This window comes from Pseudomonas sp. F220, assembly GCF_057813935.1.
Genome location: NZ_JBVASJ010000008.1, coordinates 115,344 through 199,038, shown reverse-complemented (window position 1 = coordinate 199,038; position 83,695 = coordinate 115,344). Strand labels below are relative to the sequence as shown.

Genomic DNA, 83,695 nt, shown 5'->3' with positions numbered 1-83,695 from the left:
GACTCAGTTCAATTTGTTCGTCTTCACTGAGCACGATGTCCTGAGAGTTCATGTGATCACTCCAAGTACTGACTGACCACAGAAGCATAGCTCAGGCTAGAAACTTATTTAAGAGACAGGACACTAGTGGCTAAAACCCGCCCAATAAAAAACGCCCCGAACCAGTCGGGGCGTTTTTATGTGGCGAGACGACGAGGGCTTACTTACCCTGCCAGCGCTGCAGTACCAGGGTGGCATTGGTGCCACCGAAGCCGAAGCTGTTGCTCATCACGTTGTTGAGCGTGACGTTCTCGCGGGTCTTGGTCAGGATCGGCATGTCAGCGACAGCTGGGTCCAGCTCTTCGATGTTGGCTGAGCCGGCCATGAAGTTGCCTTCCATCATCAGCATGCAGTAGATCGCTTCGTGAACGCCGGCGGCGCCCAGAGAGTGACCGGACAGGCTCTTGGTGGAGCTGATGGCCGGAGCCTTGTCGCCGAATACTTCACGTACACCTTCCATCTCTTTGGCGTCACCGACAGGAGTCGAGGTACCGTGAGTGTTGATGTAGTCGATCGGACCGTCGACGGTGGACATGGCCATCTGCATGCAGCGGATGGCGCCTTCGCCGCTAGGAGCGACCATGTCGTAGCCGTCGGAGGTTGCGCCGTAGCCAACGATTTCCGCATAGATCTTCGCGCCGCGGGCCAGAGCGTGTTCCAGCTCTTCAACCACGACCATGCCGCCACCGCCAGCGATGACGAAACCGTCACGCTTGGCGTCGTAGGCACGGGAAGCTTTTTCCGGGGTGTCGTTGTACTGGCTGGACAGCGCGCCCATGGCGTCGAACAGGAACGATTGGCTCCAATGTTCTTCTTCACCGCCGCCGGCAAAAACGATGTCCTGCTTGCCCATCTGGATCTGTTCCATGGCGGTACCGATGCAGTGAGCACTGGTGGCACAGGCAGAAGCGATGGAGTAGTTCAGACCCTTGATCTTGAATGGCGTGGCCAGGCAAGCGGAAACCGTACTGCTCATGGTCCGCGTGACGCGGTATGGGCCGACGCGCTTGACGCCTTTCTCGCGCAGGATGTCCAGCGCTTCCATCTGGTTGAGGGTCGACGCGCCGCCGGAACCAGCGATCAGGCCGGTACGCGGGTTGGAGACTTGCTCCTCGGTCAGACCGGAGTCAGCGATGGCGTCTTTCATGGCCAGATAAGCGTAAGCCGCTGCGTGGCCGACGAAGCGATAGATCTTGCGATCGATCAGCTCTTCGAGGTTAAGGTCAATGGAGCCGGAAACCTGGCTACGCAGACCCATTTCGGCATATTCCGGGTTGAATCGGATGCCAGGGCGACTTGCACGCAGGTTAGCGGAGACGGTCTCTTTGTCATTGCCCAGGCACGAAACGATGCCCAGACCAGTGATAACGACGCGGCGCATGCGGATAACCCTTAGAAGTTGTCAGTGGAAGTAAATACGCCGACCCGAAGGCCTTCGGCGGTATAGATCTCGCGGCCGTCAACGCTGACAGAACCATCGGCGATGGCCATGTTCAGCTTGCCGCGCATGACGCGCTTGATCTGAATGTTGTAAGTGACTTTCTTGGCAGTCGGCAAGACCTGGCCAAAGAATTTTACCTCTCCTGAACCCAATGCGCGACCACGGCCTGGCAGGTCTTGCCAGCCCAGGAAGAAACCGACCAGTTGCCACATGGCATCCAGGCCCAGGCAGCCAGGCATCACCGGATCGCCTTCGAAGTGGCACGCGAAGAACCACAGGTCCGGATTGATATCCAGCTCGGCGACCAATTCACCTTTGCCGTACTTGCCACCCTCTGAGCTGATATGGGTGATGCGATCCACCATCAGCATGTTCGGGGCGGGCAGTTGCGCGTTACCTGGGCCGAACAGCTCACCGCGACTGCAGCGCAGCAGATCTTCCCGAGTAAAGGCGTTTTGTTTGGTCATGCGAGCTCCTCAATAGTCCCATGCGGCAGGGTGGGGCAAATCTTCCCGACCGACCGAAGCGTTCATGCCTCGAATCGACAGCCTACTCATAGACTATTGCGTTGTAGTGAAAGTCACAGCACAAAGGGTATGAATGTACACTTGTGCACTGAAATTATTATTCAGGCTCGTTTCAGGGCCTGTTTGGGTGCCTAAGACTGCCGCACTTTCGCACTTCACGCCAGTCGCAGATCGTCGAAACCTCTGTTCTACTGCACCCAACGTTGCAGAATTTGCTGCAGATCAGTGCGCTTGAACGGCTTGGCCAGATAATCGTTCATTCCGGCGTCAAGGCAGGCTTCGCGGTCTCCCTGCAAGGCATTGGCTGTCAGGGCGATGATCGGTAGCTCGGCGCAGCCTGGCAGTTGGCGGATCTGGCGGGTGGCTTCATAGCCGTCGATAAGCGGCAGCCGGCAGTCCATTAGAATAGCTTCGAATATCAGGCTCTCAGCGCTGCGAATGGCTTGCGCGCCGTCGGTGGCGACGCTGACGGTGAAGCCCAGACTGCGCAGCATCGCCTCAATCACTGTCCGGTTGACCGGATTGTCCTCCACCAGCAGCACATTGCGACCTTCGCCATGGTCGTTTCCTGAAGGTATCCGGGGCGTCAGCACCGGCAAGCTTTGCTGATACAGCGCCAACGGTATCTCCAGGGTAAAGACAGAACCGCGGCCTTCCTCACTCTGGGCGCGCAGAGTGCCGCCCATCCGTTCGGCGAGCGTGCGGGCAATCGGCAGACCAAGGCCGGTGCCACCATAACGTCGGGAAATCGAACTGTCGGCCTGTTGGAACGCATTGAACATCAGCTCCAGGCTTTGCGCCGAGATACCGATGCCGCTGTCACGCACGCTGCAGGTGAACCACAGCACTTCGTGGTCCAGAGATTGCCATTGCGGCTCAATCGACACGCTGCCGTGTTCGGTGAATTTCAGCGCGTTGCCGATCAGGTTGACCAGAATCTGCCGGATCCGGGTCGGATCGCCCTGAACTTGCAGCGACTCCATGCCCGCCGGGATCTTCAGCTCAAGGCTAAGGCCCCGCTGTACTGCACTGTGCTGAAATGCCTGTGCGCAGCTGGTGATCAGATCGGCGAGGTTGAACGGGATATGTTCCAGTTCCAGCGCAGCACGCTCGATGCGTGAGAAGTCGAGGATATCGTTGATCACCTTGAGCAGGTGTTCGGTGGACTCGGAGGCAAGCGCCGCGTATTCGACCTGCTCCTCGGTCATTTCGGTGGTTTCGAGTAGTTGCAGCATACCCAGCACGCCATTCATCGGCGTCCGCAGTTCGTGACTCATCATCGCCAGGAAGTCGGATTTAGCGTTGTTGGCCTTTTCCGCTTCTTCGCGGGTCTGGATCAATTGCGCCATCGCCTGATGCTGTTCGCGGCTGGCTTGCTCCAGGCCGCCGGCGAGGTTGTTGATATGCCGTGACAGGCTACCAAGTTCGGCATCGTCGACGATCGGCAGCGGGGTACTGTAGTTGCCCTGTTGAATCGCCTTGACCGCATTACCCATGGCGCTGATTGGCTGTGACAGGCTTGCGGCCAGGCGGCGGGCGAGCAGGAAGGTGAACAACAAGGCAAACAGCGCGAGGATTGCGGCCTTGAGCAGGATTTCCTGCTGGCGCTGACTGAAGGCGTCGTTAGACATACCGACAATCACCCTGCCCAGATAGTCCTCTGCCGGTGCTACGGCCGGTGAACTGCCGTCCTGAAGGAAATCATTATTGAGCTTGATCCGTTGCAAGCGTACGGGTGCCTGGAACACTTCAACCTGTTGCGATTGACTGACAGTTTCCGAGGGCTGTTCGACGTACGCCAGTATGTTGTTGGTGCTGTCCTGCACCTCCAGAAAGCGCACATGAGAGATCGTCAGAGTGGCTTTCAACAAGCTCTCTAGCACCTCGTTGTTGCCGGAAATCACGCCGTATTCGGTGGCCGGTGCCAGTTGGTTGGCGATCAGTTGTCCGGTGTGGTTCAGTTCCTGGCGCAAATCCTGAATCCGCACGAAGGTAAAGAAGCTGATCAGCAGCAATGTCAGCAACAAGGCCGGGCCAAGGCTGATGATCTGGGTGCGGGTATTGATGTCCCAACGGCGCCGGAAGGTCATGGGCGGGTTTCTCCTTCGGCCAACCGGGTCGCGACAGACTGTTCGTCAATCTGTTCGATGCCCAGCGAGCGTGCCACTTGCGGGTTGCTCAGCACTTTGAAATGTGGCGGGTACAGCGCGCGCGGCCAGTTGGCGGTCGGGCGGTCGAGCAAAGTGTCGAGAATTGCCAGCCAGTCGTTTTGGTCACTGTAGGTGCTGGCCAAGCTACCGGCCTTGACGAAACCGGCATTGGGGCCGATCAGCGCCCGTTGCCGGGCGTAGCTGCTGAGCAGCAGATTTTTGGCGGTTTTCGGGTTGTACAGGTCGTCATCGTTGAGGCCCAAGAGCACATCGCTGTTTTTCAGCAGTGCCTGGAGTGGACGGCTGTCACTGGTGTTGTCCCAGCGCTCGGTGACGATTTCCAGGCCTAACGGTTGCGCGACCTTGCGTAATTCTTTCAGGAGAAATTCGCTGTGGCTGTCATAGAGCACGCCAACCCGTCGGGCTTGCGGCAGGATGCTTTGGATCAGACGCAATTGCCGGTCCAGTGGAGGGTCGCTCCACAGCAGGCTGAGTCTGGCGGGCAAGGTGTTGCCCAGGTGTTGCCGGGCTTGCAGGCGACTGATGTGCAGCACCAGTGTTGCCGGCCCTTGGGCGTCTTGCAGGCGCCAGTCCAGGCTCGGCAGATCGAGCAGGATCAGTCGTGTGCCTGAAGGCAGTTTGCTCGGTGCCGGCAGGTTAGTCAGCGGACTGAAGCGTACGGTGTCTTCGGGTCGCAGTTGGCTCAAGGCCTGGGTAAAGGACTGCACGCGAGGGCTGTCTTCGGCGCCGGCCAGCAAAATCTCGGCGCTCCGGGCCGGAAGGCTTGCGAGCAGACAGATTATCGCCAGACACACTGACCTGAGCAGGTGGCCAAGGGGTGGCGTCACCTGTGACTGACGTTCGACCATGCTAGATCTCTAACTCCGCGCTGAAGTAGAGAACGTGGCGTTGGTCATAGGTGTTATCGACAAACGTGGAGGGTTGCTCGCGTAGGCGTAGGTCAGGCGCAGGCGGTCCGCGGTGTTCATGCGCCAGTCGAGCTGGGTTTCGGTGCCAGAGAAACGTGAGGAGTTCGAGTTGCTGGCGATGTATTGGTTGTTACGCAGTGGCTCGCTGATCATTCCGGTAATTTCGTCGTAGAACAGCTTCGCGTCGACGGTCAGTCCGATATCAGCAAAGAAGCCGTTGTAGCCCAATTCGCGCGAACGCATGTGTTCTTGTTCGAGATCGCCCGGGCCACGGGTCTTGACGAAGTACTGGGCGCGGGATTGTCCGTAGGCTCTGGGGCTCAGGTTGGTGATCCGATAACTCCAGTTGACGTTGTTCTCGAACATGTCGGGCGAACGGATGGCTTCTGAATACACCGCACGCAGGCCGTGGCGTGGGTTGATCAGATAATTGACCGCCACCCGTGGAGTCAGCGAACTGCCGGTCAACCGGGTGTCTTCGAACATGGCACCGCCCTGGAGCAGCCAGTGTTGCGCCGATCCTTGAATATAAAGGCTGTGGTCCGGGTTGATGTCCAGGTTCCAGCGCAACGAGCCGGCATAGTCCTTGGCAATGACGTCGGAATTGTCACCGGCAGCGGTGATCCCGGAGAACACTGGACGGTAGGTGTAAGGCCGCTGGTTGGTGCCATCTTTCGAGCGACCGTCGATCAGCACCTGCATGCGCCGCGCTTCGCTGGCGTTGGTGCCGTGATAGTTCACCGCAGCCTGATTGCCGCTGGTCCTGATCAATTCACTGTCGATCACTGTCATGCTGCCGGGAACTGCTGCGGGGGACTGTTTCAGGCGCGTAGCGGTCAGTACTTGCGGCAGTGGCCGGCTATCGAGAAACAGGTCATCGGCCTGCGCCGGGCTGCTGACAATCAGCGCCAGGACCAGTGATGAGCGTGGATTGGGAGGGCCAAAGTACACGACACTGCCTTGAGAACAGATAATTGCTGCGCATGTTAACCGAGCTGATCGGGTTTTCCAGTCACGATGCGGGCATTTTCCGTAGCTAAATGGGTCTGATACCAACATTTGCCGGTATTCATCGGTGGGGCTGGCCGCCAGTGGGCTGCTCCGTATAATGCCGTCATCGCCACTGCTATGGATTAACGGATTGCATATGACTGAACAGCGCCCTATTGCGGTCCTGGGAGGCGGAAGTTTTGGTACCGCCGTGGCCAATTTGCTGGCCGAGAACGGTCATCGGGTACGGCAGTGGATGCGTGATCCTGAACAGGCCGAGGCCATTCGGGTGAACCGCGAGAATCCGCGCTACCTCAAGGGCATCAAGGTTCACCCTGCGGTGGAGCCGGTCACTGATCTGCTAGCGACGCTGACCGACTGCGACCTGTGTTTCGTCGCGTTGCCGTCCAGTGCGTTGCGCTCGGTGTTGGCCCCTCATGCCGAACGCCTGAGCGGCAAACTGTTGGTCAGCCTGACCAAAGGCATCGAGGCGCAGACCTTCAAGCTGATGAGCGAAATTCTCGAAGAAATCGCTCCGCAAGCACGAATCGGCGTGTTGTCCGGGCCCAATCTTGCTCGGGAAGTGGCGGAGCACGCACTGACTGCTACTGTGGTCGCTAGCGAAGATGAAGAACTCTGCCAACGCGTCCAGGCGGCGTTGCACGGCCGTACCTTTCGCGTTTACGCCAGCGCCGATCGCTTTGGTGTGGAATTGGGCGGGGCGCTGAAAAACGTCTACGCAATCATCGCCGGCATGGCCGTGGCATTGGGTATGGGTGAAAACACCAAGAGTATGCTGATCACCCGAGCATTGGCGGAAATGACCCGTTTCGCGGTCAGTCAGGGCGCCAATCCCATGACCTTCCTGGGACTGGCCGGGGTCGGTGACTTGATCGTCACCTGTTCGTCCCCCAAGAGCCGCAATTACCAAGTGGGCTTTGCCTTGGGGCAGGGGTTGAGTCTGGAGGACGCGGTGACTCGTCTTGGCGAAGTCGCCGAGGGTGTGAACACTCTCAAAGTGCTCAAGGTCAAGGCTCAGGAGTTGGGTGTCTACATGCCGCTGGTCGCCGGGTTGCACGCGATTCTGTTCGAAGGGCGCACGCTCAACCAGGTCATCGAATTGTTGATGCGCGGCGAGCCGAAAACCGATGTCGATTTTATCTCTACCAGTGGTTTCAACTGAGCAGGACAAGGAGCGAGACATGAACGATCCGAAGAGCGAAGCCAAATACGAGTCCATTTTGCTACGCGTTCTATGGATGCTGGTGTACGTGTTGGTCTGGCAAGTGGCGCAATTCATCCTGGGCGCTGTGGTGCTGGTGCAACTCATCTACCGGCTGATCTACGGTGCGCCGAATGCCAGCCTGATGAACTTCGGCGACAGCCTGAGTCAGTTCTTGGCGCAGATCGGTCGCTTCGGCAGTTTCCACAGTGACCAGAAACCCTGGCCATTCGCCGATTGGCCGACCCCGCGCACACCCGAAGGTGAAGCAGCGCATGCCGTACCGCCTGCACCGCACCCGGCACGTGACGAGGAGCCGAAGCTATGAAGTTCTGGGTGCTGCGTCACGGTGAAGCCGAGTCTCACGCCCGTAGCGATGCCGAGCGGGCGTTGACCCAACATGGCCGCGAAGAGGTGTTGCGCAGTGCTGCTCAACTGATCGGCCAGCCGATCCAGGCAATCATCGCCAGCCCTTATGTACGGGCGCAGCAGACTGCACAGCTGGTACGGGAGGCGTTGGGATTCGAACCGGAGATCAGAACCGTGTCCTGGCTGACTCCAGATAACAATCCGTTGACGGTGGTGGATCATCTCGACTCGGCGGACAACGTAGTGCTGGTCAGCCATAACCCTCTGGTTGGCAGTCTGATTGGCTACTTGCAGCACGGTCATCTGCGCGATCCGCAACCGATGAACACTGCCAGCCTTGCCGAGCTGGAAGGCGACTGGCCGCTGGCCGGGTTGATGACCCTCAATAGCGTCAAACATCCCTGACCGAGCTCCCCCCGACGAACCTGCGTGAGCGCAAAAAGATCGCAGACTGCGCCAGCGCCTACGACGACCGAGTACACCCTCGACGTTGCGGTTGTACGCAAAACCTGTAGGCGCTGGCGCAGCCTGCGATCTTTTTCTGCGCAACACTACCAATCCCCGCTGTTTTCTCTGTGAAATAGTCAACCAAGCAACTGCTCGGTTGACTACGCTTGCCGCCACACAGAACAAAAAGGAGCGCTCGCATGTCTGCCGCTTTTCGTTTGCCGCTGGAGGTGTTCTACGAGCGTGAAACTCGTCATCCCCGTCAACGTTTTCTGGTTCAGCCGCTAGGTGGCGGGCGGGTTGAAACCCTGAGTTGGTCCGATGTTGGTCACCAGGCCCGTTGCGCAGCCCACTGGCTCCGCGCACGGGAGCTGCCGCAAGGCAGCCACATCGCAATCATTTCAAAAAACTGTGCGCACTGGATCATCGCCGACCTGGCGATCTGGATGGCCGGGCATGTGTCCGTCCCGTTGTATCCCAACCTGACCGCAGACTCGGCGTCCCAGGTGCTCGAGCATTCAGAGGCAGTGCTGGTGTTTATCGGCAAGCTGGATGACTGGCCGGGCATGGCGCCTGGAGTCAGGCCAGGTTTGCCAACGATCAGTCTGCCGTTATGTCCCGAGGGCTCGTTCGATTACAGCTGGGCCGACCTGCAACGCAGTTCACCTATTCAGGACGACCCGCTGCCCGCAGCTTCGCAACTGGCGACGATCATTTACACCTCGGGTACCACCGGCGTACCAAAAGGGGTGATGCACAGCTTTGGCAATCTCGGTTTCGCCACGACCCACGGCACGCAACTGTTTGGCCTGGGAGAGTCGGATCGGCTGTTGTCGTACCTGCCGCTGTGCCATGTGGCCGAGCGGATGTTTGTCGAACTGGCGTCGATCTATACCGGCCAAACGGTGTTTTTTGCCGAGAGCCCGGACACCTTCCTCATCGACCTGAAGCGCGCCCGACCTACCGCGCTGTTCGGCGTGCCGCGGATATGGACCAAATTCCAGATGGGCGTGTACAGCAAAATGCCCGCCAAGCGCCTGAATTTTCTGCTGGGCTTGCCGGTCATTGGCAGGTGGGTAGGGCATAAAGTGCTTGCCGGGTTGGGGCTGGATGCTTTGCGCATCGCCTTGTCGGGCGCTGCGCCAGTGCCGCAGACTTTGCTTGAGTGGTACCAACGGCTCGGTCTGGATGTGCTGGAGGTCTATGGCATGACCGAGAGTTGCGGTTATTCCCATGTCGGTCGTGCGGGTCAGCACACACCAGGCTGGATCGGTGGACCCTGCCCGGAAGTCGAAGTGCGTATTGATGAGACGGGTGAAGTGCAGGTGCGTAGCGGAGCGACCATGCTCGGCTACTACAAGGATCCGCAGAAAACCGCCGAAACCCTCACCGAGGACGGTTTTCTGCGCACCGGGGACAAGGGCGAGCAGGATGCTGAAGGCAATCTGCGCCTGACCGGGCGGCTCAAGGAAATCTTCAAGACCAGCAAAGGAAAATACGTCGCGCCGGCACCCATCGAAAATCGCCTGGCGGTGCACTCACGGATCGAACAAGTGTGCGTGGTCGGTGATGGTTTGAGCGCGCCGCTGGGGCTGTGTGTGCTGTCGGCGGTCGGGCTTCAGGATGCTGCCAGTGCGGCTCGCAGCGGTTTGCATTCCAGCCTGGAAGCCTTGCTTGAAGAGGTTAACGGCGTCCTCGACAAACACGAACGCTTGCGTCAATTGGTCGTGGTGAAGGACAGTTGGGCAGTGGAAAACGGTTTCCTGACGCCCACGCTGAAGATCAAACGCAACGTGATTGAGGCCACCTACGGTGCACGCTTCCTGGAGTGGAGCGAGCATTGCGAAACGGTGTTGTGGCAGGATTGAGGCGATATAAAACCAGTAAAGGATGTAGCGATGACTTTATGGCGTACCGCTCCCAACATTGAGCAACTGAATGCGATTCAGAAAAATACCATCGGCGAAGTGCTGGATATCCGCTTCGAATCCTTTGATGAAGAGTCTCTGACTGCGAGCATGGTCATCGACCACCGTACTCATCAGCCCTATGGTTTGCTACACGGTGGGGCCTCGGTGGTGCTGGCCGAGACTGTTGGCTCCATGGCCAGCTACTTGTGCATCGATGCCAGCAAGTTCTATTGCGTGGGGCTTGAGATCAACGCCAACCATTTGCGTGGGTTGCGCAGCGGGCGAGTGACGGCGGTAGCGCGGGCAATCCATGTCGGCCGCACCACCCACGTCTGGGACATCCGTCTGAGCAGCGATGAAGGCAAGGCCAGTTGCGTGTCGCGGTTGACCATGGCGGTGGTGCCGCTGGGAGAAACACCGCCGGCCCGCTGATAGCTTGATCGAACAAATCCCCTGTGGCGAGGGGGAATGAGGTCTCTGTAGGAGCGAGCAAGCTCGCGATGGACGTTAACGATAACGCGTGTTGTCTGAATAAACGCGTTGCCCTTGAGTCCATCGCGAGCAAGCTCGCTCCTACAAGGGGCAAGCCCCCTCACCGCAGACCATGGCTTTGACCTGTCTGTCATCATTCCTGGCAGTTACGGTCATTGCTGTCGGGAAGCGACTTACGGACAATCAACACCTGTTTTCGTTTATGGATGAGCTGGTATGTCGCAGCAGGTGTTTTTTGCTCACGCCAATGGTTTCCCTTCGGCCACCTACGGCAAGTTGTTCGCCGCGTTGGCGCCGGAATATGACGTCGCGCATTTGCAGCAGCATGCTCATGACCCGCGTTTCCCGGTGGACGATAACTGGTTGAACCTGGTGGATGAGCTGATTCATCACCTTGAGCAGCAGCCAGCGCCGGTGTGGGGTGTCGGGCATTCTTTTGGTGGCGTCCTGCATCTGCATGCGGCGTTGCGTTGCCCGCAGCTCTATCGCGGCGTGGTGATGCTTGATTCGCCGGTGCTGACCCGCGCTGATCAGTGGGTGATACGCGCAGCCAAGCGCTTCGGTTTTATCGACCGGCTGACCCCGGCTGGGCGGACTCTCGGGCGACGGGAAGAGTTCGCTGATATGGAAGCTGCGCGCCACTACTTCGCCGGTAAAACCCTGTTTCGCGGTTTTGATCCGGAATGTTTCGACGCTTACCTGCAACATGGCTTGCACAAGGTCGGTGATCGTCTGCGCTTGAGTTTCGATCCGGCAACGGAAATCAGCATCTACCGTGGCGTCCCGCATATCAGCCCCGGTCGCGCACGGCAGTTGAAGGTGCCGCTGGCGGTGGTTCGCGGGCGTCAGAGCCGGGTGGTGATGCGCCATCACGCAAACTCGGTGGGACGTTTGCCCCACGGTGAGTTGCTGACCATGCCCGGTGGGCATATGTTTCCCCTTGAGCGTCCACAGGACACCGCCACGCTGCTGAAGAATCTGTTCAGTCGCTGGGAAAGCCGTGGTGAGCGGAGTTGTGCATGAAAACCCCGGTTGAAGAAGTTCGTCTGAGCTTGCCGCATATCGAGTTGGCCGCGCATTTGTTTGGACCCGAGGACGGTGTGCCGGTGATTGCCTTACATGGCTGGCTGGACAACGCCAACAGCTTCGCGCGCCTGGCGCCGAAGCTCACGGGGTTGCGCATCGTGGCTCTGGATATGGCCGGGCACGGTCATTCCGGGCATCGGCCGCTGGGTGCCGGTTACGCGTTGTGGGACTACGTTTATGACGTACTGCAAGTTGCCGAGCAGCTTGGCTGGAAGCGCTTTGCCTTACTCGGGCACTCGCTGGGGGCGATCGTTTCACTGGTGCTGGCGGGCGCGCTGCCGGAGCGTGTGACGCATTTGGCGCTGATCGACGGGGTCATTCCTCCTACCGCAAAAGGTGACAACGCTGCCGAACGTATGGGCATGGCCCTACAGGCGCAACTGAACCTGCAAGACAAGCGCAAACCGGTCTACAGCACCCTGGACCGTGCCATCGAAGCACGAATGAAAGGCCTGGTCGCCGTCAGCCGTGAAGCTGCCGAGCTGCTGGCCCAGCGCGGACTCATGCCGGTGCCGGGGGGCTACACCTGGCGCAGCGACAGTCGTCTGACCCTGGCGTCGCCGCTGCGTCTGACAGACGAACAGGCAATGGCCTTCGTCCAGCGCATCGATTGCCCGACCCAACTGGTAGTCGCCGAGGATGGCATGCTGGCGCAACATCCAGAATTACTGGAGCGTCTACCCTTTAGCCGAGAACAGCTGCCCGGCGGCCATCATTTGCACCTGAATGACGAGCCCGGCGCCGCCCTTGTTGCAGACTGTTTCAATCGGTTCTTCGCCGTTCCTTGACTTGCAGCGGGCAACTGTCGAGGCTGGGCGGGTTGAAATGGGAGACAACCATGATAGATCTCTACACCGCTGCGACCCCGAATGGCCACAAGGTCTCTATCGTGCTCGAGGAACTCGGCCTGCCCTACACGGTGCATGCCTTGAGTTTCGACAAAAAGGAACAAAAGGCTCCAGACTTTCTCAAGATCAATCCCAATGGCCGGATCCCGGCCATTGTCGATCGTGGCAATGGCGATTTTGCCGTGTTTGAATCGGGTGCAATTCTCATTTATCTGGCCGAACTGAGCGGGCAACTCATGCCCAAAGACCCCAAGGGACGTTCGGTGGTCATGCAATGGCTGATGTTCCAGATGGGTGGCATCGGCCCGATGCAAGGTCAGGCCAATGTGTTTTTCCGCTATTTCCCGGAAAAACTCCAGGGCGCCATCGACCGCTATCAACATGAAACCCGCCGCTTGTATGAAGTGCTGAACACCCGCCTGGAAGCCGTCGAATACCTGGCCGGGGATTACAGCATTGCCGACATCGCGACCTATCCGTGGGTCCGTGGCTATGAGTGGTCCGGTGTCTCGGTAGACGGTTTGCCGGCCTTGCAGCGCTGGATGGCAACCATGGAGGCCCGTCCTGCGGTGCAGCGCGGCTTGCTGGTGCCACAACGTATCGACGACGCCAGTGTCGTCAAAGGTGCCCAGGCCATGTTGATCCGATGAGAGTACCCATGCGTCTAATCAGTATTCTCAGTCTGTGCTGTCCCAGTCCTTTGTTGTTCGCCGCCGATGTACCCGGCAGTCACGATTTGCCGCTGGTGCCGCGTCTGGCTGATGCGCAGATCGTCGATTACCGGCCAGTGGCAGAACTGGAGCGCATTTATCCCTTGGGGGCGATCCGTAAGATCAGTGGCCAGTTGCGTTTCGACGGCCAGGTCACTGCCCGTGGGAAAGCGACCTCGGTGACCTACGAATTGCCGCCTGAGCATTCGTCCACCGAAGCCTTCACCGCGGCTCGTGAAGCCTTGCAGAAGCAGGGCGCCGAGTTGTTGTTCTGGTGCCAGGCCCGTGATTGTGGGGAAAGCAGCCTGTGGGCCAACGAAGTCTTCGGCAACGCCAAGCTGTATGGTGCCGACGATCAGCAGGCCTATTTACTATTGCGTCTGGCGGCGCCACAGGACAACTCGCTGATGGCGTTGTACAGCATCACTCGCGGCAATCGCCGGGCTTACCTGCATGTCGAGCAGTTTGAAGCCAGCGCCCCCCTTGGCGAGTTGATGCCGACTTCCGCAACTTTATTGCGCCAGCTTAAAGACACCGGTGAGCTCGATTTGCCGAAGCTGGACGGTGAGCCGTTACCGGTTTGGTTGACCTTACTGTCGCGCGGGCTGAACCTCGATACGACGATGCGGGTCAGTGTTTCCGGGCCCAACGCCGAGATCTGGCGCCAGGCGCTGATCGGGCAGGGTGTGCGAGCGGCGCGGATGGAGACCGGCAGCGCGAAAGCGGCGGGTCTGCACATCGAATTATTGCGGTAAGCTCCCTCAAGGCGAACGAGCCTCAAGCCGTTCGCCTACTCTTTGTTCGTTGACCTTTCACGAGATTTTTCATGCTCAATAACGATCGCCTGTTGGTGCAGATCCTGCTCCTGGTGCTGTTCGGTGCAAGCTTCTGGGTGATGGCGCCATTTTGGTCGGCATTGTTCTGGGGCGCGGTACTGGCGTTTGCCAGTTGGCCGCTGATGCGTCTGCTAACCCGTTGGTTGAATGGCCGCGAGTCCTTGGCCGCAGGTTTGCTGACCCTTGGCTGGATGCTATTGGTGGCTGCACCGCTGGTCTGGCTTGGTCTGAACCTGGCCGATCATCTGCGTGACACTGTGACCTTTATCAAGGATGTCCAGGTCGATGGCTTGCCCGAGGCGCCAGCATGGCTGGCAAGTGTTCCCTTGGTAGGCGAGCGGCTGGTGGGGGTCTGGAACAGCATCGATCAACAGGGCGCAGCGATGATGCTCGCGATCAAGCCTTACCTTGGGCAAGTCGGTAATTGGCTACTGGCGCGTAGCGCGCAGATCGGTGGGGGGATACTCGAACTGACGCTGAGCCTGGTGTTTGTATTCTTCTTCTATCGAGACGGGCCGAGACTGGCGACGTTTGTCCATCGCTTGCTGGAACGGCTGATCGGTGATCGCGCTGCTTACTACATCGAACTGGTGGCTGGCACGGTACAACGGGTGGTCAACGGGGTCATCGGCACGGCCGCAGCACAGGCGATCCTGGCGTTGATCGGCTTCCTGATTGCCGGTGTGCCGGGCGCACTGGTGTTGGGCATCGCCACCTTCCTGCTCAGTCTGATTCCCATGGGGCCGCCGCTGATATGGATTCCCGCTACCGCGTGGCTGGCCTGGAAAGGCGAGTACGGCATGGCGGTGTTCCTCGGGATCTGGGGCACGCTGATCATCAGTGGTGTGGACAACGTGCTCAAGCCGTACCTGATCAGCCGCGGCGGCACTTTGCCGCTGGTGATCGTGTTGCTTGGGGTGTTCGGTGGGCTGATTGCGTTTGGTTTTATCGGTCTGTTCATCGGCCCGACCTTGCTGGCTGTAGCCTATAGCCTGTTGACGGATTGGAGTGTCAGTCAGGCGCGAGTGGACGAGAAACGCTGAAGCCACAGAGAGCGAGTTATCGTGGGTCTGTGAGCTTTTGGGTACCCAAGGCAGCACCTAGACCCGAGGCAAGCGCACCACGGCGGTCAGGCCGCCTCCCGGGGTTTCTTCCAAGTCCAGGTGACCACCCAGTCGCTGCGCCGCCTCCCGAGCGATGGTCATGCCCAGGCCGACACCGCCAGAGTTGCGGTTGCGTGAGCCTTCCAGACGATAGAACGGCTCGAACACGGCTTCACGTTTGTCCGCTGCGATACCCGGACCATGGTCGATGACCTTGATGAGCACTTCTTCGCGGCTGTCTTGTAGTGTAATTACCGCGTGACCGGCGTAGCGCAGGGCGTTGTCCAACAGGTTGTTCAGGCATGAGCGCAGGGCCATCGGTTGTACCTGGAGCGGTGCGCAATGGCCGCCGGTCTGGACGTCAGCGCCCTGGTCCTGAGCGTTCTCGCAGAGGGATTCGACCAGCGCTTGCACATCCATCCATTGCGGGGCTTCGCTGGTGCGCTGCTCGTGCAGGTAACTAAGGGTGGCGTCGAGCATGCTGATCATGTCATCGAGATCCTGCCGCATCTGCCCTTGCAACTTACTGTCGCCAATCTGTTCGAGGCGCAGTTTGAGTCGCGACAGCGGCGTGCGCAGATCGTGGGATACCGCGCCAAGCATCCGTCCCCGTTGCTGCACCTGCTCACGAATGCGCTTTTGCATCAGATTGAAGGTGTAGGCCGCCTGGCGAGCTTCCCGGGGGCCGGACTCATCCAGCGGCGGGCTGTCGAGATCTTCGCTGAGGCGCTCAGCCGCCGTGCTCAAGCGCTGGATCGGCCGGCTCAGCAGTTTGGCCCCGTACCAGGCGGCGATGATCAGAGAGATGAGCTGGAACGTCAGTGGTACGATCGGGCCACCGAACCATGGGCGTCGCGGCCTGGGCTCGAAGCGCCCATGCAGCGGCGGGCGTTGCCCGTCGAACCCGGTCGCTGACTCCGATGGTGGAGGCGGCGGAGGAGGGCCGTAATGGTGAAACCAGAAGAATGCCAACAGGTGAGCGAGCACGATCGCAATGAGCAGCACGCCAAATAGACGGCCGAATAGCGTATCGAAGCGTAAACGCATCAGCCGATATCTCTCGCATCGAACAGATAACCTTCACCGCGAACGGTCTTGATCAACTGCGGGGCTTTCGGGTCATCGCCGAGTTTTTGCCGCAGGCGCGAGACCAGCAAATCGATGCTGCGGTCAAACGCTTCGATGGAGCGACCGCGGGCGGCGTCCAACAGCTGCTCGCGGCTGAGCACCCTCCTTGGGCGCTCGATGAAGACCCAGAGCAAACGGAATTCGGCATTGGAAAGCGGTACCACCAGGCCATCGGCGGCAATCAACTGGCGCAGCACGCTGTTCAGACGCCAGTTGTCGAAACGAATATTGGCCCGCTGCTCGCTGCGATCATCGCGCACCCGGCGCAGGATGGTCTGGATCCGCGCCACCAGTTCTCGCGGCTCGAAGGGTTTGGCCATGTAGTCATCGGCGCCCAATTCCAGGCCGATGATGCGGTCGGTCGGTTCGCAGCGGGCGGTGAGCATCAGAATCGGAATGTCCGATTCGGTACGCAGCCAGCGGCACAGCGACAGGCCGTCTTCTCCCGGCAGCATTAGGTCGAGCACCACCACGTCGAAATGCTCCGCTTGCAGTGCCAGACGCATCGCGGAGCCATCGGTGACACCGCTGGCGAGAATGTTGAAACGCGCCAGATAGTCGATCATCAATTCCCGGATCGGTACATCATCGTCGACGATCAGTGCGCGAATGCTCCAGCGTTTGTCTTCGCCAGGCGCTGCGGCTTTTTGATCGTCGGTGAAAGGAGCTGGGGTATTCATGCGTGCGTTCGTCTGCCAAGTAGGCGGCCAACCACAAAGATGGGCTGCGAGGTTTCAGCATAGGCGTCCGGCCGTGAGGCTGGAAGTGCTGTAAGGGGATGTTGCGGCTGGCGAGCGTAGCGTTGGTGATTGTTGCAGGCATGTCGGGAATGTATCGACTTCGACACAATAGCCGCTCACGTCGGCCCGCGCAGAGGTTTATCCTGAGACAAGAGTCTCTGTGGGGGATGATTTACCGATCATCGGGTCCCGCAGAGGCGTTGGTTCCGCTACAATGCGCGCCGATTTCGACTTGCCTGAGAGCACACTCATGTCCGCCTGCCAGACTCCTATCATCGTCGCCCTGGATTTCCCCACCCGTGACGCCGCGCTGAAGCTGGCCGATCAGTTGGACCCGAAACTGTGCCGGGTAAAAGTCGGCAAAGAACTGTTCACCAGCTGTGCCTCGGAAATCGTCGGGACTTTGCGTGACAAAGGTTTCGAAGTGTTCCTGGACTTGAAGTTCCACGATATCCCGAACACCACCGCCATGGCCGTCAAGGCTGCCGCAGAAATGGGGGTGTGGATGGTCAACGTCCATTGCTCCGGTGGTTTGCGCATGATGGCGGCTTGTCGTGAAGTGCTCGACCAGCGCAACGGTCCTAAACCGTTGTTGATCGGCGTGACCGTGCTGACCAGCATGGAACGTGAGGACCTGGCGGGAATCGGTCTGGACATCGAGCCTCAGGAGCAAGTGCTGCGCCTGGCCGCATTGGCAGAAAAAGCCGGGATGGACGGTCTGGTCTGTTCGGCGCTGGAAGCCCGGGCCTTGAAAACCGCGCATCCGTCTCTGCAATTGGTGACCCCGGGGATTCGTCCGGCGGGCAGTGCCCAAGACGATCAGCGTCGTATCCTCACCCCGCGTCAGGCGCTGGATGCCGGTTCCGACTACCTGGTGATAGGTCGTCCGATCAGCCAGGCGGCCGATCCAGCCAAGGCGTTGGCGGCGGTAGTGGCTGAGCTGGCCTGATTGATCGCTGAAGAACAAATGTGGGAGCGAGCCTGCTCGCGATGACTGACTAACATTCAACATTGATGTCGACTGTTATACCGCTATCGCGAGCAGGCTCGCTCCCACATTATTAGATTGATGTAGTTGCCAATATCTGGTTAAACCTTCAACACCAACTTGCCAAAGTTCTCGCCGCTGAACAGTTTCATCAGCGTTTCCGGGAACGTCTCCAGTCCCTCGACGATATCTTCCTTGCTCTTGAGCTGCCCCTTGGCCATCCAGCCGGCCATTTCTTGTCCGGCGGCGGCGAACTGAGCCGCATAGTCCATCACCACAAAGCCTTCCATTCGTGCACGGTTGACCAGCAACGACAGGTAGTTGGCCGGACCTTTCACTGCTTCTTTGTTGTTGTACTGACTGATGGCGCCGCAGATCACCACGCGAGCCTTCATGTTCAGGCGGCTGAGCACCGCATCGAGAATATCGCCGCCCACGTTATCGAAATACACGTCGACACCTTTCGGACATTCACGCTTGAGCCCGGCGACTACGTCTTCGCTTTTGTAATCGATGGCGCCATCGAAGCCCAGTTCGTCGATCAGGAATTTACACTTGTCCTGGCCACCGGCGATACCGACTACGCGGCAGCCCTTAATCTTGGCAATCTGCCCGGCAATGCTGCCCACCGCGCCTGCCGCGCCCGAAAGCACCACGGTGTCGCCGGCTTTGGGGGCGCCGACGTCCAGCAGGGCAAAGTAGGCGGTCATCCCGGTCATGCCCAACGCTGATAAATAGCGTGGCAGCGGTGCCAGTTTCGGATCGACTTTGTAGAAGCCGCGCGGCTCGCCCAGAAAATAATCCTGCACGCCCAAGGCACCGTTGACGTAGTCGCCGACGGCAAAGCCTGGATTGTTCGAGGCCACGACCTTACCAACACCCAGTGCGCGCATTACTTCGCCAATGCCAACTGGCGGAATATAGGATTTGCCTTCGTTCATCCAGCCACGCATGGCCGGGTCCAGGGACAGGTATTCGTTTTTGACCAGGATCTGACCTGCCGCCGGTTCGCCGACCGGAACTTGCTGATAGGTGAAGGTTTCGCGGGTCGCCGGGCCCACCGGGCGTTTAGCGAGCAGGAATTGGCGATTGGTCTGGGCAGTCATGAACAGGCACTCAATGATGAATGAAGCATGAGTGATAGACCCTCGCGACTAATCTCGCAAGGTTTGCCGATGCAGCGAATAGGCTTCAATCCAATCGGGTGATAGTTGGCGGAGCATGGATATCACTGCAACTCATAAGTGTTCAACCGGCCTTCTGATAGTGCTGCCGCGTCCCGGGGCGCTGTGGCTAGACTGCGAGGACGTGATCACCCGCATTCCATCGAGGACATAACAATGAGCATGACGTTTTCCGGCCAGGTAGCTTTGGTCACTGGCGCGGCGGCCGGTATTGGTCGTGCAACGGCCCGGGCTTTTGCCGCTGAAGGCTTGAAAGTGGTGGTCGCGGACCTGGATGTGGCGGGAGGCGAGGGCACGGTGGAATTGATTCGCGCGGCGGGTGGCGACGCGGTTTTCGTTCGCTGCAACGTCACTCTGGAAGCCGATGTGAAGAAGCTGATGGAGCAAGCAGTGAGCACCTACGGCCGTGTCGACTACGCCTTCAACAATGCCGGGATCGAGATCGAAAAGGGCAAACTGGCTGATGGCACCCTTGATGAGTTCGACGCCATCATGGGAGTCAACGTCAAAGGTGTCTGGCTGTGCATGAAATACCAATTGCCGTTGATGCTCGCTCAGGGCGGTGGCGCCATCGTCAATACCGCTTCGGTAGCGGGCCTGGGTGCGGCGCCGAAGATGAGCATCTACGCCGCCTCGAAACACGCGGTGATCGGCCTGACCAAGTCGGCCGCCATCGAGTATGCGAAGAAGAAAATCCGTGTGAATGCCGTTTGCCCGGCAGTGATTGACACCGACATGTTCCGTCGTGCCTATGAGGCGGATCCAAAGAAAGCCGAATTCGCCGCGGCCATGCACCCGGTCGGCCGCATCGGTACTGTTGAAGAGATCGCCAGCGCCGTGCTCTATCTGTGCAGCGACGGTGCAGCCTTCACTACTGGTCACGCCTTGGCGGTGGATGGCGGGGCAACGGCTATCTGACGGTTTGGTTCATCAGGCATAAAAAATCCGGAATCCTTAACAGATTCCGGATTTTTTTTGCTGATCAAGGACGAATCAGAAGTTCTTGTCAGGCGCGATCACGTTTTGGCAGTACGTCCTTGAGCTTGGCATGCATGCTGCGCAAGGTGTTTTCGGTACTGGTCCAGTCGATGCACGCGTCGGTAATGGAGACACCGTATTGCAGTTCTGCCAAGTCTTTTGGAATCGCCTGGCAGCCCCAGTTCAGATGGCTCTCGACCATCAAACCGATGATCGACTGGTTGCCTTCGAGGATCTGGTTGGCGACGTTCTCCATCACCAGCGGTTGCAGTGCCGGATCCTTGTTGGAGTTGGCGTGGCTGCAATCGACCATGATGTTCGGCTTGATTTTCGCCTTGTTCAGCGCTTGCTCGCAGAGTGCGACGCTGACCGAGTCATAGTTCGGCTTGCCATTGCCACCGCGCAGTACCACGTGACCGTAGGCGTTGCCCTTGGTGGTGACGATCGACACGCCGCCTTCCTGGTTGATGCCAAGGAAGCGGTGAGGGCTGGAAACCGACTGCAGGGCGTTGATCGCCACGGTCAGGCCACCGTCGGTGCCGTTCTTGAAACCGACAGCCGAGGACAGGCCGGAAGCCATTTCACGGTGAGTCTGGGATTCGGTGGTCCGTGCGCCGATTGCCGACCAGCTGATCAGATCTTGCAAGTACTGCGGCGAGATCGGATCGAGGGCTTCGGTTGCGGTAGGCAGGCCCATTTCAGCCAGGTCCAGCAGCAACTGACGACCGATGTGCAGGCCGTCCTGGATCTTGAACGAGTCATCCAGGTACGGATCGTTGATCAAGCCTTTCCAGCCGACGGTGGTACGCGGTTTCTCGAAATAGACCCGCATCACCAGATAGAGGGTGTCGGACACTTCGGCGGCGAGCGCCTTGAGGCGCTCGGCATATTCGTGAGCAGCCTTGATGTCGTGGATCGAGCAAGGCCCGATAACGACGAACAGGCGGTGGTCGGTGCCATCGAGAATATTGCGAATCACCTCGCGGCCTTTGGTCACGGTGCGCAGGGCAGCATCGCTCAAAGGAATATCACGCTTGAGCTGATCGGGAGTGATCAGAGTCTCGTTGGAGGCGACGTTAAGGTCATTGATCGGTAAATCAGCCATCGTGTTACTCGTCAGGTCACGGGTGCCGGCCGCCAGCGATCCCCGCGCGGCGGAGCACAGCATGATTGAGCGCAGCGGGGAGCCGAACCTTAGCGCGTTACGCTGTTACTCGACAATGGGCAGGCGCGGGTTTAATCCAGAGCCGGCTGTATAAAAGCCTGACGGACGGTGTCATGGGAGAACTCGTCGGCATGCTGCTGGACCCATTCAAGGGCCAGCACTTCGACGCTCTGCTGCTCGGTCTGCGGCTCATGCAGGCGACAGTAACGCTCCATTTGGCAGACCTGTTCGCCCATGCGCGCGCAGAACAACGTCTGTTCGTCGATAAACGCAATCCCGACCAAATACCCTCGCTTGCGTCTCAAGTACCAGGCCACATAACCCAGATAGCAGGCATTTTCGCCGAGGGTTGGCATGCGTACTTCCAGCGCCGTCCCGCGTCGCCAGGCGCGGTGGTAATTGCAAGCCACGCCGCCGAGGCTGATAGTGTGCAGCTGTTGGCGAGACATGCACTCGTGTTTACGTAAGGTTAACTCGACCGGAACATCATCAGGATGAGGTAGAAAACGTCTCATGAACGCGGACTCCGAGTCTCGGTTATTTGACATTGTTTCACCCAGTATAGTGGTCGAATTGGACTTGACCGATTTCGACGCCGATCAACGCCTGTTGGCGATGGACGGCGTTTCGTTGGTGGTGTTCACCAGCGTCGGCTGCGCCAGTTGCCGCTGGGCCCGTCAGCAACTGCCCGGACTGGGTCTGGCGGTCGATCGTCTGTGCTGGATCGATGCGGGAAACAACGGCGGAGTGGTCGAGCGATATCAGGTCTTTCATTTGCCGGCGCTGTTTGTGGTGCGCGACGGCGAGTTCTACGGCGCCTTACAGTCGCGGCTGACGCGCAATGAACTCAATGAGGGTGTGCGCCAGGTGCTGAGTCGAATTCCAGAGGAGTTGCCTTGATGGGTGAAGTTGTCCAGACGCCGCGAATCGGCATTATCGGTACCGGTGCTATCGGTGGTTTTTACGGGGTGATGCTGGCGCGTGCCGGGTTTGATGTGCACTTTCTGTTGCGCAGCGAGTTTTCCGCGGTCGCCGAGCACGGCCTGCAACTCAACAGCGCCGTGCATGGCGCGCTGACATTGAAACCGGTCCAGGCCTATGCCTCTGCAGCAGACATGCCGCCCTGTGACTGGCTGCTGGTAGGCGCGAAAACCACCAGCAACGCCGAACTCGCGCCGTCGATCATCAAGGCCGCGGCCAGCGGGGCCAAAGTCCTGTTGTTGCAGAATGGCCTGGATGTCGAAGACAGCCTGCGCGAACTACTGCCCGATTCGCTGCACCTGCTGGGCGGCCTGTGCTTTATCTGTGTCCACCGTGCGGCCCCCGGAGTGATTGAGCACCAGGCTCTGGGCAGGGTGAATCTTGGTTATCACAGCGGGCCGGCGCTGGCTGACGAACAGGCGCGCCAAGCGATTGTCGAGGAGGGCGCCGGGCTGTTCCGCAAGGCCGGCCTGGACTCTCAGGCCATGGCCAACTTGCAGCAGGCGCGCTGGCAAAAGCTGGTCTGGAATGTACCGTACAACGGTCTGTCGGTTCTGCTGGGTGCAAGCACAACGCCGTTGATGGCCGATGCCAGCAGTCGCGAGTTGATTCAGGCGCTGATGGCCGAAGTGGTGCAGGGCGCTCTGGCCTGCGGTCATAGCATGCCGCTCGGTTATGCCGAACAACTGTTCAATGTGACGGAAAAGATGCCGGATTATTGGCCGAGCATGTACCACGATTATCTGCATAAACGTCCGCTGGAATTGTCGGCGATCTATGCCAGGCCTTTGGCCGCCGCCAAGGCCGCGGGTTGTGAACTGCCGAAAATCGAGGCCTTGTACCAGGCATTGAGTTTTGTTGATCGGCGTAACGGCTGAGTCAGTCAGGGGAAGCAGTATGGCGAAGGGTTTGGGCGACAAGCTGGTAGTGGCAATTTCCTCACGGGCACTGTTCGACTTAAATGAGAGCCATAAGGTCTACCTGGCGCATGGCGTCGAAGCCTATCGGCAGTATCAGATCGAGCATGAGGAGGAGTTCCTCGAGCCGGGCGAGGCGTTTCCACTGGTAAAAAAACTCCTGAGCCTGAACGCCAGTCTCGGTCGGGCACGAGTCGAGGTGGTGCTGGTTTCACGCAACAGTGCCGACACCGGTTTGCGGGTGTTCAACTCGATTCAGCATTACGGCCTCGACATTTCCCGGGCGGCTTTTGTTGGCGGGAGAAGTCCGTATCCCTACCTGGCGGCATTCGGCTGTGATTTGTTTCTGTCGACCCACGCCGAGGATGTCCGCAGTGCGTTGGACGCAGGTTTCGCCGCCGCGACCATTCTTTCCGGAGGTGCCCGGCGGGCGGCCAGTGCCGAATTGCGTATTGCGTTCGATGGCGACGCGGTGCTGTTTTCCGACGAGTCCGAGCGCGTGTATCAATCGGGTGGCCTGGAAGCGTTTCAGGCCAGCGAGCGCGAGTCGGCCCGTGAGCCATTGCGCGGCGGTCCGTTCAAAGGTTTTCTGGCCGCACTCAATCTGTTGCAGCGAGAATTTCCCAGTGATGCCTGCCCGATTCGCACCGCGTTGGTGACCGCGCGCTCGGCACCGGCCCATGAGCGGGTTATCCGTACATTGCGCGAGTGGGACATTCGTCTGGATGAATCCTTGTTCCTCGGTGGTCTTGCAAAATCCGCGTTTCTCGAAGCCTTTGCCGCCGACGTCTTTTTCGACGATCAGGCCGGTCATTGCGAGTTGGCCCGTGAGGTTGTCGCCACGGGGCACGTCCCTCACGGCATCAGCAATGAGCAGAAGGTTTAAGCCGAGTGTCCAGGGTTTTGCGTCGAATGTCGTACTCGCCAAGGCACTGCTAAGCTGAATCAATCTCCGCCATGTTGGCATTCGAGGAGGTCATATGATTCATTCGATGCTGTATGCCACTGACCTCGGTGTGTACGCCCCTTATGTGATGCAACATGCTCTGGCACTGGCTAGAACGTTCAATGCTGACTTGTATGTCGTTCATGCGGTTGAACCCATGGGGTTGTTCGCTGAATCGGTGCTACAGAGCTATCTCGATGAGCAGGCCTTGAACGAGTTGCACAGTCAGGGCTTGACCACGGTGATGGCCAACATTGAACAACGCGTGCTCGACAGCTTTCGCGAGGAGTTGGGTGAAGGGCAGCAGGACCTGGCGCTGATTCAATCGGTCAGGGTGTTTCAGGGTGATCCGTCACAGGTCATTCTCGACCAGGCGCAGAAACTCTCGGTGGATTTGTTGATCGTAGGTAGTCACAGCCATGGCGCGGGTGGGGAAACGCCTTTGGGCAGGACAGCCGCACGGGTACTGCAGCTGTCTCAGGTGCCGGTGTATCTGGTGCCATTGTTGCAGCGTCGGCGGCATGGCGACGTCTGAGGTCGGAATCGCAATTTTTGATAAAAAGTTCTAGATTTATTCTTCAAACCATTAATATAGTTATATATCGTCGCTGATGCCCGTGGCGTCTATCTGCTTTGAGGGATACATATGAAGCTTCAACAATTGCGCTACATCTGGGAAGTGGCGCACCACGACCTCAACGTTTCCGCTACAGCCCAAAGCCTTTACACCTCGCAACCGGGTATCAGCAAGCAGATCCGCCTGCTCGAGGACGAGTTGGGCGTTGAGGTTTTCGCGCGCAGCGGCAAGCACCTGACGCGAGTCACTCCGGCCGGTGAGCGCATCATCACCACCGCTGGCGAGATCCTGCGCAAGGTCGAGAGCATCAAGCAGATCGCTCAGGAGTTCTCCAACGAGAAGAAAGGCACGCTGTCGATTGCCACCACTCACACCCAGGCACGTTATGCGTTGCCGCCGGTCATCAGCAGCTTCATCAAGCAATACCCGGACGTCGCCTTGCACATGCATCAGGGCTCGCCGATGCAGATCGCCGAAATGGCTGCCGACGGTACCGTGGATTTTGCCATCGCCACCGAAGCACTGGAGCTGTTTGGTGATCTGGTGATGATGCCGTGCTATCGCTGGAACCGTTGCGTGGTTGTTCCGCAAGGTCACCCGCTGACCAAGCTGCCGAAGCTGACCCTGGAAACCCTGGCTGAATACCCGATCGTGACTTACGTGTTCGGTTTCACCGGTCGTTCGAAACTCGATGAAGCCTTTAGCCATCGCGGCCTGACACCCAAAGTGGTGTTTACCGCTGCCGACGCTGACGTGATCAAGACCTATGTGCGCCTCGGCCTGGGCGTGGGTATCGTCGCCAAAATGGCGGTCGACACCAAGCTCGACAACGACCTGGTGGTGCTCGATGCCAGCGAACTGTTCGAGTCCAGCGTGACCAAGATTGGTTTTCGCCGTGGTACGTTCCTGCGTGGTTTCATGTGCGACTTCATCGAGAAGTTCGCCCCGCACCTGACGCGCGAAGTCATGGCCAAGGCTATCCAGTGCCACAACAAGCAGGAACTGGAAGAGCTGTTCGACGGCGTCGAGTTACCGGTTCACTAAGAAAGACACCTGGTTTACTCATTTCACCTCGGTGACAGCAAACTGTTGCCGAGTTCCCGCCACATTGATTTCGACCTCATCGCCCTCGAACTTGCCCAGCAGGCTTTTGCCCAGTGGCGAGCGCGGGGTGATGACGGTAATCAGTTGCCCCACCAGATAAACCTTCAGTCCGGCCGCATCAGGCCCCAAAAACAGCCATTGCTGATTGCCGTTGTCGTCTGCAAGCCCCAGCAGCGTGCCGATCTGGATACCGTGCTGTTCGTCATACGGACGCAGAATCAGGTTTTGGCAAAGCACCAGTGCCTGCCTGATTTCTTCCACACGCTTGGCCTGACCGGCCGCCAGATAGGAAGCCTCCAGACCTAGCGTGTCGTATTTGTTTTCGGCGATGTTTTCTTCGTGGGTCGCGGTTTCATAGGCGGTTTGCGCGGCGCGTTGGGCAATATCGAGATCGACCTTGAGCTTTTCGAGGATCAGGTTGTGGACGGCGTGTTTGTTCATGGTTAATCGCAGAATTGCAGGACGTTCGCCCGGCTCTTGTCGCTGGGGGCCGTCTGGTCTTGTTGCAACCAGAACTGGCATTTAGGGTTGGACTGATTGCGCAGATTGCTGCGGGCATTGTCCAGGCTTTGCTGTTGTTCGTTCTTGCGCAGGTTTTCCTGGTATTGCTCGAACATTCGGTTCGGCGCGGCCGGGTTGGCAATAGGTGGTTTCGCGAGGTACTGAACGGCCTCGGCTACAGGCGCAAATTGCTGATTGACCAGAAAGCGTGAAGCCAGCCAGCAGGTTAATGCGATAGCCATGAAACCCAGCCACAGACCCAAGGCAATGCTGCCGGTCAGCTGTAGTGGATTAATGCTGATGTGCATTGGACGATGCGGACGTGGACGAAAGGGCATGGCGGCCTCCTGGCAGGCGGTCTTGATCGGGCAGGGAGTGATTGTCGCACACCCCTTGGACAGATTAATCGGCCTCCCCCCTTCTGCGCGGGGGCATTTATGCGGACAATCGGCGCCTTTGCCAAACGGAGCCCGGAATGAAAGCCACCTGGGATATTTTCTGCAGTGTCGTGGATAACTACGGCGACATCGGCGTGACGTGGCGCCTGGCCCGGCAATTGGTGGCTGAGCATCAATGCGCGGTGCGGCTGTGGGTCGATGACCTGCGGGCCTTCGAGCGCATATGTCCGCAAATCGACGTCAATGCCTGTCAGCAATGGCAGCAGGGTGTCGAAGTTTGCCACTGGTCCGCCGAGTGGCAATCGACGGCCGCCGCTGATGTGGTGATCGCGGCGTTTGCTTGCCAATTGCCAACGGCGTACATGGACGCAATGGCCGCACGGGAAAAAGCTTCGCTGTGGATCAATCTTGACTATTTGAGCGCCGAGGACTGGATTGTCGGCTGTCATGGCCTACCGTCGGTGAAGTATAAAAATGTGCAGAAGTACTTCTTCTTTCCGGGGTTTCAGGCCGGCACGGGCGGCTTGCTGCGAGAGGCCGGGTTGCTTGAACAGCGTCGCCAGTTTCAGCAAAGCGCTCAGGCCCAGCAGGATTTTTTGCAGGCACTCGGTGTTGCTCCGGTAGCGGGTGCGCGGCTGATCTCATTGTTCGCCTATGAAAATGCGGGGCTGGCCAGTTGGCTTGACGTCATGGCCGCTGACTCAAAACCGACTCATCTGCTGGTGCCAGAGGGGCGGATTCTCGGTGACGTGGAACAGTGGTTGGGTGTCGAGGGGTTGTCGGCTGGCGCGGTTCAGGTGCGCGATGCCTTGACGGTGCAGGTGCTGCCGTTCGTCCGGCAGGAAGAATACGACCACCTATTGTGGTGCTGTGATTTCAACGCCGTACGCGGCGAAGACTCTTTCGTGCGCGCCCAGTGGGCCGGGCGGCCAATGCTCTGGCACATTTATCGGCAGGAAGAAGACATTCATCTGGACAAGCTCGACGCCTTCCTCGAGGTGTATACACTAGGCCTGTCGCCGGCCGCCAAGGCCGCCGTGAATGATCTGTGGCGGGCCTGGAACGCAGGAGCGCACATGGCCGAAAGCTGGAAAAACCTGCTTGAGCACTGGCCGGAAGTGGCCAGTCATTCCGAAAGATGGTGTCTGGAACAGGCCTTGCAAGCGGATCTTGCTGCGGCGCTGGTACAGTTTTACCGAAATTGGATATGATACGCGGCCTAGATTTTTGTAAATCCCATCCAAATTCGGATATTCGCAATGAAAACTGGTAAAGAGCTGAAACCCGGTACTGTCATCAAGCTCGAAAACGACCCTTGGCTGGTTCAGAAAGCTGAATTCACCAAGTCCGGTCGTAACAGCGCAATCATGAAGACCAAGCTGAAAAACCTGCTGACCGGTTACAAGACCGAGATCGTTTACAGCGCCGATGACAAACTGGACGACGTAATCCTCGACCGCAAAGAAGCGACTCTGTCGTTCATCAGCGGCGACACCTACACGTTCATGGACACCACTGACTACACCATGTACGAGTTGAACGCCGAAGACATCGAAGCTGTTCTGCCATTCGTCGAAGAAGGCATGACCGATGTTTGCGAAGCGATCTTCTTCGAAGACCGTCTGGTTTCCGTAGAGCTGCCGACCACTATCGTGCGTGTAGTCGACTACACCGAAGGTTCCGCTCGTGGCGACACTTCCGGCAAGGTCATGAAGCCTGCCAAGCTGAGCAACGGCACTGAGCTGCAAGTTGCTGACTTCATCGAAATCGGTGACAGAATCGAGATCGATACCCGCGAAGGCGGTTCTTACAAAGGCCGCGCTAAATAAGCGCAGTTTTTGCAGGAAAGAAAAAGCCCGACCATTGAGTCGGGCTTTTTTGTGCGCGTCTGTTGGGTGCGAGCACTCAGACAGTGACGTGCAAGCGCACATCGACGTTGCCACGGGTAGCGTTGGAGTACGGGCAAACCTGATGCGCTGCATCTACCAGCGTCTGCGCGTCAGCGTGTTCCAGGCCTGGCAGACTGATGTGCAGATCGATATCCAGACCGAAACCACCAGGAATCTGGCCAATACCTACGTGGGCGGTGATCGAGGCGTCATCAGGGATTTTGCGTTTGGTTTGGCTGGCGACGAATTTCAGTGCGCCGATGAAGCAAGCGGAATAGCCGGCAGCGAACAGCTGCTCAGGGTTGGTCGCTTCACCGCCAGCGCCACCGAGTTCTTTTGGGGTGGCGAGTTTGACGTCGAGGATTTTATCGCTGGAAACAGCGCGGCCATCACGGCCACCGGTAGCGGTTGCAACAGCGGTGTAGAGAGTTTGCATGGTGTTGAGCCCCTTTCTGGCGGTGTTTATGCGCTAAATATTTGCGCGCTAAGTAAGTGCGAAATAAATGTATACCGCAAATATTTTGCGCACAAGATAAATTTCACAGAGATTTTGTGAAAGGCGAAAGGGTCCTCAAAGAGGGTGGTCTTACCGATGTTTGATTGGCTGCTTACACGCTGTCTTGCAAATGACTGCGCAAAGCCAGCAAGTCGGCCTGCAACTTGCGGATCTGGTTCAGGGTCTGGCCACTGGCGCTAAAGATGCACTGTGGGATATCCCGGGCCTTGTCCCGCAGGGCGCAGCCTTGTCCGGTCAACTCAACGATTACCACGCGCTCGTCTTCACGGCTTCGAGTACGGGTCAGCAAGCCTTCGGCTTCCAAGCGTTTGAGTAGCGGCGTCAATGACCCCGGGTCCGTCAGCAGGCGAGTGCTGATCTCGCCTACGGTCAACCCGTCGCGTTCCCACAACACCATCATCGCCAGGTACTGCGGATACGTCAGACCTAACGCTTGCAACAGCGGCTTGTAGACCTTGGTCATCAGCAACGAGGTGGAATGCAGGGCAAAACACAGCTGATTGTCGAGCAGCAGCTGGTCGCAGTTATCTTCGGTGGAGCTAACGCTAGTCATGTTGGGGCCTTGATCATTACTCGCGCTGAATCTAGCGGGCGAATCTTTAATGCGCTAGGTAATTTTCGCTTTACTGCCAGCCGAGGTCGCTTTGCAGAGCCAGATCCCAAGGCGGGATCGGACTGCGGATTTGGGGGCATAGCCATTGTGCGTTGCTGTGCGTTTCCCTGCCAGACGCAGACTGCGTAGCATACAAAACCATTGCTGAGGGGATGGTCTGTGATTGAGTTAGTGATGTATCTGGCATTTGGCGCAGCCTTGGGTACCGTGGGCGGTTTGTTCGGTATCGGCGGTGGCTTGATTGCGATTCCGGTGTTGGGTGTCTTGTTCGGCCTGGACCAGCAGATTGCTCAAGGCACGGCGTTGGTCATGGTGGTGCCGAACGTGATGCTGGCGTTGTGGCGTTATCACCAGCGTAATCGCATTGAGTTGCGTCACGCGTTGCCCCTGGCCTTGATGGGCTTTTGCTTCGCCTGGCTGGGTTCAATCTGGGCGGTGGGCATCGATGCGAGAGTGATGCGTATTGGCTTCGTCGCGTTCCTGATCAGCTTGTCGGTTTACAACCTTGCGCGAATGTTCATGGCCAACGCCCCTGCCTCGGCGCAGATGCGTTACTCGTGGCCCTGGCTGGGCGTGTTGGGGGCTGCGTCAGGGACCATGGGCGGGTTGTTTGGTGTCGGTGGGGCAGTGGTCGCCACGCCGGTGCTGACCAGTCTGTTCGGTACCAGCCAGGTCGTCGCCCAGGGCTTGTCTCTGGCCTTGGCCCTGCCGAGTACCGGCGTCACGTTGGTGACCTATGCGTTTCATCACCAGGTGAACTGGATGATTGGTTTGCCCTTGGCGGCCGGCGGGCTGTTGAGCATCAGTTGGGGGGTGAGAATCGCCCACGCCATGCCGGAGCGGCTGCTGCGCGGGCTGTTTTGTGGCTTTCTGGTGTTCTGTGCGGTGATGCTCGCACTTAAACTTTGAAGCCTTCGACGATGTGCTCGGCCAGGCACTCGGTGATCGGCGACGGGGTGTTCAGATTGCGTATCAGCATGATGCTGGCTTCAGGCAATAGCGGCAGCTCTTCGGCGTCACCGAGGATGCGCATGTCCGAGGTGATCAGGCTCTCCAGTTGCGCGGTGACTGCCAGACCGGCGCTGACGATTGCCATGAGCGCCGAGAGGCTGGAGCTGTTGTAGGCGATGCGATAGTCGCGCCCGGCAGCATCCAGCGCGTTGCAGGCCCAGAGACGGCAGAAACAGTCGCTGTTGAACATCGCCAAGGGCAGCGGCGTCTGCTCGTGAGGGCTGAAGCATCGTGCCTCTGCCCAGACAAAACGCTCCTTGCGCAGCAACTGGCCAATCTCGCTGCCAGGCTCGCGGGTGACGATGGACAGGTCCAGGTCCTGGCGCAGCAACAGTTGCTTGGACGACTCGCAATGCACTTCGATCTGGATCAACGGATAGGCTTGAGCGAAGCGCGACAAAATCCCTGGCAAAAATCGCATCACATAGTCATCCGGCGTGCCGATGCGTACGGTGCCGACCATGTGCGGCTCGCGCAACGTATTGAACACTTCACTGTGCAGTTTCAGGATGCGCCGCGCATAACCGAGCAGCACCTGGCCCTCCGCGGTCAGTCGTACCTGGCGTCCATCACGCTGAAACAGCTGGCGTTGCAGCACGTCTTCTTCAAGACGCTTCATCTGCATGCTCACCGCCGATTGGGTGCGATTGACCAATTCACCGGCGCGGGTAAAACCGCCCTGATCAGCAATCGCGACGAAGGTGCGCAGGACTTCGGTGTCGATGCTCGGGTAGTTGGCCAATTGATCAATCTCAGAGATGTATTGCATAAGAAACATTCGTTGGATTGATCTTAGCTCCAGGGAGAGACTTTAGTCATCCCCACTGGAGGGCAAGATGATGAAAGGTCAAAAAGGTTATGTACTGGTCGAAAAATTTTCATTCCATGGTTTTTTCCTGCGGCGTCTGATGGAGAAGATCGCTCGCTGGCATCAACTCAATCGTGAGCGTGCGCTGCTGGCGAGCATGAGCGACGAAGCCTTGAAAGATATGGGGCTCAGTCGGGCGGATGTCGTGTATGAAACCGTACGTCCATTCTGGGATGACCCCATGCACAAATGATTTTCGGACAACTACACAAGCAGCTTCGTGGTGAGGTAGTTTGCGAGCAGACAAGGAGATGTACATGCCCGCAGAACTGTCCTTTTCTCGCCAACAGGCTCGGCGTCTGGCACTGGCCGCCCAAGGCTTCTCCGGGCGCCAGCCGCCAGCGGCGATCAAGCCTGCTCAGCTCAACCGGCTGATCGAACGTCTGGGGATCCTGCAGATCGATTCGGTCAACGCCTTGGTGCGTTCGCACTACCTTCCGCTTTTCTCCCGCCTCGGCGACTACTCATCCGATTTGCTTGATCAGGCTGCCTGGAGTCAGGGGCGACGGCGTACGTTGTTCGAGTATTGGGGGCATGAGGCGTCTTTGCTGCCGCTATCGATGTATCCCTTGATGCGCTGGCGCATGCAGCGGGCGTCGCAAGGGGAGGGTATTTATCAGCAAATGGCCCGTTTCGGGCGGGAGCAGCAGGAGACCATTCGTGGAGTATTGGCCTTGGTCGAGGAGCGAGGTGCTCTCGGCGCTGGCAGTTTGTCGACTCGTCAGGAACGGGCGGGCCCCTGGTGGGACTGGAGCGCCGAGAAGCATGCGCTGGAGTGGTTGTTTGCTGCCGGTGAAGTGACTGTTTCAGGGCGTCGTGGTTTCGAGCGTCTCTATGATTTGCCGGAGCGGGTCATACCCGCAAAGATTCTTCAGCAATCGTTACTCAGTGAAGCCGAGGCCCAGCGGGGGCTGCTTGTGCATGCTGCGAGTGCACTGGGTGTCGGTACGGACAAGGACTTGCGCGATTATTTCCGGCTTTCGCCTGCCGACAGCCGCGCGCGGCTGGCCGAATTGGTTGAATCGGGCGAGTTGGTGGTGTGTGAGGTGCAGGATTGGCGGCAATCGGCCTATTGCCTGCCAGAGCCGAAAGTCCCGCGCAAAGTCGAGGCCAGCGCCTTGCTCTCGCCGTTCGATTCACTGATCTGGGAGCGTAGCCGCACGGAGCGTTTGTTCGATTTCCGCTATCGGCTGGAGATCTACACACCACAACACAAACGGGTTTACGGCTATTACGTATTACCGTTTTTGCACAATGAGCGGATTGCCGCGCGGGTTGATTTGCGGGCTGAACGGGCTCAGGGACGGTTGGCGGTGCATGCCGTGCATGAGGAAGAGATGGGGCTGGATGAGCAGGGGATGCTGGCTTTGGCTAAAAACCTGCGGCAGATGGCTGATTGGTTGGGCTTTGTGGAGATTCAGCTCAATTGCCCAAGGGCCAGTGCGGCGCGGTTGCGGGTGGCGTTGACTGAGCTCGGTGGTGATTGATACATCATCATCGCGAGCTTGCTCGCGATGATGATGTATCAGGTGACGAAAAACCTACTGACTCAACGACGAACCTGTTTGAGTGTCTCGGCAATCAAAAACGCCAGCTCCAGCGACTGATCGGCATTCATCCGTGGGTCGCAATGGGTGTGGTAACGGTCCGACAAACCGTCTTCGGTAATCGGCCGCGCACCGCCGATGCATTCGGTGACGTTCTGCCCGGTCATTTCGATATGGATGCCGCCGGCATAACTGCCTTCCGCTTCATGCACCTGGAAGAATTGTTTCACTTCATTAAGAATTTGCGCAAAGTCGCGGGTCTTGTAGCCGCTGCTGGCTTTGATGGTGTTGCCGTGCATCGGGTCGGAACTCCACAGCACTTTCTTGCCTTCGCCTTCCACCGCGCGGATCAGTTGGGGCAGATGGTCGCCAACCTTGTTCGCGCCCATGCGCACGATCAGGTTGAGGCGGCCGGGATCGTTATCCGGGTTGAGGATATCGATCAGGCGAATCAGTTCCTCGGTGTTCATGCTTGGGCCGACCTTGACCCCGATCGGGTTGTTCACCCCGCGTAGAAACTCGACGTGGGCGCCATCAAGTTGGCGCGTGCGGTCGCCGATCCAGAGCATGTGCGCCGAGCAGTCGTAGTAATCGTTGGTCAGGCTGTCGCGACGTACGAAGGCTTCTTCGTAGTTCAGCAGCAGCGCTTCGTGGGCGGTGAAGAAGCTGGTTTCGCGCAGTTGTGGTGAACTGTCCATGCCGCAGGCGCGCATGAAGGCCAGGGTTTCATCAATGCGATCGGCCAAGTGGCTGTACTTCTCGGCCAAGGCCGAGTTGGCGATGAAGTCCAGGTTCCATTTATGCACTTGATGCAGGTCGGCAAACCCGCCCTGGGCAAAGGCGCGCAGCAGGTTCAGGGTTGCAGTGGACTGATGGTAGGACTGCAGCAAACGATCCGGATCCGGTACGCGGCTCTTTTCGTCGAAACCGATGCCGTTGACGATGTCGCCACGGTAGGCCGGCAGGGTCACGCCGTTGATGGTTTCATCGTTGGAGGAGCGCGGTTTGGCGAATTGTCCGGCCATGCGACCGACTTTGACCACCGGGCAGCCCGCCGCGAAGGTCATGACAATCGCCATCTGCAACAGCACTTTAAACGTGTCACGGATTTTTGCCGCTGAGAACTCGGCAAAGCTTTCCGCGCAATCACCACCTTGCAGCAGAAATGCCCGACCCTGAGTCACCTCGGCAAACTGACGACGCAACTCCCGGGCCTCACCGGCAAACACCAACGGCGGATAACTGGCCAGGCTTTGCTCGACCTGCAACAAGTGCGCAGCGTCAGGGTAATGGGGTTGTTGCTGGATCGGCAGGGCGCGCCAGCTGTCAGGGCTCCAGGGTTGGCTCATCACGGACTCTAGTGTTTTACGGTCGGACAGCCATGTTATCAGCAATTAGTGCGTGACCTGTTCCCGTCGGTTCGCGGACAATCGCGCCTTTCCCGCTCGGCACTGAGCGGCTGGATTTATCGCGTTGCCGAGTTTGAGCCCGGTGGCGGTTAGGAGATGAGATGACTGAGGAGCGCGTCGAGCGCCTGCTCGCCGAGGTTCACGATGCCTTCGGCATGATTCGGGTGCTGGAAGTGGCGGATTACCGCTTTCTCGAATTTGGCGATGCCATCGAGCAGAGTTGTGTGTTCACTGCCGACCCAAGCTGGCTGGAGTACGACTACACCCGAGCCATGCTGATCGGTGCGCTGTGCCACGAAGCCCCGGAAAGCGCACTGTTTCTGGGCCTCGGCGCCGGTACGCTGACCCAGGCTTGCCTCAAGTTCCTGCCGCTGGAAGATGTCGAAGCTATCGAGCTACGCCCGGATGTTCCGCGCCTGGCCATCGAATACCTCGGTCTGGATGACGACCCGCGGCTGTATATCCGTGTCGGTGATGCCCTGGAGCTGCTCGACACTGCCGAGTCGGCGGATCTGATCTTTGTCGACCTCTATACCGACGTCGGACCGGGTGTCGGGCATCTGGCCTGGGGCTTTCTGGAAAACTGTCAGAAACGTCTGAATCCGGGTGGTTGGCTGGTGATCAATCAATGGGCCACCGATGACGGCAAGCCATTGGGCGCTGCTTTGCTGCGCGGTCTTTATCACCGGCATTATTGGGAGTTGCCGGTGAAGGAGGGCAACGTGATCTTGATTGTTCCCGCGGATCTCGATCAATCGTTGGATATGGACGGCCTGACCGCCCGGGCCGAAGCCTTGGCGCCGCGACTGGGTTATTCGTTGCAATCACTGATCAAGGTGATCCGCCCGGCTACTTAGTTGTCTGTAAGGCCGTCATCGCGAGCAAGCCCGCTCCGACATTAGACTTCAGTGTGTTCACAGTTTTGTGATCAATACAGATCCAGCGTGGGAGCGGGCTTGCTCGCGATGACGGTATGACTGCTGGCTCATCAGGCACAGATCTCAACAGCCTTTGAATACGCCAGGACGTTTTTCGACCATCGCTTGCAGACCTTCCTTCGCGTCCTCGCTGTTCAGCAGCTTCTTGACCAACGGCGGCAAACCTTGAGCGGCGGTAGTTTCACCTTCAAGGCGTGCCTGGCGGGCGGACATCAGGGTGGCCTGAACGCCCAATGGTGCTTGCCTGGCGATACGTTGGGCCAACTCCAGTGCGCGTGGCATAAGGTCCTCGCTGGCCATTACTTCCTGGACCAAGCCTAGCCGCAAGGCTTCATGAGCATCGAACTCATCGCCGGTCAGCAGCCAGCGCATGGCATTGCCCCAGCCTGCGATCTGATGCAGGCGCAAGGTGGCGCCACCAAAAGGGAAGATTCCGCGCTGGACTTCCATCTGGGCGAAGCGCGTATTGCTGGCGCACAGGTTGATATCGGCGGCCAGCATCAATTCGATACCGATGGTCAGGCAGTAGCCTTGTACGGCGACAATCACCGGTTTACTGACCCTGGGCCCTGCGAACACGCCCCATGGATCGCAGCCGCCGGTCGGTGCTTGCCAGCCCTCGGCCAGGGTGGCACCGACATTCGCCAGATCCAGCCCTGCGGTAAAATGTTCGCCGTGACCGAACACCACTGCTACCCGCGCCTCGGCGTTACGTTCGAACTCGCCATAGGCCAGGCTGAGTTCATTGAGCAGGTCGAGGTCGAAGGCATTGCGCTTGGCAACGCGATCCAGGCCGATCAACAGGATGTGACCACGCTGTTCACGGCTGACACGACTGGTGCTGAGTTGATTCATGGGACATATCCTTGGGCGGGAAAGGGCGTCTCAGACCGAAGGTCTCAGTCTAAAAGATGAACCGTTTAAGCGTCATAGCCAATAGGGCCGGGCCTTTGAAAAATAGACGCTTGGAGGATTATCTGCAAAGCCCGTGACAGAGAGGCGTACAGGCGCTTTTTCTTATAAAAATATCTCCCTTGTTTCAGTAATTCCGGTATAGTGCGCGCCGGCCTTTACCGGGCCACGTTTAGGTAATGCAATTCCCCCGAAGCCAGCTTCGGCTGCGTGTTCGCTCTGCGGACTATCCTTGACGATCCATTCATTCAAACGTTTTCGCAAATCCCCGCCGACAAAGCAGCCAGGGCGACTCTTGAGTCTTACACGGCATGCGCAGCTTTGGAGCATGGGTCTTTGCGGATGCACTAGAGGCAGACCCATGACCCAGGAAACCGGCGGCTTCGCCGCTTTTGAACTTCATCCAAATATTCTTGCAGCCGTCATCGCGACTGGCTATGAAGAGCCTTCGGCTATTCAGCAGCAATCGATCCCGATCATCATGGCCGGTCACGACATGATTGGTCAGGCGCAAACCGGTACGGGTAAAACCGCTGCGTTCGCCCTGCCGATCCTGCATTGCATCGATCCTGCCAAGCGCGAGCCGCAAGCTCTGATCCTGGCCCCGACCCGTGAGTTGGCGCTGCAAGTTGCAACCGCTTTCGAAACCTACGCCAAGCAAATGCCAGGTGTAACTGTTGTGGCTGTCTACGGCGGCGCGCCGATGGGCCCACAACTGAAAGCAATCCGTAATGGCGCACAGATCGTTGTCGCCACTCCGGGCCGTCTGTGCGACCACCTGCGTCGCGACGAAAAAGTCCTGGCTACCGTGAACCACCTGGTTCTCGACGAAGCGGACGAAATGCTCAAACTGGGCTTCATGGACGACCTGGAAGTTATCTTCAAGGCCATGCCTGCAACCCGTCAGACCGTATTGTTCTCGGCCACTCTGCCGCAGTCGATCCGTGCCATCGCTGAGCGCCATTTGCGCGATCCGAAACACGTGAAGATTCAGACCAAGACTCAGACCGTTACCGCGATCGAACAGGCTCACCTGTTGGTTCACGCTGACCAGAAGACCTCGGCTGTATTGAGCCTGCTGGAAGTGGAAGATTTCGACGCCCTGATCATGTTCGTGCGCACCAAGCAAGCGACCCTGGATCTGGCAAGCGCCCTTGAAGCCAAAGGCTACAAAGCCGCTGCGCTGAACGGTGACATTGCTCAGAACCAACGTGAGCGCGTGATCGAATCCCTCAAGGATGGCCGTCTGGATATCGTTGTGGCCACCGACGTTGCTGCTCGTGGTCTGGACGTTCCGCGTATCACCCACGTATTCAACGTTGACATGCCGTACGACCCAGAGTCCTACGTTCACCGTATCGGCCGTACTGGCCGTGCCGGTCGCGAAGGTCGTGCATTGCTGTTGGTGACTCCACGTGAGCGCCGCATGCTGCAAGTGATCGAGCGTGTGACTGGTCAGAAGGTTGCTGAAGTCCGCCTGCCGGATGCTCAGGCAGTTCTCGATGCTCGCATCAAGAAGCTGACCAACAGCCTGTCGCCGCTGGTTGCTGATGCCGAATCGACTCATGGCGATCTGCTGGATCGTCTGACCGCCGACATCGGTTGCACCCCGCGTGCCCTGGCTGCTGCTCTGCTGCGTAAGGCTACCAACGCTCAAGCGTTGACCCTGGCCGCTATCGAGCGCGAACGCCCACTGGTGCCGAACAATGCACCGCGTGGCGATCGTCCTGAGCGTTCCGGTGAGCGTTCCGGCGATCGTCCGGATCGTGGTGATCGTGAGCGTCGTGCTCCGGTTCCGCTGGCTGAAGGCCGTGCTCGTTGCCGTACCGCGCTGGGTGCGCGTGATGGTATCGCTGCCAAAAACCTGCTGGGCGCCATCCTTAACGAAGGTGGTCTGGCTCGTGAAGCTATCGGTCGCATCCAGGTGCGTGACAGCTTCAGTCTGGTCGAGTTGCCGGAAGATGGTCTGGAGCGTCTGCTGACCAAGCTGAAGGACACTCGCGTTGCCGGTAAGCAGCTGAAACTGCGTCGCTATCGCGAAGACTGATCCGCGCTGAGCTGATCATTCGAGCATAAAAAATCCCCGACTGGTTCGGGGATTTTTTTGTCTGCCAAAAGGCGACGCTCAACCAAATCGATAGATGTCCATCCCCAGTGCACCCATGGTGAAGCCTTGATGGGCGATGCTGAAATCGCCGCCAGCGCCACGGGCGAAATACAGTGGAAGCAAATGCTCGTCGCTGGGATGGCTGCGCACGGCATAGGGCGCTTGCTGGCGATAGTCATGCAGGGCGGCTTCGTCGTCAGCGGCGAGTTTGTCGATCACCCAGTCGCGAAACGCTTTGGCCCAAGGCTCTACGCTTTCCGGGCCGGCGTGCCAGTCCAGCTCGCGCAGGTTATGGGTGATGCTGCCGGAGCCGATCAGCAGTACACCTTGTTCACGCAGGCTGGCCAAGGCATGTCCGACGCGGGTTTGCAGGGCTGGCCCGAGATGGCTTGGAAGCGAGATCTGCACCACAGGAATATCGGCGTGTGGATACATCAGCGACAGCGGAACCCAAACACCATGATCGAACGGACGTTTGGCGTCGATGCGTGCGAGCAGGCCGTCGGCTTTTAGTAAGTCGACTACCTGCGCTGCCAGCTCTGGCTGACCGGGAGCCGGGTACTGAACTGCAAACAACGCGGGCGGAAAGCCGCCGAAGTCATGCCAGGTTTCCGGATGAGGGTTGGCATTGACCAGCAGTTCCTGGCTTTCCCAGTGGGCTGAAACCAGCACGATGGCTTTGGGTCTGGGCAACTCGGCGGCCAGGCGCGCCAGAGCCGGGCCGCTGGCACCGGGTTCCAGTGCAAGCATTGGTGAACCGTGGGAGATAAACAGGCTAGGGAGCATAAGAGTTTCCTGAGCGTTAAGATGACGTCATCTTCAGCCAGATCATCAATCTAAATCTAATATAAGTTTTAGTGCTTTTTGATCGAAATTTCAGGGTGATTTATGCAACCGGACTTTTGGCACAAACGTTGGGAGAGCAATCAGATCGGTTTTCATCAGGCCGAGGTAAACCCCTACTTACTGCGGCTGTGGCCTAAGTTGGGGTTGGCGGAAGGCTCGCGGGTGCTGGTGCCGTTGTGCGGGAAAAGTCTAGACCTTGTGTGGCTCGCCAGTTGTGGTCATCAGGTGCAGGGCATCGAGCTGTCGGAAAAGGCCGTGACGGATTTTTTCAGCGATCAGCAACTTGATCCGCAGATCAGCCAGCAGGGCGCTTTCACGGTCTATCAAGTGGGCTCGATAGAACTGTGGTGCGGGGATTTTTTTGCCTTGAGCGTTGAGGATGTAGCTGATTGCGTGGCGGTGTATGACCGGGCGGCGCTGATTGCCCTGCCGCCGGACATGCGCGAGCAATATGCCGCTCATCTGACCCGGATCTTGCCGTCGGGGTGTGAGGGTTTGCTGATCACTCTGGACTACGACCAGATGCAGATGACGGGGCCACCGTTTGCGGTGGTCGATGCTGAAACAAGAAGCCTGCTTGGCGAGCACTGGCAGCTTCGAGTCGAGGAGGAGCGAGATGTCCTCGGTGAGAGCTGGAAGTTCCTTCAGGGCGGTGTCACGCGCCTGGATGAGCGGGTTTATCGTCTACTAAAGAACTGACCCAGGTTGTAAGCGTTGGTGTGGTGGATTTCTCTGCCAACGCAAAAGGGCGACTTGCGTCGCCCCTTTGGGTACGTCAATGAAGGCTATCAGCCGCGACGACGCAGTGCGTCAATACGCTCTTCCAGGGGCGGGTGGCTCATGAACATGCGAGCCAGACCCTGTTTGACGCCGCCGTTGATGCCGAAAGCGTTCAAGGTGTCCGGCATGTGTACCGGCAGGCCTTGCTCAGAGCGCAGGCGCTGCAGGGCGCCGATCATTGCGCTGGTGCCGGCCAGGCGGGCGCCGGCTTCGTCTGCGCGGAATTCGCGTTTGCGCGAGAACCACATGACGATCGAGCTGGCCAGAAAGCCCAATACCAATTCGGCGAAGATGGTCGCCACGTAGTAGGCGATGCCCTGGCCTTCTTCGTTCTTGAAAATCACCTTGTCGACGAAGTTGCCGATGATTCGCGCGAAAAACATCACGAAGGTGTTCACCACACCTTGTACCAGGGCCAGCGTCACCATGTCGCCGTTGGCCACGTGGCCGATTTCGTGGGCCAGCACGGCTTTCACTTCATCCGGTGAAAAGCGCTCGAGCAGACCCTGGCTGACCGCGACCAGCGCGTCGTTTTTGTTCCAGCCTGTGGCAAAGGCGTTAGCCTCGTAGGCCGGGAAAATCCCGACTTCGGGCATCTTGATCCCGGCTTCGCGGGACAGTTGCTCGACGGTTTGCAGCAACCATTGTTCATGGCGAGTGCGCGGTTGGCTGATGATTTGGGTGCTGGTGCTCATCTTCGCCATCCACTTGGAGATGAACAGCGAGAACAAGGAACCTGCGAAACCAAAGACCGCACAGAAAACCAGCAGCTGATTGAGGTTGAGATCAACCCCGTTGGCCGCCATGAACCCGTTGAAGCCGAAAAGGCTCAGGGTGATGCTGGCAATCAGCACGACCGCCAGGTTAGTGGCCAAAAACAGCAAAATGCGCATCATGGTTGTAGAAATCTCCTCATGCTAAATATGTAGCTTACTGCGGGGTATATAAGGTGCGGCACCGGGCTATTCAACCAGGTGACTATTTCAAACTGTGTCTTACAGCCAGATTTTAGACGCTTGTAGGTTTTTTTTGACGTTGGTCGGGCATGGCTTTGACAGTTTTTTTGCGCTGCGGGTCCCGGCGCTGTTGGGTGCACTGACAAATCACGGAAGCAGCAAGGGCACAGGAGGGTATGTGTTTTACGGGAAACAGAGATGTGTTGCTGAATTAATCGCCGTGCGACTTTGCACGCGTCGCACGGCGTAAAAGCACTTACTGGCGATAGGATTTCAGGAAGTTCCCGATCCGACCAATCGCCTGGTCCAGATCATCCAGCCGCGGCAGGGTCACCACGCGAAAGTGGTCTGGCCATGGCCAGTTGAAGGCGGTGCCCTGAACCACCAGCAGCTTTTCCGAGAGCAGCAGGTCGAGAACGAATTTTTCATCATTGTGGATCGGGCAGATTTTCGGGTCGATCCGAGGGAAGGCATACAGCGCGCCCATCGGTTTGACGCAGCTGACGCCAGGAATGTCGTTGAGCAGTTCCCAGGTGCGGTTGCGCTGTTCCAGCAGACGGCCTGCCGGCAAGACCAGGTCATTGATACTCTGATAGCCACCGAGGGCAGTCTGGATCGCATGCTGGCTTGGCACGTTGGCACAAAGGCGCATATTGGCCAGTATGTCGATGCCTTCGATGTAGCTCTGGGCATTGTGTTTAGGGCCTGAAATGGCGACCCAGCCAGAACGGAAGCCCGCCACACGATAGGACTTGGACAGGCCGTTGAAGGTTAGGCAGAGCAGGTCAGGGGCCAGCGAAGCGGTGCAGATGTGCACGGCATCGTCGTAAAGAATCTTGTCGTAGATTTCGTCGGAGAACACCACCAGGTTGTGCTGGCGGGCCAGTTCAAGCATGCCCAACAGAACTTCTTTGGAATACACCGCGCCAGTCGGGTTGTTCGGGTTGATGATCACCATGGCCTTGGTGTTCGGAGTGATCTTGGCCTTGATGTCGGCCAGATCCGGCCACCAGTTGGCTTGCTCGTCGCACAGGTAGTGCACTGGATTGCCGCCGGCCAGGGACACTGCCGCAGTCCACAGCGGATAGTCGGGCGCCGGGATCAGCACTTCGTCACCGTTGTTGAGCAGAGCCTGCATCGACATCACGATCAGCTCGGAAACGCCGTTACCCAGATAAATGTCTTCAATGCCGACGCCTTCTACCTGCTTTTGCTGGTAGTACTGCATGACGGCCTTGCGGGCGCTGAACAGACCCTTGGAGTCGCTGTAGCCTTGCGCGGTCGGCAGGTTGCGGATGACGTCCTGGAGGATTTCGTCCGGTGCTTCGAAACCAAAGGGCGCCGGGTTGCCGATATTCAGCTTGAGGATGCGATGGCCTTCCTCTTCCAGGCGTTTGGCGTGCTTGAGCACCGGGCCGCGAATGTCATAACAGACGTTGGCGAGCTTGTTCGATTTGCTGACCTGCATGGCGATGTGTTCCTGAAAATGAACGATCCAGGCGGTGTATAAACTACCGTACTGGGAATTCTGCGTTCTCACACAGGCCTGTAACCGGCGTCGCAGCGTGAAAATCCGTTTGAATGCGCGTTACACGGCTGCCAGACTGGTGTTTAACGAGGCGCAATCATACGTGCCGTCTGATCCGTGGAAAAGATACAGATCAGGCTTTTTCAGCTGCAGAGGTAAGACGATGGAAAAGTTGGAAAAAACCCTTGATGAATGGCGCGATATGCTCGACCCGGAGCAGTATAACGTTTGCCGCCTCAAAGGCACCGAGCGACCGTTCTCGGGTAAGTACAACGACACCAAAATCGACGGTGTTTATCACTGCATTTGCTGCAATGAACCGTTGTTCGACTCCAAGGCCAAATTTGATTCTGGCTGCGGTTGGCCAAGCTTCTACGAACCTATCGGCGAAAGCGCGATGGTCGAGATCCGTGATGTGAGCCACGGCATGGTTCGTACCGAAGTGGTCTGCGCCAAGTGTGATGCGCATTTGGGGCATGTGTTTCCTGATGGTCCGCCACCGACCGGGCTGCGCTACTGCATCAACTCGGTGTGCCTGGATCTCGTTCCGCGAGCTTGATCGGGCCCGTAGGCGTACACCCGTGATATCCCGGTTGTACGCTTCCCTCGTAGGAGCTGCCGCAGCCTGCGATCTTTTTCTCGGACTCACTTGAGTCTCGAGCGAAGATCAAAAGATCGCAGGCTTGCCAGCTCCTACACCGATTGAGTGCACCCGTGAAATCCCGGGTGTAGACCATTCTAGGGAATGCCGCTCTTAGTGCTTATAATTAAATTGCATACAATTCAATTGCTCGCTATGTTTGTCCTTCATTTCCGTTTCAGGAGTCTGGGCCATGACCGACAATCTGCTGAGTATCCCTTGCACCACCATCAAAGGTGAGCAAAAGACCCTGGCCGACTTTGCTGGCAAAGCCGTTCTAGTGGTCAACACTGCGAGCAAGTGCGGTTTCACGCCGCAATACAAAGGTCTGGAGGAGCTTTGGCAGAGTTACAAGGACCAGGGTTTGGTGGTGCTCGGCTTTCCGTGTAACCAGTTCGGCAAACAAGAGCCAGGCAATGAAGGGGCCATTTCCGAGTTTTGCGAGTTGAATTTTGGTGTCAGCTTCCCGCTGTTCAAGAAGATCGACGTCAATGGCAGCGATGCGCATCCGTTGTTCGTGCAGTTGAAGAAACGCGCGCCTGGTCTGCTCGGCTCTCAAGGCATCAAGTGGAACTTCACCAAGTTCCTGATCGGCAAGGACGGCCAGGTCGTCAAACGTTTTGCTCCGGCGACCAAGCCACAGGATCTGACGGGTGAGATTGAAGCGTTGCTGAAATGAATGAGCTGTCAGCCGATTCGCTCAAGCTCGACAGCCAACTGTGCTTCAAACTGTACGCTGCTTCCCGGGCAGTCATTCGCGCCTACAAGCCGATGCTCGACCAGTTGGGGCTGACCTACCCGCAATATCTGGCAATGCTGGTGTTGTGGGAATGGCAGGATTCGCCGCCCGAGCAGCCGACGGTGAAAGCCCTTGGCGAACGGTTGGCTCTGGACTCCGGGACGCTCACGCCGTTGCTCAAGCGTCTTGAACAGATGGCGTTGGTGCAGCGCCAGCGCTCGGTCCGGGATGAGCGCGAAGTGCACTTGAGCCTGTCCGCAGGTGGATCGGCCCTGCGTGAACAAGTCGTGCCGCTCAAGGTACGTTTGTTGTGCGACAGCGGTGTCGATCTGGATCGTTTGAGCGAACTGCGTAGCGGTCTGGACCAACTGTTGGGGCAGATCAAAGCACTGTCGTAGTGGGTACCCACAGTTCGAGCAGTGCAGCCAGCTCTTCGCGCCGGAATGGTTTAGCCAGATAGTCGCTCATTCCGGCCGCGCGGCAGCGTTCTCGCTCCTCGGGCATGGCGTTGGCGGTCAGTGCAACGATCGGCAGGTCAGGCCAGCGACCACTGCGGCGAATCTGCCGGCTGGCTTCATAACCGTCCATGACCGGCATGTTGCAGTCCATTAACACCATGTCGAAGCTGCTGTGTTCGAGTAGATCAAGGGCCTCGGCCCCATGTGCTGCCACGGTCACTTCGCAGCCAAGTTTGCTGAGCATTCCTTTTGCCACGAGCTGGTTGACCGGGTTGTCCTCCACCAACAGGATGCGTGCCCGCCGCTGGGGCGACAGGGTTTCAAACTGTGCGTCGTTGATAGTGGTGCTCTCCGACTGCAGGGCTCGTCGCAGAGTTTGATACAGCGCGTTGCGTGCCAGCGGTCGAGCCTGCTGCTGTAAGGGTGCCAGGGCGCTGGCTTCTTCGGTGGGCAAAAAACTGCCGTACGCGGTCACCAGCAGAATCTGCGCCTGGATGGCGGGACGTATCCCAAACAGGCATTCCGGGCAGTCGGTGATCAACAGATCGGGTGTGAGCCCGATCAGCGAGTCATCGATGCTGCGTCGTTGATAGCCCAGTCCCCAGCCGGTCAGCAAACTGCTCAGCAGTTCGGCCAGACCACTGCCAGCGGCGGTGATGGCGATGATGCTCCCTTGCAGTGGCACCGGAGCGGCAGCAGGGGTATGGCAGGGCAACGGCAGATCGGCACAGAACTGGCTGCCGAACCCCGCCTCTGAACTGATGGTCAGGCGGCCCTGCATGGCCTCGCACAGGTTGTAGGTCAGGGCGAGACCCAGACCTGTACCGCCGAACTGTCGGGTGATGCCGGCTCCTGCCTGGGTGAAGGGCTGGAAAATTTTAACCTGGGCGTCCTGCGCGATACCGATGCCGGTATCGCAGACCTCGATTCTCACACCGTCTTCATGAGTGCTAAGGCGTACATCGACGCGGCCGAAACGGGTGAACTTCAGGGCGTTGGACAAGAGGTTGCTGACGATCTGTCGTACACGTGTCGGATCGCCCAGCACCAATGTCGGAAACTGTGGGTCGATCAGGCAGGCCAGTTCAACGCTCGGTGCGGCGTTCTGCGACAGCAGGTTAGCCGTGTCCTCGACCAACACGCCGAGGTCGAAGGGGATGTGTTCAAGCTCCAGTTGACCGGCATCGAACTTCGACAGGTCGAGAATATCGTTGAGCAACTCCACCAAAACCTTGCCGGAGTCGTGGGCAATCGACAGTTGCTGCTGTTGTTCGGCATTCATCGGGCTGTCCAGAGACAGGGCGATCATCCCCAGCAAACCGTTGAGCGGAGTGCGAATTTCATGACTCATATTGGCCAGAAAAGTTGAGCGTGCCTCAGCCATGTCGAGTGCCGTGCTGCGGGCGATTTCGAGCTCTTCGTTGGATTGGCTCAACCGGCTGTTGATCGCTTTCAGTTCGGTGGTGCGGGCAGAGACAATGTTCTCCAGCTGCGCGAGGTAATCGGTTAAACGGTTCTCGGCATTGCGTCGCTGCTCAATCTCGGTGGCCATGTTTTCGAATTGCTGGTTGGCGACTTTGACCAGTACGCCGATTTCATCGTTTTCATGGCCCTGTGGAAAATCCAGTCGCGCCTGGTCGGCGCTTCGAGGGTCACTGCCGCTGAGTTCGCGGATAACCCGAACCAAGGGCTTGGTCAGCATGACGTAGAAGAGCGCCAGGAGAATTCCGGTCAAGATCAGACTGCGGGCGAAGCCGTTGAGCAGTGTCACCTCGGCCCTGCGCAGAAAGCGGCTGCCGTATGCGTAGGTATCAACCTCCAAATGCAAGGTGCCGAGATTTTCGTCGGGCAGGTGATCGAGATAAAGCCGGTCTTTAAATTGTCGATTGGCACCGAAGAGAAAATCGCTGATCAGCCGGTATCCGCTTTGCATCCCGGGGCGCTTTACGCTGGCAAGGGTCGTGTTGTTGTTATCGATCAGTTGTGCGCTGATGACCGCGGGAGAGCGGAGCAGGCCAAGGGTTAGCTCTTGGGCGAGTTCGGCATCGATGTTGTAGGCGATCCGCGAGGCAGGGTTATGGCTGATTTCCAGAAGCGAGAGTATTTCCCGGTTGATGGAGGCGTCTTCGCTGGCATAATCGATGCCTATTTGCAGCAGGCTGAGCAGCGTTCCGAGAATGAAACCGACCAGCACAGTGAGCCTGGCTTGTTTATAAGACAGGCGGTTGGTGAACTTAATATCCATGGGGGGCTGAACCAATTCCGTTTCCCTTCGCTGATCAAGCATAGCTGATCAGTAGTGATTTTCGGCAAGCGCTGTTATCAGTCTGCCATTCAGCTGTGGAACCGGCGCTTGATGCTGTGTTTACCATCATTACTGTGAACGTCCCTGAGGAGAAGTCGTGGATTCCCGATTGAATGCTTTTCTTGAACGCGCTGATGCGGTTCTGGCTCGTTTGGAGCCTTTGTTGCCCGCGCCGCGACAAACTATCGACTGGACTCAGTGTCTGGCCGCCCGCTGGCAGCGCGAAGGGCGCAGTGGTTTTCTGTTGCCGCTAGAGGTCAGCCTGGACATGCGTTTGTCCGATCTGATCGGGGTGGATAAACAGTGTGAGCAGTTGGGTCGCAATACCCAGCAGTTCCTGGATGGCATGCCGGCAAATCACGCATTGCTTTGGGGCTCGCGTGGGACGGGTAAATCTTCGTTGATTCGGGCCTTGCTGGCTGAGCACGCCAAGGCCGGTTTACGTTTGATCGAGATTGAGCGCGATCACCTGGCGGATTTGCCACGGGTGGTCGAGCAATTACAGAAGCTGCCGCAGCGATTCGTTTTGTTTTGTGATGATTTGTCGTTCGAGGCAGGAGAGGGCGACTATCGCGTCCTCAAGAGTGTACTAGACGGTTCACTGGAACAGGCTCCGGACAACGTCCTGTTGTATGCGACTTCTAACCGCCGACACTTGGTCCCGGAGAAGCAGAGCGATAACGAGAACTGGAAGATGGTCGATGGTGAACTCCATCCCAACGAAGCGGTGGAAGACAAGATTGCTCTGTCGGACCGTTTTGGCCTGTGGTTGTCTTTTTATCCTTTCACCCAAGAACACTTTCTCAATGTGGTCGAGCATTGGATCGGCGAGCTGGCGGGTAAATCCGGTCTTGAGTGGCAGCGCACTGATGAGCTTGAGATTCTGGCGGTCCGCTGGGCGACTGGACGGGGTAATCGCAACGGGCGATGCGCGTATCAATTTGCGCGGTATTGGGTAGGACTGAAGTTGTTGGAGCAAAAAGCATGATCGATCTGCAGAAAAGTGGCGAAGGCCTTGATGGTTATGCACTGTTGCGTGCGCAGCTGGAGTCGTTGCTGGCGGATGAACGTGACTTCATTGCCAACGCCGCGCAGTTCTCGGCCTTTCTATTCAACCAGCTGGATGACCTGAACTGGGCCGGATTCTACCTCAATCGCAATGAGGAACTGGTGCTTGGTCCGTTCCAGGGCCAGATCGCTTGCGTGCGAATTCCGTTCGGGCGCGGTGTGTGCGGGGCTGCCGCTGCGACCCTGCAAACCCAACGGGTCGAGGATGTGCATGCGTTTGCCGGGCATATTGCCTGCGACAGTGCGTCGAATAGTGAACTGGTGGTGCCGCTGGTCAAAGACGGTCGGTTGATCGGTGTACTGGATCTGGACAGCCCGAAGCTGGCGCGCTTTACGGAGCAGGATCAGGCGGGCATTGAGCAGTTGGCGTCGATTTTCCTGCGTTTGAGCGACTGCTGATCAAACGCTTAGCCCGGCTTTGCTGAGCAGGCTGTCAGGGTCTACCGCATCGATCTGTTGTGGCTGAAGAAATCTATTGGCGTACTGCAGGTAGATTTCATCGTGAATGAACAGCCCGAACAACTCGGGATCGATATGGGCATCGCGACACATAGTTGCCATGATGCCCAGTGCTTCACTCAAGGTCTTGGCCTTTCTGCCGATCAGGTATTTGTTTTATCCTCAACTTTCTAGTCTGGGAGTCAGTACAGTGTGCTGCTGGATTTGTCTCAGCAGAGCTCGTTCCAACTCCCGCATTGAGTGCTCCAGGGCTTTCCTGCAAGCGTTGATTTTCTCTGTGTCGGCGTCTTCGATACAGGATTGCTCAAGTGCTTCGCAATGATCGGTCAGCGAAAAGGCCTGGACCATTCGAGCCGCGCCCTTGATCTTGTGCGCAATATCGATCAGCGATTGCCTCTCACTCTCATGCTGCAGTGTGAGCAGTTCTTGTAGGTCCTGACGGGTGCTATTCAGGAGTTCAGTGAGTAAGCGTTGAACGAGGTGTGGATCCCCTCCGGTCATTAAGTGCAAGGCGTCGAGATTGAAGGCGTTGTTGAAGGGCAGTGGCTTGAGTTCTGCCAATCGTTGACTCAATGCGGTAAGGCTGGTGGGTTTGAACAGGCAATCGTTCATCCCGGCCTGTTTGCAGCGATCTTTTTCCTCCTGTTGGGCGTTGGCGGTGAACCCAAGAATTGTGCAAGGGAGTAACTGCTGCTGCCGTTCGTTCTGACGGATGGCGCGGGTGAGTTCATAGCCATTCATGACGGGCATGTTGCAGTCTGCGATCACCAGATCGAATTGCCCCTCTTCCCAGGCCCGTAAGCCCGCAGCGCCTTGCTGAGCCGCCGTATAGTGATGACCAAGGAATCCAAGTTGCTGGCACATGAGCAAACGGTTTGCCGGGTGATCGTCGACCACCAGGACGTTTAATACGGCACAAGCGGCAGGAAGAATTGGAGTGGGCTCATCTACAATCAAATTGGGCGGCAGGCAGGCCAGCTTCAACGAAACATGAACTTGAGTACCCATCCTGGCCTGGCTGGTTAAACTCAAACGCCCCCCCATCATTTCACACAAATTGCGGCTGATGACCAGGCCTAGACCCGCACCACTCCTGGCCAGATGACTGGGGCTATCGGCCTGAGCAAAGGGTTCGAACAGGCATTGCTGGTCATTTTTGCTAATACCAATCCCCGTGTCCTGAACCTGCAACTCCATTTGAATCTGTTGTGGTTCTTCGGTGGGTTGTATGTCGACCCAGATTTTGACTTGGCCGTGTTCGGTAAATTTGATCGCGTTGCTGACCAGGTTGGTCAGTATCTGCTTGAAACGCAGAGGATCAATCAGTACATCGGTATCCTGCACATTCGAATTGAATTCCAGTAGCAGGCTGAGGTCTTTCTGCCGGGCCAGTCCGTCGAAGACCCGAATCACTGATTCGATGATATTGCGCAAGTTGACTCGCTCAGGGGTAAGGCTTAGGTGGCCTGACTCTATTCGGGCGATATCGAGAATATCGCCGATCAGTTCCAGCAGATCCTTTGCCGAGCTGTACGCTACTTCAATGGCCGGGCGATCAAGGTGACCCTGGTCAGCACGTTTCAAGGTTAACTCGAGCATGCCGATCACCGCATTCATCGGTGTGCGAATTTCATGACTCATGGTCGCCAGGAATGTACTTTTAGCGCCATTTGCCTCATCAGCCTGTTCTTTAGCGGTCCTTAGTTCATCGAACAGTTGGCGGCGTTCGCTGATGTCGATCCAGCCACCAATGATGCCCTGCACCTCTCCCGTCGAGTCACGGTAGGGAAGAACCCAATGGTAGATTGTCAGTTTTCGCTCACCGATGTGCAGCGGGCGATCGAGGAGCAAAGGAATGCCTTCGGCCAGCACACGCTGATAATCAGCCTGGTATTCGCGGGCTTCAAACTCGTTGCTCAACCCCCCTTGCATAACGGTTTTGCCGATGACGTCTTCTCGTTTGGCACAAAAGGCTTCCAGATAGCTGTCGTTGCAGCTTTGTAGAAGTCCATTCCGATCACGGACGTAAATGGGATGCGGTGTTCCGTTAACCAAGGCTCGCATGAATTCAAACTGATCATTGAGCGCACGCTCGGCCATTTGTCGCTGTTTGATTTGTCGGCGCATATAGGCATTCCAGGCCAGGGAAATCAGCAACAGCAGGCCGATACCTATGACGACTTGGTAAAACAGGTGGTGATAGTTGCGCCAGTAACTGTTCGGGGTCTGCGTATAACCACGCCAGCGACTGTTGATGATTCCAAGTTCTTCCGGCGCGATGCTCAAAAGTGCTTTGTCGATGATGGCGTTCAGTTCCGTTGCGCTTCGTGCTGTAGCCAGTGAGAAGGCGGCTTGCCGGGTTCCGATAGTGGCGCTGATCTGGAGTTTATTTTGGAACACCTGAGATGAGATGAAATAGTTAGCGATCACCAGTGGATTCACCGCGCCCTCGACCTGGCCCTGGGCGAGTAGCTCCGTAGCTCGGAAGGTGTCGCTGGTCTCAACTAAACGGACGAGCGGATGTTCATTGCGCAAAAACTCCACCAACGGATTGCCTTGGGTGATCGCCAGGCGTTTGCCTTGAAGTTGCTCAAGACTACCGACGCCTGCGGTACCCTTTTGAGTCAGCAGTACAAATGAGTTTTTCAGGTAGGGGCGACTAAAGTTGAGTTTAGTCTTGCGTTCATCGCTGGGCAGGATGGCGGCAATAATGTCGGCTTTGTTCTCTTCGATCCGGCTGATCATTTCGCTGACGCTGTGGCTGCGTTGAATCTCGAAACGCAAGCCGGTGCGAAGCCTGATCAGTTCAAGCAGGTCCGAGGTGATGCCGCGCAAGTTGTTATCGGAGTCGAAGAAGGTTAACGGGGCGGAGGTCTCGTTCACGACGACGCGAACTATTGGATGTTGTGTCAGCCACCGCTCTTCTCGAGAGGTCAGTTGCAGCTTGTGATCAGTGAGAAGGATGTCGCTTCCGGCGCTCCAGCGTTTGGCGATATTTTCTCGTTCGCCGGTTGGAACGGCCTTGAGGGTAGCGTTGATGATACTGAGCAGGACGTGGTCGTCTTTACGCACCGCAAAGCTGAAGCCATTGGCTTCGTGTTTGCCAAAGCTGGCCATCTGGATATTTTTCAGATAGCCCTTGTTGATCATGTAGTGAGTCGAGATGGTATCGCCGAGGAAGACATCTGCCTGATCAAAGGCAACGGCGTTGATCGCATTCTGATAGGAGGGGAAGGAGGTGATGATGGCCTTGGGGTATAGCGCCTTTACTTCATCCTGCGGCAGGTAGTGATACACCATACTCAGGCGCATGTTCTCGAGGCCATCGGTCAGCGACCGGTGTTCTCTTTCCCGAGTCACCAGAACCGGTTGGTCCACGGCATAGGGTGTTGAAAGCAAGAGGTTCGGATTACCCGCCTCAAAGCCGTTAGCGGTGCCGAGCAGGTCGACGTATCCCTTCTCGAGCGCTTCTATGACAGCCTCCCTTGAGGCGAAACGTTGCACCCTGATGGGTAGGGCCAGGGTTTTGGCGAGGATGCCTGCGTAATCTGCCGTGAGCCCTTCATAGTCATGACCGCTGGTGGTCAAATCAAATGGGGGGTAATCCGGAGCGGACGTGCCCAGGACCAGTTCGCGCTTGTTTTGGATCCACTGCAATTGTGTTCTGTCCAGTTGGACTTCCAAGTGGCCGGTGCCTGAGCGACTGAGCAGCGTGTAGTTCTCAATGCCGTTTTGTGCCGCGGACACCGAGGTGCTCAGGCAAAAACTTGCGCTCAATAATATTAAATAGGCCTTTAAATGCCAGGGCATCCTGTTTTTCACACTAGCGCGTTACGTTTTGCTATCTCGATAAGTTCTACCAGAGATTTGGCTTTGAGTTTTTGCATGAGTCTTTTTTTGTAAGTGCTGACCGTCTTGTTGCTAAGAAACATTCCCTTGGCAATTTCTTTGTTTGTACGGCCTTGAGCAAATAGTTGCAGTACCATGAGTTCTCGATCGTTGACTGATTTAAACAGGTCCAGTTCAGCCCGTAACTCGCCCTCCCTTCGCGCAGGGGTCAATGCCTGACTCGGGAAGTAGTTGTAATCGGAGAGAACTGCTTTGATGGCACTTAGCAGTTCGCTCAAATCATCCTGCTTGCAGACATAGCCGGAGGCTCCGGACTGCATGCAGCGGGTGGCAAAAAGGGAGGGTGATTGTGCCGTTAGAATCAGCGTTTTCAAGGACGGATTCATTGCTTTGAAGCGGGAGAGAACTTCCAGGCCGTCGAGTTTAGGGATACTGATGTCGAGGATGATCAGGTCCGGCATACATTCCCGGACCATTTGCATAGCATCAACTCCGTTATCAGCTTCACCGACAACTTTATAGTTTTCATGCTCTAGCAATATACGGATTGCAAGGCGAGTAACAGGGTGGTCGTCGACAATAAAAACTGTATTCATAATAAGATTCCATGCGAGCGTAAATAAAGTGCGCACCTTAGCTCAGATGGGCGCGCACACGCATGAACTGACTGGTCTGCTGGTGCAATATAGGATAAGTCCTACATAAGATAGGGCGATGGATTACGCCTGAGCAAAGAGTGGTGGGGTAGCGGCTAAGTTAGAGTTGATATGTAAGTGGAAGTGAATTCAAATAAGGTGTTTTTCACTGATTGTTCGTAAATATTCCTACTCGCGGTCTAGCTAAATTCTTAACCTCGCGGGTCGATACGTGTTGTTGGTTTGCTCTTGATGGGCTTTTGTAGGAGGTAGGGCAGTTTGCCCGATGCAGATGAGTTGTGGTGATGAGACGCATTGCGACGCAGTTGCTTTTTAAAAAGAGCGAGGGCAGAAGCGATGTTTCAGTCAGTTAAGAGCGTGGTTCGCTTTTTATTATTGCAGAGACCAATAGCGTTTTCAGTTCCCAGTGGTTGAGCGGTTTGGTCAAATAGCCGAGTAGTGGCAGGCCGCGTTCACTCGCTTGGTTTTTCAGCTCGTTCAGCTCATTCAGGGTGAGGCTACTCAAAATGATGGCTCTTTGTATAAAACCTTGACGGCTTGCGAGGTCAATCAGTTCAAGGCCCTGAAGGTCTGGCAGGCATTGGTCACAGAGGAGAATTTCGAATGGCATTTCTGCCTGTTGCATAAGCCTCAATGCGCTTTCGGCATTGTGGGCAGGGGTCAGCTGGTGGAAGCCGTAACTTTTCAGTAGATATTGGGTTGCTGTCAGCTGAAATGGATGGTCCTCCACAAGCAGGATGCGCAAGTCATGTTTGAACATATCGTTTTCCATGCAGAAGAGCTTACCCAGGTCGAGTTCAAAGGCCGGGCTGTGCTTCGCCAGCGTCTGGATTACTTAATTGACTGTTCAGAGGAGGATGCAGTCGGTTCGTTATGTCGGAGAGGGCGATTATTCCGCGAATACACGGATCAGTTCGATCAGCTTGCTCGACACGCAGTGTAGGAGGAGTCTCCGGGTGCTGATATGTGCCCGTAGTTTGAGAGGTTTCGATCAGCCGCTGAGGGAGATTCTGACACGGCTGACCGATAAATTTCATTGTGGGCTGGAGCGTCCGGTCATCTCTCGCGCCATCTCGCTGGCGTAACTGTCTGTCATGCCGGCGATGAAATCGATCATGCGCAGGAAGGAGGTATGCAGCGACCAGCTCGGGTCGGGGGCATTGTTACCCAACAGGTCGAGGATGCGACGGTTTTTGAAGGATGGCGTACGACCGCCATGCTGTTCCAGGGCCGCACCGCAGAAGGCATTCAGCAGAATCTCCAACGTGGTGTAAGCCCCGATTTCATGCAACGTCTTGCGCTTGTCCTGGAAGATTTTTTTGCGTGCCATGTCTTTGGCATTCAACACACAACGCTTGGCTGGCCCGTGCATATGCTCGACGAGGTCACCATGGAGCGTGCCGGCCAACAGTGCATCCTGTTGTTCAACAAATGCTCTTGCGGCGGCATTGGTCAGGTGCTCGATTGCTTTGCCGCGCAGGATCGCGAGCTTGCGCCGACGGGAATCTTGCGGTCCGAGTTGGCGATAGGTCTCCGGTAGATCATCACCGACCAGCCCAAGCAACAGGGACTCTACTTCGGCATATTCCAGAAGCTCCATTTCCAGACCATCCTCAAGGTCGATCAAGGCGTAGCAGATGTCATCGGCAGCCTCCATCAGGTAGACCAGAGGATGACGAGCCCAGCGTTGTTCCTCAAGTTGAGGCAGGCCGAGTTTATGGGCAATCTGCTCCAGCAGCGGCAGCTCACTCTGATAGCAACCGAACTTGTGCTTCTTGTAGCCCAGTGAGTCCGCATGGCGGGCGGTCCACGGATACTTCAGGTAGGTGCCGAGTGTCGCGTACGTCAGCCGCGTACCGCCGTCGAACTGGTGGTACTCCAGCTGGGTGAGCACTCGAAAACCTTGAGCGTTACCTTCGAAGTTCAGGAAGTCATTGCGCTCGGCATCGCTCATGTCATCAAGCCAGCCGCGGCCTGCTGCTTGCTGGAACCAATGGCGGATCGCATCTTCGCCCGAGTGACCAAAAGGCGGGTTACCGATGTCGTGAGCCAGGCAGGCGGATTGCACCACCATGCCCAGATCGCTGGGTTCGCACCAGTCGGGCAGGGCGCTGCGGATCGTTTCTCCGACGCGCATGCCCAGTGAACGACCGACGCAGCTGACTTCCAGGGAGTGGGTCAGACGTGTATGGATATGATCGTTACTGGAAACCGGGTGTACCTGAGTCTTGCGGCCCAAGCGGCGAAAGGCGCCGGAGAAGATGATTCGGTCGTGGTCTTTATGGAAAGGGCTGCGGCCGAGTTCTTCCGGGCTGTGCAACGGCTTTCCGAGTCGTTCGCGGGTAAGCAGGGTTTGCCAATCCAAGGCTGGTTCTCTCCGTCAAGTGACTGATGAGCTAGCTTCCCGGTTCGCGCACCTCGCTGCAAGTGGAACTACAACCGCGCAGCGTCAATATCAATAGCAGTGCCCGTCGATCACGGAGCCTCCTTTGTAAGGTCTTGTTGGGATCGTGCCTCGGCTGTCGGGTGGACAGACAGGACCAGACCCCTCGATAAAGAGGTCCGATCCATGAGCTTGGCGAGAATGCAGCCAGATGCCGGCTGACTAGTTCTTGCGGGAGGAGCCTTGCATCACTAGCGTGATCAGCGGCAACAGACTGGTGCCGAGTTTGATTAGCCGAGTGAGGTTGCTGACGCCACCACCCTTGGCTCCTTTACCGGTCAGAAACCCCAGCAAGGTCACTGCGGCAACGCCCCAGAGCGGTGCGTGCTTGATGCCGAAGCCGTCCTGCAAGTTTTGTGTCATCGCGCGCGCGCGCTGCAATGGTTGCAATAGGTTCTGGGACTCATGGCGGATTTCCTGACGGTGCATTTCCATGCGCAGCCGGATCAAGGCCTTGCGCATCTCGCGCCGAGAGCTGGCTTGGGGTATCTCAGTCAGGCTCATGGCAGCAGACGCTCCCTGTCGTTGGCCAATTCTTCAAGGGTAGCGCTGAAGGGTGATGACTCGTCGAAGATGGCTGCTTTCAAACGCAGGGCGCAAAACAGCGCGGCGAGCGTATAGAAGACGCAGAGGCCAATGATCCCGGCCAGGCGATAGGTGTCCCAGAGCAGAATCAGCACCAGTGCCGAGAGCCCGACCAATAGCAGCAAGGCAAAAACCAGTGCCAGCCCGGCGAAAAGCACCAGGCTTACGGTCCGTGATTTTTGCTCTTGTAACTCGATGCCGAACAACTCGACATGACTGTGCAACAAACCCAGGAACGCGGCACCCAGGCGCCGCGATGAGGAGCTTGGGCCCGTTTCGGACGAGCTGGATTCGCCGATAGCCATATTAGCGCCGCGTCGCCAGCAGGCCGATCAGAAAGCCCACGCCGGCGGCAATCCCCACGGATTGCCACGGGTTGGCCTGTACGTAATCTTCGGTGGCGGTTACCGCTGCTTTGCTGCGCTCGCGCAGGGAGTCTTCGGTCAGTTGCAGGGTTTCGCGGGCACGCAACAGGCTGTCCTGGATCTGGCTACGCAGCTCATCAGCTTGATCACCTGCCAGTGCCGCGGTGTGTTCCAGCAACCTTTCGGTGTCATTGACCAGTGTTTGAAAATCCGCCATCAGTATTTCTTGAGCAGTCTTTGCTGTTTTGCTGGCCATGGTTATCTCCGTAAGTGGCTTCTGATTGTTTCGAGTATGAGGTGTGCTGGAAGGTTCAGTGCAATTGCCTGGTACAGCTTTTGCTTTGTCATGGTGCGCAGGCGAGCGATTTTGCGCTGAAGCTGGGCGTAAATACGGCGCGAGCCATGAAAACCTTAACCTAAATAATTAAAACCCGCGAAAAACCCCTAGCGGCGATTTGCCTGTTCGTGATTCCTGCGCCAAAGCGGTTCACCCCTACAAACGCCGATACTGAGGCGGGTGCCAATTTGGTGCGTGAAAAGGAGCCTTCGAACTGCTTTGGTGCTTTTTCCTGCATTCAGGTCTGCCAACTCCATGGAAAATTTGCAAAGCGCTGTGGACAGTCTGGTCCATAGCTCTAATACGCTGTTCATTTTGATGGGTGCGGTCATGGTACTGGCCATGCATGCCGGTTTCGCCTTTCTTGAAGTGGGCACAGTCCGGCAAAAAAATCAGGTGAACGCTTTATCGAAAATCCTCAGCGATTTCGCTGTGTCGACCCTAGCCTATTTCTTTATAGGCTATTGGATTTCCTATGGGGTGAGCTTTATGCAACCTGCGGCGGTGATCAGTGCAGATCATGGCTATGGGCTGGTGAAGTTTTTCTTCCTGCTGACCTTTGCGGCGGCCATTCCGGCAATCATCTCCGGGGGGATTGCCGAGCGCGCCAGATTCGTCCCGCAACTCTGTGCAACAGCGCTGATCGTGGCATTTATTTATCCCTTCTTCGAAGGCGTGGTGTGGAACGGTAATTTTGGTCTGCAAGCCTGGTTGCTGGCACGCTTCGGGGCGACTTTCCATGACTTCGCAGGATCGGTGGTGGTGCACGCAATGGGCGGTTGGCTGGCGCTTGCGGCGGTGCTGTTGCTCGGGCCGCGGCAGGGCCGTTACCGCGACGGACGATTGGTGGCCTTCGCACCGTCGAGTATTCCGTTTCTGGCGTTGGGTTCGTGGATCCTGATTGTCGGCTGGTTCGGCTTCAACGTGATGAGCGCGCAAACCCTGCAAGGGCTCAGTGGACTGGTCGCGGTCAACTCACTGATGGCGATGGTCGGCGGCACCATGGCGGCGCTGATTGTCGGTCGCAATGACCCCGGCTTTCTGCATAACGGCCCATTGGCGGGGCTAGTGGCTATTTGCGCCGGTTCCGACCTGATGCACCCGGTCGGGGCGTTGGTGACCGGCGTCATCGCGGGGGCGTTGTTCGTCTGGTGTTTCACCGCGGCGCAAGGGAAATGGAAGATTGATGATGTGTTGGGTGTCTGGCCGTTGCATGGGTTGTGCGGTGTCTGGGGCGGGATTGCTTGCGGAATCTTCGGTCAGAGCGCTTTGGGAGGCCTGGGCGGGGTCAGTCTGATCAGCCAGTTGATCGGGACCTCTCTGGGGGTCGTTGTCGCCTTGATCGGGGGCTTTGCGGTGTATGGCTCGATCAAATATTTCCATGGTCTGCGGTTGAGCCAGGAAGAGGAGTATTACGGGGCTGATTTGTCTGTGCACAAGATCGGTTCGGTGAGTCAGGATTGATTGTGTGCCCCTGAAATTGCTTTACCTGTAGGAGCCGAGCTTGCTCGCGATGAACGATGGCGAGGCTTGCCTGATGCACCGCGCCGCCTGCATCGCGAGCAAGCTCGGCTCCTACAGGGCCTTGTGCTTCCCGTCCATCCGCTTTATTACCCGCCCAACAATCGCGCTTCGCAGGCTTCAATGGCTGACAACGTACCGGACATCAGTACCGTGTCACCTGCCTGCAGGTGGGTGGCGCCATCCACCGTCAGTTCGTTGCCACCGCGCTGCACGGCCTGAACGTTTACACCCAGGTGCTCCAGAGCCAGGTCGTTCAGAGGCAAGCCGCAGGCATGGGCGTCGGCGCCGAGATTGACTGCATGCAGCAACACTTTGGGCTGCCCCCGATTGTCCAACAGGTTGCTCTGCGCACCGTGATAAAAACCATGCAGCAGGCGATAGCGGTTGTGCCGGACTTCGTCGACTTTGGCCTGGACCTGTTGTTCGGGCAGTCCGAGCATGATCAGCGCATGAGAGGCCAGCATCAGGCTTGACTCAAGCAGTTCTGGAACGACCTCGTTGGCACCCGCGGCTTTCAATTCTGCCAATTGGCTGTCATCCCGGGTCCGAACCAGAATCGGCACGTCAGCGTTGATTCGGCGGGCTTCCTTGAGCACGATCAAGGCGATGTCGGTCTTGTCCACGGCAATCACCAGCAACCGTGCCCGTTCGAGTCCGACGGCGGCGAGTAGCTCGCCGCGACGTGAGTCACCGTAGTGCACGCAGCTTTCGCCGGCCGCGGCTTCCTGGACGCGCACCGGATCGTCATCGAGCGCGATGAATCGCTGTTGTTCGCGACGCAGGAAGCGGCCGATGGACTGGCCCACACGACCATAACCACAGATCACCACATGCCCGTGCAACTCTGCATTCAGCCCGGTAATTTCTTCCAGTTTCGCCTCCTCATTGGGCTTGCGATGCAAGCGGGAGGCGATACCTGGGGCCGCGCGCAACAGCAGCGGCGTCAATAGCATCGAACAGAAGGTTGTCGCCAGCAGAAGGCTGCTGATGTCGGCGGGCATCAGCTGGCCCTGTTGCATCTGCGCTATTAGCGCGAAGCAGAACTCGCCTCCTTGAGCCAGTGCGAGTCCGCTGCGCCAGGCTGTTTCGCCGTCACTGCCACGCCACTTGACCAGAGTCGCCACCACCCCACCTTTGATCAGCAACAGTGCCAGCGTCAGCCCCAGGATGAGTACACCGTGGTTGGCGAATAATTGCAGGTCGATCAACATGCCGATACTGACGAAGAACAGCCCCAACAAAATATCGCGGAATGGCCGGATATCGGCTTCGATTTGATGCCGATAATGGCTTTCCCCCAGCAGCATGCCGGCTAGAAAGGCGCCGAGGGCAGGGGAGAGGCCAAGCAGGTGAGTCAGCCAGGCCGTCAGCAGAACGATGACCAAGGCCAGCAGCACGAACAACTCGGCGGAGTGGGACGCGGCGACCTCATGGAACAGCCGTGGCAGCAACCAGCGACTGGCCAACAGCAGGCCGACAAACAGTACGACGGTTTTGCCCAGCGTGATCGGTAGCGCCCAATACCAGGCCTGGTCACTGCTGCCGGCAAACACTGGGACCAGCGTCAGCAAGAGCACCGCGACCATATCCTGGAACAACAACACACCGATTGCATTCTGGCCGTGGCTGCTGAAGATCTCTCCCAGGCTGGTCAACTCTTTACTGACAATGGCGGTCGAGGACAACGCCAGACCGGCCCCGAGTAACAAGGCTGAGGTAGTCGCTACGCCAAACAGCAATAACACGCCTCCCAGCAGTGCACCTGAAACCAGTACCTGAAGGCTGCCCAAGCCGAATACCACACGGCGCAACGCGAGCATTTTCGACAGGGAGAACTCAAGTCCCAGGGAAAATAGCAGGAAGACCACGCCCAGCTCGGCCAGATCCGGTAACTCTTCGCTGTCATTCACCCAGTCGAATGCCGTTGGCCCCACCAACAGGCCCACACACAGGTAGCCCAAAACCGGTGGTAGTTGCAGGCGCCGGAACAGCGCAATCACCACCAGTGATGAGGCGAGGATGATCAACAGATTTGCAAACACAGAAGTCTCCGGTCAAGGCTTGAGATAACAGAGCGTAGAGGCAAAAAAGCGGCGAGCATCGCGCAGTTGGTTCTGATGGAGAATGATTTACGTCATTCTTTTGTGGAGTCGCCTGATGTCGACCGCAGCTGGCTATGTCTGGGCAGGTAAACCCCCTTGGCTCGACGAGTTTTCCTGTCGGGCCTAGAATGAACGCCTATTCCTTGTTGGTCTGTTTCTCATGCCTTCTGAATGCCAGCTATTCGGCACCCTTGGTTGCCATCTCTGTGAACTTGCCGAAGCCGAAGTGATGCCGTTGGTCGAGCACGGTCTGTTGGTGGAGCTGGTTGATATTGCGGAAAACGAAGCATGGGTCGAAGACTACGGCTTACGTATCCCGGTCCTGCGACGCATGGATACTGGCGCCGAACTGGATTGGCCATTCGACGCCGAGCAGGTTGTGGCTTTTTTGCGTTGATCACTAGGGTCCTGGCCTGCGTTAGCGACAGGTTCTCCGCCTGTCGATCCCTCTGTAATCCGTTGGCGAGAGACGCAATATTCGGTTACTGTATGCATATACAGCTGTCGAGTGTTTTGCCATGTCTATCACTTGGCGAATCAAGAATATGGAGGGATATACCATGGTCAATGTCGAGCAATTGAAGAGCAGCGTGAACCGGATGTCCGCTGACGTCGTCCGCGAGGCCGTGCTCGAATTGCGTCTGGATGGTCTGGTCACGGAAGGAAAAACACCCTTCAACAAGCTGCATTTCAATACCTGCTTCGCTGAAATCGAGGCCTTGTTTCAGCGTGCCGGTTATCACCGACAACTGGATGTCGTGGGTTATCAGGGCTTGCTGTATGCGCTTTATGATCCAGGACGCTGGGAGGCCGTTGATGTACTGCGCTGGCTTAAAGAGTTTACCGAAGCAGCAGCGCAGCCTGAGATGACCCATGCCTGAAGGCCGTGAGTTGTCTGTGGCGCAATCTCTCCTAGGTTCGCCTGCGCCCATGCTGGATAATGCCGGCCTGCACTAATGGCCAGAGCCCTGTATGTCTACGTCATCTTTTAGCGCTGCACAGAATCAAGCGAGCACGTTGTATCTGCCTCCGGGCTCATGGCCGACCGTGCTCGATTGCCTGTGTGAACACTTTCGCGCCATCAGCCGCGAGCAATGGCTGGACCGGATCGCTCGTGGACGTGTTCTGGACGGGAGTGGTGTGGCGATTGCCGTTGGTTTGCCTTATAGGGAAGGCCTGCGGATACATTACTTTCGTGAGGTGCCTGACGAAAAGCCGATTCCGGTGCTGGAGTCGATTCTCTATGCCGATGAACATCTGGTGGTGGCGGATAAACCGCACTTTCTACCAGTCACCCCGGCGGGTGAGTATGTCGAACAGACGTTGTTGCGACGTCTGATCCGTCGCCTGGATAACCCGCACTTGGTGCCGTTGCATCGAATAGACCGGCATACGGCGGGGCTTGTGTTGTTTTCGGCCAATCCCGAGAGCCGTTCGGCTTATCAGTTGTTGTTTCCCACCCGAAAAATCGAGAAACGCTACGAGGCGATTGCCCGAGCTTTGCCAGGTTTGTCATTCCCATTGGTCCACAAAAGCCGATTGGTCGATGGCGAGCCCTTCTTCCGCATGCAGGAAGGTCCGGGGGGCAGCAACACCGAGACGGCTGTCGCAGTCAGCGAGAAAAACGGTGAGCTTTGGCGCTATGCGTTGTCTCCCGTTACCGGCAAAAAACACCAGTTGCGGGTGCACATGAGTGCATTGGGGGCGGGTATTTGCAATGACCCGTTCTATCCCGATGTCCTCAAGGATGTCGAAGATGACTATGCCAACCCGCTGAAGCTGCTGGCTCAAGGTTTGCGCTTTATCGACCCATTGACGGGGCTTGCGCGTCAATTCGAAAGCGAAATCACCTTGCAATGGTGATTTCTGGAAATAGCTACGCCAGGTTTTTCAGGCACTGATCGATATTTTTACTCCGCAAAAACGATAAAACCCGCACAAGGCGGGTTTGATCTGTATCGGACTGTCGGCGCTGGGCTTACAGCTCTTTAACGGTACGAACCTGATCTTTGTTGATCCGGGTGTGTTTACCGTCCAGCTGTTCGAATTCGTAGAAACCCGAATCTTTATCGAATCTAGGCGAGTCGACGGCCTGGATTTCGCGACCGTCATTCAGAGTAATCACCGTAGGCGACGCGCAACCGGCGAGCGTGGCGAGGCCTAGTGCAAGCATCAGGCTGGCGAGGGTCCGTTGAGTCATTTTGTGTCTCCGAAATGAGTACTTTTGATTATTGATCTTGAGACGTATACAACGAGCTCAAGTTCCTTGGCTAGTTTCATTCTGAAACGCTGTTGTGCTGGAGTAGCAGTTCAGGCGTATTCAAGTTGGCCAGGCGGTGATCGTTTTCGGCGCACTGCAAGGCAGTGGCACCCAGCGTGCGCATGAGTCTACCCGGGCTGCGTTCACCTTCATCCCACGCGCGTTCGAAAGCAGCTGCGAGCGCCGTCGGGATAATGCACAGCAGTGGTTCCCAGTGTTCCCCATGGCGCAGCATTAACGGTTTGTCCGGATGCTGACTAGCGGCTTCTCGCATTGAGTTAAGCAGATTGGCATCGATTTGCGGTACGTCGCAGGGCAATACCAGCAAATGATTATGTCGGGCTACCGCCAGCCCTGCGCGAATGCCGGCCAGTGGGCCAGGGAACTCGTCGTTGTCGTCCTGGACCAATTGGTCGGCAAACGGCGCGTATTTGTCCTGGTTGCGGTTGCAGGAGATGATCAGGTCGTCGCTCAGCCCGCGAGTCTTGCGGTGCAGATGAGCAATCAACGGCTGGCCCTGCCACTCCAGCAGACCCTTGTCCTGACCGCCCATGCGTTGGCCACGCCCGCCCGCCAGGAGCAGAATGGAGCATGGCGGCAGGTGAGTGTTCGAATTCATGAAGCGTCTCCGCAGGGGCAGCGAAATGGAACGCTGTGATATAACACCGGGCTGTTTCTCCTACAACTGGATCGAGCCTATGAAAGCCAAGGCTGATGTACCTTTTGCACCGTTGAACATTGCGGTGTTGACTGTCAGCGACACCCGCACCCTGGAAACCGATACTTCCGGACAGGTCTTCGTCGACCGTCTGAGCGCCGCCGGCCATAACCTGGCCGCGCGGGTTCTGCTTAAAGATGATCTCTACAAAATCCGTGCGCAAGTCGCGACCTGGATAGCCGAAGACGTCGTTCAGGTGGTGCTGATCACCGGCGGCACCGGGTTTACTGGCCGCGATAGCACTCCGGAAGCCGTCAGTTGCCTGCTCGATAAACAGGTTGATGGTTTCGGCGAGTTGTTCCGGCAGATTTCGGTTGCGGACATTGGCACTTCAACGGTGCAGTCGCGGGCCTTGGCCGGATTGGCCAATGGCACGTTGGTGTGCTGCCTGCCAGGCTCGACCAATGCAGTTCGCACCGGGTGGGACGGGATCCTCGCAGAGCAACTGGATTCGCGGCACCGACCGTGTAATTTCGTCCCCCATCTGAAACAGGCCGCACCCTGTGAATCCCGTGGATAAGCCGGGCAAGACCGGAGTCTTGATGCCGGTCGAAGTCGCGTTGGCCCGCTTGCTGGCAATGGCTGAGGCTTCGCCGATTCGTGAGTGCGAGCGGCTGCCGTTGGCGGCGGTTCAAGGTCGGGTATTGGCTGACGATTTGATTTCGACTCTGGATCTCCCGCCTTGGCCTAACAGCGCGATGGATGGCTACGCTTTGCGCGTTGCCGACTGGAACGGCGAAGCTCTTGTGGTCAGCCAGCGGATATTCGCAGGCCAGGCACCGGAGCCGTTGGCGCCTGGTACCTGTGCGAGGATCTTCACGGGTGCTCCTGTGCCGGCAGGCGCCGATTGCGTCGAGATGCAGGAAAATGCTGAAGTACTGGCCGATGGGCGAGTGCGCTTTAGCGAGATGCTGCACGCTGGGCAGAATATTCGGCCACAAGGCCAGGAAACCACCGTCGGTGAACTGGTTTTGTCGGCGGGTACTCGCTTGGGGCCTATTGAGCAGGGTTTGGCTGCTTCTCTAGGTTGCGCGCAACTGAAGGTGATTCGCCGGGTGCGGGTGGCAGTGCTGTCCACCGGCGATGAATTGATCGAGCCGGGACAGCCGCTTGGGCCGGGGCAGATCTACAACAGTAATCGCGTGTTGCTGTGCAGCTGGCTGCAGCGTCTGGGCTGTGAAGTGGTTGACGCGGGGATCTTGCCCGATGATCTGCCGACTACCCGTAACCGACTCGCTGAATTGGCGGATGTGGACCTGATCCTCTCTACGGGTGGCGTGTCGGTGGGAGAAGCGGATTTTCTCGGCATCGCATTGCGTGAAGACGGTGAGCTTGCGTTGTGGAAGCTTGCTATCAAGCCTGGCAAACCGCTGACGTGTGGACACTTCCGAGGCGTGCCGGTAATCGGCTTGCCGGGAAATCCTGCATCGACCCTGGTGACGTTTGCCTTGTTGGCCCGACCTTATCTGTTGCGACGACAGGGCGTGGTGGAGGTGCAGCCGTTGCAGTTTCAGGTGCCAGCAGGGTTTGTCTGGCCCAAGCCGGGCAACCGTCGGGAGTACCTGCGAGGGCGCCTGGAGCAAGGACGAGCAATCATCTATAAAAATCAAAGCTCGGGGGTATTACGCAGTGCGGCCTGGGCCGAGGGTTTGGTTGAAGTGCTGGAGGATCGCACGCTGGTTGAGGGCGATTGGGTGAACTTCATTCCGCTGAGTGAAGTGTTGGGCTGAGCTTTGGCGGCTCAATCGAGCCCGGCCAGAATATGGCCGGGTGCAGTCGCCGGGAGCTGGTTAATGGATAAGTACTAGCAGAAGTTGACCGAAGCGACTGCTGGAAACCCAGGCCAGGAGAGTAATCAGCGCCAGCACCGCGGCTGCTCCCGCTGAGCAGGCGAGTTTGCTCTTGATGGAGTTGAGGTTGTCGGGAGTTTTATCGAGGCTCCTGCAGCGGGGGGGCACATGGACCAGTAAGGTGCTCCTTTCCAACTGATTGATCGCTGGACCTACCCTCTTGAAAAATTTCTCATTGCTCATGTCAATGCACTTCCCTGTGTGAGGCGTCTTCGCTCGAAAACAATGGTTCACAAACGTTCTCCCATTGCCTCTCTGAGGTCAATTAAGCCGATTCGCTATGTGCAGTCAGAAAAATTACTGGCAAGTGGGTCGTGTAATCACGAATAGCGTTTCACCGCAGCCACTGACGACCGTGGACCGAGGCCTATCGATTTCGAATTGATTCGGCGGGTGTCGGTTTTTTTCGCGCCGCGGGGGGCAATATCCTTCAATGCCCTTCCAATGACTGGAGTGATGGACGATGACGGTTTGCTCGATATCAGCATTCTGCCGGCCCCACAAGAAGTGGTGAGCACCCTGAGGGATCTGCTGGCCGGTGGTTTGGGTATCGACAACATGTTCGTTCGGGAGCGTCTGCCATGGGTCGAAATCAAGGTCTCGGAAGGCCTCTTCATCAACCTTGATGGCGAGCCCTTGCAAGGCGACAACCTTCGTTTTTCGGTTCGCCCGGCAGCCTTGCGGGTGCATCTCGCACCAGACTCACCCCTGCTTGGAGGGTCCAGAACCGGCTAGTCATCGAGGCTGATGATCTGTTCGCGTACGGCAAACAGCACCAGACCCGCGACGTCGAAAATCTGCAAGCGCTTCATGATCTGCGAGCGATGGGTTTCGACCGTCTTGATACTCAAGCCCAAGCCATTGGCGATTTCCCGGGTTGATTTTCCACGCACGATCAGTCGTAGGATTTCCAGCTGGCGTGCAGTCAGGGTGTGCGCGGGTTTCGGCTGGTTTTTCTGGACGCGGGTTAGCGCCTGGGTGATTACCGTATGGGCGATGGCCGGGCTCAGGTAGCGTTCGTTATTGCGCAACGCCTCAAGTGCATGTTCGAGTTCGTTGGCTGTGGTGTCCTTCAGCAGGTAGCCGTGAGCGCCTGACTCCAATGCCTGCATGATCAGTGCGGAGTCGGTGTGCATGGATAGAATTAGCACCTTGCTCTGCGGACGTACCGCTTTGAGTCTCTGCAATGCCTCGAGGCCGCCGGTGTCCTTCATGGAAATGTCCAGAAGAATGATGTCCGGGCACAGCTTCTCAACCATCTCGAGCAGCTGTGCGCCATCGTTGGCTTCACCGATCACCTCGTAGCCGGGAATGTCCAGGACCAGTGCGCGCACGCCAGCCCTGATGAGCGAGTGGTCATCCACCAGAAGTAAATTACAGGTCAATGTAAAACCTTATGGGTATTGGCTCGTTCGAGGGCGCGGGGCGCCCAGGGAAACAATGCTTCGATCTGAGTGCCTTTGTCGGGCTCGCTGGTGACGGTCAAGGTGCCGCCCAGTTGATCAATCCGCTCTGACATGCCCGCCATTCCACGTTGGCCTTCCTGACCTGGATTCAGGGCCGGAGAAAAGCCCTGGCCGTCATCGCTGATGAACAGTGCCAGGCCCTGAGGCAGACGTTGCAGGCGGATCAGCAGATTCGTTGCCTGGGCATGGCGCAGCATATTAGTGATGGCTTCCTGAGTGATCCGAAAGGCCGCAACCGCCATCTCTTCCGGGATGCCGGTCAAGCGTTGCTGGCATTCCAGGCTCCAGTGCACCGGAGTATTGGCCAGGGTCTTGAGCAAATGCGCGCGCAAACTGGCTTCCAGCCCAAGGCTGGCCAACTGCCTGGGGTTGAGAATGGCCGATACGTCGCGGACTTTTGTCAGGGTTTCTTCCAGTGTGTCGCAGAGTACCGAGCATTGGCTTTGCAGGTCTTCGGGCAGGCGACGCTTTAGCCATTCACTTTGCAGTTTTGCCGCGGTCAGCAATTGGCCGATGTCGTCATGCAGCTCGCGACTGAGCCGATGACGTTCGTTTTCCTGAACTTCCAACAGACGGTCGGCCAGTTCCTGGGGCTGAAATTTGATCGATTTTAGCGAGTGACGATGTTGGACCCAGACGCTGGTCAATGCGGCCAGATTCAGCGCCAGCAGACTCAAGGGCAATGTACTGGATTGGCAGTAGATCAGCAGACTGCCGAGGGCCGAGCAGATACACAGCAACAGGCTGAACTGGTGCGCGTTTTTTCGGGTGGATGGCCAAGCGATGAATGACTTGAGGCTAGCGTACATAGCGGATGGAGCCAATAAATGTTCGCTGCGGTTAGACCGGTCCTGGCGGCTGACGGGCCCCTGTCTGGAAAAGGGTGCTGTTTGAATAGTTAGCTTCAAATGAGCGCAATCTGTTCGTCTGAAACGAGCCTTGTACTGACTCCGGATCTGGAGCCAATCTGGAGCCGCGGTGTTATTAAACGTCAACTAATGGTCGGCATAATACCACCTAAGATACCGTTGGTCGCGTTCTGGATATGGGTCAAAAGCGTCAGGAATTTAAGGTTTTTTGGACACGGGTACCCACTTTTGGTGGGTATTTACTAAAGCCGCGGCATGAGAAAGTGAGTAGCCAGGAAGTTGTATTTGTCGGTATTGGATGTGAAGTATTCAATGGCGACATTGTCGGGTAATGCTCAAGTTGTAGAGCGATCCTTCGGCAATAAATATCAGGATCTTTTACGCAGTCACACCTGGCTATCTGCGAGAGAAACCAGCTTAAGCGGCTTGGGGGTGTATGGCGCAGGAGAGTGACTCAGACCTACCTGGAAGGCAAATGCATTGATCAGAGAGACTTGTTCGCTGTCATCCAGGCTGAGCGTGCCGGTATTAATATCGATGAGTTCGAGTTGCCAGGCCATCAAGGTGAGGCAGTCTTTCAGGGCATCCAGGGCCGGATCATGCAGGTCCATATGGTTTTGCGCGAGGCTCAGCAAACCGTGAATGCGCCGCGAGAATTCGGATACCGCCTGAATCGCCAGTGCATCAGCCTTGTTGGCAAGCTTGAGCAGGGTATTCAATATGCAATCAATGGCGTCCTTGTCATTTCTGATCAACTGCAAATGACTCAGGCATTCCTCTGACTTGGCCAGTAGCGTCTCGGCTTCAAGGAGAAACTCGGGAAGTCGCTGATACCACTCTTTTCCGTCGTTCAGCATGCCTTTCTCCACAACATCGTGTCAGGTGGGGGATTTTCGCGTGTGGCGAACGACCGTAAGTTAATGCCGATTTGTAGTAGGCGTCTGTAGTCTGTTTCTGATTGTTGATGACCTGAAATAAACACTCTGTTTATTCTCGCTGCATCACTACGCGAAGCAGGACGGGCAGTGTTGAACGGGTCGAAGATAGCCAGGTGCAGGACTCTGAGGGCAGAGGCTCGGGAAACTCGAGAGGGCGCCTAACTACGGACCTGCGATTACGAGCAAATGCCTGACTCCATTCATGCAGTGAGAATGGCGTCACATTAATGGCTATTAGATATCGCGAATATCAGGTCGGACCTGATTGCCGGTAGGGGATTCCCCTAGATTAGGGAACCTTGCGCAGAAACTGAGGTCGCGCGATGGGGGGATGCAGCGGATTGAATGGCGAGGCCAGTAAAGCATGATGTTAATGTGACATCAATGCACTTACATGGCATTTTGTTTGAGGGTCAAGGTCCGGCGAAATCAGCCGATAACTTTCATGAGTGAATTCATCAGAACACGCCCAGGAGTCATTAATGGCTGGCATTCTCGACACGGTAGATCAACGCACGCAGCTGGTGGGTGAGAATCGCCTGGAAATTCTCATGTTCCGCCTGGCCGGTCGGCAGCTTTTTGCGATCAACGTCTTCAAGGTGCAGGAAGTGTTGCAGTTGCCCAAGTTGACGTTGATGCCTCAGCGCCATCCGTTTGTCTGCGGAGTGGTCAATCTGCGGGGCCAGACGCTGCCGGTGATTGACCTGTCCCAGGCAATCGGGATGCGACCTTTGGTGCCAGGGCCCAACAGCACGATCATCGTGACCGAATACAACCGTTCGGTGCAGGCATTCCTGGTGGGAGGCGTCGATCGCATCGTCAACATGAACTGGGAAGCGATTCTGCCACCGCCGACCAGCGCCGGTCGCCAGCATTACCTGACTGCCATTAGTAAGGTCGACGATCAATTGGTCGAGATCATCGACGTGGAAAAAGTACTGGCCGAAATCGTTCCGTACAACGCCAAGGTGTCCCGCGAGAAACTCGACGACCCGGTGCTGGAACGCGCCCGCGGTCGTGAAGTGTTGTTGGTCGATGACTCCAACGTAGCCTTGTCCCAGTTGCGCGATACCTTGTCCCAGCTTGGGGTGAAAATGCACATCGCCCGCGACGGTCTCAAGGCGCTGAACATGCTCAAGGCCTGGGCCGACACCGGTGTGGTCATGACTGACAAGCTGCTGATGGTCTTCACCGATGCGGAAATGCCAGAGATGGACGGCTACCGTCTGACCACTGAAATCCGTAACGATCCACGCCTGCGCGGTTTGTATGTGGTCCTGCACACGTCGTTGTCCGGCAGCTTCAACGATTCGATGGTGAAGAAGGTCGGCTGCGATAACTTCCTGTCCAAATTCCAGCCGGACAAACTGGTCGACGTGGTCCGCCAGCGCCTGATGCTGGACTCAGTTCCTGCCTGATGAGCCCTAAATGTAGGAGCGAGCTTGCTCGCGATGGACGTTAGCGATAACGCGTGTTTTCTGAATAAACGCGCCGCCCTTGAGTCCATCGCGAGCAAGCTCGCTCCTACAAGAGCACATGCAGCCTGCCTTTGATTCGGCGATCAAGCTCGTATAGGGTGGCGTTTTGGCCCAACAGGGAGCTGGCTCATGCTGCGTCTCAGCGCGCTTTATCGTTACCCACTCAAGTCCGGCAAGGGCGAACCATTGCAACAGATCACCCTGGATAAGCTGGGGCTGGAAGGAGATCGACGCTGGATGCTGGTGGATGAGGCCAGCGGACGCTTTCTGACCCAGCGTGCGGTGTCGGAAATGAGCCAGCTCTCGGCCTTGTGGAATACGGCTGGCGGTCTGACTCTCAATGCTCCAGGTCGTTCGCCCATCAATGTCCCTTTGCCCACCGACGAAGCTGAGCTGCGCGGTGTGACCATCTGGCGCGACACTTTGCGGGTTCCGGATGCGGGCGACGAGGCGGGCGCCTGGCTGACCGAGTTCATCGGCAAACCGACGCGGCTGGTGCAGGTGCCGGTCGAGCGTGCTCGCACCACTCAGGCTGGGTACGGCAAGGACGATGATCGGGTGGGGTTTGCCGATGGCTTTCCACTGCTATTGATCGGTCAGGCCTCGCTGGACGACTTGTCGAGCCGCGTTGGTCGTTCGCTGGAGATGCTGCGCTTTCGCCCCAACCTGGTGATCGAAGGCAGTGAAGCCTTTGCCGAGGACGGCTGGAAGCGGATTCGCATCGGCGACGTCGAGTTCCGTGTAGTCAAGCCTTGCTCGCGCTGCATCCTGACCACCATCGACCCCAAGACGGGTGAGCGTAGTGACGATCGTGAACCCTTGGCCACGCTTCAAAAATACCGAGCGCAAGAGGATGGCGCGATGTTCGGCCAGAACCTGGTCAACGACGGCAATGGTCGGCTTGAAGTCGGTATGCCGGTGACGATTCTCGAATAATGAACTGCCCTAAATGAAAAATGCCCGTATCGCTTGATACGGGCATTTTTGTATTCGCCACAAAAACCTGGGTTTCAGGTCGGTTTTAGCCGCGGTATTCGCACAGGTAAGCGGTGTCGACGGCGACTTTCAGCTGGAACTTGCTGTTGGCCGGGACATTGAACTGGCTGCCAGCGGCGAAGGTTTCCCAGTCACTGCTCTCAGGCAGTTTGACGGTCAGCGCGCCGGATACCACGTGCATGATTTCCCGCTGGCTGGTGCCGAATTCGTATTCGCCCGGTGCCATGACGCCGATGGTGGCCGGACCTTCGGTGGTTCCGAAGGCAATCGACTTGACGGTGCCGTCGAAGTACTCGTTGACTTTAAACATGGGCGGTTCCTCGAAAAGGGCTAAAAAGGCTCGCCAGTATGCACAAGCCTAAATATCTCGTCACCCCTCTAGACCGGAAGAATCAGCGGTAATAAGCGCGCGGTGTTACGCGCATCTTCCAATGCCCGATGCTGTTGACCATTGAACTGCATCCCGGCCAGTTGCAGCGCACCATTGAGCCCTAACGGACGCTCCAGTCGACGGGTCTTGGCAAAGCGCTGTTTGAGGTTTATGTGGGGCACCTGGCTCAGCGCACTGTGCAACTGCAGGCGTTGCCATTCCTGTTCCAGTTGCTTGCGATCGTAATCGCCCCAACTGGCCCAACCGTCCAGACGCGATGAATGCTGGCCGAGCCAGCGTTCGAACAGCGGCCAGACTTCGGGCAAGGTCAGCGCAGCGTCGATATTAGCCTGGGTGATATGCGTCAACTCGCGACAGAAGGGCGTCAGCAGCGGCCGCCGCAACGGGCGCACGAACCGCTGAAAGCTATCCAGCTCACGGCCTTCGCGGTTCACCAGTGTGGCGCCGATTTCGATGATTTCCATCTCGGCCACCGGCCAGCCGCCTTCATCTGTTGTGGCTTCAAGGTCTATTACCAGCCAGTGAGGCATCGCAGGCTTCCTGATATCCGCGTCCTGATGGGGCTTGAGCGTAGCCAAACCCGACGGATCCGCCTAGCTGCTTATTCGACCTCGAGCAGAATTTGTCGATTTTTTACTTGATCGCCCTGGCTGACTTGAATTCGTTTGATCACCCCGTCGATTCCTGCTTTGAGCGGGTGCTCCATCTTCATCGCCTCGAGCACCAGCAATAGCTGGCCTTTGCTGACCTGGCTGCCTTCGCTGACCAGGACGTCGACAATGGCGCCATCCATTGGCGCTTTCAGGGTGCCGGAGCTGACACTGACCTGACTGCTGACCAGTGCCTGGGTTTGATCGCGCAAGTGCAGGCTGCCGGGACGGGTGAACAACCACAATTGTCCGGCGTCGAGCCGATAGGCGTAACGACGGCGGATGCCATCGATTTCAAGGCTGACCCAGCGGTCGTCGCCATCGAGCAGCTTCAGTTTGAGTGCTTTTCCGGCCACCTGAACCTGCAACTGTCCGGACGCCAAAGCGTTTAGTTCTAGCGACCACTGCACATCATCCAGACCGATCCGATAGTGCAGCGGCACACTCGCGGTGTTGCGCCAACCTGCGAGCCCTGCCGAATGAGTGCTGGCCGAATGCTGATAGAACAGCGCGGCGGCGATGGCCAGTTCTTCAAAGGTTGGCATGTGCGGGTGCAAGCAGGGGGCGTCGGCGAAGTGCTGAGCAATGAACGCCGTATTGAACTCGCCGGTGATGAACTGCGGGTGTTCAAGCAGATTGGCCAGCAAGCGCTGATTGCTCTGCAGGCCTAGCAACACGCTGTCCTCGACCGCTCGCAGTAACTTGCGTCGCGCCTCTTCCCGGGTGGCACCATGGGCGATGATTTTGCCGAGCAGCGGGTCATAGAACGGGCTGACAGACTGGCCTTCGAGCAGGCCATGGTCGATGCGTACGCCGTCCTGCAGTGCCGGTTCCCAGCGCACGACCTGACCGGTCTGTGGCAGAAAATCCGCTGCCGGGTCCTCGGCGTACAGGCGCACTTCGATGGAATGTCCTTTGAGTTCGACCTGCTCTTGGCGCAACGGCAGTGGCAGCCCGGCGGCGACGTGCAGTTGCCAGGCCACCAGGTCCAGGCCGGTGATCAGCTCAGTCACCGGATGCTCGACCTGCAAGCGGGTGTTCATTTCCAGAAAGTAAAACTGCCCGCGCTGATCCAGCAGAAACTCCACGGTGCCAGCGCCAACGTAGTTCACCGTGCGACCGGCCTTGAGTGCCGCTTCACCCATGGCCTGGCGCAACTCGGCGGTCATCACCGGGCAGGGCGCTTCCTCGATGACTTTCTGATGGCGGCGCTGGATCGAGCAATCGCGCTCGCCAAGGTAGATAAGGTTGCCGTGCTGGTCGCCGAACAGCTGAATTTCCACGTGTCGCGGTTCGATCAGTGCCTGTTCCAGAATCAGTTCGTCGCAGCCAAACGCGTGCAAGGCTTCGGAGCGCGCGGTACGGATTTGCTTCAGCAGTTCGTTGGCCTGGTGCACCAGACGCATGCCGCGCCCGCCACCACCGGCACTGGCCTTGATCATCAACGGATAACCGATGCGCTCGGCCTCGCGGCTCAGGGTTGCATCGTCCTGTTCGGTGCCTTGATAGCCGCCGATGCACGGCACACCCGCGGCGAGCATGGCGGTTTTCGACAGCCGTTTGCTGCCCATTAGTTCGATGGCTTCGGGGCTGGGACCGATAAAGGTGATCCCCGCGCTTTTGCAGGCGGTGGCGAATGCGGCGTTTTCCGATAGAAAGCCGTAACCGGGATGGATCGCATCAGCGCCACTGCATTGTGCCGCGTCGATGATGGCGGCGATGTTCAAGTAGGACTGCTGCACGGGTGCTGGGCCGATGTTCACGGCTTCGTCGGCCAGTTGCACATGACGTGCGTCGGCATCGGCGTCACTGAATACCGCGACCGTGCGATAACCCAGCGCCTGGGCCGTGCTTTGGATGCGACAGGCGATTTCACCGCGGTTGGCGACCAGGATTTTGCTGAAGGCAGGCATCGAGTTATTTCCTTGTATCTTGCGGTGTCTGTGATGGCCCTATCGCGAGCAGGCTCGCTCCCACCCTGGATCTGAGGTGATCACCCAATCATGTTCACATTGAAGATCCCCTGTGGGAGCGAGCCTGCTCGCGATGCTCTTATGGCGCCCAACTCGGTGGGCGTTTCTGTAAGAACGCCGTGGTCCCTTCGATACCTTCCGGTCCGGTCACGGCAGCGCTGAACCAGTCGGCGGCTTGATCGAGCAACGGCCCCTGAGGTTGTTCTGTACTGGCCAGCAGCAGGGCTTTGGTGGCGGCATTGGCACCCGGGGCGCAGCACAGGACATGGGCGAGCACTTCGTCGAGGCGTTCGGCCAGGGCTTGTGGATCGTGTTCGACAAAATGCACCAGACCCAGACGCTCAGCTTCATTGCCGTCAAAGCGCGCCGCGGTCAGTGCCAGTCGGCGGGCCTGGGTCAATCCGATGCGCTTGACCACGAACGGCGCGATTTGCGCCGGCAGCAAGCCAAGGCTGGTTTCCGGCATGCCGAATTGCGCTTGATGATCGGCTATCGCGATATCGCTGACGCAGGCCAGGCCAAAACCACCACCCAGCACCGCGCCTTGCAACACGGTGATCACCACTTGTGGCGCGTGTTCGGTTTCTTCCAGCAGGGCGCCGAAGGTGCGGTTCAGTTCGCGATACGCCGCCGGCCCTTGGGTGCGGGCGTTGGCCATGTCTTTCAAATCACCGCCGGCCGAGAAGTGGCCGCCAGCGCCGCCGATGACCAGCGCACGGATCTGCCGGTCGTCACACACTGCGGCGAGCACGGCGCGCAGCTCCGCGACCATCTGCAAACTCATGGCATTGCGGCTTTCAGGTCGGTTCAAGGTGATATGCAACACCCCGCTGTGGGGCTCCAGCAACAGCGTTTCGCAGGCGGGTAGCGGGCTCATGGTTTTTTCCCGGGCAGGATGCCCATCAGTTTGCAGATGATGCCCAACATGATTTCGTCGGAGCCTCCGCCAATCGAGACCAGCCGAACATCGCGATAGGCGCGGGCCACAGGGTTGTCCCACATGAAGCCCATGCCGCCCCAGTATTGCAGGCAGCTGTCACTGACTTCCCGACCCAGACGCCCGGCCTTGAGCTTGGCCATGGACGCGAGGCGGGTAACGTCCTGACCTTTGATGTATTGCTCGGTGGCTTGATAGACCAGCGCTCGTAGGCATTCGATCTCGGTTTGCAGCTCGGCCAGGCGAAAATGGATCACCTGGTTTTCGATCAGCGCATTGCCGAAGGTCTTGCGCTCACGGCAGTACTCGATGGTGCTGTCGACGCAGTATTCCAGGCCTTTGATCATGTTCGCCGCGCCGAACAGGCGTTCCTCCTGGAACTGCAGCATCTGCATCATGAACCCCGCGCCTTCATGGCCTATGCGGTTGCGTTGGGGCACGCGTACGTTGTCGAAAAACACCTGAGCGGTTTCCGAACTGCGCATGCCGAGCTTGTCCAGGTGCGAGCCGAGGCTGATGCCGGGGCTGTTCATCGGCACCATGATCAGCGATTTGTTGACGTGGGGTTTGTCGTCCGAGGTGTTGGCCAGCAGGCAGATGAAATCGGCACTCGGCGAGTTGGTGATCCACATCTTGCTGCCGTTGATCACATAGTCATCGCCGTCCTTGCGGGCGGTGGTTTTCAGCCCGGCGACGTCGGAGCCAGCGCCAACTTCGGAGACGCCGATGCAGCCGACGTATTCGCCGCTGATGGCCGGGCGCAGGAATTCTTCGCGCAGTTCATCGGAGCCGAAGCGCGCCAGTGCCGGGGTGCACATGTCGGTCTGCACACCGATGGACATCGGAATGCCGCCGCAATGAATGGTGCCGAACTCTTCGGCGGCGACGATCGAGTAGCTGTAATCGAGGCCCATGCCGCCGAATTTTTCCGGTTTGGAAATCCCCAGCAAGCCCAGCTCACCCGCCTTGCGGAAAATCTCATGGATCGGAAAGCGCCCGGCCTTTTCCCATTCGTCGACGTGAGGATTGATCTCGCGGTCGACAAAATTACGTACTGTGCGACGCAGTTCTTCGTGTTCCTGGGTGAAGATCATTTTTATTGTTCTCCTGGTCAAAACCGCGCCACACCAAAACTATTGGGTTGTAGCTGACGCACCTGTGCTTCGTGGCAAATATCCAGCAGATAACCCAACAAAATCCGTGTGTCCCGTGGATCGATAAGGCCGTCGTCCCACAGGTTGGCGCTGCCGTACAGCGCAGTGGATTGGCTGTCGAGTTTTTGCGCGGTGACCTGTTCGAGCATGTCGAGCATCTTTGGGTCGGGGATCAAGCCGTCCTTGGCCTGCTTGGCTTCGGTGACAATGCGCAGCACCTTACCGGCCTGGGCGCCGCCCATCACTGCAGTGCGGCTATTGGGCCAGGCGAAGATGAAGCGTGGATCGAGACCGCGTCCGCACATCGCATAATTGCCGGCACCGTAGGAGCCGCCAACGACGATGGTCAGTTTTGGCACGCGGGCATTGGCCACTGCCTGGATCATCTTCGCGCCGTGTTTGATCACGCCGTGTTGTTCCGACTCGGTGCCCACCATGAATCCTGTGGTGTTGTGGAAGAACAGCAGCGGCGTCTGGCTCTGGTCGCAGAGCTGAATGAACTGCGCGGCCTTGCTCGCGCCTTTGGGCGTGATCGGGCCGTTGTTACCGATAAAACCACAGGGCCGTCCCTGGATCTGCAAGTGGCCGCAAATGGTTTGATGATCGAATTCCCCCTTAAACTCCAGAAAGCTCGAGCCATCCGCCAATCGGGCGATGATTTCCCGAACGTCATAGGGCTTTTTCGGATCCTCGGGGATCAATCCGAGTAACTCTTCGATCGGGTACAGCGGCTCGGCATAGGTCCTGGTTGGCTGGCCAGGCAACTGCGCGTTCCACGGCAACAGGCTGACAATTTCTCGGACGATGCGCAGACCATCGGCATCGTTCTCGGCCAGGTACTCGGCGGTGCCGGCGGTTTGTGCGTGCATCTCGGCGCCACCCAGTTCTTCGTCGGTGGCCACTTCGCCGGTGGCTGCCTTGAGCAGCGGGGGACCTGCGAGAAATAGTTTGGCCTTGCCACGCACCACCACTACATAGTCCGACAGCCCCGGTTGATAAGCACCGCCAGCCGTCGCCGAGCCGTGTACCACAGTGATCTGCGGCAGACCCATGGCCGACATCCGCGCCTGGTTGGCAAAGCTACGGGCGCCTTCGACGAAAATCTCGGCTGCGTAATTAAGGTTGGCGCCGCCGCTTTCCGCCAACGTCACAATGGGCAGTTTATTTTCCATGGCGATCTGCTGCAGGCGCAGGGATTTTTTCAGACCACTGGGGGAGATGGTTCCGCCCTTGATCGCGCTGTTGTTGGCGACCACCAACACCCGCGCTCCAGACACATAACCAATCCCGGCGATCAATCCGCCACCGGCCTGGCTGCCGTCCTTGTCGTCGTGCAACTTGTAGCCGGCCAGGCTCGCCAGTTCGAGAAACGGCGCGCCGGGGTCAAGCAGCAGGTTCAGACGTTCGCGGGGCAACAGCTGCCCGCGCTTGTCGAACTTCTGTTTGGCCTCGGCTGCTTTGCTCAGCAGGTTCTGCTCCAGCTGGCGGACCTGCGCGACAGCGGCCAGCATCGCCTCGCGGTTCTGCGCGAATTGCGTGCTGTGTGGGTCGAGCCGAGATTGAATCAGCGGCATGGACTATTCCTTACCCTTGAGTACTTCCGGCAAATAAGCACGGTGAAAACCATTGAAGGATTCACTGTTTTGCGCCTTGTGTATGGGCCATGCGCGACCGCCGAGGCTGGCCGCACCGTCGATGCGTAACGTGCTGCCGCTGATGAAGGCCGCCGCCGGACTGAGCAGGAAGACAATCGCCGCGCTGATCTCCGACTCAGTGCCGATGCGTTTGAGCGGCACATGTTCGCGCAAGGTCGGAATCACTGCTTTGAAGGCGCCTTCATAGGTATCCATCCCGCTGGAAGCGACCCAGCCCGGTGCCACGGCATTGACTCTCACCCCGGCGTAACCCCATTCGAAGGCGGCGGTCTTGGTCAAGTTGTCCATGCCCGAACGTGCGGCGCCGGAGTGGCCCATACCGGGCATGCCGCCCCACATATCGGCGATCATGTTGACGATGGCACCACCGTGTTTGCTCATGGACTGGTTGAACACTTCCCGGGCCATCAGAAAACCGCCGACCAGATTGGTCCGCAGTATGGTTTCGAAGCCCTTTTGATTGATCGACGCCAGCGGTGACGGGTACTGACCACCGGCATTGTTGACCAGCCCGTGAATCGGTCCGTGCTTGCTGATCAGTTGCCTGATCAGAATGACGACCGCGTCTTCGTCACGGATATCGCAGGTCTGGAAACTGACTTTACCGCCGTCTTCGAGAATTTCCGCCGCGACGGTTTTCAGCTTGTCAGCCTTGCGCCCGACCAACAGCACATGGGCGCCAAGGGCCGCCAGCTCGTGGGCGGTGCAACGGCCGATACCGCTGCCGCCGCCGGTGACGATGATGGTTTGGCCGGCGAACAAGTCAGGTTTGAAGATGGAGTTATAGGCCATGGCGACAGTCCTCTAGTTGACAAGGTCCGCGATGCTCTGCGGCACCGGAATCTGGATTTCCAGCAGTTGCTGGGCGAAGGCTTTGCCTTGCGGGTCGATCCGCAGGCTGGCGACACCGCCGCCACCAAGGGCGTTCTCCAGTAAAAAATTCAGGCTGTGAGTGCCAGGCAAATACCAGCGCTCGACCCGCCCGTGCACCGGATCGAGGACGTGGGTCATCCAGTCAACGATCACTTCCGGCGTCAGCGCTTCGGCGATCCAGGGCAGGTATTCCGGCTTGCGCGCCATAACCCCGATATTGCTGTGATTGCCCTTGTCGCCGGAGCGTGCGACCGCCAGCTTGACCAGCGCCACGCTGGCGTCGGCGCGACCCTCGGCTTTGGGTGAATCGAAGGGGACGGCGAGGGCGGCAGAGTCGAGGTGGTCGAGCTCAGGCAGGGCGCAAACATAATGTTGCCCGGATATCTCGATTTTGAGCTTGCAGGCGGATTTGTCGATCAGGAACGAGAACAGCCGGATCAGTGGATACACCGTTGGCCGCCCGCCGACTATCCCGGTCAACCCCGGCGCCATGCCAGTGGCGGCCTGGGCGATTTCCCGGGAGAACAGGATCAGTGCCTGTTTATCCGGATGGCGCACCGCCAGTTTGATCACCACCTCGCGGCTGTCCTGGCGTTGGCCATGGGGGCCGTAGGTTGCCTCGCTGCCGAGCAGTTCGATATTCACTTCTGTGTAAGGTGCCCAACCGCGCTGGCTGAACATTTCCGAGGTTTTGTCGATGATCGCCTGGCTGACCCGCCGAGCCTTGGCGACCGCATCGATCCCGGCAATCAGGCAACTGGCGGTGCAGCGAAAGCCATCCGGATACGTGGCGCTGACTTTATACTGGTCGGTGGGCGGCAAGCCTTTTGCTCCGTGAACCTGCACTGCGTTCTTGCCTTGCTGCTGGAGTTTGACCCGAGTGAAATCGCAGACCACGTCGGGCAACAGATAGGCCCGAGGGTCGCCGATTTCGTAGAGCAATTGCTCACCCACGGTCAGCGGTGTAACCAGCCCACCGGAGCCTTCGGGCTTAGTGACGATGAATTGGCCGCCGGCGCTGACTTCGACGATGGGGAAGCCGATGTGCACGTAGTCCGGTACGTCGCGCCAGTCGGTAAAATTGCCGCCGGTACACTGAGCGCCGCATTCGATGATATGCCCGGCCAGTGCGGCCTGGGCCAATTTGTCGTAGTCGTGCCAGGACCAATCGAACTCATGCACTAGCGCGGCGCTGACCACGGCGCTGTCGACCACCCGCCCGGTGATGACGATATCCGCTCCCAGGCGCAACGCTTCGACGATACCCGGAGCGCCGAGATAGGCGTTGGTCGAGACGCACAGGGGAGGTAGCGGTGCACCGGTGAACATTTCATGAATGCCACTGTTACTCAGCTGTTTGAACTGTGGTTGCAGGTCATCACCGAGCAGCACGGCAATCTTCAATTGGACGCCTGCTTTATCGCAGGCCGTTTGCAGGGCTGCGGCGCAAGCGTGCGGATTGATCCCGCCGGCATTGCTGATGACGCGGATATGTTGCCGGGAAATTTCTGCCAGTAACGGGCTGAGGACTTCGACGAAGTCGCTGGCATAACCGGCCTGAGGATCTTTCATTCGCGCGCTGGCCAGCAACGACAGGGTGATTTCAGCCAGATAGTCGAACACCAGATAGTCCAGGCGGCCACCTTCCACCAATTGCCCTGCGGCGGTAGAGGTGTCGCCCCAGAACGCGCTGGCGCAACCGATGCGCACGGTCTTGCTCATGACGGAGACCTTCTGCGAAAGAATTGGATCGAGACTACCAAGCAAGCGCTTGGTTTGTAAATGCTGAGTACATCTTCTACCCGAGCGCTTGCTTGGTTGCCCTCACCAGCTTAAATTGCCCGCGCAACCCCTCGGTTTCCCGGTTTGGCAGCACACTTGATTGAAGCATGTAGGAGAGAACGCGTGGACGAGCAAAAAGCCCTGCTGGTAATGCGCGACCTGGTCGACAACGGGCAACTGACCGACCCGGAAAGTGCCCGCGGCAAATTGCTGCAAATGGCCGCTCACCTGTTTCGGAACAAAGGCTATGAGCGCACCACGGTGCGTGATCTGGCCAGCGCCGTGGGTATTCAGTCCGGCAGTATTTTTCATCACTTCAAGAGTAAGGATGAAATTCTCCGCGCGGTCATGGAGGAAACCATCTGCTACAACACGGCGTTGATGCGTGCAGCGCTGGCTGAGGCGGCCAGCGTGCGCGAGCGGGTGCTGGCGCTGATCCGTTGTGAACTGCAATCGATCATGGGCGGCAGCGGCGAGGCCATGGCGGTGCTGGTGTATGAGTGGCGCTCGTTGTCCGCAGAAGGCCAGGCGCAGGTGCTGGCGCTGCGCGATATCTACGAACAGATCTGGCTGCAAGTGCTGGGTGAGGCTAAGGATGCCGGCTATATCAGAGGCGATGTCTTCATCACGCGGCGCTTCTTGACTGGCGCTTTGTCCTGGACCACCACCTGGTTTCGTGCCGAGGGCAGCATGAGCCTTGATCAGTTGGCGGATGAGGCTCTGATTCTGGTGCTTGAAGACCATCAGAGGCTGTAACGCAACTAATTAATTACGGTGTACAACGTTGTCTAAATGGGCGAAACCGCCTAGCTTGGTTGTATTGATTGTATTCCCAGGGGTGTGTTGCCTTGATGTCTTCGCCAATGCGGATGGCTTCGCGAATCTTGATGATGGCGCTCGGTGCGCTATTCGTTCTGCCGACTTCGGCAGCGCAGCTGGTACGAGTGGGGGCCGCGCATTTCCCACCGTATACCGTCCGCCCGGAAACAGGCGCCGACACCGGTTTGTTGCCGCAGTTGGTCGAGGCTTTGAACCAGTTGCAAAGCGACTATCAGTTTGTGTTGGTGCCTACGTCGATTCCCCGGCGATTTGGCGACTTCAAGCAAGCTCGGGTCGATATGGCGATCTTCGAGAACCCGGACTGGGGCTGGAAAGACATTCCCCATACCAACGTCGACATGGGTCTGGAAGACGCCGAAATATTTGTCGCGCAGCGCGAGCCTGATCGTCAGCAAAACTACTTCACCGATTTGAAAGGCAAGCGTCTGGCGCTGTTCAGCGGTTATCACTACGCCTTTGCCAGCTTCAATGCCGATCCCAAGTTCCTCGCCGATAACTACAAAGCCACACTGACCTATTCCCATGACAGCAACCTGCTGATGGTGCTTCGGGGTAGGGCGGACATTGCGCTGGTGACTCGTTCATATTTGAGCGACTACCTGCGGCGTAATAAAAAGGTGGCGGATCAGTTGCTGGTATCCGAACGTATTGATCAGGTGTATCACCACTACGCGCTGATTCGTCCGACGGCACCGATTACTGGTGAAACGTTCGGCAAGCTGCTGCAAGGTCTGCGCGACAACGGTCAGATGCTGAAGATTTTCGACCCCTACAAGATCACCGTCATGTCGATGACGAAAACCTGAAATAGCGCCTTGAACGCCATCGCGAACCGCACCTGTATGGCCTGCGTCGAACCTGTGGGCCCAATGCCAGTCAGTTAAGCTTTTACACGGTATGTAGCAGCTGCTACGACCTTGCGGCAATGCACCAGGGCATCGCGAATCATGAAGTTCACCAGAGTCGGCGAGACGCCAAGTTCCTTGGCGATGTCCTTTTGCGGCACGCCGTGCAGGCGATACATCTCAAAGGCGTAGCGGGTGCGGCCAGGGAGTTCGGTCAGCGCGTCAGCGATATTCTCCAGCGTTGAAAAATTGATGTGCGAGGTTTCTGGTGACGCCCCATGAATGACCACATTCAAGCCTTCCGCTTCCGTACCCGAATACCTCTGCTCCAGAGCCTGCTTGCGGTAGTGATCAATCGCCAGATTGCGCACGATCTGGAACAGATAGCTGAGCTGGGCCTTGATTGACAATGTGATCTGAGGCGCCGATTGCAGTCGGAAAAATGCGTCCTGCACCACGTCTTCAGCGCGCGATCGGCAGCCGGTTATACGGGCCGCGATCTTGACCAGGATCAGATGGTTATCGACGAATGCCTGGAGTAACGGTGAATCGCACTTACCTGTGGATATTTGTTCCGTCATGGAAATCACCTTGCTGCAAGTAGTTAGTGGGACGGCCAGGGGACCGAGCCGTCCTACGCATCGAACAACAAATTATGTTGAATGATAACTATTGTCAATTGAGGGGTGAAATTAATGACCTAGGCGGTGCAGGGTGAAAAGGGGGGCTCACTCACAGGCCTTAGCCCGTGGTTCTTACCGGAGGATGCGGACTGATTATTTGAAGACGTCACGGCTTGGGCGCCAATGAAATCAACGAGGAGAAGGTTGATCGATTGAATGACCTGATGGCGGAGCTGGAGGGGTTGTAAAACATGGGCTTCGCTGCGTCGGTAAGGGCCTCATCGCGAGCAAGCGAACGTCGCCCGGCCCTTCCCACACTGGATTGATGGTGTGGCGCCAATGTGTGGAGCAACACATATCTAATGTGGGAAGGGCCGGGCGACGTTCGTTTGCTCGCGATTGCATCCGCTCAGGCGACGACTATTTTTGATCTGTCTTTCACTTCGGCCCAAGAATCTGCAACAACTTGTCCGGTGACGGAGCCCCTTGTTGCTGTTGCAGCTCGCCTTTGTCGTCCATGTAGAAAATCGCCGGGGTGGCAGACAGCTCAAGATCCTCCATCAATTGCATGTTGGCCGCGAGCTTGGCCTGGATCGCGGCGGGGACGGTGGTCAGCGGTTTCAGCGCGCTTTCTTTACCGGCCTTTTCGTGTTCTTCCAGGGCTTTCTGCGGGTCTTTACTGGCCAGCAGTGCGGCGGATTTACCCGGGCTGTCTTCGCGGATGATGCCGACCATGATGTGCCGCAGCTGGACCTTGCCGGCTTTCACCCAAGGCCTGGCCTGCTCCCAGAACATGTTGCAGTAAGGGCAATTGGGGTCGCTGAACAGGTAGACGATGCGCGGTGCATCTTTGCTGCCGTCGGCGATCCAGTTGCTGCCTTCCATCTTGGCCCAGACCTCCTTGGCCATGGGTGCGTAAACCAGTTTTTGCAGCGGTGCCTGGCTCAAGTCTTTGCCGTCGGCGTCGTATAGGTTGCCGACCATCACATGCTTGCCATCCGGGGTCAGGTACAACGCCATGCCACGGTTTTGGTATTGCGCGGCATAGCCTCGCAAGCCATCCGGGGCGTCGAAGCTGCCGATGATTTTTGCACCTTTTTCTTCGATCTTGCGGATTGCTGCGGGCAGTTCCTCGGCCTGAAGCAGCGGGGTTTGCAGCAAGACTGCGCCCAGCGTCAGGGTCAGCAGGTTGCGGATGCGAGGCATGGCAGTTTCCTTGAGGGGGCGGCCTGCGTGGCCG

General features: G+C 57.7%; 84 protein-coding genes and 3 pseudogenes (1 of these 87 running past the window's edge). 41 read left to right on the top strand and 46 right to left on the bottom strand.

The features are described 5' to 3' along the window. Positions 1-199: 199 nt before the first annotated feature. The 5 genes and pseudogenes from fabB to ACZYSM_RS10655 form a co-directional block, all read right to left on the bottom strand. A complete protein-coding gene (gene fabB, locus ACZYSM_RS10675) occupies positions 200-1,420 on the bottom strand; it encodes a beta-ketoacyl-ACP synthase I (RefSeq protein ID WP_489071454.1) in 1,221 nt (406 codons plus the stop codon). Between the two features lie 11 nt (positions 1,421-1,431). Continuing rightward, positions 1,432-1,947: a 3-hydroxyacyl-[acyl-carrier-protein] dehydratase FabA gene (fabA, locus tag ACZYSM_RS10670; protein WP_489071453.1), complete on the bottom strand. Its 516-nt coding sequence runs from the start codon at positions 1,945-1,947 to the stop codon at positions 1,432-1,434. Positions 1,948-2,195: 248 nt separating this feature from the next. Continuing rightward, positions 2,196-4,097, bottom strand: coding sequence for a response regulator (locus ACZYSM_RS10665; RefSeq protein WP_489071452.1), 1,902 nt, complete (start codon positions 4,095-4,097; stop codon positions 2,196-2,198). Next, complete coding sequence (locus ACZYSM_RS10660) at positions 4,094-5,026, bottom strand: ABC transporter substrate-binding protein (protein WP_489071451.1); 933 nt, start codon at positions 5,024-5,026, stop codon at positions 4,094-4,096. Before ACZYSM_RS10660 ends, ACZYSM_RS10665 begins: the two co-directional genes overlap by 4 nt. A gap of 69 nt (positions 5,027-5,095) precedes the next feature. Then, positions 5,096-6,037, bottom strand: a pseudogene (locus ACZYSM_RS10655) (TonB-dependent receptor domain-containing protein); the annotation flags it as partial. Between the two features lie 196 nt (positions 6,038-6,233). Here ACZYSM_RS10655 and ACZYSM_RS10650 point away from each other — a divergent pair. From ACZYSM_RS10650 to ACZYSM_RS10605, 10 genes are all read left to right on the top strand, one after another. Further along, positions 6,234-7,259: an NAD(P)H-dependent glycerol-3-phosphate dehydrogenase gene (locus ACZYSM_RS10650; RefSeq protein WP_489071450.1), complete on the top strand. Its 1,026-nt coding sequence runs from the start codon at positions 6,234-6,236 to the stop codon at positions 7,257-7,259. Between the two features lie 19 nt (positions 7,260-7,278). Beyond that, the gene (locus ACZYSM_RS10645) at positions 7,279-7,626 is read left to right on the top strand and encodes a DUF4389 domain-containing protein (RefSeq protein ID WP_489071449.1); all 348 of its coding nucleotides are present in this window, start codon (positions 7,279-7,281) and stop codon (positions 7,624-7,626) included. Then, positions 7,623-8,072 carry a phosphohistidine phosphatase SixA gene (sixA, locus tag ACZYSM_RS10640; protein WP_489071448.1) on the top strand — a complete coding sequence of 150 codons (450 nt, stop codon included), beginning with the start codon at positions 7,623-7,625 and terminating at the stop codon, positions 8,070-8,072. The genes ACZYSM_RS10645 and sixA overlap by 4 nt, the downstream gene beginning before the upstream one ends. Before the next feature lie 242 nt (positions 8,073-8,314). Next, the gene (locus tag ACZYSM_RS10635; protein ID WP_489071447.1) at positions 8,315-9,982 is read left to right on the top strand and encodes an AMP-binding protein; all 1,668 of its coding nucleotides are present in this window, start codon (positions 8,315-8,317) and stop codon (positions 9,980-9,982) included. A gap of 30 nt (positions 9,983-10,012) precedes the next feature. After that, positions 10,013-10,456, top strand: a complete 444-nt coding sequence (locus tag ACZYSM_RS10630; RefSeq protein ID WP_489071446.1) for a hotdog fold thioesterase — start codon at positions 10,013-10,015, stop codon at positions 10,454-10,456. A 276-nt stretch (positions 10,457-10,732) separates the two neighbouring features. Beyond that, positions 10,733-11,539 carry an alpha/beta fold hydrolase gene (locus ACZYSM_RS10625; RefSeq protein WP_489071445.1) on the top strand — a complete coding sequence of 269 codons (807 nt, stop codon included), beginning with the start codon at positions 10,733-10,735 and terminating at the stop codon, positions 11,537-11,539. Next, positions 11,536-12,390: an alpha/beta hydrolase gene (locus ACZYSM_RS10620; protein WP_489071444.1), complete on the top strand. Its 855-nt coding sequence runs from the start codon at positions 11,536-11,538 to the stop codon at positions 12,388-12,390. The genes ACZYSM_RS10625 and ACZYSM_RS10620 overlap by 4 nt, the downstream gene beginning before the upstream one ends. A 50-nt stretch (positions 12,391-12,440) precedes the next feature. Then, complete coding sequence (locus tag ACZYSM_RS10615; RefSeq protein ID WP_489071443.1) at positions 12,441-13,100, top strand: glutathione S-transferase family protein; 660 nt, start codon at positions 12,441-12,443, stop codon at positions 13,098-13,100. A gap of 8 nt (positions 13,101-13,108) precedes the next feature. After that, positions 13,109-13,915: a DUF4892 domain-containing protein gene (locus ACZYSM_RS10610; RefSeq protein ID WP_489071442.1), complete on the top strand. Its 807-nt coding sequence runs from the start codon at positions 13,109-13,111 to the stop codon at positions 13,913-13,915. A 71-nt stretch (positions 13,916-13,986) separates the two neighbouring features. Continuing rightward, the gene (locus tag ACZYSM_RS10605; RefSeq protein ID WP_489071441.1) at positions 13,987-15,039 is read left to right on the top strand and encodes an AI-2E family transporter; all 1,053 of its coding nucleotides are present in this window, start codon (positions 13,987-13,989) and stop codon (positions 15,037-15,039) included. Positions 15,040-15,096: 57 nt separating this feature from the next. Here ACZYSM_RS10605 and ACZYSM_RS10600 read toward each other — a convergent pair whose 3' ends face one another. Together ACZYSM_RS10600 and ACZYSM_RS10595 are read right to left on the bottom strand one after the other, a co-directional pair. Next, a complete protein-coding gene (locus tag ACZYSM_RS10600; protein ID WP_489071440.1) occupies positions 15,097-16,146 on the bottom strand; it encodes a sensor histidine kinase in 1,050 nt (349 codons plus the stop codon). Next, complete coding sequence (locus ACZYSM_RS10595) at positions 16,146-16,907, bottom strand: response regulator (protein ID WP_489071439.1); 762 nt, start codon at positions 16,905-16,907, stop codon at positions 16,146-16,148. The genes ACZYSM_RS10600 and ACZYSM_RS10595 overlap by 1 nt, the downstream gene beginning before the upstream one ends. 310 nt (positions 16,908-17,217) lie before the next feature. Here ACZYSM_RS10595 and pyrF point away from each other — a divergent pair, with 310 nt between their 5' ends. Continuing rightward, positions 17,218-17,916: an orotidine-5'-phosphate decarboxylase gene (pyrF, locus tag ACZYSM_RS10590; protein ID WP_489071438.1), complete on the top strand. Its 699-nt coding sequence runs from the start codon at positions 17,218-17,220 to the stop codon at positions 17,914-17,916. A 140-nt stretch (positions 17,917-18,056) separates the two neighbouring features. Here pyrF and ACZYSM_RS10585 read toward each other — a convergent pair whose 3' ends face one another. Then, the gene (locus ACZYSM_RS10585) at positions 18,057-19,061 is read right to left on the bottom strand and encodes an NADP-dependent oxidoreductase (RefSeq protein WP_489071437.1); all 1,005 of its coding nucleotides are present in this window, start codon (positions 19,059-19,061) and stop codon (positions 18,057-18,059) included. Positions 19,062-19,295: 234 nt separating this feature from the next. Here ACZYSM_RS10585 and ACZYSM_RS10580 point away from each other — a divergent pair, with 234 nt between their 5' ends. Next, a complete protein-coding gene (locus tag ACZYSM_RS10580) occupies positions 19,296-20,057 on the top strand; it encodes an SDR family oxidoreductase (RefSeq protein ID WP_489071436.1) in 762 nt (253 codons plus the stop codon). Positions 20,058-20,145: 88 nt separating this feature from the next. Here ACZYSM_RS10580 and ACZYSM_RS10575 read toward each other — a convergent pair whose 3' ends face one another. Together ACZYSM_RS10575 and ACZYSM_RS10570 are read right to left on the bottom strand one after the other, a co-directional pair. Next, on the bottom strand, positions 20,146-21,222 hold the full coding sequence (locus ACZYSM_RS10575) for a 3-deoxy-7-phosphoheptulonate synthase (protein WP_489071435.1): 1,077 nt from the start codon (positions 21,220-21,222) through the stop codon (positions 20,146-20,148). Between the two features lie 131 nt (positions 21,223-21,353). Continuing rightward, positions 21,354-21,797, bottom strand: coding sequence for a PilZ domain-containing protein (locus ACZYSM_RS10570; RefSeq protein ID WP_489071434.1), 444 nt, complete (start codon positions 21,795-21,797; stop codon positions 21,354-21,356). On the opposite strand from ACZYSM_RS10570, the gene ACZYSM_RS10565 reads away from it, so the two are divergent. From ACZYSM_RS10565 to cysB, 5 genes are all read left to right on the top strand, one after another. Further along, on the top strand, positions 21,796-22,182 hold the full coding sequence (locus ACZYSM_RS10565; RefSeq protein ID WP_489071433.1) for a thioredoxin family protein: 387 nt from the start codon (positions 21,796-21,798) through the stop codon (positions 22,180-22,182). The genes ACZYSM_RS10570 and ACZYSM_RS10565 overlap by 2 nt on opposite strands. Next, entirely contained in the window at positions 22,182-23,141 is a 960-nt protein-coding gene (locus tag ACZYSM_RS10560) for a putative 2-dehydropantoate 2-reductase (protein ID WP_489071432.1), read from the top strand. The genes ACZYSM_RS10565 and ACZYSM_RS10560 overlap by 1 nt, the downstream gene beginning before the upstream one ends. Before the next feature lie 19 nt (positions 23,142-23,160). Continuing rightward, entirely contained in the window at positions 23,161-24,066 is a 906-nt protein-coding gene (locus ACZYSM_RS10555) for a 5'-nucleotidase (RefSeq protein ID WP_489071431.1), read from the top strand. Positions 24,067-24,160: 94 nt separating this feature from the next. Continuing rightward, the gene (locus ACZYSM_RS10550) at positions 24,161-24,661 is read left to right on the top strand and encodes a universal stress protein (RefSeq protein ID WP_489071430.1); all 501 of its coding nucleotides are present in this window, start codon (positions 24,161-24,163) and stop codon (positions 24,659-24,661) included. A 111-nt stretch (positions 24,662-24,772) separates the two neighbouring features. Then, entirely contained in the window at positions 24,773-25,747 is a 975-nt protein-coding gene (gene cysB, locus ACZYSM_RS10545) for an HTH-type transcriptional regulator CysB (protein ID WP_489071429.1), read from the top strand. Positions 25,748-25,765: 18 nt separating this feature from the next. Here the strand turns inward: cysB and ACZYSM_RS10540 are convergent, their stop codons facing one another. Continuing rightward, the gene (locus tag ACZYSM_RS10540; RefSeq protein ID WP_489071428.1) at positions 25,766-26,248 is read right to left on the bottom strand and encodes a GreA/GreB family elongation factor; all 483 of its coding nucleotides are present in this window, start codon (positions 26,246-26,248) and stop codon (positions 25,766-25,768) included. 2 nt (positions 26,249-26,250) lie between these two features. Continuing rightward, positions 26,251-26,646: a hypothetical protein gene (locus ACZYSM_RS10535; RefSeq protein WP_489071427.1), complete on the bottom strand. Its 396-nt coding sequence runs from the start codon at positions 26,644-26,646 to the stop codon at positions 26,251-26,253. A 137-nt stretch (positions 26,647-26,783) separates the two neighbouring features. Between ACZYSM_RS10535 and earP the strand changes: the two genes are divergently transcribed. Then, positions 26,784-27,917, top strand: coding sequence for an elongation factor P maturation arginine rhamnosyltransferase EarP (gene earP, locus ACZYSM_RS10530; RefSeq protein WP_489071426.1), 1,134 nt, complete (start codon positions 26,784-26,786; stop codon positions 27,915-27,917). A 48-nt stretch (positions 27,918-27,965) separates the two neighbouring features. Further along, the gene (locus ACZYSM_RS10525; RefSeq protein ID WP_489071425.1) at positions 27,966-28,535 is read left to right on the top strand and encodes an elongation factor P; all 570 of its coding nucleotides are present in this window, start codon (positions 27,966-27,968) and stop codon (positions 28,533-28,535) included. 76 nt (positions 28,536-28,611) lie between these two features. Here ACZYSM_RS10525 and ACZYSM_RS10520 read toward each other — a convergent pair whose 3' ends face one another. Together ACZYSM_RS10520 and ACZYSM_RS10515 are read right to left on the bottom strand one after the other, a co-directional pair. Next, positions 28,612-29,031, bottom strand: a complete 420-nt coding sequence (locus ACZYSM_RS10520; RefSeq protein WP_489071424.1) for an organic hydroperoxide resistance protein — start codon at positions 29,029-29,031, stop codon at positions 28,612-28,614. A 172-nt stretch (positions 29,032-29,203) separates the two neighbouring features. Beyond that, positions 29,204-29,665 carry a MarR family winged helix-turn-helix transcriptional regulator gene (locus ACZYSM_RS10515; RefSeq protein WP_489071423.1) on the bottom strand — a complete coding sequence of 154 codons (462 nt, stop codon included), beginning with the start codon at positions 29,663-29,665 and terminating at the stop codon, positions 29,204-29,206. 219 nt (positions 29,666-29,884) lie between these two features. On the opposite strand from ACZYSM_RS10515, the gene ACZYSM_RS10510 reads away from it, so the two are divergent. After that, positions 29,885-30,634 (top strand): sulfite exporter TauE/SafE family protein, encoded by a 750-nt coding sequence (locus tag ACZYSM_RS10510; RefSeq protein ID WP_489071422.1) that lies wholly within the window; start codon positions 29,885-29,887, stop codon positions 30,632-30,634. On the opposite strand, the gene ACZYSM_RS10505 is transcribed toward ACZYSM_RS10510, so the two are convergent. Further along, positions 30,624-31,514 carry a LysR substrate-binding domain-containing protein gene (locus tag ACZYSM_RS10505; protein WP_489071421.1) on the bottom strand — a complete coding sequence of 297 codons (891 nt, stop codon included), beginning with the start codon at positions 31,512-31,514 and terminating at the stop codon, positions 30,624-30,626. The two genes, ACZYSM_RS10510 and ACZYSM_RS10505, sit on opposite strands and share 11 nt — an antisense overlap. Positions 31,515-31,575: 61 nt before the next feature. Here ACZYSM_RS10505 and ACZYSM_RS10500 point away from each other — a divergent pair, with 61 nt between their 5' ends. Together ACZYSM_RS10500 and ACZYSM_RS10495 are read left to right on the top strand one after the other, a co-directional pair. After that, positions 31,576-31,797: a DUF1127 domain-containing protein gene (locus ACZYSM_RS10500; protein WP_489071461.1), complete on the top strand. Its 222-nt coding sequence runs from the start codon at positions 31,576-31,578 to the stop codon at positions 31,795-31,797. Positions 31,798-31,861: 64 nt separating this feature from the next. Continuing rightward, positions 31,862-33,091 carry a winged helix-turn-helix domain-containing protein gene (locus tag ACZYSM_RS10495; RefSeq protein ID WP_489071420.1) on the top strand — a complete coding sequence of 410 codons (1,230 nt, stop codon included), beginning with the start codon at positions 31,862-31,864 and terminating at the stop codon, positions 33,089-33,091. Positions 33,092-33,153: 62 nt separating this feature from the next. On the opposite strand, the gene ACZYSM_RS10490 is transcribed toward ACZYSM_RS10495, so the two are convergent. Next, positions 33,154-34,500: a class II 3-deoxy-7-phosphoheptulonate synthase gene (locus ACZYSM_RS10490; protein WP_489071419.1), complete on the bottom strand. Its 1,347-nt coding sequence runs from the start codon at positions 34,498-34,500 to the stop codon at positions 33,154-33,156. A gap of 161 nt (positions 34,501-34,661) precedes the next feature. Between ACZYSM_RS10490 and ACZYSM_RS10485 the strand changes: the two genes are divergently transcribed. Next, positions 34,662-35,417, top strand: a complete 756-nt coding sequence (locus ACZYSM_RS10485) for a spermidine synthase (RefSeq protein WP_489071418.1) — start codon at positions 34,662-34,664, stop codon at positions 35,415-35,417. Positions 35,418-35,561: 144 nt separating this feature from the next. Here ACZYSM_RS10485 and ACZYSM_RS10480 read toward each other — a convergent pair whose 3' ends face one another. Continuing rightward, positions 35,562-36,353: a crotonase/enoyl-CoA hydratase family protein gene (locus ACZYSM_RS10480; RefSeq protein ID WP_489071417.1), complete on the bottom strand. Its 792-nt coding sequence runs from the start codon at positions 36,351-36,353 to the stop codon at positions 35,562-35,564. Positions 36,354-36,771: 418 nt separating this feature from the next. Between ACZYSM_RS10480 and ACZYSM_RS10475 the strand changes: the two genes are divergently transcribed. Beyond that, a complete protein-coding gene (locus ACZYSM_RS10475) occupies positions 36,772-38,457 on the top strand; it encodes a DEAD/DEAH box helicase (RefSeq protein WP_489071416.1) in 1,686 nt (561 codons plus the stop codon). Positions 38,458-38,535: 78 nt separating this feature from the next. Here the strand turns inward: ACZYSM_RS10475 and ACZYSM_RS10470 are convergent, their stop codons facing one another. Then, the gene (locus tag ACZYSM_RS10470; RefSeq protein ID WP_489071415.1) at positions 38,536-39,303 is read right to left on the bottom strand and encodes a DODA-type extradiol aromatic ring-opening family dioxygenase; all 768 of its coding nucleotides are present in this window, start codon (positions 39,301-39,303) and stop codon (positions 38,536-38,538) included. A gap of 102 nt (positions 39,304-39,405) precedes the next feature. Between ACZYSM_RS10470 and ACZYSM_RS10465 the strand changes: the two genes are divergently transcribed. Next, positions 39,406-40,062, top strand: a complete 657-nt coding sequence (locus tag ACZYSM_RS10465) for a thiopurine S-methyltransferase (protein WP_489071414.1) — start codon at positions 39,406-39,408, stop codon at positions 40,060-40,062. Between the two features lie 89 nt (positions 40,063-40,151). On the opposite strand, the gene htpX is transcribed toward ACZYSM_RS10465, so the two are convergent. Then, positions 40,152-41,039 carry a protease HtpX gene (gene htpX, locus ACZYSM_RS10460; protein WP_489071412.1) on the bottom strand — a complete coding sequence of 296 codons (888 nt, stop codon included), beginning with the start codon at positions 41,037-41,039 and terminating at the stop codon, positions 40,152-40,154. A gap of 316 nt (positions 41,040-41,355) precedes the next feature. Continuing rightward, positions 41,356-42,567 (bottom strand): pyridoxal phosphate-dependent aminotransferase, encoded by a 1,212-nt coding sequence (locus ACZYSM_RS10455; RefSeq protein WP_489071410.1) that lies wholly within the window; start codon positions 42,565-42,567, stop codon positions 41,356-41,358. Positions 42,568-42,790: 223 nt separating this feature from the next. On the opposite strand from ACZYSM_RS10455, the gene msrB reads away from it, so the two are divergent. From msrB to ACZYSM_RS10440, 3 genes are all read left to right on the top strand, one after another. Then, positions 42,791-43,186, top strand: coding sequence for a peptide-methionine (R)-S-oxide reductase MsrB (msrB, locus tag ACZYSM_RS10450; RefSeq protein ID WP_489071408.1), 396 nt, complete (start codon positions 42,791-42,793; stop codon positions 43,184-43,186). 274 nt (positions 43,187-43,460) lie between these two features. Then, complete coding sequence (locus tag ACZYSM_RS10445; RefSeq protein WP_489071406.1) at positions 43,461-43,946, top strand: glutathione peroxidase; 486 nt, start codon at positions 43,461-43,463, stop codon at positions 43,944-43,946. Next, positions 43,943-44,404, top strand: coding sequence for a MarR family winged helix-turn-helix transcriptional regulator (locus ACZYSM_RS10440; protein ID WP_489071404.1), 462 nt, complete (start codon positions 43,943-43,945; stop codon positions 44,402-44,404). The genes ACZYSM_RS10445 and ACZYSM_RS10440 overlap by 4 nt, the downstream gene beginning before the upstream one ends. On the opposite strand, the gene ACZYSM_RS10435 is transcribed toward ACZYSM_RS10440, so the two are convergent. Next, the gene (locus tag ACZYSM_RS10435) at positions 44,388-46,709 is read right to left on the bottom strand and encodes a hybrid sensor histidine kinase/response regulator (protein WP_489071402.1); all 2,322 of its coding nucleotides are present in this window, start codon (positions 46,707-46,709) and stop codon (positions 44,388-44,390) included. The two genes, ACZYSM_RS10440 and ACZYSM_RS10435, sit on opposite strands and share 17 nt — an antisense overlap. 157 nt (positions 46,710-46,866) lie before the next feature. Here ACZYSM_RS10435 and ACZYSM_RS10430 point away from each other — a divergent pair, with 157 nt between their 5' ends. Beyond that, positions 46,867-47,757, top strand: coding sequence for an ATP-binding protein (locus ACZYSM_RS10430; RefSeq protein ID WP_489071400.1), 891 nt, complete (start codon positions 46,867-46,869; stop codon positions 47,755-47,757). Further along, positions 47,754-48,236 (top strand): GAF domain-containing protein, encoded by a 483-nt coding sequence (locus tag ACZYSM_RS10425; protein ID WP_489071398.1) that lies wholly within the window; start codon positions 47,754-47,756, stop codon positions 48,234-48,236. The genes ACZYSM_RS10430 and ACZYSM_RS10425 overlap by 4 nt, the downstream gene beginning before the upstream one ends. Here the strand turns inward: ACZYSM_RS10425 and ACZYSM_RS10420 are convergent. The 8 genes and pseudogenes from ACZYSM_RS10420 to ACZYSM_RS10385 form a co-directional block, all read right to left on the bottom strand. After that, positions 48,237-48,434, bottom strand: a pseudogene (locus ACZYSM_RS10420) (hypothetical protein); the annotation flags it as partial. 24 nt (positions 48,435-48,458) lie between these two features. Then, complete coding sequence (locus ACZYSM_RS10415) at positions 48,459-52,106, bottom strand: transporter substrate-binding domain-containing protein (protein ID WP_489071396.1); 3,648 nt, start codon at positions 52,104-52,106, stop codon at positions 48,459-48,461. Positions 52,107-52,114: 8 nt separating this feature from the next. Continuing rightward, complete coding sequence (locus ACZYSM_RS10410; protein WP_489071394.1) at positions 52,115-52,741, bottom strand: response regulator; 627 nt, start codon at positions 52,739-52,741, stop codon at positions 52,115-52,117. A gap of 409 nt (positions 52,742-53,150) precedes the next feature. Then, complete coding sequence (locus ACZYSM_RS10405; protein ID WP_489071392.1) at positions 53,151-53,561, bottom strand: response regulator; 411 nt, start codon at positions 53,559-53,561, stop codon at positions 53,151-53,153. 273 nt (positions 53,562-53,834) lie between these two features. Continuing rightward, the gene (locus ACZYSM_RS10400) at positions 53,835-55,166 is read right to left on the bottom strand and encodes a deoxyguanosinetriphosphate triphosphohydrolase (RefSeq protein WP_489071390.1); all 1,332 of its coding nucleotides are present in this window, start codon (positions 55,164-55,166) and stop codon (positions 53,835-53,837) included. 240 nt (positions 55,167-55,406) lie between these two features. Then, positions 55,407-55,748: a hypothetical protein gene (locus ACZYSM_RS10395; RefSeq protein ID WP_489071389.1), complete on the bottom strand. Its 342-nt coding sequence runs from the start codon at positions 55,746-55,748 to the stop codon at positions 55,407-55,409. Next, a complete protein-coding gene (locus tag ACZYSM_RS10390) occupies positions 55,745-56,134 on the bottom strand; it encodes a phage holin family protein (RefSeq protein WP_489071387.1) in 390 nt (129 codons plus the stop codon). The genes ACZYSM_RS10395 and ACZYSM_RS10390 overlap by 4 nt, the downstream gene beginning before the upstream one ends. 1 nt (position 56,135) lies before the next feature. After that, positions 56,136-56,450 carry an ElaB/YgaM/YqjD family protein gene (locus ACZYSM_RS10385; RefSeq protein ID WP_489071385.1) on the bottom strand — a complete coding sequence of 105 codons (315 nt, stop codon included), beginning with the start codon at positions 56,448-56,450 and terminating at the stop codon, positions 56,136-56,138. Positions 56,451-56,786: 336 nt separating this feature from the next. Here ACZYSM_RS10385 and ACZYSM_RS10380 point away from each other — a divergent pair, with 336 nt between their 5' ends. After that, positions 56,787-57,995 carry an ammonium transporter gene (locus tag ACZYSM_RS10380; protein ID WP_489071383.1) on the top strand — a complete coding sequence of 403 codons (1,209 nt, stop codon included), beginning with the start codon at positions 56,787-56,789 and terminating at the stop codon, positions 57,993-57,995. Between the two features lie 146 nt (positions 57,996-58,141). Here ACZYSM_RS10380 and ACZYSM_RS10375 read toward each other — a convergent pair whose 3' ends face one another. Further along, complete coding sequence (locus ACZYSM_RS10375) at positions 58,142-60,097, bottom strand: monovalent cation:proton antiporter-2 (CPA2) family protein (protein ID WP_489071381.1); 1,956 nt, start codon at positions 60,095-60,097, stop codon at positions 58,142-58,144. A 220-nt stretch (positions 60,098-60,317) separates the two neighbouring features. Between ACZYSM_RS10375 and ACZYSM_RS10370 the strand changes: the two genes are divergently transcribed. The 3 genes from ACZYSM_RS10370 (at position 60,318) to ACZYSM_RS10360 (ending at position 62,020) form a co-directional block, all read left to right on the top strand. Continuing rightward, the gene (locus tag ACZYSM_RS10370) at positions 60,318-60,554 is read left to right on the top strand and encodes a glutaredoxin family protein (RefSeq protein ID WP_489071379.1); all 237 of its coding nucleotides are present in this window, start codon (positions 60,318-60,320) and stop codon (positions 60,552-60,554) included. A gap of 163 nt (positions 60,555-60,717) precedes the next feature. Further along, entirely contained in the window at positions 60,718-61,038 is a 321-nt protein-coding gene (locus ACZYSM_RS10365; protein WP_489071460.1) for a transcriptional regulator, read from the top strand. A gap of 91 nt (positions 61,039-61,129) precedes the next feature. Further along, complete coding sequence (locus ACZYSM_RS10360) at positions 61,130-62,020, top strand: pseudouridine synthase (RefSeq protein ID WP_489071377.1); 891 nt, start codon at positions 61,130-61,132, stop codon at positions 62,018-62,020. A gap of 115 nt (positions 62,021-62,135) precedes the next feature. Here the strand turns inward: ACZYSM_RS10360 and ACZYSM_RS10355 are convergent, their stop codons facing one another. Further along, positions 62,136-62,357 carry a YgdI/YgdR family lipoprotein gene (locus tag ACZYSM_RS10355; protein ID WP_489071375.1) on the bottom strand — a complete coding sequence of 74 codons (222 nt, stop codon included), beginning with the start codon at positions 62,355-62,357 and terminating at the stop codon, positions 62,136-62,138. A gap of 76 nt (positions 62,358-62,433) precedes the next feature. Further along, positions 62,434-63,036 carry a molybdenum cofactor guanylyltransferase MobA gene (mobA, locus tag ACZYSM_RS10350; RefSeq protein WP_489071373.1) on the bottom strand — a complete coding sequence of 201 codons (603 nt, stop codon included), beginning with the start codon at positions 63,034-63,036 and terminating at the stop codon, positions 62,434-62,436. 79 nt (positions 63,037-63,115) lie between these two features. Here mobA and moaB point away from each other — a divergent pair, with 79 nt between their 5' ends. From moaB to ACZYSM_RS10335, 3 genes and pseudogenes are all read left to right on the top strand, one after another. Further along, positions 63,116-63,655: a molybdenum cofactor biosynthesis protein B gene (gene moaB, locus ACZYSM_RS10345; protein WP_489071459.1), complete on the top strand. Its 540-nt coding sequence runs from the start codon at positions 63,116-63,118 to the stop codon at positions 63,653-63,655. A gap of 22 nt (positions 63,656-63,677) precedes the next feature. Beyond that, entirely contained in the window at positions 63,678-64,865 is a 1,188-nt protein-coding gene (locus ACZYSM_RS10340; protein ID WP_489071458.1) for a molybdopterin molybdotransferase MoeA, read from the top strand. A gap of 570 nt (positions 64,866-65,435) precedes the next feature. Continuing rightward, positions 65,436-65,720, top strand: a pseudogene (locus ACZYSM_RS10335) (lipid kinase YegS); the annotation flags it as partial. Here ACZYSM_RS10335 and ACZYSM_RS10330 read toward each other — a convergent pair. The 3 genes from ACZYSM_RS10330 to ACZYSM_RS10320 all read right to left on the bottom strand — a co-directional run bounded on the left by ACZYSM_RS10330 (position 65,717) and on the right by ACZYSM_RS10320 (position 68,177). Continuing rightward, the gene (locus ACZYSM_RS10330; RefSeq protein WP_489071371.1) at positions 65,717-66,370 is read right to left on the bottom strand and encodes a response regulator; all 654 of its coding nucleotides are present in this window, start codon (positions 66,368-66,370) and stop codon (positions 65,717-65,719) included. The pseudogene ACZYSM_RS10335 and the gene ACZYSM_RS10330 sit on opposite strands and share 4 nt — an antisense overlap. Continuing rightward, positions 66,367-67,260, bottom strand: coding sequence for a sensor histidine kinase (locus ACZYSM_RS10325; protein ID WP_489071369.1), 894 nt, complete (start codon positions 67,258-67,260; stop codon positions 66,367-66,369). The genes ACZYSM_RS10330 and ACZYSM_RS10325 overlap by 4 nt, the downstream gene beginning before the upstream one ends. Before the next feature lie 446 nt (positions 67,261-67,706). Then, positions 67,707-68,177, bottom strand: coding sequence for a hypothetical protein (locus ACZYSM_RS10320; RefSeq protein WP_489071367.1), 471 nt, complete (start codon positions 68,175-68,177; stop codon positions 67,707-67,709). 563 nt (positions 68,178-68,740) lie between these two features. On the opposite strand from ACZYSM_RS10320, the gene ACZYSM_RS10315 reads away from it, so the two are divergent. Further along, on the top strand, positions 68,741-69,676 hold the full coding sequence (locus tag ACZYSM_RS10315) for a chemotaxis protein CheV (protein ID WP_489071365.1): 936 nt from the start codon (positions 68,741-68,743) through the stop codon (positions 69,674-69,676). Positions 69,677-69,865: 189 nt separating this feature from the next. Next, positions 69,866-70,672, top strand: coding sequence for an MOSC domain-containing protein (locus ACZYSM_RS10310; protein ID WP_489071362.1), 807 nt, complete (start codon positions 69,866-69,868; stop codon positions 70,670-70,672). Between the two features lie 85 nt (positions 70,673-70,757). Here ACZYSM_RS10310 and ppnP read toward each other — a convergent pair whose 3' ends face one another. The 8 genes from ppnP to ACZYSM_RS10270 form a co-directional block, all read right to left on the bottom strand. Continuing rightward, positions 70,758-71,042, bottom strand: a complete 285-nt coding sequence (ppnP, locus tag ACZYSM_RS10305) for a pyrimidine/purine nucleoside phosphorylase (protein WP_489071360.1) — start codon at positions 71,040-71,042, stop codon at positions 70,758-70,760. 68 nt (positions 71,043-71,110) lie between these two features. Further along, a complete protein-coding gene (locus tag ACZYSM_RS10300; RefSeq protein ID WP_489071358.1) occupies positions 71,111-71,653 on the bottom strand; it encodes a 3'-5' exonuclease in 543 nt (180 codons plus the stop codon). Between the two features lie 71 nt (positions 71,654-71,724). After that, positions 71,725-73,686, bottom strand: coding sequence for an acetyl/propionyl/methylcrotonyl-CoA carboxylase subunit alpha (locus ACZYSM_RS10295; protein ID WP_489071356.1), 1,962 nt, complete (start codon positions 73,684-73,686; stop codon positions 71,725-71,727). Positions 73,687-73,825: 139 nt separating this feature from the next. Beyond that, entirely contained in the window at positions 73,826-74,623 is a 798-nt protein-coding gene (locus ACZYSM_RS10290; protein ID WP_489071354.1) for an enoyl-CoA hydratase/isomerase family protein, read from the bottom strand. Further along, positions 74,620-75,777, bottom strand: coding sequence for a citronellyl-CoA dehydrogenase (gene atuD / locus ACZYSM_RS10285; RefSeq protein WP_489071352.1), 1,158 nt, complete (start codon positions 75,775-75,777; stop codon positions 74,620-74,622). Before atuD ends, ACZYSM_RS10290 begins: the two co-directional genes overlap by 4 nt. Before the next feature lie 17 nt (positions 75,778-75,794). Continuing rightward, on the bottom strand, positions 75,795-77,411 hold the full coding sequence (gene atuC, locus ACZYSM_RS10280) for a geranyl-CoA carboxylase subunit beta (protein WP_489071350.1): 1,617 nt from the start codon (positions 77,409-77,411) through the stop codon (positions 75,795-75,797). Between the two features lie 3 nt (positions 77,412-77,414). Next, a complete protein-coding gene (locus ACZYSM_RS10275) occupies positions 77,415-78,284 on the bottom strand; it encodes an SDR family oxidoreductase (protein ID WP_489071348.1) in 870 nt (289 codons plus the stop codon). 12 nt (positions 78,285-78,296) lie between these two features. After that, positions 78,297-80,087, bottom strand: coding sequence for an acyclic terpene utilization AtuA family protein (locus ACZYSM_RS10270; protein WP_489071346.1), 1,791 nt, complete (start codon positions 80,085-80,087; stop codon positions 78,297-78,299). A gap of 183 nt (positions 80,088-80,270) precedes the next feature. On the opposite strand from ACZYSM_RS10270, the gene ACZYSM_RS10265 reads away from it, so the two are divergent. Then, positions 80,271-80,903, top strand: coding sequence for a TetR/AcrR family transcriptional regulator (locus ACZYSM_RS10265; RefSeq protein WP_489071344.1), 633 nt, complete (start codon positions 80,271-80,273; stop codon positions 80,901-80,903). A 95-nt stretch (positions 80,904-80,998) separates the two neighbouring features. Further along, complete coding sequence (locus tag ACZYSM_RS10260; RefSeq protein WP_489071342.1) at positions 80,999-81,793, top strand: substrate-binding periplasmic protein; 795 nt, start codon at positions 80,999-81,001, stop codon at positions 81,791-81,793. A gap of 74 nt (positions 81,794-81,867) precedes the next feature. On the opposite strand, the gene ACZYSM_RS10255 is transcribed toward ACZYSM_RS10260, so the two are convergent. From ACZYSM_RS10255 to ACZYSM_RS10245, 3 genes are all read right to left on the bottom strand, one after another. Beyond that, positions 81,868-82,413: an RNA polymerase factor sigma-70 gene (locus ACZYSM_RS10255; RefSeq protein ID WP_489071340.1), complete on the bottom strand. Its 546-nt coding sequence runs from the start codon at positions 82,411-82,413 to the stop codon at positions 81,868-81,870. Between the two features lie 480 nt (positions 82,414-82,893). Further along, on the bottom strand, positions 82,894-83,661 hold the full coding sequence (gene dsbG, locus ACZYSM_RS10250) for a thiol:disulfide interchange protein DsbG (protein ID WP_489071338.1): 768 nt from the start codon (positions 83,659-83,661) through the stop codon (positions 82,894-82,896). Next, a protein-coding gene (locus ACZYSM_RS10245) for a TlpA family protein disulfide reductase (RefSeq protein ID WP_489071336.1) crosses the window boundary here: on the bottom strand, positions 83,637-83,695 show its 3' end. Its footprint extends 814 nt past the window's final position; the window shows 59 of its 873 coding nt (coding positions 815-873); its start codon lies off the right edge, out of view; its stop codon occupies positions 83,637-83,639. Before ACZYSM_RS10245 ends, dsbG begins: the two co-directional genes overlap by 25 nt.

What these genes read in the sequence shown, in the direction of transcription:
- ACZYSM_RS10300 (WP_489071358.1), bottom strand. Translation starts at nt 71,653, where the DNA reads ATGCCTCACTGGCTGGTAATAGACCTTGAAGCCACAACAGATGAAGGC.
- ACZYSM_RS10410 (WP_489071394.1), bottom strand. Translation starts at nt 52,741, where the DNA reads ATGAATACAGTTTTTATTGTCGACGACCACCCTGTTACTCGCCTTGCA.
- ACZYSM_RS10505 (WP_489071421.1), bottom strand. Translation starts at nt 31,514, where the DNA reads ATGTTTCTTATGCAATACATCTCTGAGATTGATCAATTGGCCAACTAC.
- ACZYSM_RS10585 (WP_489071437.1), bottom strand. Translation starts at nt 19,061, where the DNA reads ATGACTGCCCAGACCAATCGCCAATTCCTGCTCGCTAAACGCCCGGTG.
- ACZYSM_RS10600 (WP_489071440.1), bottom strand. Translation starts at nt 16,146, where the DNA reads ATGCGTTTACGCTTCGATACGCTATTCGGCCGTCTATTTGGCGTGCTG.
- ACZYSM_RS10605 (WP_489071441.1), top strand. Translation starts at nt 13,987, where the DNA reads ATGCTCAATAACGATCGCCTGTTGGTGCAGATCCTGCTCCTGGTGCTG.
- ACZYSM_RS10340 (WP_489071458.1), top strand. Translation starts at nt 63,678, where the DNA reads ATGCCGGTCGAAGTCGCGTTGGCCCGCTTGCTGGCAATGGCTGAGGCT.
- ACZYSM_RS10560 (WP_489071432.1), top strand. Translation starts at nt 22,182, where the DNA reads ATGGGTGAAGTTGTCCAGACGCCGCGAATCGGCATTATCGGTACCGGT.
- mobA (WP_489071373.1), bottom strand. Translation starts at nt 63,036, where the DNA reads ATGAATTCGAACACTCACCTGCCGCCATGCTCCATTCTGCTCCTGGCG.
- ACZYSM_RS10625 (WP_489071445.1), top strand. Translation starts at nt 10,733, where the DNA reads ATGTCGCAGCAGGTGTTTTTTGCTCACGCCAATGGTTTCCCTTCGGCC.
- ACZYSM_RS10355 (WP_489071375.1), bottom strand. Translation starts at nt 62,357, where the DNA reads ATGACTCAACGGACCCTCGCCAGCCTGATGCTTGCACTAGGCCTCGCC.
- ACZYSM_RS10455 (WP_489071410.1), bottom strand. Translation starts at nt 42,567, where the DNA reads ATGCAGGTCAGCAAATCGAACAAGCTCGCCAACGTCTGTTATGACATT.
- ACZYSM_RS10475 (WP_489071416.1), top strand. Translation starts at nt 36,772, where the DNA reads ATGACCCAGGAAACCGGCGGCTTCGCCGCTTTTGAACTTCATCCAAAT.
- ppnP (WP_489071360.1), bottom strand. Translation starts at nt 71,042, where the DNA reads ATGTTTAAAGTCAACGAGTACTTCGACGGCACCGTCAAGTCGATTGCC.
- ACZYSM_RS10260 (WP_489071342.1), top strand. Translation starts at nt 80,999, where the DNA reads ATGTCTTCGCCAATGCGGATGGCTTCGCGAATCTTGATGATGGCGCTC.
- ACZYSM_RS10320 (WP_489071367.1), bottom strand. Translation starts at nt 68,177, where the DNA reads ATGCTGAACGACGGAAAAGAGTGGTATCAGCGACTTCCCGAGTTTCTC.
- ACZYSM_RS10595 (WP_489071439.1), bottom strand. Translation starts at nt 16,907, where the DNA reads ATGAATACCCCAGCTCCTTTCACCGACGATCAAAAAGCCGCAGCGCCT.
- ACZYSM_RS10370 (WP_489071379.1), top strand. Translation starts at nt 60,318, where the DNA reads ATGCCTTCTGAATGCCAGCTATTCGGCACCCTTGGTTGCCATCTCTGT.
- ACZYSM_RS10380 (WP_489071383.1), top strand. Translation starts at nt 56,787, where the DNA reads ATGGAAAATTTGCAAAGCGCTGTGGACAGTCTGGTCCATAGCTCTAAT.
- ACZYSM_RS10580 (WP_489071436.1), top strand. Translation starts at nt 19,296, where the DNA reads ATGAGCATGACGTTTTCCGGCCAGGTAGCTTTGGTCACTGGCGCGGCG.
- ACZYSM_RS10470 (WP_489071415.1), bottom strand. Translation starts at nt 39,303, where the DNA reads ATGCTCCCTAGCCTGTTTATCTCCCACGGTTCACCAATGCTTGCACTG.
- dsbG (WP_489071338.1), bottom strand. Translation starts at nt 83,661, where the DNA reads ATGCCTCGCATCCGCAACCTGCTGACCCTGACGCTGGGCGCAGTCTTG.
- ACZYSM_RS10620 (WP_489071444.1), top strand. Translation starts at nt 11,536, where the DNA reads ATGAAAACCCCGGTTGAAGAAGTTCGTCTGAGCTTGCCGCATATCGAG.
- fabA (WP_489071453.1), bottom strand. Translation starts at nt 1,947, where the DNA reads ATGACCAAACAAAACGCCTTTACTCGGGAAGATCTGCTGCGCTGCAGT.
- ACZYSM_RS10275 (WP_489071348.1), bottom strand. Translation starts at nt 78,284, where the DNA reads ATGGCCTATAACTCCATCTTCAAACCTGACTTGTTCGCCGGCCAAACC.
- atuD (WP_489071352.1), bottom strand. Translation starts at nt 75,777, where the DNA reads ATGATCTTCACCCAGGAACACGAAGAACTGCGTCGCACAGTACGTAAT.
- ACZYSM_RS10270 (WP_489071346.1), bottom strand. Translation starts at nt 80,087, where the DNA reads ATGAGCAAGACCGTGCGCATCGGTTGCGCCAGCGCGTTCTGGGGCGAC.
- ACZYSM_RS10255 (WP_489071340.1), bottom strand. Translation starts at nt 82,413, where the DNA reads ATGACGGAACAAATATCCACAGGTAAGTGCGATTCACCGTTACTCCAG.
- earP (WP_489071426.1), top strand. Translation starts at nt 26,784, where the DNA reads ATGAAAGCCACCTGGGATATTTTCTGCAGTGTCGTGGATAACTACGGC.
- ACZYSM_RS10290 (WP_489071354.1), bottom strand. Translation starts at nt 74,623, where the DNA reads ATGAGCCCGCTACCCGCCTGCGAAACGCTGTTGCTGGAGCCCCACAGC.
- ACZYSM_RS10415 (WP_489071396.1), bottom strand. Translation starts at nt 52,106, where the DNA reads ATGCCCTGGCATTTAAAGGCCTATTTAATATTATTGAGCGCAAGTTTT.
- ACZYSM_RS10520 (WP_489071424.1), bottom strand. Translation starts at nt 29,031, where the DNA reads ATGCAAACTCTCTACACCGCTGTTGCAACCGCTACCGGTGGCCGTGAT.
- ACZYSM_RS10425 (WP_489071398.1), top strand. Translation starts at nt 47,754, where the DNA reads ATGATCGATCTGCAGAAAAGTGGCGAAGGCCTTGATGGTTATGCACTG.
- ACZYSM_RS10405 (WP_489071392.1), bottom strand. Translation starts at nt 53,561, where the DNA reads ATGTTCAAACATGACTTGCGCATCCTGCTTGTGGAGGACCATCCATTT.
- ACZYSM_RS10440 (WP_489071404.1), top strand. Translation starts at nt 43,943, where the DNA reads ATGAATGAGCTGTCAGCCGATTCGCTCAAGCTCGACAGCCAACTGTGC.
- ACZYSM_RS10390 (WP_489071387.1), bottom strand. Translation starts at nt 56,134, where the DNA reads ATGGCTATCGGCGAATCCAGCTCGTCCGAAACGGGCCCAAGCTCCTCA.
- ACZYSM_RS10485 (WP_489071418.1), top strand. Translation starts at nt 34,662, where the DNA reads ATGACTGAGGAGCGCGTCGAGCGCCTGCTCGCCGAGGTTCACGATGCC.
- ACZYSM_RS10480 (WP_489071417.1), bottom strand. Translation starts at nt 36,353, where the DNA reads ATGAATCAACTCAGCACCAGTCGTGTCAGCCGTGAACAGCGTGGTCAC.
- ACZYSM_RS10365 (WP_489071460.1), top strand. Translation starts at nt 60,718, where the DNA reads ATGGTCAATGTCGAGCAATTGAAGAGCAGCGTGAACCGGATGTCCGCT.
- ACZYSM_RS10490 (WP_489071419.1), bottom strand. Translation starts at nt 34,500, where the DNA reads ATGAGCCAACCCTGGAGCCCTGACAGCTGGCGCGCCCTGCCGATCCAG.
- ACZYSM_RS10435 (WP_489071402.1), bottom strand. Translation starts at nt 46,709, where the DNA reads ATGGATATTAAGTTCACCAACCGCCTGTCTTATAAACAAGCCAGGCTC.
- fabB (WP_489071454.1), bottom strand. Translation starts at nt 1,420, where the DNA reads ATGCGCCGCGTCGTTATCACTGGTCTGGGCATCGTTTCGTGCCTGGGC.
- ACZYSM_RS10310 (WP_489071362.1), top strand. Translation starts at nt 69,866, where the DNA reads ATGCTGCGTCTCAGCGCGCTTTATCGTTACCCACTCAAGTCCGGCAAG.
- ACZYSM_RS10630 (WP_489071446.1), top strand. Translation starts at nt 10,013, where the DNA reads ATGACTTTATGGCGTACCGCTCCCAACATTGAGCAACTGAATGCGATT.
- ACZYSM_RS10325 (WP_489071369.1), bottom strand. Translation starts at nt 67,260, where the DNA reads ATGTACGCTAGCCTCAAGTCATTCATCGCTTGGCCATCCACCCGAAAA.
- ACZYSM_RS10515 (WP_489071423.1), bottom strand. Translation starts at nt 29,665, where the DNA reads ATGACTAGCGTTAGCTCCACCGAAGATAACTGCGACCAGCTGCTGCTC.
- ACZYSM_RS10445 (WP_489071406.1), top strand. Translation starts at nt 43,461, where the DNA reads ATGACCGACAATCTGCTGAGTATCCCTTGCACCACCATCAAAGGTGAG.
- ACZYSM_RS10635 (WP_489071447.1), top strand. Translation starts at nt 8,315, where the DNA reads ATGTCTGCCGCTTTTCGTTTGCCGCTGGAGGTGTTCTACGAGCGTGAA.
- ACZYSM_RS10395 (WP_489071389.1), bottom strand. Translation starts at nt 55,748, where the DNA reads ATGAGCCTGACTGAGATACCCCAAGCCAGCTCTCGGCGCGAGATGCGC.
- ACZYSM_RS10660 (WP_489071451.1), bottom strand. Translation starts at nt 5,026, where the DNA reads ATGGTCGAACGTCAGTCACAGGTGACGCCACCCCTTGGCCACCTGCTC.
- sixA (WP_489071448.1), top strand. Translation starts at nt 7,623, where the DNA reads ATGAAGTTCTGGGTGCTGCGTCACGGTGAAGCCGAGTCTCACGCCCGT.
- ACZYSM_RS10540 (WP_489071428.1), bottom strand. Translation starts at nt 26,248, where the DNA reads ATGAACAAACACGCCGTCCACAACCTGATCCTCGAAAAGCTCAAGGTC.
- ACZYSM_RS10495 (WP_489071420.1), top strand. Translation starts at nt 31,862, where the DNA reads ATGCCCGCAGAACTGTCCTTTTCTCGCCAACAGGCTCGGCGTCTGGCA.
- moaB (WP_489071459.1), top strand. Translation starts at nt 63,116, where the DNA reads ATGAAAGCCAAGGCTGATGTACCTTTTGCACCGTTGAACATTGCGGTG.
- ACZYSM_RS10645 (WP_489071449.1), top strand. Translation starts at nt 7,279, where the DNA reads ATGAACGATCCGAAGAGCGAAGCCAAATACGAGTCCATTTTGCTACGC.
- ACZYSM_RS10465 (WP_489071414.1), top strand. Translation starts at nt 39,406, where the DNA reads ATGCAACCGGACTTTTGGCACAAACGTTGGGAGAGCAATCAGATCGGT.
- ACZYSM_RS10665 (WP_489071452.1), bottom strand. Translation starts at nt 4,097, where the DNA reads ATGACCTTCCGGCGCCGTTGGGACATCAATACCCGCACCCAGATCATC.
- ACZYSM_RS10615 (WP_489071443.1), top strand. Translation starts at nt 12,441, where the DNA reads ATGATAGATCTCTACACCGCTGCGACCCCGAATGGCCACAAGGTCTCT.
- ACZYSM_RS10295 (WP_489071356.1), bottom strand. Translation starts at nt 73,686, where the DNA reads ATGCCTGCCTTCAGCAAAATCCTGGTCGCCAACCGCGGTGAAATCGCC.
- ACZYSM_RS10570 (WP_489071434.1), bottom strand. Translation starts at nt 21,797, where the DNA reads ATGAGACGTTTTCTACCTCATCCTGATGATGTTCCGGTCGAGTTAACC.
- ACZYSM_RS10315 (WP_489071365.1), top strand. Translation starts at nt 68,741, where the DNA reads ATGGCTGGCATTCTCGACACGGTAGATCAACGCACGCAGCTGGTGGGT.
- atuC (WP_489071350.1), bottom strand. Translation starts at nt 77,411, where the DNA reads ATGCCGCTGATTCAATCTCGGCTCGACCCACACAGCACGCAATTCGCG.
- ACZYSM_RS10610 (WP_489071442.1), top strand. Translation starts at nt 13,109, where the DNA reads ATGCGTCTAATCAGTATTCTCAGTCTGTGCTGTCCCAGTCCTTTGTTG.
- ACZYSM_RS10525 (WP_489071425.1), top strand. Translation starts at nt 27,966, where the DNA reads ATGAAAACTGGTAAAGAGCTGAAACCCGGTACTGTCATCAAGCTCGAA.
- ACZYSM_RS10550 (WP_489071430.1), top strand. Translation starts at nt 24,161, where the DNA reads ATGATTCATTCGATGCTGTATGCCACTGACCTCGGTGTGTACGCCCCT.
- ACZYSM_RS10575 (WP_489071435.1), bottom strand. Translation starts at nt 21,222, where the DNA reads ATGGCTGATTTACCGATCAATGACCTTAACGTCGCCTCCAACGAGACT.
- ACZYSM_RS10360 (WP_489071377.1), top strand. Translation starts at nt 61,130, where the DNA reads ATGTCTACGTCATCTTTTAGCGCTGCACAGAATCAAGCGAGCACGTTG.
- ACZYSM_RS10385 (WP_489071385.1), bottom strand. Translation starts at nt 56,450, where the DNA reads ATGGCCAGCAAAACAGCAAAGACTGCTCAAGAAATACTGATGGCGGAT.
- ACZYSM_RS10535 (WP_489071427.1), bottom strand. Translation starts at nt 26,646, where the DNA reads ATGCCCTTTCGTCCACGTCCGCATCGTCCAATGCACATCAGCATTAAT.
- cysB (WP_489071429.1), top strand. Translation starts at nt 24,773, where the DNA reads ATGAAGCTTCAACAATTGCGCTACATCTGGGAAGTGGCGCACCACGAC.
- ACZYSM_RS10500 (WP_489071461.1), top strand. Translation starts at nt 31,576, where the DNA reads ATGAAAGGTCAAAAAGGTTATGTACTGGTCGAAAAATTTTCATTCCAT.
- ACZYSM_RS10565 (WP_489071433.1), top strand. Translation starts at nt 21,796, where the DNA reads ATGAACGCGGACTCCGAGTCTCGGTTATTTGACATTGTTTCACCCAGT.
- pyrF (WP_489071438.1), top strand. Translation starts at nt 17,218, where the DNA reads ATGTCCGCCTGCCAGACTCCTATCATCGTCGCCCTGGATTTCCCCACC.
- ACZYSM_RS10650 (WP_489071450.1), top strand. Translation starts at nt 6,234, where the DNA reads ATGACTGAACAGCGCCCTATTGCGGTCCTGGGAGGCGGAAGTTTTGGT.
- msrB (WP_489071408.1), top strand. Translation starts at nt 42,791, where the DNA reads ATGGAAAAGTTGGAAAAAACCCTTGATGAATGGCGCGATATGCTCGAC.
- htpX (WP_489071412.1), bottom strand. Translation starts at nt 41,039, where the DNA reads ATGATGCGCATTTTGCTGTTTTTGGCCACTAACCTGGCGGTCGTGCTG.
- ACZYSM_RS10555 (WP_489071431.1), top strand. Translation starts at nt 23,161, where the DNA reads ATGGCGAAGGGTTTGGGCGACAAGCTGGTAGTGGCAATTTCCTCACGG.